This window comes from Arenibacter sp. F20364, from assembly GCF_023015905.1.
Classification (GTDB): Bacteria; Bacteroidota; Bacteroidia; order Flavobacteriales; family Flavobacteriaceae; genus Arenibacter.
This window is the reverse complement of record NZ_JALKBD010000008.1, coordinates 1-115,343: the sequence shown is the minus strand read 5'-3', so window position 1 is coordinate 115,343 and position 115,343 is coordinate 1. Positions and strand designations below refer to the sequence as shown.

73 protein-coding genes (1 of these 73 running past the window's edge) are annotated in these 115,343 nt (G+C 42.0%); 11 read left to right on the top strand and 62 right to left on the bottom strand.

Going from position 1 to position 115,343, the window contains the following annotated elements; translation table 11 throughout:
• The 19 genes from MWU84_RS08565 to MWU84_RS08475 form a co-directional block, all read right to left on the bottom strand.
• A protein-coding gene (locus tag MWU84_RS08565; protein WP_246900631.1) for an aldehyde dehydrogenase family protein crosses the window boundary here: on the bottom strand, positions 1-19 show its 5' portion. The gene continues 1,367 nt to the left of window position 1, outside the view; only the first 19 of its 1,386 coding nucleotides appear in the window; it begins with the start codon at positions 17-19; the stop codon falls past the left edge of the window.
• Positions 20-25: 6 nt separating this feature from the next.
• Entirely contained in the window at positions 26-1,402 is a 1,377-nt protein-coding gene (locus MWU84_RS08560) for a glutamine synthetase family protein (RefSeq protein WP_246900629.1), read from the bottom strand.
• A gap of 235 nt (positions 1,403-1,637) precedes the next feature.
• Positions 1,638-3,128 (bottom strand): amino acid permease, encoded by a 1,491-nt coding sequence (locus tag MWU84_RS08555; protein WP_246900626.1) that lies wholly within the window; start codon positions 3,126-3,128, stop codon positions 1,638-1,640.
• 168 nt (positions 3,129-3,296) lie between these two features.
• A complete protein-coding gene (locus tag MWU84_RS08550) occupies positions 3,297-4,877 on the bottom strand; it encodes a SusD/RagB family nutrient-binding outer membrane lipoprotein (protein ID WP_246900624.1) in 1,581 nt (526 codons plus the stop codon).
• An 11-nt stretch (positions 4,878-4,888) separates the two neighbouring features.
• Complete coding sequence (locus tag MWU84_RS08545; protein ID WP_246900622.1) at positions 4,889-8,410, bottom strand: SusC/RagA family TonB-linked outer membrane protein; 3,522 nt, start codon at positions 8,408-8,410, stop codon at positions 4,889-4,891.
• A gap of 178 nt (positions 8,411-8,588) precedes the next feature.
• Positions 8,589-9,731 carry a FecR domain-containing protein gene (locus MWU84_RS08540; RefSeq protein ID WP_246900620.1) on the bottom strand — a complete coding sequence of 381 codons (1,143 nt, stop codon included), beginning with the start codon at positions 9,729-9,731 and terminating at the stop codon, positions 8,589-8,591.
• Between the two features lie 66 nt (positions 9,732-9,797).
• Positions 9,798-10,379 carry an RNA polymerase sigma-70 factor gene (locus MWU84_RS08535; protein WP_246900618.1) on the bottom strand — a complete coding sequence of 194 codons (582 nt, stop codon included), beginning with the start codon at positions 10,377-10,379 and terminating at the stop codon, positions 9,798-9,800.
• Between the two features lie 294 nt (positions 10,380-10,673).
• The gene (gene iolG / locus MWU84_RS08530; protein WP_246900615.1) at positions 10,674-11,684 is read right to left on the bottom strand and encodes an inositol 2-dehydrogenase; all 1,011 of its coding nucleotides are present in this window, start codon (positions 11,682-11,684) and stop codon (positions 10,674-10,676) included.
• Positions 11,685-11,727: 43 nt separating this feature from the next.
• Positions 11,728-12,633, bottom strand: a complete 906-nt coding sequence (locus tag MWU84_RS08525; protein ID WP_246900613.1) for a sugar phosphate isomerase/epimerase — start codon at positions 12,631-12,633, stop codon at positions 11,728-11,730.
• A gap of 12 nt (positions 12,634-12,645) precedes the next feature.
• Positions 12,646-14,121 (bottom strand): CoA-acylating methylmalonate-semialdehyde dehydrogenase, encoded by a 1,476-nt coding sequence (locus tag MWU84_RS08520; RefSeq protein ID WP_246900610.1) that lies wholly within the window; start codon positions 14,119-14,121, stop codon positions 12,646-12,648.
• 34 nt (positions 14,122-14,155) lie between these two features.
• Positions 14,156-15,754 (bottom strand): solute:sodium symporter family transporter, encoded by a 1,599-nt coding sequence (locus MWU84_RS08515; RefSeq protein WP_246900608.1) that lies wholly within the window; start codon positions 15,752-15,754, stop codon positions 14,156-14,158.
• A 19-nt stretch (positions 15,755-15,773) separates the two neighbouring features.
• A complete protein-coding gene (gene iolD / locus MWU84_RS08510; RefSeq protein ID WP_246900606.1) occupies positions 15,774-17,633 on the bottom strand; it encodes a 3D-(3,5/4)-trihydroxycyclohexane-1,2-dione acylhydrolase (decyclizing) in 1,860 nt (619 codons plus the stop codon).
• A gap of 11 nt (positions 17,634-17,644) precedes the next feature.
• Entirely contained in the window at positions 17,645-18,658 is a 1,014-nt protein-coding gene (gene iolC / locus MWU84_RS08505; protein WP_246900604.1) for a 5-dehydro-2-deoxygluconokinase, read from the bottom strand.
• Between the two features lie 6 nt (positions 18,659-18,664).
• Complete coding sequence (iolB, locus tag MWU84_RS08500; RefSeq protein ID WP_246900601.1) at positions 18,665-19,540, bottom strand: 5-deoxy-glucuronate isomerase; 876 nt, start codon at positions 19,538-19,540, stop codon at positions 18,665-18,667.
• An 11-nt stretch (positions 19,541-19,551) separates the two neighbouring features.
• On the bottom strand, positions 19,552-20,493 hold the full coding sequence (locus MWU84_RS08495) for a class II fructose-bisphosphate aldolase (RefSeq protein WP_246900600.1): 942 nt from the start codon (positions 20,491-20,493) through the stop codon (positions 19,552-19,554).
• Positions 20,494-20,634: 141 nt separating this feature from the next.
• Entirely contained in the window at positions 20,635-21,660 is a 1,026-nt protein-coding gene (locus MWU84_RS08490; RefSeq protein WP_246900599.1) for a LacI family DNA-binding transcriptional regulator, read from the bottom strand.
• Between the two features lie 319 nt (positions 21,661-21,979).
• On the bottom strand, positions 21,980-23,722 hold the full coding sequence (locus MWU84_RS08485) for a RagB/SusD family nutrient uptake outer membrane protein (protein WP_246900598.1): 1,743 nt from the start codon (positions 23,720-23,722) through the stop codon (positions 21,980-21,982).
• 19 nt (positions 23,723-23,741) lie between these two features.
• Positions 23,742-26,714 carry a TonB-dependent receptor gene (locus MWU84_RS08480; RefSeq protein ID WP_246900597.1) on the bottom strand — a complete coding sequence of 991 codons (2,973 nt, stop codon included), beginning with the start codon at positions 26,712-26,714 and terminating at the stop codon, positions 23,742-23,744.
• Positions 26,715-27,582: 868 nt separating this feature from the next.
• Complete coding sequence (locus MWU84_RS08475; protein WP_246900595.1) at positions 27,583-28,083, bottom strand: hypothetical protein; 501 nt, start codon at positions 28,081-28,083, stop codon at positions 27,583-27,585.
• Positions 28,084-28,498: 415 nt separating this feature from the next.
• On the opposite strand from MWU84_RS08475, the gene MWU84_RS08470 reads away from it, so the two are divergent.
• From MWU84_RS08470 to MWU84_RS08445, 6 genes are all read left to right on the top strand, one after another.
• A complete protein-coding gene (locus MWU84_RS08470) occupies positions 28,499-31,819 on the top strand; it encodes a TonB-dependent receptor (RefSeq protein ID WP_246900593.1) in 3,321 nt (1,106 codons plus the stop codon).
• A gap of 10 nt (positions 31,820-31,829) precedes the next feature.
• A complete protein-coding gene (locus MWU84_RS08465; protein ID WP_246900591.1) occupies positions 31,830-33,335 on the top strand; it encodes a RagB/SusD family nutrient uptake outer membrane protein in 1,506 nt (501 codons plus the stop codon).
• A gap of 211 nt (positions 33,336-33,546) precedes the next feature.
• Positions 33,547-34,449, top strand: coding sequence for a dihydrodipicolinate synthase family protein (locus MWU84_RS08460; RefSeq protein ID WP_246900589.1), 903 nt, complete (start codon positions 33,547-33,549; stop codon positions 34,447-34,449).
• A gap of 45 nt (positions 34,450-34,494) precedes the next feature.
• Positions 34,495-35,667 carry an AGE family epimerase/isomerase gene (locus MWU84_RS08455; protein ID WP_246900587.1) on the top strand — a complete coding sequence of 391 codons (1,173 nt, stop codon included), beginning with the start codon at positions 34,495-34,497 and terminating at the stop codon, positions 35,665-35,667.
• A gap of 23 nt (positions 35,668-35,690) precedes the next feature.
• A complete protein-coding gene (locus MWU84_RS08450) occupies positions 35,691-36,821 on the top strand; it encodes a sialidase family protein (protein ID WP_246900584.1) in 1,131 nt (376 codons plus the stop codon).
• A gap of 162 nt (positions 36,822-36,983) precedes the next feature.
• Complete coding sequence (locus tag MWU84_RS08445; RefSeq protein WP_246900582.1) at positions 36,984-37,871, top strand: phytanoyl-CoA dioxygenase family protein; 888 nt, start codon at positions 36,984-36,986, stop codon at positions 37,869-37,871.
• A 13-nt stretch (positions 37,872-37,884) separates the two neighbouring features.
• On the opposite strand, the gene MWU84_RS08440 is transcribed toward MWU84_RS08445, so the two are convergent.
• On the bottom strand, positions 37,885-38,610 hold the full coding sequence (locus MWU84_RS08440; protein WP_031442181.1) for a GntR family transcriptional regulator: 726 nt from the start codon (positions 38,608-38,610) through the stop codon (positions 37,885-37,887).
• Positions 38,611-38,847: 237 nt separating this feature from the next.
• Between MWU84_RS08440 and MWU84_RS08435 the strand changes: the two genes are divergently transcribed.
• On the top strand, positions 38,848-39,621 hold the full coding sequence (locus MWU84_RS08435) for a creatininase family protein (protein ID WP_246900579.1): 774 nt from the start codon (positions 38,848-38,850) through the stop codon (positions 39,619-39,621).
• A gap of 125 nt (positions 39,622-39,746) precedes the next feature.
• Complete coding sequence (locus MWU84_RS08430; protein WP_246900577.1) at positions 39,747-42,368, top strand: sodium/solute symporter; 2,622 nt, start codon at positions 39,747-39,749, stop codon at positions 42,366-42,368.
• 88 nt (positions 42,369-42,456) lie between these two features.
• Here the strand turns inward: MWU84_RS08430 and MWU84_RS08425 are convergent, their stop codons facing one another.
• Together MWU84_RS08425 and MWU84_RS08420 are read right to left on the bottom strand one after the other, a co-directional pair.
• Complete coding sequence (locus MWU84_RS08425; RefSeq protein ID WP_246900575.1) at positions 42,457-43,365, bottom strand: lysophospholipid acyltransferase family protein; 909 nt, start codon at positions 43,363-43,365, stop codon at positions 42,457-42,459.
• Between the two features lie 67 nt (positions 43,366-43,432).
• Complete coding sequence (locus MWU84_RS08420) at positions 43,433-43,963, bottom strand: YSC84-related protein (protein WP_246900572.1); 531 nt, start codon at positions 43,961-43,963, stop codon at positions 43,433-43,435.
• Between the two features lie 451 nt (positions 43,964-44,414).
• On the opposite strand from MWU84_RS08420, the gene MWU84_RS08415 reads away from it, so the two are divergent.
• On the top strand, positions 44,415-44,858 hold the full coding sequence (locus tag MWU84_RS08415) for a hypothetical protein (RefSeq protein ID WP_246900570.1): 444 nt from the start codon (positions 44,415-44,417) through the stop codon (positions 44,856-44,858).
• A gap of 621 nt (positions 44,859-45,479) precedes the next feature.
• On the opposite strand, the gene MWU84_RS08410 is transcribed toward MWU84_RS08415, so the two are convergent.
• The 27 genes from MWU84_RS08410 to MWU84_RS08280 form a co-directional block, all read right to left on the bottom strand.
• Entirely contained in the window at positions 45,480-46,310 is an 831-nt protein-coding gene (locus tag MWU84_RS08410; protein ID WP_246900568.1) for a phosphatase PAP2 family protein, read from the bottom strand.
• Positions 46,311-46,501: 191 nt separating this feature from the next.
• On the bottom strand, positions 46,502-47,968 hold the full coding sequence (locus tag MWU84_RS08405; RefSeq protein WP_246900566.1) for a sulfatase: 1,467 nt from the start codon (positions 47,966-47,968) through the stop codon (positions 46,502-46,504).
• A 42-nt stretch (positions 47,969-48,010) separates the two neighbouring features.
• The gene (locus tag MWU84_RS08400; protein WP_246900564.1) at positions 48,011-49,543 is read right to left on the bottom strand and encodes an arylsulfatase; all 1,533 of its coding nucleotides are present in this window, start codon (positions 49,541-49,543) and stop codon (positions 48,011-48,013) included.
• A gap of 92 nt (positions 49,544-49,635) precedes the next feature.
• A complete protein-coding gene (locus tag MWU84_RS08395) occupies positions 49,636-51,168 on the bottom strand; it encodes a sulfatase (RefSeq protein ID WP_246900562.1) in 1,533 nt (510 codons plus the stop codon).
• Between the two features lie 47 nt (positions 51,169-51,215).
• The gene (locus MWU84_RS08390; RefSeq protein WP_246900766.1) at positions 51,216-52,727 is read right to left on the bottom strand and encodes an arylsulfatase; all 1,512 of its coding nucleotides are present in this window, start codon (positions 52,725-52,727) and stop codon (positions 51,216-51,218) included.
• Positions 52,728-52,876: 149 nt separating this feature from the next.
• Positions 52,877-55,402: an alkaline phosphatase D family protein gene (locus MWU84_RS08385; protein ID WP_246900560.1), complete on the bottom strand. Its 2,526-nt coding sequence runs from the start codon at positions 55,400-55,402 to the stop codon at positions 52,877-52,879.
• Positions 55,403-55,415: 13 nt separating this feature from the next.
• Complete coding sequence (locus MWU84_RS08380) at positions 55,416-57,086, bottom strand: RagB/SusD family nutrient uptake outer membrane protein (RefSeq protein ID WP_246900558.1); 1,671 nt, start codon at positions 57,084-57,086, stop codon at positions 55,416-55,418.
• Between the two features lie 4 nt (positions 57,087-57,090).
• Complete coding sequence (locus tag MWU84_RS08375; protein ID WP_246900555.1) at positions 57,091-60,477, bottom strand: TonB-dependent receptor; 3,387 nt, start codon at positions 60,475-60,477, stop codon at positions 57,091-57,093.
• 141 nt (positions 60,478-60,618) lie between these two features.
• Positions 60,619-61,752: a FecR domain-containing protein gene (locus MWU84_RS08370; RefSeq protein ID WP_246900554.1), complete on the bottom strand. Its 1,134-nt coding sequence runs from the start codon at positions 61,750-61,752 to the stop codon at positions 60,619-60,621.
• 74 nt (positions 61,753-61,826) lie between these two features.
• On the bottom strand, positions 61,827-62,432 hold the full coding sequence (locus MWU84_RS08365) for an RNA polymerase sigma-70 factor (RefSeq protein WP_246900553.1): 606 nt from the start codon (positions 62,430-62,432) through the stop codon (positions 61,827-61,829).
• Between the two features lie 356 nt (positions 62,433-62,788).
• Entirely contained in the window at positions 62,789-63,934 is a 1,146-nt protein-coding gene (locus MWU84_RS08360) for a lactonase family protein (protein ID WP_246900552.1), read from the bottom strand.
• 28 nt (positions 63,935-63,962) lie between these two features.
• Positions 63,963-65,912, bottom strand: coding sequence for a cellulase N-terminal Ig-like domain-containing protein (locus MWU84_RS08355; RefSeq protein WP_246900551.1), 1,950 nt, complete (start codon positions 65,910-65,912; stop codon positions 63,963-63,965).
• Between the two features lie 18 nt (positions 65,913-65,930).
• Complete coding sequence (locus tag MWU84_RS08350; RefSeq protein ID WP_246900550.1) at positions 65,931-67,421, bottom strand: sulfatase; 1,491 nt, start codon at positions 67,419-67,421, stop codon at positions 65,931-65,933.
• A gap of 21 nt (positions 67,422-67,442) precedes the next feature.
• Positions 67,443-69,248, bottom strand: a complete 1,806-nt coding sequence (locus MWU84_RS08345) for an arylsulfatase (protein WP_246900547.1) — start codon at positions 69,246-69,248, stop codon at positions 67,443-67,445.
• Positions 69,249-69,286: 38 nt separating this feature from the next.
• The gene (locus tag MWU84_RS08340) at positions 69,287-70,585 is read right to left on the bottom strand and encodes a glycoside hydrolase (RefSeq protein WP_246900544.1); all 1,299 of its coding nucleotides are present in this window, start codon (positions 70,583-70,585) and stop codon (positions 69,287-69,289) included.
• Positions 70,586-70,597: 12 nt separating this feature from the next.
• Positions 70,598-71,890: a family 43 glycosylhydrolase gene (locus tag MWU84_RS08335; protein ID WP_246900541.1), complete on the bottom strand. Its 1,293-nt coding sequence runs from the start codon at positions 71,888-71,890 to the stop codon at positions 70,598-70,600.
• A gap of 69 nt (positions 71,891-71,959) precedes the next feature.
• Positions 71,960-73,069, bottom strand: coding sequence for a glycoside hydrolase family protein (locus tag MWU84_RS08330; RefSeq protein ID WP_246900540.1), 1,110 nt, complete (start codon positions 73,067-73,069; stop codon positions 71,960-71,962).
• Between the two features lie 56 nt (positions 73,070-73,125).
• Positions 73,126-73,326 carry a hypothetical protein gene (locus MWU84_RS08325; RefSeq protein ID WP_246900539.1) on the bottom strand — a complete coding sequence of 67 codons (201 nt, stop codon included), beginning with the start codon at positions 73,324-73,326 and terminating at the stop codon, positions 73,126-73,128.
• 16 nt (positions 73,327-73,342) lie between these two features.
• Positions 73,343-74,782 carry a sulfatase gene (locus MWU84_RS08320; protein WP_246900538.1) on the bottom strand — a complete coding sequence of 480 codons (1,440 nt, stop codon included), beginning with the start codon at positions 74,780-74,782 and terminating at the stop codon, positions 73,343-73,345.
• A 45-nt stretch (positions 74,783-74,827) separates the two neighbouring features.
• Positions 74,828-77,146, bottom strand: a complete 2,319-nt coding sequence (locus MWU84_RS08315) for a glycoside hydrolase family 2 TIM barrel-domain containing protein (RefSeq protein ID WP_246900537.1) — start codon at positions 77,144-77,146, stop codon at positions 74,828-74,830.
• 10 nt (positions 77,147-77,156) lie between these two features.
• Entirely contained in the window at positions 77,157-79,118 is a 1,962-nt protein-coding gene (locus MWU84_RS08310; protein WP_246900536.1) for a glycoside hydrolase family 97 protein, read from the bottom strand.
• 14 nt (positions 79,119-79,132) lie between these two features.
• The gene (locus MWU84_RS08305; protein ID WP_246900534.1) at positions 79,133-81,421 is read right to left on the bottom strand and encodes an FAD-dependent oxidoreductase; all 2,289 of its coding nucleotides are present in this window, start codon (positions 81,419-81,421) and stop codon (positions 79,133-79,135) included.
• Between the two features lie 47 nt (positions 81,422-81,468).
• On the bottom strand, positions 81,469-83,136 hold the full coding sequence (locus MWU84_RS08300) for a sodium:solute symporter family protein (protein WP_246900532.1): 1,668 nt from the start codon (positions 83,134-83,136) through the stop codon (positions 81,469-81,471).
• 33 nt (positions 83,137-83,169) lie between these two features.
• Complete coding sequence (locus MWU84_RS08295) at positions 83,170-84,288, bottom strand: hypothetical protein (protein WP_246900530.1); 1,119 nt, start codon at positions 84,286-84,288, stop codon at positions 83,170-83,172.
• Entirely contained in the window at positions 84,285-86,087 is a 1,803-nt protein-coding gene (locus tag MWU84_RS08290) for an FAD-dependent oxidoreductase (protein ID WP_246900528.1), read from the bottom strand. Before MWU84_RS08290 ends, MWU84_RS08295 begins: the two co-directional genes overlap by 4 nt.
• A gap of 115 nt (positions 86,088-86,202) precedes the next feature.
• Positions 86,203-88,014, bottom strand: a complete 1,812-nt coding sequence (locus MWU84_RS08285) for a RagB/SusD family nutrient uptake outer membrane protein (RefSeq protein WP_246900526.1) — start codon at positions 88,012-88,014, stop codon at positions 86,203-86,205.
• A 19-nt stretch (positions 88,015-88,033) separates the two neighbouring features.
• On the bottom strand, positions 88,034-91,081 hold the full coding sequence (locus MWU84_RS08280; protein WP_246900524.1) for a TonB-dependent receptor: 3,048 nt from the start codon (positions 91,079-91,081) through the stop codon (positions 88,034-88,036).
• A 298-nt stretch (positions 91,082-91,379) separates the two neighbouring features.
• Between MWU84_RS08280 and MWU84_RS08275 the strand changes: the two genes are divergently transcribed.
• The gene (locus tag MWU84_RS08275; protein WP_246900522.1) at positions 91,380-92,426 is read left to right on the top strand and encodes a LacI family DNA-binding transcriptional regulator; all 1,047 of its coding nucleotides are present in this window, start codon (positions 91,380-91,382) and stop codon (positions 92,424-92,426) included.
• Positions 92,427-92,562: 136 nt separating this feature from the next.
• Positions 92,563-92,871, top strand: coding sequence for a hypothetical protein (locus tag MWU84_RS08270; RefSeq protein WP_246900520.1), 309 nt, complete (start codon positions 92,563-92,565; stop codon positions 92,869-92,871).
• A gap of 273 nt (positions 92,872-93,144) precedes the next feature.
• Here MWU84_RS08270 and MWU84_RS08265 read toward each other — a convergent pair whose 3' ends face one another.
• The 13 genes from MWU84_RS08265 to MWU84_RS08205 all read right to left on the bottom strand — a co-directional run bounded on the left by MWU84_RS08265 (position 93,145) and on the right by MWU84_RS08205 (position 115,149).
• Positions 93,145-94,848, bottom strand: coding sequence for a RagB/SusD family nutrient uptake outer membrane protein (locus MWU84_RS08265; RefSeq protein WP_246900518.1), 1,704 nt, complete (start codon positions 94,846-94,848; stop codon positions 93,145-93,147).
• A gap of 64 nt (positions 94,849-94,912) precedes the next feature.
• Entirely contained in the window at positions 94,913-98,119 is a 3,207-nt protein-coding gene (locus tag MWU84_RS08260; RefSeq protein WP_246900515.1) for a TonB-dependent receptor, read from the bottom strand.
• A 601-nt stretch (positions 98,120-98,720) separates the two neighbouring features.
• Positions 98,721-100,202, bottom strand: a complete 1,482-nt coding sequence (locus tag MWU84_RS08255) for a sulfatase-like hydrolase/transferase (protein WP_246900513.1) — start codon at positions 100,200-100,202, stop codon at positions 98,721-98,723.
• 56 nt (positions 100,203-100,258) lie between these two features.
• Entirely contained in the window at positions 100,259-101,908 is a 1,650-nt protein-coding gene (locus MWU84_RS08250; protein ID WP_246900511.1) for a sulfatase, read from the bottom strand.
• A 24-nt stretch (positions 101,909-101,932) separates the two neighbouring features.
• Positions 101,933-104,035, bottom strand: coding sequence for a beta-L-arabinofuranosidase domain-containing protein (locus tag MWU84_RS08245; RefSeq protein ID WP_246900509.1), 2,103 nt, complete (start codon positions 104,033-104,035; stop codon positions 101,933-101,935).
• Between the two features lie 211 nt (positions 104,036-104,246).
• On the bottom strand, positions 104,247-106,061 hold the full coding sequence (locus MWU84_RS08240; RefSeq protein WP_246900507.1) for an arylsulfatase: 1,815 nt from the start codon (positions 106,059-106,061) through the stop codon (positions 104,247-104,249).
• A 62-nt stretch (positions 106,062-106,123) separates the two neighbouring features.
• Positions 106,124-107,281, bottom strand: a complete 1,158-nt coding sequence (locus tag MWU84_RS08235) for a mandelate racemase/muconate lactonizing enzyme family protein (protein WP_246900505.1) — start codon at positions 107,279-107,281, stop codon at positions 106,124-106,126.
• Between the two features lie 27 nt (positions 107,282-107,308).
• Positions 107,309-108,625, bottom strand: a complete 1,317-nt coding sequence (locus MWU84_RS08230) for an MFS transporter (protein ID WP_246900503.1) — start codon at positions 108,623-108,625, stop codon at positions 107,309-107,311.
• A gap of 174 nt (positions 108,626-108,799) precedes the next feature.
• Positions 108,800-110,887 (bottom strand): DUF5696 domain-containing protein, encoded by a 2,088-nt coding sequence (locus MWU84_RS08225; RefSeq protein WP_246900500.1) that lies wholly within the window; start codon positions 110,885-110,887, stop codon positions 108,800-108,802.
• A gap of 86 nt (positions 110,888-110,973) precedes the next feature.
• On the bottom strand, positions 110,974-111,615 hold the full coding sequence (locus MWU84_RS08220) for a bifunctional 4-hydroxy-2-oxoglutarate aldolase/2-dehydro-3-deoxy-phosphogluconate aldolase (protein ID WP_246900498.1): 642 nt from the start codon (positions 111,613-111,615) through the stop codon (positions 110,974-110,976).
• On the bottom strand, positions 111,605-112,558 hold the full coding sequence (locus MWU84_RS08215) for a 2-dehydro-3-deoxygalactonokinase (protein WP_246900495.1): 954 nt from the start codon (positions 112,556-112,558) through the stop codon (positions 111,605-111,607). The genes MWU84_RS08220 and MWU84_RS08215 overlap by 11 nt, the downstream gene beginning before the upstream one ends.
• Before the next feature lie 5 nt (positions 112,559-112,563).
• Entirely contained in the window at positions 112,564-114,009 is a 1,446-nt protein-coding gene (locus MWU84_RS08210; protein WP_246900493.1) for an aldehyde dehydrogenase family protein, read from the bottom strand.
• A gap of 6 nt (positions 114,010-114,015) precedes the next feature.
• Positions 114,016-115,149 (bottom strand): mandelate racemase/muconate lactonizing enzyme family protein, encoded by a 1,134-nt coding sequence (locus MWU84_RS08205; RefSeq protein ID WP_246900490.1) that lies wholly within the window; start codon positions 115,147-115,149, stop codon positions 114,016-114,018.
• Positions 115,150-115,343: the final 194 nt, after the last annotated feature.

Genomic DNA, 115,343 nt, shown 5'->3' with positions numbered 1-115,343 from the left:
GTGTTATTGTATTTATCATTTTCTTTTATATTATTTCGAAGTAACGTTTTAATTGCCAGTCTGTTATAGCTCCCAGTTGTTGTTGATCTTCCCATAGTCGGGTATAAGCATAATGATCCACAAATATATCACCAAACAGGTCCCGTGCAATTTTCGAGTTCTTGAATTTTTCGGCAGCTTGGGACAAGGTCCTGGGCAACTGCAGTTCCTGGGAAAAGTCTACATCGTAAGCGTTTCCATCTACCCCTTTTGTAGGTTCAATTTTATTCTCTATTCCCCATATCCCGGAACCAATAGCGGCTGCCAGTGCCAAATGGGGATTAATGTCAGCTGCGGATACCCTATATTCCACTCTTTGCGATTTTTCGGATCCTGGAATGGCCCTGAGGGCACAGGTTCTATTGTCTACGCCCCAGGAAGCCGCAGTGGGTGCCCAAAAACCCGGAATGAGTCTCGTATAGCTGTTGCATGTAGAGGCTACCATAGCCAAAAATTCAGGCATTAGTTTTTGTTGCCCTCCAATAAACCATCGCATCACATCGGACATGCCTTCGGATTTATTTTTATCGAAGAATGCAGAGGAACCGTCCTTATTTTGCAATGAAATATGAATATGACCGGATTGCCCCGGATAATCGGAAGACCACTTGGCCATAAAGCAGGCCATTAAATTGTTTTGTTGCGCCCAAACTTTAATAAAATTTTTAAACAAAGCTCCATTATCGGCTGCCCTTAAGGCTTCAGAGTACTCAAGGGCCCCTTCGAGCACCCCTGCACCAGTCTCTGTATGCAAACCTTCAAGGGGCATGCCCATCTCCCTGGAGAGTTCCATTATTTCGTGATAAAAACTGGCATGGGTAGAACTGCGCAATATGGAATACCCAAAGTTACCTGGCGTCATTGGTTCCAAATTATGGTAATTCTTATCGCGAACAGATTTAGGGGATTCATTAAAAAGGAAAAATTCGAACTCAAAAGAAGCACTTGCCTTAAGCCCCAAGTTTCCCAATCTCTCCAAGGTTTTCCGCAGAATAGATCTTGGACAAACACTTGCTGCACTGCTCTCTGAAAAATCTACCAAAAAAATAACGGACTTAAAATCCTCCGTGGGCAACATACGCATACTGGATGCATCTATCGTAGCGTTTGCATCGGTAAAACCATCTGCCCAGCCAGTAAAGGAATCGTTGTTATATAGAACATCATTGGAATCCCAACCAAAGATGACACTACAAAACCCAAAACCTTTATCCAAAGCAGATAGAAATTTTTTTGAATTTACATATTTCCCGCGGAGAACACCATCGACATCCACCACGGCCAACTTAATATTTTCAATTTGATGTTCGTTTATATAACTTCTAACCGATTCTATGGTCATTTTTGGTGCTTCCTTTTTCATCTGTTTATTTTTATTGTGAACTATTAACCTATAAGTCCCCTGTCATGGACATTTAAGATTACATTTTTCAGCTTTTTTAATTGATTCGGTTATCCTTATTCCAATATTTAGTGATATGCCTTAGATATAGTTGAAAATATATTAACGGTCACATATCCCTGTTTACATTATTGCCATCCCTTCATAAAAATGCTCCATAAAATTATTGAATAATACCTAGCTAGAGCTGTATAATTTAGTTTTTTACCATTGCTTTCTGTGCTTCGTGCTCCAAGGCAAATTCTTCCTCAGGCGAGAGTATCAATCGGTGTCTCCCTTGAACCCCAAAGTATACCAACCCGATAATTAGATACCCTATGGATATAAAAACGGCAGTTCTATAAGATTGATCCTGTAGTTGAAAATAGATGATTACACTGGCCAGAAAAATAGTGGCCCAAGCACCTGGTTTCCCAAAAGGGCTAATATATGGTCTTACCAGATCCGGCTTATTCTTGCGTAATAACAAAAAGGAACCACATTGTAGAATATACGATAACATGGCACTAAAAACAGCAATATTGAGCAAGGCGCCTCCAATAAATACCTCACTTTCATTCCCGGCCAAAAACTTGGTAACCATTAAAACCGTAAATCCAATGAGAGAACCAAGAATCAAGGCTGTGTAGGGCGTTTTTCTTTTGCTATGTGTCAATGAAAGTAACACCGGAAAATACCCTGCCCTGGACAATGAATAAATCTGCCTTCCAAAAGCAAAAATAATGGTATGGAAAGATGCCAACAGCCCAATGGAAGCTACCAAGGCCAGAAGCTTGGCAATATTATCTCCGTAGAGCACCTTAAAGCCGTCCAATAAGGGTTCCCCAGATTGGGAAAGGGCGTATGACCCTAAAGGTATGGAGGCATTGAGCCAAAGAATTAAAAAGGCCGAAATAATCAAGGTGATAATACCATAGGTCAAACCCTTGGGCATATCTTTCTTTGGATCCATGGATTCCTCCGCCGCCAAGGGCAGCTGTTCAATGGCCAAAAACAACCAAACCGCAAAGGGCATTGCTTTGAGCGCTCCTTCCCATCCCATTGGAAAAAGGGAACCGCCCCCTCCCTCCAAATGTTCAGCACTCCCATCCGCTCCAGCCTTAATATCCAAGGCATAAGTCATAAAATCGGCACTTCCAATAGAAGATACCCAAAATATGCCCAAACATCCTAAAGCCAATAAGGTGAGTGCTACCGTAAATTTGAAAGAGAGTTCCACACCTACTATATTCAAAACTGTAAATATGGTATAAAATCCGAACCACCAAAAAGGCAACATCTCCGGTGCCGTTTCAAAGATGCCCTGCATATAATTACTTAGAAAAAAAACAATAACGGCAGGAGTAAGTATAAATTCCAAGTTTTCTACCAAGCCAGTGAAGAATCCGCCCCAGGGTCCCATGGCCGACCTTGCAAAAGAATATGCTCCGCCAGTATGCGGCAGGGCGGGAGACATTTCAGCGACACTTTGGGTAAGTCCAACATACATAATGGCTACAATACAAGTAGCGACAAACATTCCTCCCCATCCTCCGGAAGCCAATCCTAAGTTCCATCCGGAAAAATGTCCGGAAATCACCGCTCCAACACCCAAGGCCCATAAGGACCAAACACCGGCGTGCCGTTTGAGTTCCCTGGATTCAAAATAGGATTTGTCCATTTTCTTGTACTTCACGCCTTTGCCCATATCAATTTTCTTAGTTTTGGTTTGATTAATTGTTGACTAATATACAATGATTTACAAAAAACATCACCCTATTAAATTGAATCAAACTATATTTTTTTAACAAAAAACCATAGGGAAAAATCCCTATGGTTCAATAGATTTATAATTTGCTTTTTCTTGGTTGCACCATTAATTATTATCGGCAACATCCCACCATAATCTCGTGTTTAGGTCGTCCCCGCCCATTCGGGTAACAGCCTGCTGGTAGTTGGCATTATTGGTTGATTTTACGGAATTGGGATACTGGAACCTTACCGGGACCTTTTTATCGTTTACGGCATCCGGACCTGGTATAACTTCCGGCATTCCGGTACGCCTCCAATCGGACCACGCTTCAAAACCGGTATAAAAGAGAGCTATCCATTTTTGAAGGGCTACCTTTTCCAACTTTTCAGCGGTTGTTCCGGTATAGGCCACTGTAGTCTGCGCTATATAGGCATCCAGGTCAAAAGCTTGAAGATCTGCAGCAATTTCGTTCCATCCGCCGGCAACGATCCTATCCAAGTAGTACGAAAAGGACGCTCGGATACCATTTTCATAGTAAGTGGCGGCATCACCTACGGTGATAAGATTTCTTTCCCTGGCCTCTGCAAGGATAAACTGTAGCTCGGAATAATCCATTATAATGGTCTGTGAAGCCGTTGGGGAAGCAAGCTCTACATTACAGGCCCTGCACGCCAATAAAATACCAATTCGCGAAATAAAATTGGACCCCACCTCATCGGGGTTTCCGGTAGGGCTGTATCCTAGGGCGGCCTCATCATCCAGGCCGTTGGGCATACCTACATAATCATCCAGATTGTCAGAATAGATTCCCTTTCCGGAATTGGAAGTAGGCTGCGCAAAAACAATAAGCCTTCTATCGTTCAGATCCTTCAATCTGGTCTCCAGGGTAAGGCTCAGCCTAACCTCATCAAAACTACCGGATCTTGTATTGTATTTGGGTTGTGGATTATCGGAATTCCATTGCAAGAGCGCTGCATCCCCATTGCTTTCAAATATGGGGTATGTTGTTGGGTCTCCCATAATCTCTACCATACCGGCCGTAGCTTTGGCCTGGTCCACATCACTGATCCTCATCAACAGACGGAGCCTGAGCGAATTGGCAAACTTCCTCCATTTCAAAACATCCCCACCGTACAAAATATCCCCGGATATATTCTGTGTTCCGGTCAATGCTGTATTGGCTGCTTTTAAGTCGGCCAAAAGACCGTCATAAATTTCCTGTTGGGGCGTAAATTCCGGGGTAATATTATCATCCGTGATCCCCTTTACGGCGTCCGCGTAGGGCACATCGCCATAAGCATCCGTAAGGTAGGAATAGATCCATGATTTTACGATAAGCCCAACACCGTAATAATTTTGGCGATCCGGATTTTCCCTGGTATCGCGAATAATATTCTCAATATCGCGCAGTCCGTCATAAGCGTCATTATAAGGGTCACTGGTAGGGGACCACTGATATATATCCCCTGAGGTAAACTGCAGTCGCGCTCCATATTGGACCACGGTAAAACCCTCTTCCCATCCTTGGTTCCCCCAATTATAGGCCATTTGTCTTAAAACCCCCGGTAAGAGCAGTTCCGAGGAAGCTTGCTCTGGAAAGTTGGGATTTTGGTTTATTTCTTCAAAGTCTTCCGTACAACCCATAAAAGCTGCCAAAAGAAACATCGTGAAGAAACCCTTTTTTGATATATGTATGTTTTTCATCTTTTATGCAATTAAAAATCGATTTGTAAATTCAGCGTGTATGTTCTGGTACTGGGATAGGACATATTCTCTATACCGGGCTGCAGGGTACCACCGGCAACCGAGACGGTTTCCGGATCAAAATGGGGGTTGTCCGTCCATAGCGCCAAATTTCTTCCTGTCAACGACAACCTTGCCTTACTTACGGGGAGTTTATCAATAATACGCTTGGGCAGCGTATACCCTAAGGTGACTTCTCGCAATTTCGTATAGGAGGCGTCGTACTTGGCAGCCTCTACGTTATCCCGCTCATAGTAGCGGTTGTTGTAGGTCCTGACATCCACATTAATGGTATTGGGGGTATATACGCCCGGTGAGGTCTCCAATACACCGTCCGCCACTATTCCGGTCTCCCTACCTTCCAAAGTCTCTTTCAACTGCCCGGAGGTGGAGCCTATGGTTTTGGTCCTGGACACTACTATGCCCCCTTGCCGAATATCGAACATAAACCCAAGATCCAAGGACTTATACTTAAAGCTGTTCAGTATCCCCAAGGTATAATCGGGGGCGTAATCGCCCTGGTACACCAGATCGTCCGTTCTAATGGGGATACCGCTGTTATTTACGATCATTTGCCCGTAATACTCACTGTTCTCGTCTTCTACACGTTGGAATCCCCTACCATAAATGGCACTGATGGAACCGCCTTCCCTAGCCTGGATAAAGACACTGTTCCGCTCTGTAAGCGTATAATCTATCCCACCCAGATCGGTAACCTCGCTCCTGTTTCTGGAATAGTTGAACATGGTGTTCCAAGTAAAGTTTTCCGTCCTAACGGGTACAACATTCAACATGGCCTCGAACCCATAATTCCTGACCTCACCGGCATTGATCAACTTACTGGTATATCCACTTGAAATATCAGTACTTATAGGTATGATCTGGTTCTTGGTGCGACCGTCATAATAGGTGGCATCCAAATTCAACCTGCTCTGGAACAAACGGATATCGGCACCAATCTCATAGGAAGAGGTAATTTCCGGTTTTAGAGCTGCATTGGGGATCAGCGAAGATTCCGTTAGAATGGGATTGTCCCCAAACGGTGTTTCATTGGTAAAGAAGCTTGAAAGTTTGTAGGGGTCCGTATCATTACCTACCTCTGCATATGCCGCCCGCAATTTTGCAAAGGACACAAATTCGGGCATTGTGAACATATCACTGGCTATAGCACTCAGCGTAACCGATGGATAGAAATAGGAATTGTTATCCGTGGGCAGGGTACTGGACCAATCGTTCCGCCCTGTCACATCCAAAAAAAGCAGATTATCATAGGCAAACCTGGCAAAACCGTAGAGGCTGTTGATCCTCTTCTGTTCGTTGTTCGTATATACTTCCAGCGGCCTTCTGGTATTGTTAAAGGAATAGACCCCGGGGTTGATCAACTGTGGGGCCACAGTTTGGGTATACTCTTGTTTTTGGCGAAATTGGTTGCCACCAGCCGATATATTTACGTTCCATTTTTCTTTGAAGGTCTTATCATATGAAAGCAAGAAATCCGTGTTGGACTCTTCAAAAAACACATTGTCCTCCCTATAATATCCCAGAGGAAAACGCTGGGTACTGAAGGCCCTCTTTTTGCCCCTTAGGTCGCGGTAAAAATCCCTTCCGGTCCTCACCATTAAATTCCAATTATCGTTTATGGCATAGTTGGCGCTAATATTTCCGTACACCCTATCCTTGTTCTGTGAATTGGTATTTTCATATACGTTAAAGAAGGGGTTGTCATGATAATTGTAATTATAGTTGAACTGCTGCAAGTCTTCCCTGCCCGGCATCCAATAATCCCTCATACTGTTCGTATTCAATTGCCTTCCATACCAAATAAAAAGGTACATGATACTTTCCGTACCATAACTTAGGGAAGGCCTATTGTCACTATCGGATTTTATATAATTTACATTGGTATTGATCGTCAGTTTATCAGTCAGGTTAAGGCCCGTATTCAAATTGAAGGTATTTCTTCTAAGGTCCGTATTCGGCACAATGCCCTCCTGATCCAGATTTTGGTAAGAGAATCTAATATTTCCAAGGTCACCCGATTTTGAAATGGCAATGCTATTGGTTTTGGTGTAACCGGTATTGAAAAAATCCAAAGTGTTATCAGGATTGGAAACCCAAGGAGTTGGAATTATAGGGGAATCGCTCACTAGATAATCCCCACCCCGAGTTCCGTCCTCACGAGGCGAATCGAATTGTGGGATCATAAGGCCGGTATCCAATTTAGGTCCCCAACTCTCATCGACACCATCGGCTATACCACTACCACTCCCATCAACAAATGCAAATTGCTGGTTGTTACCTTGTCCATATTCATTTTGCCAATCGGGCAAAAGCAGGACACTTTCCATGGTGATACCGGAATTGATGGAAACACCCAACTGACCTTTTTTGGTAATCCCCTTCTTGGTGGTTATAATAATGGCCCCGTTTGCTGCTCTGGCCCCATATAATGCAGCAGCGGCAGGCCCTTTAAGAACGTTGATGGATTCTATATTCTCCGGATTTATTTCTGAAGCTCCGTTTCCATAATCCACATCCTGTGTGCCCGAACCACTGGAACCAACAATTTCGTTGCTGATAGGCGTTCCATCGACTATGAACAAGGGAGAGTTGCCATTGATGTTCAAGGAAGCATCGCCTCTAATGGATACTCTGGCAGAACCTCCCAGACCGGAAGGACTATTGGTAATCTGTAGACCGGCCACCTTTCCGGAAATGCCGTTCAAAAGATTGGGCTCCCTGGCCGCGGATACCTGCTCGCCATCAAGCTCTTGGGATGCGTATCCCAGGGACTTCTTTTCCCTTTTAATCCCCAAAGCCGTTACTACTACTTCACTTAGACCGGTAGCGCTCTCTTCCAAGGTAATAGAAACATTGGTCTGCCCGTTTAGTGCCATTTCCGTTGTAGTAAAACCTATATAAGAAACTACTAGAACTGCGTTTGGCCCATTTACCTCTATGGAAAAATTACCGTCAAAATCGGACTGGGTACCGTTGGTCGTTCCTTTTTCCAGAACGTTCGCTCCCGGTAATGGAGTCCCGTCATTATCCAAAATAGTACCATTTACCTTAAATGGCTGATACAACTCAACCTTTCTTTCTTCGTCCCTAGTTGGGTGGGGAATATTTTTTTCCGGTTTAAGCACTATCTGTTTATCCAATACCTCATAGGTAATGTGCATCTCAGAAAAAATTCTATCAAGAATTGTAGTTACCAATTCTTTATCAGCGCTCACGGAGACAATTTTTTTATAATCTACCTCCTTATCATTATACATGAATTTGAATTCTGTAAGCGACTCAATTCTGTTCAATACACTTTCAATGCTTACATTTTCGAGGTTCAAGGTAACTTTGGTCTTTTGACCATAAGTTTCGTTAGCATGAATTTGAAAAAGCGATACAATCAATAACAACGATGTAGTTAGCTTCATTTTCAAATCATATTGTAGCTGAAAATGGGATTCCCTCCCCAGCCTAATTAGGTTTTTCATATTTTTGTAGTGTTTTTTACGTGGTTAATTCATTTAATCACATTTCATCGGGAAGTGTTGGCGCACTTTCCGATTTTTTTTTTGCTTTTATACCTTACAATTTAAGTGCTTGCAAAATATTTGTGATCCATTTAAATTTTAGAAAGTCTAATTCATTGGCAGTTGTTTTGTTTGTTAGTTAGTTGATAATTATTTGTCTGTCGTTGATCTTATAATTCATTTCATAGGTGAGGTTAAAGGTTTTAAACACTTGGTCAATGGTTTCAACATCAAAACTTGCCGTAAACAATTCTTCATCAAGTTCGGGATTATTGTTCACGATCTCCACATTATAGTGCCGTTCCAATTTCTTTACTATGTTCTTAAAGGGAACATGTCTCAAAATGATTTTCCCGTTCAACCAATCGGTATGCATGGCTATATCAGCCTCTTCGACTAAAATCTGTTTATTGTATTTGTTCCATTCCGCTTTAAATCCAGGTTCCAATAAAGAAGCATTGGAAGAATCAAAAGTGTCCTGTTTATTGTAAACAGAAACCGACCCCTCTACAAGCGTAGTATTGACATATTGATCTTCCGGATAGGAGGATAAATTAAATTTTGTCCCCAAAACACGCACATTAAGTCCATTGGTATTTACTATAAAGGGATTTAACGAATCCTTGGCTACATTAAAAAAAGCTTCCCCATCCAGAAAAACCTGCCTGTTTTTTGTTTTTAAGAATTGTACTGGATATTTGAGGGATGTTCCAGAATTAAGAGTTATCTGGGTTCCATCGGAAAGCAACAGATCAAATCTCTTACCATAGGGAACCGTGAGCGTATTGTAGGTTATCTCCTCTTTTGAAGTCCCATTGTTCTTATAGACTAACTGTGCCCCTTGTTGGGCCCCCAATACATTGCCTTCAGAATCTACAACCTTGGCCTCTCCCCCTTCTGAGATTACCTCAATATTTCCATTTTCCAACTGTAATATAATGGCATCACCAGGAATAACTGGTGCAGTACGGGAATCAACAATAGTATTCCTAAATATAAAACCTAGCCCTACAAGAATTGTTAAAATAGCAGCCGATTTCAAAATAGCAAGTGGAAGACGACGTCCATTTCTGGAGGTTGTTTTTTGGGCATTGACAATACCTTGGAAGGAGGGATCTAAATCTACATCCGTTTCATCCAAGGTGGATGCCACATATTTGGCCTTGATCTCAAAGAATCTTTTCGCATTTTGATCCGAAGAAACAATCCAGTCCTGAACTTCCTTTTCCTCCTTTGAAGTTGCAGTACCCCTTAAGTATTTGTATATTTTTTGATCTAGCATCGTCATGTGTTACCCTTTATAGACGATTTAGAAAAGATTTACACCTAGTGCTGGATAATAAATTTATTATGAAATTGAGATAAATTCCCTTAAATGAAACCTCATATGCCTCAGGGCAGTGGCAATATGGTTATCTACCGTTTTGTGGGAAACACCCATCTGTGCTGCTATTTCACTATGCTTCAAGCCCTCTAGTCGGCTCTTCTTGAAAATATTTTTGCATTTTTCAGGTAGTAATTCTATACTATGAATAATTTTGCTTTCCAATTCGTTTTCAAGTAACAGGGAGGCTGCTTCATCTTGAATAAATTTATATTGAATTTCGGATTTTATGCGATAACTATTATCTATGTAGTTCCTCTTAACCTTTTCGTGCTTCAATTGGTCCAAGCAAGAATTCTTGGTCATGGTATACAAGTAGTTATTAATATTGGTAACCTCCTTTAGAGACCCTTTATTTTCCCATAATTTCAGAAATACACTCTGGACAATGTTCTCGGCCTCCTGATGATACACTAGATAACCTTTGGCTATATTTACCAATTTGGTATAGTAGAGTCTGAACAAGGTCTCAAATGCACATTTCTCTCCCTTTTCCAATAGGGAAAGAAAAAATTCATTGTTGATATTGGGCTGACCTTTTTTCAACTTATAAATAGGTTTAAATATCCGGATAGATCAATTTAATTACCTAGACACTAGACAGAATCATCTATTTATCACATGGCCCATAGATTCTATTAAATCTTCATCGCCACCACTATGATCATTCTATATCTATAATACATGTCATCTAATTTGTTTCCCTTTCCCAACAACATCCCCTACCATTGACAAAACAAATTCACCCCAATTTAACAAAAAATTACAATTTAACCAAGAATCAAATTTCTTTACTATGCCTATAAAATTTGATTTTAGATTTTCGGAATTTTACAGAGGCTAATTCCCTATATCCTCAATTTTTACAGGTCTTTTTTCTTTTAATGATTTTATGGCCGCTAGGCCAATTTGCAGGGACTTTAATCCATCTATACCGTCCACCGCAACGGCATCCCCATTCTTCAAACTCTTCACAAAACTCGACATTTCGGTTTTATAGGCCTCGGCGTATCTTTCCAAAAAAAAGTGCAACGGTAGTGAACCTTGGATTCCTTTATGGGTATACAACCTATGTGAATCTTCATAATTATTGTCTGCCTGTGCCATTCCTTTGGATCCGAACACCTCTATTCTTTGGTCATAGCCATAAGCGGCTTCCCTACTATTGTCTATAACGGCCATGGTACCGTCCGTATAGGTCAAGGTAACCACAGCAGTATCTATATCCCCTGCCTCGCCTATAGCTGGATCCACAAGGACTGCTCCTTTGGCATAGACCTCTTCGATTTCCTTGCCCACTACAAATCTGGCCATATCAAAGTCGTGTATGGTCATATCTAAAAATAGACCTCCAGATTGTTTAATATAGCTTACCGGTGGCGCTCCCGGATCCCGACTGGTTATTTTTACCAAGTGGGGCTGCCCTACGGCACCCTGCTTTACCAATTCATGAACTTTTCTAAACTCCTTATCGAATCGGCGATTAAAACCCAACATCAACTTAATATCAGCTTCCTTGACCACTTTTAAAACCTCAACTACCCGCTGCATGGATAAATCCAAAGGTTTCTCACAAAAAACCTGTAACCCAGCTTTCGCCGCCATTTCAACATAATTGGCATGGGTATCGGTAGGGGAACAGATGACCACCGCATCGAAAGGGGCCACCATCAATAGCTCCTCGTAGGTGTTGGTTATGTTGGGTATTTTCTTTTCCCTTGCATATTTCCGGCATTCCTCCATAGGATCCATTACAGCCACCACTTCCACATTTTCCATCTGCAGCAGGTTTTCCAAATGGATCTTTCCTATCCTTCCCAACCCTGCTACCGCGAATTTAACTTTAGTCATTGATGTATATTTCTTTAAAATTGTTTCGTAAACTTTGATTTGTCTATAACCCTAAGGATTTTATGTAATCCCTATTGGCCTGTGCACATATTTTGGGATTTCCCATGCCCGGTAGAATGTCCTGCTCCACTACTATCCAATCGTTATATTTCATTTCTTCCAGTATCTTTACAATGGATTGAAAATCTACCGCACCTTTTCCTAGTTCGCAGAATACCCCCCTTTTAATAGCATCAAAATAATCCCCGTTGGCCTCCCGGGACGCTTTGGCCGCTTTAGGACTATAATCCTTAAAATGCACATGCCAAATTCTTTTGCCATACTTTTTCAGGGCCTTTACAGGATCACCTCCTCCAAAGGCATAATGTCCCATATCCAAACACAATCCCAACAATTCCGTATCGGTCAGGGCCATGAGTTTATCTATTTCTTCAGGGGTTTCTACATATCCGGCACAGTGATGATGAAATACCGTCCTTATACCGTAGGCATCCTTCACTGCCTTCGCTATCCTTTCTGCACCTGCGGCATATACTTTCCACTGTTCTTCCGAGAGTCCCATAGCAGGAGTAATTCTTCCCGCATTTTTAGTGCGTTCGGGAACGGAACCATTGTCATCTGCCAAAACAATAAAAGAATTCGTGTAGCCGGCATTGAACATAAGTTCCGCTACTTTTAAGGCAGAAACAACACCTGCATCATGGTTGGCAGCTTTGGCCAAAGCTACGGGAACAAAAGCACCCAAAAGATCCAAATGCCTTTTATCCAATTCCACTTTGAGTAGACTGGGAGTAGTAGGCATATAGCCCCAGTCCCCTAACTCCGTGCCTATATATCCGGTTTCCTTTATTTCGTCCAGCACCTGTTCAAATCCTATCTCTTCGGATTTTTCTTCCAGGTCAAATTCCAAGGCGCCCCATGAGCATGGAGCATTTGCGATTTTCATCATTTTATAATTTCATTAAAATTTTCTTGACCAAATATTCGGCCATCTCTCAATAATTACCTTGGTCTGCGTAAAGAATTCGATAGCATGTTTGCCCTGCCCGTGCAGGTCGCCAAAGAAGCTATCCTTCCAACCACTAAATGGGAACTGGGCCATTGGTGCCGCGACCCCTATATTGATTCCAATATTTCCGGCATCGGCCTCATTTCTAAACCGTCGTGCATTGGCACCACTACCCGTAAATAAACAGGCCATATTCCCATAATTGCCACTATTGACAAATTTTAGGGCTTCATCTATATTTTTCATGGATATCAGACTCATCACAGGACCAAAAATCTCCGTCCTAATAAGCTCCTTATCCAAGGCAACATTCTCCAAAATTGTAGGGTTTAGGAAGTTTCCTTTCTCATACCCTGCAATGGAAGTATTTCTCCCATCCAGAAGCACTTTGGCACCCTCATCTATTCCTTTCTGGATCAATCCTGTTATTCTCATCTTACTCTCCGGAGTAATTACAGGCCCCATATTTACCTCCCTGTCGAGACCATAACCGGTAGTTCGGGATTTAACCGTTTCATAAAGGGCATCCTTTATCTGTCTTTTTTGGTCATCCACAGTAATGATCGTAGAGGCAGCCAAACACCTTTGTCCTGCACAACCATAAACGGAGTCAGCAATGATTTTGGTGGACATCTCAATATCCGCATCCGGCAGCACCACTACTGGATTCTTGGCTCCTCCTTGAGCCTGTACCCTCTTACCATTGGCGGTACCCTTGGAATAAATATATCTGGCTACAGGAGTACTGCCCACAAAGCTCACCGCTTTTATGGAGGGGTGCTCCAAGATTGCGTCTACGGAATCCTTACCGCCGTGCACAAGGCTAACCAGTCCCTTTGGAATATCCAATTGGTCCAAAAACTCAAAAATCTTCATCATGGTCATGGGTACCTTCTCAGATGGCTTCACTACAAAGGCATTACCTGTGGCAATGGCATAGGGCAAGAACCAAAAAACGATCATGCTAGGAAAGTTGAAAGGCGTAATACAGGCCGCCACCCCAATGGGCTGCCTAATCATCATCTCGTCTATTCCACTAGCAATATCCTCAATAACATCGCCCGCCATTAACATAGGAGTACCACAGGCAACTTCGATATTTTCTATTGCCCTTTGGATTTCCCCTACGGATTCCCCATATGTTTTCCCGGACTCATTGGTGATAATTTCGGCAAGAATTTCGGTATTCTCCTCCATAAGGGCCTTTAAGCGATATAGCACCTGAACCCTTTTAAGTACAGGAACCTTACTCCATTCAAGATAAGCTTTGGAGGCCGAAGTTACTGCCAAATCAACATCCTTTTGGGTATCCTTTCCAAAAGGCACCTTGGCCAAGATTTCCTGGGTGGCCGGGTTTACAATATCTATTGTTTCGTTGGATGTGCTTGGGGTCCAAGCACCATCGATATAATTTTTTAAAATTTCCATTTTTTATTATTTAATATTATTGATCATGGTAGTGCTACTGGTTGTTCCAGAGCAAAATATAGATTAGTACTGTAACAGCGCATAAACCAATGGACATGGGTATGGTATACTTCCAAGTCTTCAGGTTGACAGCGCCAACATCGGTAATTTCATACTGGTTACTATTCGGATAAAAGTAAGATACCGAATACATTATGGCTACATTCAGCAAGAACTCAATTCCCCATAAATGCACAAAATGAATACCGTGGCCAGTATAGCCCCAGGTCATAAAAATATAAAAACAAAGTCCAAATATCAGGGCCACTTTAGCACCCATTGCCGAAACTCTTTTCATAAAGAAGCCTGCCAACAAAATGGAGGCAATAGGAATAAAAAATATCCCGTTAAGCTCCTGCAGCAATTGATACAATCCGTCCGAAGCATTGGCCACCATGGGGGCTGCAAAGATGGCCGCTACCGCCAAAATCGCCGAGGTAACCTTTCCTATCTTCACCAGCTTGGTATCACTGACATTCTTGGCAATGTGCTTTTTATAAATATCCATACTGAATAAAGTAGCCACAGAGTTCAATACCGAATTAAAGGTGCTCAGTACTGCACCCATGATTACGGCTGCAAAAAACCCTATCAACCAAATCGGCAGTACTTTTTTTACCAGTTGGGGATACACCGTGTCCTGTTGGTCAAAAAAGGTATCCTGAAAATAATAATAACAAATAACTCCTGGCAGAACAATGATCAAGGGAATCAATATCTTACAAAGTCCAGTTATTAGAAGTCCTTTTTGGGCTTCCTTCAAATTTTTCGCCCCCAAAGCCCTTTGGATTATGGTTTGGTTCATCCCCCAGAAATAGAGCTGATTGATGATCAAGCCCGTAAACAAGACTTCGAATGGCAAGACAGAATCCCTAGCACCAACTACATTGAATTTCTCAGGAGCGTATTTGTACACCTTTACCAAGCCGTCCACAATATTATTGTCGCCAATGGCCATCAAAGCCAATATCGGTATCAACAAGCCACCGAGCAGAAGTCCAAATCCATTAATGGTATCAGAATAGGCCACGGCCTTTAGACCTCCAAAGATGGCATATATGGACCCTATCACCCCAATAATTACAACGGTCACCCATAGGCCTTCTGTCTTATCTATCCCCAATAGTTCTGAAACCCCAAATAAGCTTTCAATACCTATTGCCCCGGAATACAACACGATCGGTAGCAGGGTAACTACAAATGAAAATATTAAAATGGCGGCTACCATAGTCCTGGTCATCCCATCAAATCTATTTTCCAAAAATTGGGGTATGGTGGTCAATCCCATTTTCAAATACTTGGGGACAAAGAAAATGGCCGCAATTACCAGTGCTATCGAGGAAGTAACTTCCCAGGCAATAACGATAAAACCATTTACATAGGAATTACCGTTCATCCCAATAAGGTGTTCCGAGGAAATGTTTGTCAATAACATGGAACCTGCAATAACGATTCCGGTAAGACTTCTACCTCCCAAGAAATAGCCATCGGAGGATGTTAAGTTTGTTTTTCTAAGACTGTACCATGTGAAAAATGCAACCCCTCCCGTAAAAATCAGGAACGAAGTTAAAATAATGATGATGTCAGAATTCATAAGTTTGGTTGGTTATGGTCTATAAGTAATACTTCTGGGTCTTTTTATTTTCCAGAGAGGTCTTCAATGAATTCTTCACGGCATCTTTCTCGGATACTTCGGCTACGGCCACATCCCACCAGGCAAATCCGGGCACAGCCTTTTTACGATCTACCTCAATATAGATTACCGTAGTCTTGTCTATGGTTTTGGCCGTTTCAAGGGCCGTATTCAATTCCTTAACATTGGAGGCTTTAATAACATGCGCTCCCATACTGGCTGCATTGGCGGCATAATCTATGGGCAACTTCCCCCCGTCCAATTGGTCCGTCTCCTCATTTCTATATCGGTAGTAGGTCCCAAAGCCTTCGCTTCCAAGAGAACTGGACAGACTTCCAATACTGGAATAACCATCATTGTTCAATAGAATAATGGTCATTTTCTGTTTTTCTTGGATCGATGTAACAATCTCTTGGGACATCATTAGGTAGCTTCCATCGCCCACCATAACATATATTTCGCTATCAGGGCGTGCCATTTTAGCACCTAGGCCACCGGCAATCTCATAACCCATACAGGAATAACCGTATTCCAGATGGAAGCCTTTCGGGTTTCGGGTACGCCACAATTTATGTAGGTCTCCCGGCAGGCTGCCAGCAGCACACAGCACTATATCTTCTGGGTTGGAAAAGGAATTTACCGCTCCTATCACCTCCCCTTGAAACGCAGGCAACTCATTCTTTTCCGCATAGATTTCCGCTACAAATTGATCCCAGCTCTTATTAAAATTTTCTACTTTTTTACGATATTCCCCATTTACTTCATAATTCGAAAGTTCCTTGTCCAGGGTTTCCAATATAGCTTTGGCATCCCCTACCAATGGCAGTGCCCCATGCTTAAAGGAATCGAATTCCGTAATATTTATATTGATAAACCGAACATTGGGGTCTTGGAAAGCCGACTTGGAGATGGTAGTAAAATCGCTATATCTGGTACCTATCCCTATAACCAGGTCGGCCTCCTTTGCAATCTCTATGGCCCCAGGGGTTCCGGTTACCCCTGCTGCTCCCAAATTCTGAGGTTCGCTATAATCCAAAGAGCCTTTTCCCGCAAAGGTTTCGGCAACGGGGATTCCGGTTCTATTGACCAATTTTTTTAAAATTGCGGTGGCATCGCTATAAATAGTACCACCTCCTGCAATGATTACGGGTCTTTTACTTTCCTTTATTTGTTGGATTGCCCTGGACAAAAGCGTTTTGTCGGGCATGGTCCTGCCCACATACCAAACACGTTTCTGGAACATTTCCACGGGAAAATCATAGGCTTCCGCCTGTACATCCTGTGGTATGCACAAGGTAACCGTTCCTGTTTCGGCCTGGGATGTAAGTACCCTCATTACTTCTGGCAAAGCTGTAATCAATTGTTCCGGTCTATTGATCCTGTCCCAGTATTTGGAAACAGGCTTAAAGCAATCATTGACGGATATATCTTGGGTGAGATTGGATTCCAACTGCTGCAGTACCGGGGCCACCTGTCTGGTAGCAAATATATCCCCTGGAATCAAGAGGACAGGAATCCTATTGATGGTGGCCGCTGCCGCTCCGGTGAGCATATTGGTAGCTCCGGGGCCTATAGAGGATGTACAGACAAAAGTCTGCAACCTATTCTTTACTCTGGCAAAGGCCGCTGCCGTATGCACCATACCCTGTTCGTTCCTTGCCACATAATATGGAAAGTCTAAATTCTGATGCAAGGCCTGTCCTATTCCCGCTACGTTCCCATGTCCTAAAATACCAAGACAACCGGCAAAAAATTTGTTCTGAACCCCATCCCGTTCTACGTATTGGTTCTTTAGATAGGCAATCGTGGCTTGTGCCACTGTAAGTTTTTTTGTTTTCATCTCTTTTAGAATTAAAATCCGCCCTTTTGTTTTATAAAGTCCATGGATTCTTCCAGAGTAGGCATGAAGTTGGCACAGCCCTTTTTCGTCACTACTTGAGCTCCACTGGCATTGCCCATTCTACAAGCCTTCTTTAAATCCCAACCTTGAAGGACACCATATAAAAACCCGCTGGCGAAGGCATCTCCGGCTCCAAGTACATTTAAAACTGTTACTGGAAATCCGGGAACATCCTCTCTGGAACCATCCTTTTGGTAAATGCTGGCACCTTTCTCCCCACGTTTAACAATTAGGGTCTCTATTCCGGAAGACAATAATTGTGCAATGGATTCATCTATATCCCCTATTATTTCGGGGGCGGATATCTGTTGTTCCTTTATGGTTACCTGGGAGGAATCTATTAGGGTGGCGGCAATAATTTCCTCTTCCGTACCAATAGCCATTTTCACTCTAGGAAGTACAGCCCTGACCGTAAGTCCAAACGCCCTGTAATCATGCCATTGGTCCGCCCTAAAATCCAAATCGAGCACCACATCAACATTAGACCTATTGGCTATTTCGGTGGCATAAAAAGTAGCACTTCTGGTAGGTTCTATATTTAATGCGGTACCGTTGATCAATAATATTTTATAGTCCGGAATATTGGCCTTGTCAACATCATCAATATCCACTTGACTATCCGCTGCATTGTCCCTATAATAAACCAAGGGAAATTTATCCGGAGGTTCAATTCCCAGAACAACTGCACTACTTCTAGCCCCGTTCTTCACAGGGATACAGTGGGTATTGACCCCTTCCCCGTTCAAGAAATTCAGGATAAACTCTCCCACTTTGTCGTTCCCTACCGCTGTCAACAGACTGGCATTTACCCCCAATCTTGCACAGCCCACGGCTATATTTAACGGAGACCCTCCCACAAAGGCATCGAACCCTTTAATATCATTAAATGGCGAACCAATATTCTGTGAATAAAGATCAATACTAGACCTTCCAAACGTAATTACATCAAATTTTTTATCGCTCATTTCCAATTATTGTTTATTCATTTCCGCCGTTACCAACGGCAATCTTTTGTCCTTGGAGGTCCAAGAATCGTAAATCCATTCATGATCAGGGTCGGTGGTATTGGCAAGGCACTGATCCGTACCGGCCAGGAAATTAAGATAATAACAATGAAAACCATGCTCCGCCACCACAGGATGGAAACCTTTGGGTATCAACACCACGTCATTATGTCTGGGCCTAACTATTTCGTCCAGCGACCTGTCTTTGGTGTAGACTTGTTGTATGGCGTAAGCCTCCGGTTTTTGGAACTTATAGAAATAAGTCTCCTCCTGTATGGGTTCCAAAACAGTCCCTTTTGCATCCACAATGCGCTCATCATGTTTATGGGCAGGAAAGGAACTCCAATTACCGGAAGGGGTATATACTTCACGGACCACTATTTTGCTACATCCAAAACCTGGAGGTACCAGATCATTGAACTGCCGCGTGGCATTATCACCTCCAAAAATTACTACGGGGGTATCCTCTGGCGTTACGAATTTTGCCGGAAAATCTTCCTCAACCTTACACCAACCGTACCCTATGTCCAAAGTATCGCTCATAGCTGTTAGTGTAAACGTACTGTTACGTGATAAATAAAGGGTATGGGCTACGCCACTAAAAACATCCTTCCTGCCATTTTTTGTTTCCCAGTTTCCCTTATCACTTTCCACTTTAAAATTCCCGCTCAAAAGCACTATCACCATTTCGTTATCCTCGGTGTTGTGTTGCCAAGTTTCGCCCTTGGCCATTAGCCTAGCCTCAAAATTGAGATATTCCCAATTGGCGGATGCGGGGGTAATCTGATGATAAATTCCTGTTTTTGATTTTGGTTTGATCTGCAAATGTGAATTATGTTCCATATTTTTTTATCTTAAAATTTCATGTCGCTTACTTTCCCCGTGGCCCCCAATAGATCGAATTTTTCCAGCATGAATTTCTCGTATTCCCCGATATAGGCCTTCCCGGGAATTACAGGGTCGAAAAGCTCGGGAGTATCCCTAAAGAATTCCCTATGAACCCTTGCCCATAAAAGTCTTGTATCCGTGGCTATGTTGATCTTGCACACTCCATAGGCGATAGATTTTACAATCCCCTCGGGTGAAACCCCTGAAGCACCTTTGTCCAACTGCCCTCCCGCCTGATTAATGCGGTTTATTTCTTCCAAATTAACGGCAGATCCGCCGTGTAACACTATAGGAAATTTAGGCAATCTTTGTTGAATTTCCTCCAATATTTTAAACTGAATTCCAGCTCCCCCAGAAAATTTATAGGCCCCATGACTAGTACCTACCGCTACGGCCAAACTATCGCAGCCTGTTAGCTCAACAAACTCATGCACTTCGGACGGCTGGGTATATTTGGCGTGCTTCTCATCTATAGTCAGATCATCCTCAACTCCGCTTAACACCCCTAGTTCTGCTTCCACGACGATGTTCCTTTTATGTGCCTCCTGCACAACGGCTTTCGTTCTTTTTACGTTTTCATTAAAGCTGTCGTGCGACGCATCGATCATAATGGAGTCATAGTCGTTGGACTTTATCGCATTAAAAGCATGATCCTCATTTCCATGATCCAGGTGAACCGAGTACACCGCTTTGGAATATATTTTGGACGCCGCGTTGATCATGGATATGAGCATTTCGGGATGGGCATAATTCCTTGCAGCAGGTGTAATTTGCACCATAAATGGGGCATTGGCCCTTTCTCCAGAGCTAAAAAGTCCGAGGACCTGTTCCATGGTAAAAACATTGACTGCTGGAATGGCATATTTGCCATAGCAATGGTCAAAAAATATCTTGGGCGATACTTTCATGCAAAATTTTGATATTATTATTTATTGTCTTAAACTTTTATACAAATAACAATAAATAATTGATGTTTCGAAGAATTCAACATCAAATGTCTATGCAAAGGTTTGCATAGGGGTAGAATTATCCCAGCTTTGGCGAGGCACTTAATTTCCTTTGGATGAAGCCCGTATAACAAGTTCTGGCTTAAAGACTTCTCTTCGAAATTTCAGATCGGCATCCTTGTCGTTCAAATGACTTAATAAAATTCTTGCGGATAGCATTCCCATGCTATAAACAGGTTGCCAAACAGTAGATAAGGAAGGGGTTATATAATTGGAATGCGGTTCATCATCAAATCCTACAATGGAGATTTCCCCAGGAATATTCAAACCTATTTTTTTGGCAATGTGCATGGCAGAAATGGCGATATTGTCGTTGTAGGCGAAAATAGCGTCCGGACGTTTTCTGAGTCCCAATAACTTTTTGGTAGGCTTTATTCCGTCCTTATTGGAAAACCCGGGAACGTGAACTATGTATTCTTCATTTACAGCTATCTTGTTTTTCTTAAGAGCGTCCAAATAACCCTGAAGCCTGTGGTCTGTGGTGCTCAAGTTTAGGGGGCCTCCTAAGTGTGCGATGTTTTTGCAACCCGTTCCAATTAAATATTCTACAGCCTGAAGCGCTCCAAAATAATCGTCCACCAAGACCTTATCGGCCTCCAGTCCCGGGCAGTCCCTATCAAAAACCACCACGGGGATACCACTTTTTTGAAGCCTCCGAAAATGGTCAAAATTTTTTGTCTCGGATGATGGCGACACCAAGACCCCATCTATCTGAATCTTGGACAGTCTTTTTACAATAGTCATCTCCTCTTCGTAAGACTCATTGGATAGACAAATCATGATATTGTACTCGGAATTAACGATTACATCCTGTATCCCGGTAATTATTGCTGAAAAAAAATGGCCCGTAATTTCAGGCACAATAACCCCAATGGTATTGGATTTTTTCTGCAGTAGGTTCAAGGCCAGTAGATTAGGTTGATAATCCAATGCTTCCGCCAGTGCCTTAACGGCAACCTTGGTCTCCTTTTTTATTGCTGGGTGGTCGTTCAATGCCCTAGAAACGGTAGAAGGAGCAATGTTGAGCTCTCGTGCAATGTCCTTAATGGTAACGCGGCCCTTCTTCATAAAAAGTCTCTATTTACTATCCTTACTTGCCTAATCATATTCACATTGATAATAAAATGCAGCTCTGTAGACCGCACCAATTATAATAAGTACAAATTATGGAATTGAACATTCAAGACAAAATACAACAAAAATTCTTAATGCAATCCTAAAGGCAAACTCTTGGAGAATAATGCTACAGGATAATTGGAAGCACCTTCTAATGATTAGAATGTTAGCGGCTAATTTTTCATGAATTTTAAGAAACCATACCATCCCCTAAAGAATAAAGGCGGACATTTTTCGTCCGCCTTTATCTAAAATTAATTCAAGCTAATTGTTAATAACCTTGATTCTGCTCTAAAAAACCATCAATACCCGATGCGGCATCGACTGCACTTTGCGGAATAGGGAATAATCTGTGATTTACATCCGTATCGGTCTTCTCGGTCCAAGAATCTTCGTATTTTCCAAATCTAATTTGGTCTCCACGTCTAAAGCCTTCCCAGTAGAGTTCAAAGCCCCGCTCGCGGAACATTATGTCCAAATCAATCGCTTCCAATGCCTCTGGAGTTTGATCTGGGCGGGCGGTTCTTGAGGCTCTTAGTGTATTTACATCAACAAGCGCACCACCTGCATCATCGCTTCTTAATTTGGCTTCCGCCCTCATCAAATACACCTCTGCCAAACGCATCAACACTAGATCCACGCTACTAAAATTGTTACCGTTTGGCGAAGTACGGCTAAACTGGTACTTGGAGCATCTGAATCCTGTATGATGCAAGGAACCTTCATTGGTAAAGTCAACGTCTAGGGTATGGCTTACATATTCAGGCCCATTTCCCCGTCTGTTTTTAACCGGGTAAATTCTAACTCCGGTATCACAGGTCAAAAATGCGCCATCATCTCCTTTTCTAGGCCCCCACAAGGTGCCGCGTAGAATTCCACGGTCTATCTCAAATTCGTTCGGCTCTACACAGTAATAACTGTTTTCCGTTTCGGTAGCGAGCACTTGCTCACGACCTTCAAAGTCTATCAGCTGAGCATCAGGAACAATGGTATTCTTTTGATAGAACCGTGCATCTGCATCAGCAGGATCCACTTCCCCGTAGGCATCTACCCATGTTTGATAAAAGTCTGAGGTAACTGCGGGTCCGTCGGTACCATCGGCACTAGGAAATTCAGGTCTTGGAAACAAGGATCCTGCGATAGACCAATATGCCCATCGGCTATGCTCCCTATTTAGCACACCACGTTGGTCCAAAGCAAATATAAGCTCTGGATTGCTATTGTTGTCGTCGTTGAACAGTTCAAAATATTCTGGAGACAAGGAGAACGCAGCGGAATTGATGATGTTGTCCGTATACTGTATAACCAAGCTCATATCTTCCTGAGTAAAGTTCGGCGTACCATAGGGGTCACGATAAACAGCGGCATTTAGGTACAACCTTGCCAGAAAGCCCCATACTGCAGCTTGGGTTATCCTACCGGGGCCTCTGCTGGAATTGATGACATCCACGACAGATAGCAGCTCACTTTCAATATAATCAATGGCTTCTTCGCGCCGGAGCACTTCTGAAAGCTGGTCCGATGATTCCTTCTTAAGCACAAGGCCCCAACTATCCAACATCAACATATTCAAATATGCCCGTAAGGCCTTCATTTCATACAATGCCTCGGCAGCCTCGGCGTTCCCCTCATCTGCCAACGGAGTCAGCACTTCAATGGCCGACAATGTTCTGGAGATATTGGTCGTAAGCTGGTTCCAACCAGCACCAACCAAATCGTTCGTCGGGGTGATGGTATGCTGGTGCGTGGCTATGAACTTACCTCCGTCAAACCAGTCGGTTCCCCCTCGAAAAGGTAGTATTGCCTCATCGGAGGCGATAAGTTGTAATCCATAATAATTAGTATGCCTCCATACCCAGGAAACAAATCCATAAGCTGGTGCAATGGCACCGCTAACGGTTTCTGACTGGCCTCCAAATTCAGCTTCATCCAGTCTTTCTTCTTCCAGGTCCGTACAGTTAAAGTTAAACAACGCACAGACCACTAGTGCTATATTTAAAAATCTATTTTTCATTTTTGACAGAATTTTTTGATTAAAAGGATACGTTTAGGCCAAACAGGATCGTTCTCGGACTAGGATAGGTAAAACGGTCGATTCCGAACGTTTGAATACCATCGATGTCCGCATTGGTATTTACTTCTGGATCAAAGCCCGAATAATCGGTTAACACGAAAAGGTTTTGTCCGGTTATATTAAAACGGATGCCGCTTACTAAATCCCCTAATCCCAAATCTTGTGGATTCAAGGTATATCCCAAGGTAGCATTGTTTAAGCGTAAATAACTGCCATCTTCCAAGTATCTTGTAGATACTTCATTGGAATTGCTATTGCTCTCATTGGGAAATTCGGCCGCAAAGGGTGTAGTGTTCAGGTTTCTACTGAGCTGCCCCCTGGTAAACAACGACATTGCGGTGTGGTTATATATGTTATTCCCGGACACCCCATTAAAATTTAATCCCAGATCAAAGTTCTTGTAATTTAAATTCATGTAAAAGGCGTAAATCAAATCGGGCAATGCACTACCGACCGCATACCTGTCATTGTCCAAAGATTCACCATCGGGAACAACATCCCTGAACTCGTTCAATCCATCAGCACCTATCCCAATAAAGTCTTTCATGTAGAAAGCACCAATGGGCTCATTATTAATGTAACCATTGATCGTCGCACCTGTCTGGCCGGCTCCGGATGCCGCACCTGTGGTTATCACCTCAAATTGGGAGTCGACCACCTTATTATCAGTGAATGCAAAGTTCCCTCCAATATTATATGTAAAATCCTCGCTGAAACTTCCATTATAATCCAAGGTAAATTCAACCCCGGTGTTCTTAATTTCCATGTCCGGAATATTGGTCCAGATTTTTTCGGTAGGTTGTATAGGGTCTATCCTGTTGGCAAATAGTACCACATCACTGGCAACTTTATTGAAGTAATCCAAAGAACCTGTCAACTGATTTTTGAACAACCCAAAATCCAAACCAATATTGGTTTGAGTAGAAACTTCCCATTTAAGGTCTGGATATGCCGTACGCACGGGTACCGTTCCAAAGGGGTAATCATCCAAGGTCACTTCATTTCCTCCAATGGGGTAGGTATCATTTTCGGTCTTGGAGTCCACATAACTGGCTAAACTCACCTTACTTGGAATACCGTCCTGGTTACCAGTTTGCCCCCAGCTTGCCCTTAATTTTAGATTGCTGAACACTTCGCTATCGGCCATAAAGTCTTCCTTGCTAATATTCCAGCCCAATGCCACTGAAGGGAAATACCCATATTTGTTGTTTTCGCCAAATCTAGAAGAACCATCCGCCCGTAATGTCGCCGTTAAGAGATATTTGTCCTGATACCCATAATTCATCCTGCCGAAAAATGATTGTTGCTCATTTTTATACGCCACAGATGTCAAGGTCGTGGGACGCACCTCAGTACTTATCTGGTCTTGATATCTCGGCTCTATGCCATTGAGGGCAAATCCCTCCAATTCAAACTGCTTCTGTTTGTAAATTGTCTCTTGATAAGAGTGCCCTGCCAGCAGGGTCACATTGTGGTCACCTGTGCTAAAAGTATAGGTTAAGGTGTTCTCCACCAAAGTATTGCTGTTGGTGATGGTTCTGGAATCCAACTCACCAAATTCTTCCCCTTCCAACAAAGCAAAAGGCTCGCTCTGTATATCGCGATCTGTTGCAGAATAATCTACCCCCAAGTTTACTTTGTACGTTAGACCGTCAACAATCTCAAAAGAGGGCGCAATATTGGCCAAGATTCTATGGTTGTTGGCTTCATCTGTGTACAGCCGATTGCGCTGAATCGGATTTAACCGCTCTTCCAATAATGTTGGCTCACCATTGGTGAACACTGGAATGGTGGGGTTCAATTGCAACATATCGGTCACGATTGCCGATATATTGGGTCTTTCATTAACAGTCTTTGCTGCTGTAAGGTTGAATTCCACATTCAAACGTCCATCCAGGGCCTTTTGGGTCAAATTCACCCTGCCTGAGTACCTTTTTAAATAACTATTGTTATATATACCTTCTTGGTCATCTACACCACCGGATACATAATACGAGAACTTACCTCCTGTACTACCGCTCATAGAGAGATTCACCCTTTTTGAAATACCCGTTCTGGTCAATTCATCTTCCCAATTGGTATTTGCGCCCCCGTCAATTAAAGTACCCCCAACTGCAGGCACCTGTTGCCTAAATTCATCAGCAGTGAATACATCCATTCCGTTCGCCAAGGATGACATGGCCGTGGATACCGATAAATTCATTTCCGTTTTCCCAGTTTTCCCTCTTTTGGTGGTAATGGCAATTACCCCATTGGCAGCCCTTGCCCCGTAGATTGCCGCGGCGGATGCGTCCTTTAGGACATCGATCGAGGCAATGTCTTGGGGGTTGATAAAGTTCAGCGGGTTTGAGGCCACCCCGGTAGGACTGTTGTCGATAACAAACCCATCCACAACAAAAAGTGGCGTGGTTCCGGATCTAAGACTTCCTACCCCACGAATAATAATATTCTGTGCCGCCCCAGGTTCTCCACTAACAGAGGTAACATTAACCCCCGACACCTTACCTTGTAATAGCTGCCCAGGGTTGGTAACGACACCTTGATTAAAGCTTTCGCTCTTTAAAGAACCAATAGCACCGGTTACATCCGACTTTTTTTGAACCCCATAACCCACAACGACCACTTCGTCCAATAAGGAGGAATCTTCCTCTAACGATACACTTACATTACTTTGACCGTTGAGAGGAATGTCTTTGGAGGCATACCCTAAAAAGGATACGGCGAGAATTGCATTTTCATCCGACACTTGTAGGGTGAAATTTCCCTCAAAATCTGTCGTAGTTCCATTTTTAGTTCCTTTTTCAAGAACTGTAGCTCCGGGCAAGGGTATATTCTGTTCATCGGACACCGTACCGGTAACCGTTGTCTGTGCCCATGATGTCATGGATGTGCCTATCATAAAGGCAAACATCAAAAATTTCAGTTTCTTCATATTTTTATGGTTTAAATTAGTTTTGTCATAACCAATTTAACAATAAATTAACGATATCGGAATTTTTAGGACTTCAAAAACAATGCAAAGGTTTGCATACGATTTAGTTTATAGGAGTTTTCTTACTTTCCCTAGATCACTTTGAACCTATCTCATTTCACTACCTTAAGGACAAGAACAATAATGCTGCCCGCCTAAACATAAAACAGGCCAATCAAGTTTTGTTCTAGGGATATTTCAACTCCTTTCTTCCCTTGGAAACAAAACACTAAAGTCCTTTACTTTGCGTCTAAAATTAGAGTACCGACTAATTATTTGAATTGGTTATTCGTGGCAAAACTATATAAATGCAGGTATTAAAATTGGGCGATTTTATGATTTTACCTTGACTTTACATTTTAATAACCAGCGCTTTATTATGTTACAAGAATTCTTTTCAAGTCCTGTATATAATAGGTATAGGTAATAAATAAAGTTAAACCAGTATTTTGATCAAAAATTTTAATTTATGAGATATTTAGTTGATTTTAAATTACTTATAGTGATTTATCCCGAAAAAATACATTGACTGCAATTCCTGTGAAGTACCGATTACATTTTTTTAGCACGCTAACAATAATTTAACATTGTAGCACCCCATCTAAAGTGGCAAAAAGTAAGGTGATCCGTTTCGTTTTTGTTTCAGATCACTAAGGAATAATTGTAAAATGGAGAAGAATAAATATACGGTATTAAACCTTAGGGCCAGCTCGGGATACCCTTGGGGAACCGTCCCAAGGATTGAGCAATAAATCCCGACAAAAAGGTGAGGTTTCCGATTTAGCAGTACGATATACAATTTCTTAGAGAAGGCTTAAAGCACATCCTCTTAAAAATCGAAGGTATAGAGCACTCCTACATTAATGGTGGACCATGTAGCACCATCCAATGCAATACCGGTATAAGACAAATTGACTTCAGTTTGGGCTCCCATCAAATAAGCAATTGTAGGCCTATAGTACAATCCACCGTCATTACCGTCATTGATTCCGATAGCCTGACCAACATCTCCCCCAATGGAGAACGAATTGGATGTCCAAAATCTAATGGAAGCGGCAAGGGGCATAAATTGAATGTTAGGCAAATCCTCGGCAAAGAGATCTCGATCATATTTTTCTGGAAATCCATTTACAAAACCTACCATTACCCCAAGGTCTATAATTTCACTTAACCCCCATCTATATCCTAGGTCCACACCCGCAACCAGGCTAAGCTGATCTTGAAATTCATCCAAGGGCAGCCCCCCGTGAATTCCCAATTTCATCCCCTTTTGAGCAAACAAGCCCATTCCTAAAAGTGCAAAAACGAGGGTTACTAGTACTTTTTTCATAAATGTTGGTTTTTATTTTGGTTTGGTATAAATCTAGAATCTTCTTTATACTAGACCATATTTTTGTTGTAAAACCTACAAAAAAGGTTGTGGGAATGCTCATTATCCTACCCGCTGTATGCCAAGGTTTAGAATCTGCGTATACTCAATACTCCCCCCAACACCTATAAATTACAATTATCATGCTTACCCCAATACCCAGCCAACTCAACCTTGGCAAAATAGAAACTCAGTTATATAAACATTATTATATATTATTTATGCTCATAAATTAATATGTATGTATTAATAGCATAAAATTCATTTAGCCATGTTAAAATTGTAATTTTAATATGCATTATGTATAACATAATAATATAAAATTTATATATTGCCCAAAATCTAACAGATATGATAACTCAAACACATCCTTTTTATGAAGCATCTTAAAAAACCATGGACAGGAAATCGACCTACTACCAAGTCCGTTCAAAACAAAAAAACAACAAAGTCCCCTTCTTTGGTATTCACTTTTATTCTTTTACTGACCTTTGGCTTAACCTTTGCCCAGCAAAAAGAAATAACAGGAACCATATCCGATGGAAGCGGACAACCGCTACCCGGAGCCAATGTCTTGGTCAAGGGGACCTCAACAGGGACCCAAAGTGATTTTGATGGCAACTACATCATTATGGCGAGTACAGGCGATGTTCTAATATTCAGTTATTTAGGATTCACATCACAATCTATTACCGTAGGCGATCAATCCACAATAAATGCAGTCCTACAAGAAGACGCTGCCCTCCTGGACGAAGTGGTCGTTACTGGCTACGGATCCCAAACCAGGGCCACCTTGACCACCTCGGTCTCAAAACTGGACACCCAAATCCTAGAAAGCTCCACTAGGTCCAACGCAGCAACAGCCTTACAAGGTACCATTGCCGGATTAAGGGTAACCAACACCACTGGGCAACCCGGAGCTACCCCGCAAATAGTTTTGCGCGGAGGTACCAACTTTGACGGTACAGGGTCACCATTAATTTTGATAGATGGGATACCAGGCAGCTTTTATGCTCTAAACTCCGATGATATCGAATCTATCGAAGTCCTGAAAGATGCGGCGGCTACAGCCATATACGGGGCCAGATCCGCCAATGGCGTAATATTGGTGACGACCAAATCCGGTAAACCAGGAAAGTCCTCGATCAACTATAAATATAAGTATAGTATGAATGAAGAAAGAAATGACCAAAAATATATTGGTGCGGCCGACTTCATAAATTACAACAGACAATCAATTGCTTGGTATCGCGAGGCCATTAATAACCCTGGATCCTTTGGTGCCTTTTTGGACGGGGCCAACAGTATGGGAACAGGCGGTGATGCCATTAGCTCCCCTTTCACCACGCAATTGTTAAACGCGGACAATCAATATTTGTTGAATCAACCAGGCTGGAGCACAATCCCGGATATCCTGAATCCAAGTCAAGACATTTTGTTTTATGACAATAAGACTCTTGGCGATCGAATTTACCAAAACAGTGCCACCAAAGACCACTACCTTTCCTTTGACGGCGGAAATGAAAAAGGTTCTTATTATTTAGGCCTGGGACTTTTGGATAACGACGGTTTAATTCTGGGATCGGGTTTTAAAAGGTACTCTGGAAAGTTTACGGGATCCTACAGAATTACGGACAACCTAAAGGTAAACTCCAATGTACTGTACTCCCATTCCAACCTAAGTTTGAGTCCATTGGGTGGCGATGACACGGTATTCAGGAGATTTCAGAGCCAGGCCCCTACCTCCAGAACCTATGACAACAACCCTGATGGCACTTGGTCCAACATATATGCGGTAGGACAAAACCAGGGATTTGGCAATCCTTTATACTATCAGGATAAATTTGTCAGAAAAAATTTGGAACAAAGGTTATCGGCCTCAGTGGGTATCGACTGGAGCATATTGGACAACCTGATTCTATCCGTAGATGGAAGCCATTTTACCATCAACAACCACAACGAAAGCTTTAATAGAGCCTATAGAGTTGGCAGTACAACCGGTCCGTTAAGAACGGGCAGGGAAGCGTCGGTAAGTCTGGACAGGACCTTGAGAAATCAGCTGACCGGTACTCTAAATTATATCAAGAGTATAGGCAGTCATAATCTTAATGCCCTGATTGGTGCAGAATATTTCAAGGACAATTACTTTACCACCTCTGCTGGAACCAGAAATTCCCCCACAGACCTGATAGAGACCTTGAATGCAGGAGCGGAAGCCAATGGCATACCTTCTAGCTTTGAAACTGAATATGTGCTTGCCTCTACTTTTGGAAGGTTACTATATGATTATGACAACAAATACCTATTTGGGTTTACCTTTAGAAATGACGGCTCCTCTAGGCTCGGGAATAACAAGAGCGACTTTTTCCCAGGAGTATCCTTGGGCTGGAACCTGCACAATGAGAATTTCTTTGCCAATTCCAATATAGTCAATACTATATCTAGGATAAAGCCGAGATTGAGCTATGGTGTAAACGGTAATCAGGAGGTATTGAGCAATTATGGTGTTTTTGGGGCCTATGGCAGCCAAGGGGTATATAATGGACAAACCGGTTATGCCAACTCAGGATTACCTACCTTGGATCTACAATGGGAAAAGTCAACCACCCTAAATGCCGGTTTGGACATTTCCTTCTTTAACGACCGACTCTCTTTCATTACAGATGTGTATTCCAGGGACATTAAAGACAAACTTGCCAATCTTACACTACCCTACTACACCGGTTTTAGCAGTATTCTTACCAACAATGGAACCATTAGAAACAAAGGATTTGAACTGCAGGTCAATGGAGATATAATTCAAAACCAAAACCTTACCTGGAATGTTGGCGCCACCATTACTTCCAACAGGAATTACGTAGAGAAACTTCCGGAAAATGCCAACGATCTCAACAGACAGGACGGACAGTTGATCTGGAATGCCAAGACAGGGGAAGAAGAATGGGTAGGAGGTCTACAGGAAGGCCAGCGTGTAGGCAACGACCTCGTTATTGCCTATGAGCAGGAAGGTATCTATGCTAGTCAGGCCGAAGCCGATGCCGACAGCAACATTCAGGACGACTTCCTGCCTGGAGATAAAAACACACATTTCGCAGGAGACGTAAAATGGAAAGATCAAAACGGCGATGGAATCATTAACAGCTTGGACAGAAAAGTGATAGGACGTACTACTCCAGACTTCTTGGGAGGCCTAACCACCAGTCTTAGATACAAGAACTTTAACCTGTTCGTAAAGACCGATTTTGCTACGGGACATTTGGTGTGGAACCATATCCGGAACAAAGGTTATGGACAAACACAAGGTAACTTGAACCAGCCTACCGAAGTCTTGGATTCATGGACACCGACCAATACGGATACCGACTGGCCACGTTTTGTTTTCGTAAACGGAACCAAAAATGTTTGGAGAGGGAATGAAGGAGCAAGCTCAGGGGATAGTTCCAGCCTTTTAAATGCAGGTAATAGTCAGTTTTGGGAAAAAGGGGATTATTTGGCCCTAAGGGAAGTAACCTTCAGTTATGACGTCCCCTCCGAATATTTCAATGATGTCATTAAACGACTGAACATTTTTGTAACGGGAAGTAACCTGCATTACTTCAAAAGTTTCACCGGAGAAACTCCGGAAATAGGGGGTGTTCAGTACGGAGCATTTCCCGTCCCAAAAACCGTTACCATTGGATTAAACCTAACTTTTTAAAATTAGAACGATGAAGAAATATATTTCCATACTATTAATAGCCTTTACCATGGGCGCTTGCGAAAGTGAGTTGGAACTCACCAGCCCCAGTGAATTGACCACAGCCGGCTTTTGGGATACAGAAGAAGGAGTTAGAACCGCCCATACGGGCCTATATGCCAATTTAAGATCTTCTGCGGATAACTTATGGCTATTAGGTGAAATACGAAGTGATATTTGGGGTGGCAGAACCTTTGAATCGCCCAACAACGAATCCCTGATAAGATCGGACATTACCGTTGCCACGGCACCCTTTGGTGGCTGGGCAGGTCTGTACACCAGAATACACCGTATCAACGATTTTCTGGCCAACGCCCCAGATGTTAGCTTTGTAAACGAAGAGGCTAAAAACCATTTACTGGCACAAGCCTACGGTTTAAGGGCTTTATACTATTACACCCTTCTAAAGACCTGGGGAGGAGTACCTATCATTTTGGAACCCATAACCGATGTGGATCCCGCTAGTTTGAGCAAAGCCAGAGCAACCCAAGCAGAGGTTATGACCCAGATCAAAGCTGATATTGAAACCTCCTTGAGCACTTTTGCATCATCAAACAATTTCTGGGAAGGCAATAGAAACTTCTGGTCCAAGGCGGCAACATTGGCCCTTAAAGGCGATGTTTATATTTGGTCGGGCAACCTAATGGGCGGTGGTGCTTCGGATTTTGAGGCCGCAAAAACAGCCTTACAGCAGGTTGCTTCCTTCGGGGTGGCATTGGAGCCGAACATCTCGGACTTATGGGGTGTTGGAAATGAAGGAAATAGCGAGTTTATTTTTGCCATACAGTACAAGCAGGATGAAGCTTCCAACTTTTACAATAGCCTTACCGGAAGAAGTACCGAAATAAACCCAACTTTTAATGACAAAGGCAACTCCATGGGCGATTTTGTAATCGCTGGAGCCAACAGATATGGACAATCGGAAAAAACAATACTGTTGCTGGACGACAATGACGACAGTCGCAAGGATGCCACTTTCATTAGGCTGTATGTGGACGATAATGGCGGACTTGGATATACAAACTATAATGAATCGGCCTACTTCGGTTCCGTATTCAATAAATTTTTGGGGCAGGTTATTGGGTCCGAGCGTATTTTTGAAAATGACGTTCCAGTCTACAGATATGCGGACGTAATCCTTTTATTGGCAGAGGCCAAAAACCTATTGGGGGAAGATCCTTCGGGAGAAATAAACCAAATTCGCCAAAGGGCATATGGAGATAATTATGCGCCCCTCCTCCACGCCTACACCAATGGATCTCCAACAGAAAACGCCAATGCCATCTTAGATGAGCGATATAAGGAGTTTATAGGTGAAGGCAAAAGATGGTGGGACTTAAGAAGGGCCGGGAACAGCTTTGTACTGGACAATATAAGCTTCTTAAACCCTGGTGACGAGTATAAATTGGTACTGCCCATTACAACGGATATGATCGGAAGAAACCCATTACTGGAACAAACTCCGGGATACAATTAAAATATTGAGTTAGTTTGAATTGAGTTGTTTGCTGAAAAAAGGGTTCCATTTTTTTGGAATCCTTTTTAAGCTTTAATTCCACAATTAAAACCATCCAATAAAAATTACCCAAATTGATTAAACCAATTGCGAAGTGTTGACTAATTTATTTTGGGAGAATGAAATCTTTGTGCGTAATTGTATTTTGTAATACATAATAAAAATTAAATAGATGAAAGGACTAATAGCCGCGACTTATGCACCTATGCATAAGGATACCTCAATAAATTTGGGTATAATCTCCGAATACGGCCAATTTTTGAAAAACAACAAGGTAAAAGGGGCTTTTGTAAACGGATCCACTGGCGATTTTGTTTCCTTAACCACTAAAGAAAGGAAAGATATTATCACTGAATGGGCCGCGAACAAACCAAACGACTTTTTTCTGGTAAACCACGTTGGACATAATAGTTTAAAGGAAGCCAAAGCCTTGGCAACACATTCTGCCCAAAAGGTAGATGCCATAGCAGCATTGGCCCCTTATTACTTTAGACTTAGTTCGTTAAAAAGTTTGTTGGAGTACTGCAAAGAGATTGCGAGTTGCGCTCCCAACACTCCCTTTTATTACTATCACATACCGGTATTGACCGGTGCCAATTTCCTCGTGCACGAATTTTTGGGATTGGCCTCCCGGGAAATTCCAAACTTTGCAGGGATCAAGTTTACCAACAATAACCTGATAGACTATAAATATTGTAAGGATTTTGATAATGGCGCCTATAATATTCTGTTTGGTTTTGATGAAATCTTATTGGCGAGCCTTCCTTTGGGAGCAGAAGGCTGGGTAGGTAGCACCTACAACCATTTGGCGCCCTTGTATTTATCCATCATAGAGGCATTCCACAACAACGACCATAAGTTGGCTGCGGCCCTTCAGGAAAAATCCATGAAGTTCGTGGATACCCTAAATTCAAAAGGTGGTTTTAATGGGGCGGCCAAATCCTTTATGAAGGTCTTGGGCGTGGATTGTGGCCCCAGTAGATTTCCACATGCAACCCTTTCAATTGAGGAACTTAAAAGGGCCGAAAATGAGTTAGACGACCTTGGAATAATGGCTTATACTTCAAAATTTTAAATGTTCCATTTTTCAAAGCGCCATCCAAAAAATTAAATTTTACAAATGAAACCTCACAGCAACCTTTATAAAGACAATCTCCTAAACAACGTCATCCCCTTTTGGGAAAGGCATTCCCTTGATCGTACAAACGGCGGCTATTTTACCTGTCTGGATAGGGAAGGTAAGGTTTACGACACCGATAAATTTATGTGGCTGCAAGGAAGACAGGCGTGGATGTTCTCTACCTTGTACAACCAGGTGGAACCAAAGGAAAATTGGTTGGAAATTGCCAAAAGTGGGGTCGATTTTATAAGACATAAGGGAATGGATGCACAAGGCAATGTATATTTTTCCCTAACCGCAAACGGACAACCCTTGGTACAACCCTATAACATTTTTTCGGATTGTTTTGCGGCCATGGCTTTTGCCCAATATGGAATAGCGGCAGAAGATCAGGAATATAAAGAACTCGCCAAAAAAACGTATCTAAATATTCTTCAAAGAAAGGATAACCCCAAGGGAAAATATGAAAAAGGAACATTGGCCAGACCTTTAAAAAGTTTTGCCCTGCCCATGATCTTGTCCAATTTGGTTCTGGAGCTGGAAGACATATTGGAACCCAATGAAGTGGAGCGAACCATAGATTTTGCGGTTCGAGAGGTTATGGAAGTATTTCTGGATGGGAAATCCGGTATAATCTACGAATTCACAAAGCCCGATGGCAGTTTGGAAGACAGCTTTAACGGCCGTTTGCTGAATCCCGGTCATGGCATAGAAGCCATGTGGTTTATAACCGATATTGCCGTGAGAAGGAATGACCAGGAGTTAATAAATAAGGCTACTGAGACCATCGTCAAAATTCTGGAATACAGTTGGGACGAAGAATATGGCGGAATATTTTATTTTATGGATTCAAAGGGTCATCCTCCCCAACAATTGGAATGTGACCAAAAATTATGGTGGGTGCATTTGGAGACTTTGGTAGCCCTTACCAAGGCTTATGAACAAACCCAAAACCCGGAAATTTCCGCTTGGTACACCAAGGTGCACGACTATAGCTGGCAGCATTTTTCAGACCCACAACACGGAGAATGGTTTGGGTATCTAAATCGAAGGGGGGAAGTATTGTTAAACCTCAAAGGAGGCAAATGGAAGGGATGCTTTCATGTACCAAGAGCCATGCTCCAATGTTGGAAAGCCTTTGAGAGAATGGAGAATAAAGGAATAATAAAATAGAAACTATCGTAAATTTATAAAATATGAAAAATACAATTTTAGCACTTCTGTTGGTAAGCTGTAGTGCAACTGCACAACAAGAAAAGTTCAATATAGCCAATGGGGTAATAAGCCATCAAGATCTGTTCAATACTTCGATGAATCCGGACGTGTCCTGTTATCGCATCCCTGCCCTGGCCACTGCTCCCAATGGCAATATTATTGCTGCTATTGATGAAAGGGTACCTTCCTGTGGCGACCTAAAATGGAGCAAAGACATTAATATTGTGATAAGAAGAAGTGCTGATAATGGCAAAACTTGGTCAGCAATTGAAAAAATTGTGGATTTTCCATTAGGTCAATCCGCTTCGGACCCTTCTATGATCGTAGATGCCATTACCAATGAAATTTTTCTTTTTTACAATTATATGGATCTGGATAAAGAAAAGGACGTGTACTATTTACATGTGGTAAAAAGTGCAGATAACGGCAAGACCTGGAGCCAACCTGAAGATATTACCCCTCAAATTACGAAACAGGAATGGCATAACGATTTTAAATTTATCACCTCCGGTCGTGGTATACAGACCCGATCCGGCACCCTACTCCATTGCATGGTAAATCTAAATAACGGCTTACATGTGTTTGGCAGTAAGGACCATGGAAAATCCTGGTTTTTTATAGACACTCCCGTAAGTCCTGCGGACGAATCCAAAATTATAGAGTTGGCCAATGGGGATTGGATGATCAACGCCAGGGCGAATAAAGAGGGAAAAAGATATGTACATATTTCCAGTGATGAAGGAAAAAGCTGGGTAACCCAACCCGAACCTGCCTTGATAGATCCAGGCTGTAATGCCAGTATAGTCCGCTATACCTCCATCGAGGATGGTTACCGAAAAAACAGATTGTTGTTTTCCAATGCCAAAAGTGAAAAAGATCGCGTTAACATGACGGTTAGAATAAGTTATGATGAGGGCAAAACCTGGTCCGAAGGAAAAACTATTTACAAAGGAGAATCGGCTTATTCGTCCATGACCATCCTGGAGAACGGGGACATAGGTCTGTTTTTTGAACAGGACGATTACCAGAAGAATACTTTCGTAAGCTTTTCGCTAAAATGGCTGACAGATGGAAAAGATAGGTACCGAAAACCGAAAAATAAAAAGAAATAGTCAATTAATAGGGGCAGTTCATTTATATAACCATCCCGATAATTTCATAGGGTCCAATAAATTGATATATCGAAAAATATTGGATATATTTATAACAGTTTGCCCTCCAAATTAGGGTTGTGGCGATTTAATGATTGTTAATAGCATATTATAAACTGCAGTATGTCCATTATAAAAGACTTAGCCGATTATGACCGTCCTGTTTCGGATATGTTCAAACCGCCAAAATCGGAGGCAGAATGGGAGCAATACAAATTATCCGATGAACAGCTGGCGCACTTTCATGAATTTGGCTATGTCTCGGGCATAAAGCTCTTGGAGGAATGGCAGGTTGATAAATTAAACCAAGAATTGGCGGAAATAATGGACCCGGATCATCCCGGGAATCATTTGTTCTACGAATTCCACAGTAATGAATCCCAGGACCCCAATGCGGTTTTATTCCATTCCCTTGGACATTGGCGTATTACTCCAGGATTTCACGACGTTCTTTGGAACCCTGCCTTTACTATGGCGGCCCATCAGCTGTTGAACACCAAATCCGTTAGGTTTTGGCACGACCAATTATTTTGTAAGCCAGCCCGGCATGGTGGTGTAGTAGCCTGGCACCAAGACTATTCCTATTGGACCAGAACAATTGCCATGCAACACCTTACCTGCTGGACCGGATTGGATGATGCCAATACGGACAATGGTTGCCTTCATTATATTCCCAAAAGCCATAAATGGGGTCTTTTGGATGCCCCGTCATTGGCAGGCGATATGGATGGCCTCATGAAATATCTTAGTGAAGATCAGAAAAAAGAGTTTAAGCCCACGGCCATTGAATTGAAAAAGGGTTTCGCCACTTTTCATCATCCATTAATGGTGCATGGTTCGTACGAGAATAAATCGGAAAGAAGCAGAAGGGCATTTGTACTCAACATATTTGCCGATGGCACTGTAAGCAATACGGACGACGAGCTCTTGGCCGGGGTTCCAAAGGTTCCAAAAGGCCATAAGATGGAGGGTAAATTTTTCCCTTTACTTTATACCCCTCAATATTCCTAAAAAAGCATCTGTTCTATTTTTTACCTTTCTTTAACGCATGATCAAAATGGGGTTCCAAATGACGGCGCATGGCACTCCTATAGGTCTCGGGGGTACCTACCCTTAAGTTGTCCATTAGCATTCTATGTGTAACAAATTGTCCGGAAGAATATTGGTAATCAGTTTTGTTTTTCTTGGATTCTTCCAAATACACATACTCGAAAACGGGCAACAAAAGACTTTGAAACCGCTGCACAGTGGCATTGTTGGACATCTGGTAAAGCTTGCCGTGAAATGCAATTTCCCTGTCCAAAGAAAAGCGATCCTTCTCATAACTTGTTTCTTCCTCCAAAGTCACAATTCGCTCCAGTTCATCCATGTCCTTTTGCGTTTTGTATTCAAACAGAAAATCCGCAATTCCCATTTCCATTATCAATCGAAGCTCAAATAAGTTTCTAAGGGTATCATCGCCGAGTAAAGTGGGATCAAGGATACGTTCAAAATTATTTATAATATCGGGCTGGGTCAAAATCATGCCGCGATGCTTTTTGGAATCAACAATCCCTAGCGTTCTTAAACGCAAGAGAGCTTCCCGCACAACTGTTCTACTAACCCCAAAAGCTTCGGAAAATTCCAATTCCTTTGGAATGGCATCCCCCGGCTTTAAATTGTTCTCCTTAAAAAACTTAAGAATTCTAATTTCCGCCTTATCCACCAAAGACAGGTTTTCCAAAGGTTCAATTTTATTTAGTGTACTCATTTTTTTACGAAAATTAGAATTGCGATATTACCCTGGTTCAATTTAAAGGCAGAAGATTAATTTTTGCGTAATTTATAACAAAATTACAACTATTTCCCCTTAATTGCATAAAAATTGTTTTATGTCTTACATATTAATATGAAAATTGAAGTGTGTTGGGTAACAAGTTGTAGAAGTATAACGTGAAATTGATTATTTATTTAGGTATCAATAACCTTTAAGTTAAAATCCATAAAGATGAAGAATAACCCAAGACCATACGTATTGGCGGAAACCAATTGGAAAACCGTGCGAGAGGAAAACTACACCGTTGCCATATTGCCCTGGGGCGCTACTGAGGCACATAATTACCATATGCCTTATGGAACCGACAATATTCTGGCAGAGAACGCCGCCTTGGCATCGGCCGAAATTGCCTGGACCCAAGGTGCTAAAGTGATTGTTCTGCCCACTATCCCTTTTGGTGTAAATACGGGACAAATAGATGTTGATCTTTGTTTAAACATGAACCCAAGTACCCAAATGGCCGTATTAAAAGATTTGGTCCAGGTTATGGAGGCCAATGGTATTCGGAAATTGGCTATCGTAAACGGACATGGGGGCAATAATTTCAAACAGATGATCAGGGAACTGAGCATAGTTCATCCTACAGTCTTCGTTTGCTCCCTAAATTGGTGGCAGGCCGCCAAGGCTTCCGACTATTTTAAAGAACCAGGGGACCATGCCGGGGAATTGGAAACCGCCGTTGTAATGCATTTAACCCCAAATTTGGTATTGCCCTTGAATGAAGCCGGAGATGGAAACGCTAAAACATTCAAAATAAAAGGATTAAAGGAGGGATGGGTTACCGCCCAACGTAAATGGACGGCCGTCACCAAAGATACCGGCGTGGGAAATCCAAAAATGGCCAGCCCAGAAAATGGAGCCAACTTCCATAAGGCAGTGACAGCTTCTATTGCCAAATTTTTAGTGGAACTCCATGAAATCGATGCTGATGATATGTACGAGTAACCATATATTAACAGCCATACCACCATCACGAATAATAAAGTTGTTAAAATTTAAAATCTTGTGAATATGTCATACATAATACTATTATTTTAAGTATATTGGCCCAACCAAGACACATATCTAACATGCGGATATTAAAACAGCTTTTTATACTTATAATCGTGCTCCTAGGCACATTCCCAGCTTTTGCCCAAGACAGCCTTAAGCTTTCCATTCAAGATTATCCCAATCTTCCGGCCGAACCTGATCAGCCAAAGGCCTTCGGCCTCGCAGGGATGTTGGGGGGCGTGCATAATGGAGTAGTGATCGCAGGAGGAGGAGCCAACTTCCCCGATGCCCTTCCCTGGGAAGGTGGACAAAAAAAATGGAGCAGTTCCATATATATCCTCGAAGATGACATATGGCAATTGGCAAAAACTTCTCTGCCATACCCTTTAGCCTACGGAGCATCGGTAAATCTTCCCAATGGAATTCTGTGTATTGGCGGTAACAATATTGAAGAAACCAGTAATGCTGTTTTTCTTATGAGTTACGACAAAAATACCTCGGACATATCCATAATAAACTACCCGGACCTCCCAGAACCTCTATCCAACTCTGCCACCGTTATCAACGGAGATTATGTTTATGTTATTGGGGGCATCAATAATGGTAAGAGCACCAACGCTTTTCTAAGACTGGATCTAAAAACCAAAACTTCCTGGGAACGGCTTCCGGATTTCCCGGGTCCCCCCAGGGGCCTTCATACGGCAGTGGTCCAAGAAGCCACTGAAGCTAAAAAGATATTTGTGGTTGGCGGAAGGAATGAAGTAAAGGGAAAACTTTCGGAAGTAATCCGCACCTATTTATCCTATAATCTCAAAAACAATACTTGGCAAGAAGAAGGTGAAGTACTTATAGACCAAAAGCCCAGGGTATTGATGGGGGCCTCCGCCGAAGCCATGGGATCTATGCATTTAATGATTTACGGTGGTTCTGACGAAATACTTTTCAATCAATTGGAGCAATATGGGTTACAAATTTCCAAAGAGAACAATGATTCCATAAGGCAAAATTTAATTCGATCAAGAAATAATATATTAAATAGACATCCCGGTTTTAGCAGGGACATTTTGGCCTACAACACCATTACCAAAAAATGGTTCGTCCATGATAGTCTGGACATTAAAATTCCGGTTACGGCCCTATCTTTCAGCGACCAGGACAATTTCATCATCGTCTCAGGTGAAATATCTCCCGGAATACGCACGCCGAAAGTACAAGCGTTCAAAATTGCGGAAGCTTCACATCCTTTTGGACTGCTAAATTATGGGATATTGGCGGCATATTTGTGCATATCCGTCCTTATAGGGCTATATTTTTCCAGGAAACAGCGCTCTACTGAAGACTACTTTACCGGAGGTGGGCGTATCCCCTGGTGGGCTTCGGGACTCAGTGTTTTTGGAACCTTGCTGAGCGCAATAACCTTTATGGCTATACCGGCCAAAGCCTTTATTACAGATTGGTCCTATTTTATGCTCAATATGACCGCCATTTTGATTACCCCTGTAATTGCCTATATATTTATTCCATATTTTGCCAAACTACGGATATCCACAGCATACGAATTTCTGGAGAATAGGTTTAATTACACGGCCAGGGCATTGGGCAGTCTTTCCTTTATTTTGTTTCAATTGGGCAGAATCGGGATTGTCCTATTGCTGCCATCATTGGCTGTATCCATAGTTACCGGAATACCCGTTGAGGCCTGTATTTTATTAATGGGCATACTCTGCATAATATATACTGCATTCGGAGGGATAGAAGCGGTAATTTGGACAGATGTAATGCAGGTGATAGTTTTAATGGGGGGTAGTGTTTTGGCTATTATCTGGATTATGCTGCATACAGAGGCTAATTTCAGTGAAATGATAGATTATGCATCAAACAGAAATAAGTTCAACATTATGAACATGGAACTCAATTTTACCGACTCCACTTTTTGGGTGGTTTTCATTGGAGGATTGGCTTCTGCTCTGGTCACCCAAGGAACGGACCAAACCATTGTTCAACGCTACTTGACCAGTAGAAATATCAAGGATTCACAGAAAACCGTCTACACCAACGCCATTATGACCCTACCGGCAACCGTAATATTCTTCGGTATTGGAACCTTATTATTTATATTTTATTCTGAGATGCCCGATCGCTTATCCCCATCCATTACCAACAACGATTCCATTTTTCCGTGGTACATTGTTAAAGAGCTTCCTCTAGGAGTGTCAGGACTGCTTGTGGCAGGAATCTTTTCAGCGGCAATGTCCAGCATCAGCAGTAGTTTAAACTCGGTTTCCACGGCATTCTGCAGCGACTTCTACAAGCACTTCCGTCCCGAAATAGCCGATTTGCGCCTCCTACGCATTGCAAGGGTGGCTACCATAATCACAGGTATTTTAGGGGTGTTGTTTGCACTATGGATGGCTAGTTCCAACATAAAATCCCTATGGGATGAATTCTACAGATACCTGGGTCTTTTTACGGGCGGCCTGGGAGGAATGTTCCTTTTGGGCATGTTGACAAAAAAAGCCAATGCCAAAGGCACGCTGATCGGATTTGTGTTTAGCGGGGGACTAATCTACTATATTAGTAACTATACCTCTATAAACTTTTTAATGTACGCCTTTTTTGGATTGGTTTCCTGCTTTGTATTTGGATATGTATTTAGCCTGATTTTTAAAAACAAAAAACAGAATGGAACCCAAATTTAAAATTTTCTACCTTTCCAATGCCCATTTATTTGCTAATTCAATTTGGGCGAAAAGAAAAAGATGAGGTAAGTTATGAACCATGGCCAGCCTATTTGGAAGCATATTCCAATTCCGGCAAAGAGGCTTCATTTTCCCTTTTTAGCTTCCATCGTCTATGGCTCCACAACCATAATTCCGGGGCACTCATAATGGCCTGTTCCAATTGTTGGGCATATTTTTCCAATATCTCAAAATTGTCCCTTATTTGTGGGTGATCTTCAATGATCTTAAATTCCAATTCATAATACCCGCGCCGCAATTTTTTAAAAAATGGAAATAGGACTACCTGATCCGTTTTCTTGGCTATCTTATCTGCACCAACAAAAAAAGCAGTTTCCTGATTTAAAAAATTATACCAGTATTTGGAACTCTTTTTAGTTGGACTTTGATCACCGATCATACAATTTAAGGTAAGTACTTTCCTCTGATGATTATCTATAATGGTCCTAAAACCCTTGTCCGATTCCACACAATTTACACCAAAACGTTCTCGCATATTTTTGAACAGCTCATCAAAATATTTGTTTTTAATAGGCTTGTAAAATGTATTGGAGCTATAGGGAAACATTAAAGGCAAAAAAACCAACCACTCCCAATTGCCTTGATGCCCTGTGTACATGAGAATACTTCGTTGGTCATTTACATACTCTTGGATCAACTCCGGATTCTTGATGAGCAAGCGTTTTTTTATTTCCTTCTCCCCTATCGTCAACCTTTTAAACGATTCCAAAACAATATCACAGAAATGCCTATAAAAATCCTTGGCAATCTGCCCGATCTCCTCTTCACTCTTAAAAGGAAATGAATTTCTAAGGTTATTGAATACCACCTTTTTACGATATCCTACTACCCGGTATACCAAGAAATACATCATATCCGAGAGAACATAAAGTACCCCCATTGGTAATATGGAAACTGCATAGAAGGGCAGAAATTTAACTCTTGAAAGGTATTTCATCCTGTTCTGTCTTAAGTTCTTCCAATAAAAACAACAGCATTTAAAATGCTACAACAATCCAAATACGCTAAAATGGTCTAAAACTAAATTTTTGTCCTCCTACCGAAGCATCGGCCATTAGACCAGCTTTAGGTAAAACAAACACGGCAACCCCATCCTTGTATTTCGCGTTCAAGGCTATTCCAGACTTTAGCGCAACCGCCGACACCTCTGCTGCAAAGCTAAAATTGCCTTGTTTAAATTCGCTAAGTGCCTCAGCATCTTCGAAAAAAATGACCTCGATTATTGCCTGCCCACCTGCCTGCAACCCAATATTTAATTTTTTAAGTCCGGCTAGGCCTATAACATTTCCATCTTCATAAACGGCTCCATTTCCTGAAGCTCCGCCTACCACAAGTCCACCTTTACCAACGTTTGGAAAAATTACGTATCCAGCAGAATCATCAAATAAGCTTTGCAAGCCGGAATGGGCCTTTAGCAAGGTCTTTTTTGCCTTGGCAGCATCGTTAAGAATTTTTTTATCCTTTCTTGTCTGTGATATTGCTACGGCCGTTGACATTACTGCCAACAAAATTATAGTAAATTTTAATATTTTCATCGTATTGATGTTCTGCTATATTTGTAGGTCAAAATTAGAAATACTTACTATGGACCCATTAATTTAAAATTGTAAGAATTTGTTAATACTTCTTTTACCCAATCTAAGTTAATGATTTTTAGGCAATTGTACTTAATATCCAATTACCAAAAAAAGACAAGGAGAGACAACATATTTATTTAGCGCAACAATTGCAACGGCTTAAAATGGTATTTCTACCCTTAAAATATATAACGCTGTTAACACTGTGGTAAGCATAAAAGTTTTGTAAATGGAACAACAAAAATGACCAAGGTCATTTACATCCATTTTCCTATTTCATAACTTTATGTTTGTACCCAATATTACAATAAAGTAAATAGTAATTATTGGCACTGGGTAATAAATACCACTGTAATAATGAAAATATTAAATTACAGATGTCATTTACAACATTTTAATACACAAAATTATGAGCGCTTCAATCAATAAAAAAAGTATGATGGAGTGGTTGGATCCAAGCGAAATGCACGAAGCCAGCCTAAAATGGATGTCCGAATTAAAATTCATAAGGGACGAACAGCTGTTCTTGAACGATTTGGTAAAATCCTACACTTTGCAATTAACGGATTCCGCCGTGTTCAATGAAAGCAAGGAGATTATTGGGGCTATCGCAACCGCCGAAAAGGAAGTAATTGTACTTATGAAAAAAGTACAGGCCCATGAGAACCTATTGGAAATTATGCTGGATCATGTAGATCAGTTGAAAATGGAAAAAGCCTATACCGAGACCCATTGGGAGTTAAATTCAGAAATAGGAAAATATTCTGTTAGCTATAGGGAACTTAAGTCGCGCCTTTTTAAACTGGTTTCAAAAATCATGAAAAAGGACAAAGGGAATAGGTTGCTCAACTAAGTAAAACACCCGGTATTTCAATTAAGCCCCCCTATACCGGTCTTTTGGCATGCTATTGTATTTAGTACTTATTCGAATATTACCTCTCAAATAAGCAATATTTATTTAACCTATCTTTTCCCGATCCAACACCATCTATTTTCTTACAATACTGTCGTTTTAACAAAGTTTAGCAGTGTTTTGCAATTTATTTAAGAAGTTTTGGAGCAACCTTTGTATGTGTATAATATCTAAAGAAAAAAAACGTTCAACCTTGGTCTATTTTTTAGATACTCTGAAATAAATTAATAATATGGAAATAGTGACCCCAATAGTAAAGCTAATAGACAATAATCCATTTATCTCAATAGTTTTTTGTCTGCTTATAGCCTTAGCACTTATCACCTACAAAATCGTTAAAAAAAGAACCTATTAAATCTATTAATGGGGATGACGACCAATTGGCCCATCCCTTAATATTTCCCGTTACAAAAAACTAAAAAAAGCCTTCAGCTAAATATATTATTCCATATTTATAGAGGCTTCCAACAAACAGGATTAGCAATAGGTAGTATACAAAAACGATAAAGTAGCACCTATTTTCCAAAACAGGGACTACATAAAATCACCTTTTACCTGTTCTTAGAAAGAGCCTCTTAAACCAATACTGCTTGGCCCAATTTGAAGGCTCCAGCTAATTTTGTTCTTAGAATCGATCCCTGGATATCTTTCCTTATTAAGATATTTGTCTATGGAATCGACTACCACAACGCTTACCGCCATACTCAGTGCCACATCGGTCAACCAATGTGCTCCACTCCAAAGTCTGGTTACTGGGGAAAGTAGGCCCAGAGTGTAAAACCCGCCTTTGGCCCAAGGATTTTTAAACTGCTTGCCTATGGCATAAAAGGTGGTAAATGCCAATATGGTGTGACCCGAGGGAAAACTGTGATAGGCAGCCTCCTTACTAAAAGGTTCAAAACTTGCCTTTCCCATATTGGCAATGGGCCTGGCCCTCCCCACCAAAGTTTTGCTTACGGTCTGTATCAATCCCACCGTGGTGGCCGATGAAATTAAGAGCACCCCTGTTTTTCTCCATTTTTCATTCTTCGTAAAAAGCCCTATTAAATACACCCCTCCGTTGATGGAGTAATTGTAAAGCGGTTTTCCAAGATAATAGCCGGTTTCCTTAAGAACTCCCGGCACGTCTTCTTCCTGCCCCTGAAACCAGTCGGAACTCTCCTCGTCAAAAGTAAATAACGCAGCAGTTCCCAAGACTATGGCCCCTGCCGTTAAAAAATTTTTTTTCTCCCAATGAAACGGCCGAGAGTAGGCATACTTTAACCCGCCAAAGGCACTTGCTCCATCATACCCCAGCATTTCCCAGGTAGTGACCGTGTCCATGGCTTTTGCCTGAGCCTTCACCTTAGGTATGCATAAGAAAAAGAATAGACAAATTATAATTACTTTCATTTTCAAAACCATTAGAACGTCCTTATGGAAGCCAAAATTAACCAATTATGGTTTTAGTTCTAAATTTTAATGTACACCATCGCAATAAAGGAAATTATTAGCTGGCACTGTCAATCATTTAGGTCGAGGTAAGTATATTTACCCTTACAAACCGTAACATTCCCATTCGCTAATTGGTCACCACTATTAGGCTATAAATTGACACCTGTTCCCTGAAGGGAGTCATCGTGGTCCCATGTAATGAGCCAAGGATCCCGAGTCTGGATTTGAAAGGCCTTCATTTTTTTGATCATTTCATCCATTACTTCCTTATGATCCGGGTCATTGGCCAAGTTCAAGATTTCATCTGGATCTTTTTCCAAATCGAATAATTCAAATTCGGGGTGAAATAGGTAATCCTGCACCTTTCTTTTTCCATAAAACTCCTTTTGGTTTCTATGTACTTCCTGCCAGGTTGATGCCGCCCACAGGTCTGAAGCGAAGGGGTATTCCAAGCGCCATGCTATGTTTCTGATCAGCTTATAATTCTTGTCGCGAACCACGCGCATGGGGTAATACATCGTAATTTCATGAAAGGTATGGGAGGCAAATATTTGATCCCATCCTTCGGGTTCCTTTACGTTCAAAACATCTTTAAAAGAACGCCCATGAAACGAATTTTCCTTTATTTCCACTTTCGCCATGTCCAAAATGGTCGGCGTTAGGTCTACCCATGAAATCATAGCATCGGATGTAGTGTTCTTCAATTTTGAAAAGGGATCTTTTATGATACATGGCAATTTCATGCCCGGTTCATAAAGAGTGGTCTTTGCTCCCGGAAAAGCCATTCCGTTGTCCGATATATAAATAACAATAGTGTTGTCTGCCTTGCCCGACTCCTTGAGCATCTGCATCAACCTACCAAAACCTTGATCTATCCTAGAAACACTTTGATAGTATTGCGCAATTTCTTCCCTGCTTTCCTTGGTATCCGGTAAAAAATCGGGTACAATAACCTCTTCGGGATCGTAGGTTATGGTTTCTACTCCGGCATATCCATCCACCTTATTTCCGAAACTATTTGGGGCATCCCACTGCCCTGGGTTGGTCGAAGCTGCGCGATGGGGATCATCTGTACAGAAATAAAGAAAAAATGGCTTTTCCGAAGCCAATACATCTTTACATTCTTCTGCCATTTCCACAGTGTTTCTTGGGTTGGCCTTTAACTCCTCCTGAAAATGGTACACCGATTCGGGAGCTACGTGGTACTTGCCTATTCTTGCTGTGGTATAACCCTCCTTTTCAAGTAGCACCGGTAGGGATTTTACTTTGTCATAGGTGCTAAAATGATGATAGTCGTGCACATGCCCATAAGACCCAGTGGCGTGGCCGAACAGTCCAGTAAGTATTACCGACCTGCTGGCGGCACAACTGGCAGTGGTACAATAGGCATTGTTGAAACGTACTCCTTCGGTAGCCAATTGATCCAGGTGAGGGGTTTTAATTACATTATTCCCATAAGAACCCAAAGCATCCGTCCCATGGTCATCAGCAACAAAAAGTATGATGTTGGGTCTGGATATCGATGACTGTGTTATTACCCTTGCTTCCTTATTATCGGCACAGGCATTGTACAACAGCACTATAATGGATAAACTAACGACTTGCTTAAGTTTCATTGGATTTATTTAGTGGTTAAAATTCATTTTGTATTATTCCTACTATTGTCTGGGTTCAACCGAATACCCTTGTTGTTGGTACCTTTCCAAAACACCCTGCATACCCATAATAATTTCGGGATAGTTATCATAGAGGTTATTTTTCTGTTCGTCATCAATTTCCATATCGAATAGTAGTCCAGCCGATTCAAAATCCGTGTAACCTCTAAGCTCCTTAAAACTTTCGGGCATTTTGGAATGTTCTCCAGAAGGACCGTTTATATATAGGCATTTACCTTGACACAAGGCCCAGATTTTCTCGTAGGTATTATGTACCGTGGCCTCTCGCAAGGGGGAACTATACGCCTTGCCTTTTAAAAGCGGGGTTAAATTATAACTATCGGGTGCCGCATTTGTGGGTAAGCCTGTATTGGTAATGGATGCCAATGTTGCCATGATATCTACCTGGGATATTACTTCCTTGGAAACAGACCCAGGCTTAATGTGGTTTGGCCATTTTACAATAAAAGGGACATGGTGACCACCTTCCCAGACATCCCGTTTTAGCCCTCTAAATTCGCCCATACTGAAATGTCCATATTTTTGGGCTCTTTCGAAGGCATACTTTTCCGGTCCGTTATCAGCCGTAAAAATAACGATGGTATTCTCGTCCAGGCCTTTTTCTTTTAAGGCTTTCAAAACTTGACCCGCTACCCAGTCCGTTTGATAAACAAAATCTCCATACGGCCCTGCCAAAGACTTCCCTTTAAATTCATCATTTGGAATTATCGGGGCATGTGGAGAAGGAAGGGCGAAATACAAAAAGAAAGGCTTATTACTATCCTGTTTTCCAATCCATTCCACTGTTTTTTTTGTAAGCGTAGGCAATACCTCATAAGGGTTCCAACCTTCCACCTTGGGGCCAGGTCTAAATTCCCATTCCCCTTCCTCAATATCGAAGCCCACATTATGAACATCCATGACACTTTCCGGCAATTGTACAAGGCGGTCATTTTCCATCCAAGCATAGGGAGGAAAATTAATGGTCCCATCACCAAAATAATAATCAAATCCCCTATCCAAAGGTCCACCGCCAATAGGTTCACTCCAGTCTATATCCTCCGGTTGATAAAATTTTCGTATCCTTCCCCATTGCGTTACCTCCCCAGAGGGTTCATTTATAAAATTCCAATTCCATCCCAAATGCCATTTTCCAATACAAGCGGTTTGATATCCATTATTTTTTAAAACTTGAGGAAGGGTAACATCACTTTTATCAAAAAATGGCTCCCCAAAAGCACCTACAATACCAAATTGCCTCCTCCAATGATAGGTGCCCGTAAGCAGTGCATACCTACTGGGGGAACAAATCCCTGATGAGCTGTGGGCATCAGTAAAGCGCATGCCCTCTGAGGCCAATTGATCCAAATTTGGAGTGGGTATCTTGGAATGGGGGTTTTGGACATGAAGGTCTCCATATCCCATGTCATCTGCATAAATAATAACAATATTGGGTCTGTCGTTTTCTGCTTTTTGACCAAATGAGTAAAAGCCCAACAACAAAAACATACTTAGCTTTATACTTAAATATTTCATTTTGTAAGTGTTAATAAAACTCCTGTATTTAATAGGTTACCATAAGTGATAAAGATATCGTAAAGTATTAAAAATGGTTTATTTCATACTATTTACTTGTCGGTTCCCTGCTTTGTATATTTAATTGCGTTTATGCGCTGGCCCGTACTATAATCCAATCTCTTTCCGTAATAGATATAATTGTCAAAAACATCCCCATTGCCCAAGGTGCGGGGATCGCCCTGCGCCCTAAGCTCTGATTCCATTTGAAATCGGAGTTCTTTAACTTGAACAGCATACTCTGGAAGATTAGCCAAATTTGTAATGCAATGTGGGTCCTTTTGGATGTTGTACAGCTCATGTTCCGGTCTTTTGTCAAAATTCATCTCAAAAAGGAAATATTCCCTATCTCCCTGTTTTAAGTTGGTAAGATAACTTTTGGTCGGAGAACCATCGCAATTTAAATACCCGAATTCGGGGTTTCCGACCGGCCATCTTTCCGGTTTTATATTGTGAACGTATAACATGGAATCATTACGTATGGCACGGACAGGATAGGCCAAATCTGTGCCGTCCTGATTGGAACGACCTACATCATGACGTTCCTTGCCTAACAAAACATGGTCCCGTGTTGGATCCAATTGTCCAGAATTTGGCGATAGCAATTGTTTCACAAGACTTCCCCCTGTCATTTGGGGATGTGGTTCTGCCCCTACTACCTCCATAAAGGTAGGCGCCAAATCTGAAAAGCTGACAAAATCGTTCACGGTACGGCCAGGCAATATTTTACCTTTCCAATAAACGATCAAGGGAATATGAAAACCCTCTTCATAAATTTGCCCCTTTACCCTTGGGAAGGGCATCCCGTGATCTGAAGTAATTACGATCATGGTATTCTTCAGCAAATCTTTTTCCTCAAGTATTTTTATGGCCCTGCCCACTTGGGTATCAAACCATTCCACCTCATTGGCATAATCCAACAAGTCTCCACGGACAATATCGTTATCTGGATAAAAGGGCGGAACAGTTGCTTCCTTCAATTGTCGCCCTGCTTTTTTCCAAGAATCCAGTTCATATGCCCTATGGGGTTCCTTGGCCCCCAACCAAAAACAGAATGGCGTATTTGGATCCTTTTTATTCAAAAAATATTCAAAATTTGCAGCATAGTCTACATCACTGATAGCCTTATAAGGAGGTATTAGTTTTATACTGCTGTATTCCGGACCAGCGGGATTGTCTGCAGTATCGTACACCCCTGGCCCCCATCCCTTACCAGTAAAACCAACATCGTACCCCACCTCTGACAGTAATTGGGGATACGTCCTAAACTCGGAAGGAAAACGACCATTGTGGTCGGCTGCCTCCTTGAGCTGCCAACTATATTTCCCCGTGAGTATACATGCCCTGGCAGGAGAACATTTTGGATTGCCGTTATAGGCATTGTTAAACACAACTCCGTCCCTAGCAATGCTATCGATTGATGGTGTATTGACAAAGGTATCGCCATATGCGCCAAAACTCTTCATGGAGGCATCATCCGCAATGCAAAAAAGAATATTGGGTCTTTCACCTGTTGCTTGGGCATTGATTAAGAGGGCAAAGAACAAAGTTCCAATTAACAATGGGTAAAAGCTTGGTGATTTCATGATTCGGTTTTTTATCTTAACATTATGGGTTGGAAACATTAAACAGTTTACTTCAACTCCAATTCTTGGACACCCTCATTCCCATTACCTCTAATTTTTTTAAAATCCGCAACTAATTCCTGAAGTTTTTCTGGATTGGACTTCGCCAAATTCTCCTTTTGACTAGGATCTTTCTCCAAATTATAAAGTTGATATTCCTCAGCATTGCCCAACTCAATATTTACCTGTTTGTTTATCGCCGCTCCCTTGTAAGGTGGAATCATAGCCCAATTGCCCTTTCTAAAGGCTGTTCTAGAAGTTGCCTCCAAAACCAACTCTTCCCTTCCATCTGTAGACTTGCCTAGAAAAGCATCCAAAAGATTCTCGCTGTCCTCCCCTGTTTTATCGCTTCCGACCAAGGCTGCCATGGAGGTGAGCAGGTCTAGTTGACATACCAAGGCATTTGACTTGCTAGGGGCTATAGTACCCTTCCAATAAGTGATAAAGGGAACCCTTGTACCGGCATCGAACAAACTATATTTACCTCCCCTTAAAATTCCTGCAGGGGTATGATTGCCCAGTTTTTCCTCAGAGTCGTCATAGTAGCCATCATTCACAACAGGACCGTTATCACTGGAAAAGACGATCAAAGTATTCTCAAGGATTCCTTCGTCTTCCAAAGTCTTCATAAACTCCCCTATCATCCAATCGGCTTCCAAAATAACGTCTCCTCTTGGGCCCATTCCAGATTTTCCGACAAAACGTGGATGCGGTGTACGTGGTACATGTGGCTGCTGTAAGGCATAATAAAGAAAGAAAGGTTCGCTTTTATGCTCTTTCACATAATTTTGAGCCTTGGCCAGAAAATGGTCGGCCATATCCACATCGCTCCATTTGGCAGCCTCCCCACCTTTCATAAAGCCTATTCGCGGCACTCCGTTCACTATACTGTTATTGTGGCCATGATGCCATTTCATGGTGGTTAGTTCAGGATTGTCCAATCCCGTAGGCTCACCTTCAAAATTTTTATCATAGCTAACTTCTATTGGGTCGTTAGGGTCCAAACCATCCACATGACCATCGGCAATATACACCGTTGGCACCCTGTCTTGGGTTGCTGCCAGAATATAGGAATAATCAAAACCTACTTCATTGGGCCCCGGAGATACCCTTTCGTTCCAATTCACCATGCCACTACCTAGACCCAAGTGCCATTTCCCCACAATACCAGTGGCATATCCTTCTCCCTGCAACATTTTGGGCACAGTCATTTGTGCCGTGTCTATAATCAAAGGAGCTGTTCCAGGCAATATTTTAGCATCCTTGTTACGCCAAGGATACCTGCCCGTTAGTATGGCATACCTACTGGGGGTACAGGTGGCAGAGGAGGCATAACCGTTGGTAAACTGCACTCCGCCCATTGCCAGGGCATCCATATTGGGCGTGCTGATCTCGGTGGCGCCATAGGCACTCATATCCCCATAGCCCAGATCATCCATATAAATAAAGACAATGTTCGGTTTTTTTGAATTCTCTACAACGGCGACCTCTTTTTCTGCCTTGGACTTGCATCCTACCATAAGCAAAACAACCAGAGCGGTTTGGAACAAATTCTTTCTAATAATTTTCATATTCTAATAGCATATTAACTGATTTTGGTTTTAGCAGTTCGTAAGGTACAACCCTTCTATTTTTTGGGTCGCATCTTACTACATATTTTTAATTTGGTCTAAACCTCCATAACTTGTTTAGGGTCCGTACTTATTACTACTTCTTTAAAGACCCTTTCGTTTTGGCCTTCCCCTATGACCAAGGTGTACTTCGCCAAAGAGAATACTGCAGGAACGTACTCGTTTCCCTTAACTCTTACCGATTTTACTATTTCACCGGTCTCCTCATTAATAATCTTGACCACTTGGTTGGATTCCTTAAGCTGTAATCTCGGCAGGTAGCCCAGGGCCCTTCTGCCATCGTTATCATCTTGGCCAATGGTCAATGGCCAACCGGGATAAGTATTTTCATCCGATTCCACATCAAGGTCCGCCAAAAACCGAATCGCTTCCATTTTTATTGTCCTAGCTCTAGTATCAAAAGTAACTATGCCAAAACCGGATGCCTTTTTCTGAGCCTTTAAGTATCTATTTTTTTCTAAGTCAAAATCATCGGTCGGATTCCCAACGGCATATATATAATTAGTATTTCCAAAACCATCGCGATAACAACCCGTATTGGGCAAACCATGTGCCGGTCTATCCGTGAAAGGTACGTTGACCGAATCTGGCTGTCCCCATCTTGGATAGCCCGTTGAAATAGCCGGGGTACAGAAGGTCCAGCCCCCATCCCGCACTTCATCCACACTATATTGCACCATAAAAGGCAGATGTTGATCACCGTTGATGTGGAAGGCACTGGCCTTCCTAATTGTCCGTATTACCTCATCCCTTTTGGATTTAGGCCAACCTCCCGAGTCCAAATCACCGAATAAGAATTGCTTTTTAGGGCCATGATGTGTACCTACGTTGGAAAATAAAGTCTGACTTAACAGTACCTTCATATTAGCATCTTGCCAATCTTGTATCCAGCCATTTAAAAACTCCATTTGCCGATTTCCAAAAAAGTTCAGGCCTTTGGAATCAAGTTCCTCCGGTTTTGCCGGTGCAGTAAGATGATCTATCCTACCTTCCCCACTCCTTAGCTTCTGCGGACCGGACTTAAACAATCTGTCGCTCACAATAGCGAAACTTACTTTGCCATAAACCATTTGGGTATACCAATTAGTGATACCCGATGGCAGGGGCGTTGGATCATAAGGATCTGGCAGGTGGCCACATTGAGTGCGGTAAACCACATTTACCATTTTTGGGGTTTGCACCAATCCTCCATGGGCATCCCTTACTTTTTCCCATTCCTCAAAGGAGATTCCTTCGCCTCCTTCTCCCCACAAATTACCTTGATATACATCGTGGTCATCCGGGGTGCAAATGGTAGGTCTGTCCCGCATAATATTTCCAAATGCCCAACCAAACATATACCACTTACCAAGATAGTTTAATATAGCGCTATCCTCTGGCTGTCTTTTAATGGGATATCCCCCATTGCCCTCATATAACTGATCTCCGGAAAAATACAGCATATCAGGGTTGGATTTCTCCAGGTTTTCCACCAATGGCCGATAAGGATATCCTGCCCATTCCTGACATGTTAATCCACCAAATCGCAGTGGTCTGTCGGCGGGCTCTTCCCTGATTACCCCATCATAGTATTGCTTTTCCTTATCCATGGAATACATCAGGCGATATTTAATATCCTCATCTGAATTCCATTCGTTGATAGTGAAAATGGTGGTAAATGATATGGTATCTATTTCCATTTTACCTTCCTTCACCCATTTGCCATTCTTTAGAAATTGAAGCTCCACCTTTTTAGAATCCTTATTTCCAATAGGGGGAAGCTGGGCCGTTAATTTTAATGTCCCCTTGGAAAGGGTGTACATTGCCCAAAGAATTGGCCCAAAACTATTGTCCGGGATGTATTCTATTTTATTGCCCTTAAGGGAAATGGATTTGGACCAAAATGTACTCCCATCCTTTTCTTGGATGTTTTGCTCCAAGGCTACCAAACCTTCCATTTCTCCGGAGTGATTATAAGTCAATTCCCCTTTTAGACCGTTGTTGTCCACCACCGTCAAGGTACACTCATAACCCCCATTTTTTGGAGAGGCCTCCAACTCCATGTCAAAATTGTTATAATCAAAATTTTCGGGAAGTGGCGTTTCATTGTTGGCCATAAATATTTTGCCATCCAAAGAAATACCTGCTGACACACCTTCCCCAAAATAACAGGCCGCTTTTACACTTTTGGGATCCGTAGTATCCTTTATGCCAATGGTAAATCCGACGGAACCTTTATCAGCATTGTTTTTTAGTAGCCCTAGACTGCTTTTGACCCTAAAATCTCCCTGGTCCTTTTTAAGCACATATGTCAGTAGATGTAAACGGGCGTTTCTCATAGCCCCTTTAAACTCCAGTCGTTTGTTTTTAATTTCCCAGTCTTCCATGGGAATACTCCAGAAATCTTTTCCGATCCAGACCCTATCGTTCAATTTTGTAAAACTGAAGTCTTTGGGTCCTACCAACCTATTGTTTGCATTTTCCTTTATCGCACCGCTCTGAGCAAAAACATTAGTAAATGGGTTGGCAATTATTGGAATTGCCAACCCTACTTTTTGAATAAATTTTCTTCTTTTTAAGACCATTTTACGAAAATGATTAATTTCCTAATTTAGGATTTACGTTGACTTCCGATTCTGGAATTGGCCAAACGTCATCCACACCTTCCCTGAAATCTTTAGTGGTAACATACCACCTAAATTGTGGGTCTATTTTCTTGGAAGTTGTTGGATAAAGTGTTGAATTGGGGAATGGTGCCCCCCAAAAATCCCCTACTAACACTTCATCACCAATCCCCCATCTAAAGATATCCCATAAACGTTGTCCTTCCAAGGCCAACTCAATTCTTCTTTCATTTCTTAAAATAGGTCTTAAGGCCGCTGCATTGGTTTCGGTAATAGGAGGCAATCCTACTGAGGCCCTACCCCTAACGGCATTGATGGTCTCGTCCAATAATTGTTGGGTAATGGCATTGCCAGCTTCGAGCTCGGCCTCCAAATAACTCAATAATACTTCCGCGTATCTGATGATTGGAATATTTCCACCATAATCCGTCCTTAAGTTACCACTAAAGGATTCATCAAAAAACTTGCGCAGACCGTAACCTGTTCTGGTTGCCTGCTTGGAATAAGTTAATTGATCTACAGATCCAGAAGAGTCTGGATGACAATCATAGATCCTACCTGCGAATGTGGCACCATCCCATATAAGGTTATATCTAAATCTTGGGTCCCTATTGGCTCCCATGTCATCATAGTCGAATTTTGGATCATCATAGGACAATGGAGTTCCATCGTCAAAACCGTAGGCATCCGCTAGACTTCCCAAAGGGTTTACGATATGCCAACCCGAGGAAACCGCCGGATAGGCATGCTGGGGTAGGGCATTTCCTGCCTGCCCACCAAAATACTGCGAACTAAATATATTTTCACTACTGCCCTCATTAGCAGGAATAAAAAGCGATTGGTAATCTGGGTCAATAATATTGTCACCCATATCTATGATCTGTTTGTACGTTGTGGAAGCCTCCGGAAAATTCTTCTCCCCGAGATACAACCTTCCCAGAAAAGCAAGCGCCGCTTGTTTACTTGCCCTACCGGCTTCCCCTGCTTTCAGTTCCCCGAATGTCGGAAGCGCTGCGGTAGCGGCCTTAAGCTCATTCTCTACAAAAGTCACCAATTCCGTTTTAGAAGCCTTATCCACATTATTGGCCTCATCTGGCGTCAAGGTAGAGGTTACCAAAGGAGCACTGCCCCAAAACTGTGAAAGGTAAAAATATTGTGTGGCCCTTAGAAACTGAACTTCGGCCTTCATTCTATCTATTTTGGCCTGTTCCATATCCACCTTGTCAATATTTTCCAAGAAATCGTTGCAAATAGCGATCCTCTTGTAGGAGCCTTGCCAATATCCGTTTATAACATTGTTATTGGGCAAAAGCGTTCCGTTCGTCAATCGATTCTGGGTTGAGTTATCACCTCTACGATCATAGGCGTTATCTGTGGCAAATTCCATGAATACGATACCGCAGTAGGTCCACCAGTCGGAGGGAACCACCTGTGTGCCGTATTCCACAGCCCCTCTATAAGCACCTGTAAGCGCTATATTGGCATTGGACTCGGATGTCCAGAAATTATCTGCAGCAAAAGCGTTGCTGGGAAATTGCTCCAATTCCTTATCGCAGGAAATAACTGTTCCCAAGGATAGGATCCCCAGCAGAAGAAAACCTAGGAACCCGGGTTTAGATGACTTTTTGTTATATAATTTGATCATGATCTTAAAATTTTAGGTTTATACCAAAAGTGTAGGTAGTTAATATGGGATAATAAGCTCCGCCTCCAATTATTTCAGGATCCCATCCCTTTCTATAGGAATTAAAAGAATGCAGGTTCTCTGCCCCTAAATAGCACCTTAAACTGTCTATACTCAGGACATCGGTCAAAGAATTTGGAAAATTATACCCGAGCTGAATATTCTTTACACGTAAATACCCTGAATCAATGACCCAAAAATCGGATGTTTCCGTATTGGCCGATCCACTGTTGGTCAAAACTTCCAATCTAGGATAATCCGGGTACCGTACGGGGTTGTTAGGATCGAACCTACCGTCCATTTGCCAACGCTGTATATTTCCTAAATTAAAGAAAGCATTCCCTGCGTAACCGGTCAATTGCCCTTTTACCTCTGCCGTTCCCTGTAGTAAAACAGACAGATCGAAATTTTTATAGTTAATACCTAGATTGGCGCCAAAAGTATATTTTGGTATACGGCTTCCCAAGTAGGTGCGGTCATATGTTGGATCTACCTTGCCGTCCGGAACTCCGTCCGGGCCACTGATATCCTTGTACCTAAAATCACCGGCCTGTGCTGTAGGATTTACCGCCGACATATCTGGCCAGCTATCCACTTCCCCATCATTTAAAAATACCCCATCTGCCTTATAACCGTAGTACATCTGCATGGGGTATCCAATAAACAGGTCGGAACCATTACCTACAAAGCCATTGGGCTGTTCTACATTACCTAGACCCAAGGTGATAACCTCGTTGTTGATGATAGAAAAATTGGTGTTGATGGAATATCCAAAATCTCCAGCTTTTCCGCGATGGCCCAGGTCAAATTCCCATCCGGTATTTTTAACTTCTCCGGTATTGGTTTCACTTATGCCAACTCCCAAGACCGAGGATACACTTGCAGAAGGCTTAAATAGCACGTCTGTTGTATTTCTATTGAAATAGGTGGCATTAAAAGTTACTTTCCCGTCAAAAAAACCGGTTTCGAGTCCTATATCCGTGGTTTCTGTAGACTCCCATTTTATATTGGCATCCTTGTAATTGGCATAGGCCGCCCCAGTGGCAAGACCTCCACCCAAGGAATAGTCCCTTCCGGAAGCCAAAACCGTTTGATAGGGATAGTTACCTATATTCTGATTTCCTAATATACCCCAAGAGGCCTTTACTTTTAAATTGGATATCCAAGAAACATCATCCATAAACGATTCTTGGGATACACGCCATCCCACGGCAGCGGATGGAAAAAATGCGTATTTATTATTTTCCGGAAAGCGCGATGAACCATCATAACGCATGGTAGCCTCAAAAAGATATTTTTGGTCAATACTGTACTTTAACCGGGAGAAAAAGGATTGTAAGGCCCATTCCGCATCATAGCCTCCAGATTGCTGATTTTCGGCACTACCAAGATCCATGACGGTATAATCATTACTCGCAAAATCTTGACGATAACCATTGAAAAGGGATAGTTCCTCATTTTCAAAGGAATATCCTGCCAACAAGCTAAAATCATGAGACCCAAACTCTTTGGTGTACTCCCCGGTAAACTGCATGGTCTTAAAAATAGTTTTGTTGCTCTGTTGGTTTAGGTACGACTGCCCTAAAAATACATCCTCGTTTAATCTTTGGGAGGCTAAGTACGAACGCTCTTCATAAAGCGTAAAATTATACCCTCCGATCGCGGAAAACACCAAATCATCAGAAGGCTTCCAATCCAATTTCACATTTACCCCGACCCTTGTTGTTGGATTGGTTAAATATGACTTGGAATCCAACCAAGCTACGGGAGTCCCACCACTTTCAGGTCCTATTCCGTAATTTCCTTGAGAATCCTGACCTAAAAAAGTTGCTGGATAACGCACTGCATTTTGAACAAGTTGATCCAAAAATCCACCTCCTTTATTCGCAGTGGCCTGAGGCTCTTTTCGTTCTTCCAAAGCGCCAAAAAATCTACTGTTAAGTTCAAATTTTTCACCTAACTTGTTATTTAGGTTCATACGAAAGTTATAGCGATTAAAGCTATTTTTAGGTACAATGCCCTGTTGGTCCAGCATACCTGCAGAAACATAGTATTTGTTTCTTTCATCTCCCCCATTTATGGTAAGGGTATGTGAGGTCTGTATTCCACTTCTAGAAAACAGATCTTCCAAGAACCTGGTATTCGGATAATTGTCAGGATCGTTTTGCGCCCTGTAATTTTCAATGTCCTCGGCACTAAAACTATTGCTTCCTGAAGCTATATTGTACATTTCCGCGTATTCCCAAGAGTTGGCAAATTCAGGTAGTTCCGTGGCCTCATTGACACCAATATAACTGTTATAGCTAACGGAAAACTTTTTATTGCTTCCGCTTTTGGTGGTAATCAATATGACCCCGTTGGCAGATCTGGCTCCATAGATTGCTGCAGAGGAAGCATCCTTAAGAACGGAGATCGAAGCAATATCGTCTGGATTTATATCATTCAAGGTACCTGCAATTCCATCGATCAAAACAAGTGCATTTGGAGTGGCACCAAAGGAACCAACCCCTCTTACACTAATGTCCCCTCCACTCTGTCCTGGTCTTCCCGACCTCTGGATTACCGTAACTCCGGGCATCTGTCCTGTTATTGCTTGGGATGCCTGTGTTACTGGCCTATTTTCTATATCCTCGGAGGACACTTGGGATATGGAGCCAATTACGTTAATCTTCTTTTGGACACCATAACCTACAACAACTACCTCATCCAACCCTGCAGCACTCTCCTCTAAAGTAATGTTCAGATTTGTCTCACCACCAATCGGTACTTCCAAAGTGGAAAATCCAATATAGGAAACTACAACAATAGCGTTGAGATCTGCAACTTCCATAGAAAAATTACCGTCAAAATCGGCTGTTACCCCATTCGTGGTTCCTTTTTCCACAATGTTGGCCCCAGGCAAAGGTGTCCCGGTATTATCCACAACGGTACCAGTAATAGTAGGTTGTTGCATACCTATCTTCTGGATACTGTTTTGATCAACTTCTTCTTTTACCCCTGGTTTTAAGGCTATTTGTTTGTCCAACACCTTATAAACAATATCGGTTCCTCTAAATACTTTCTTCAATATCTCCGAGACTGTTTCCCTTTTTACCTTAATGGAAACCGTTCTTTCCAAATCCACTTCCTTCGTGTCCACAAAGAATTTAAATTCCGTTAGGGATTCAATCTTATTGAGAACTTCATGCACCTTAACGTTATTGAGATTCAAGTCTATTTTAGTGTTTTGGGAATAGGTACTTGCATTAACTTGAAATAGTGCAACCAATAAAAATAGTGTTGTTAATTTCATCTTTAAATCGAATCGCCATGAACAACCATTACGATTCCTCGGTTTGTTAATTTTTTTCATAATTTAGTAATACGTTTGGTGGTTAATAAAAATTTTAATCACTTTAATTTGCCAGAAAATGTCGCAAGCATTTTCTGGTTTTTTTTTAGTCGAGTTTGTCCTAGTTTTGAAAGTTTCAGTTCATATTTAGTGGTGTTAAGATTAGTTGATGATTATTTCATTTTGATCAATTTTGTATTCAATGGAATAAATTTCGTTTAAGGTTTGCAATACCTGTTCTATGCTTTCTACATCGAATACCGCGTTATAAGTCTTGTCTTCCAATATTTCATTATTGTTTTTAATGGAGACATTATAGTGCCTTTCCAATTTTTTTCTGATGATCTTAAAGGGGGTGTTCCTAAAGACCATTCTTCCTTCCACCCAACTTGTATACATTTTTGTATCCACATTGGTTACGGATGTTTTTTCAGATTCCTGGTTCCATTCGCCTTTCTCTCCCGGCTCCAATAAAACCGTATTGGAAGAATTGAACTCCTTATTTTTTCCATGTAGTGCAACAGACCCTTCAACCAGCACAGTATTGATATTCTCCTCCTCAGGATATGAAGAAACATTGAATTTAGTTCCCAGAACCCTGACGTTTAAGTCATTTACATTAACTACAAAAGGATTGTTCGGATCTTTAGTAACGTCAAAAAAGGCCTCACCCTTAAGGAAAACTTCCCTCTTTGTTCCTTCAATAAATTTTACGGGATATTTTATGGAACTACCGGAGTTAAGATGAATTGTGGTGCCGTCCGACAACACTAACTGAAAAGTTTTCCCGTAGGGTATGGTCAATTCATTATAAATAAGTGACAATGTAGTAAGGTCACTTGCTACACTCTTATAATTCAAAACATTTCCTTTCTGTTTTCCTACCAGTTTTCCTTTTTTGTCCAAAAAGGTACGTTCACCATCCTCGGTTATCACCTGAATATTTCCGTTGCCCAATTGCAAGGTAATGGCGTTTTTATCAATTACCGGTAGATTGGAATTTGATTTTTGAAGTGTAAAGAAATACCCTGTACCAACAAGAAGTACGAAGATAGCGGCATACATTATAAGTCCTGTAAACCCGGACTTCCCCTTGTTATCACCCAGTTTTGAGTCCAATTCCCGCCAAGCTTTCTCGCCATCTTCATCACTTTTGGCGCCCAAAGCCCAGGCCTTTTTAAATTGAATAAAGACTCTTTTATTCTCGGGAGAATCATCTATCCATTGGAAGATTCGTTCTACTTCCTCTTCTGTGGCATTTCCTAAAAGATACTTTGAAATTAACTGATGATCCATTAACTGGAATTTTGTGTTCCAATTAAGTACACCTTAGAAGTACTTTACCCTACATTGATTTTTGATTTTTTTTGTTAAAACCGCAAAAAAGTATAAATCAAAATAGTGATAACGTAGTTTACAAGTCGTAATTTAAGGAATTTCGTAGCTCTTGTAATATTGGCCTCTACCGCTTTAATAGTAATACCAAGTTCCTCGGCAATCTCTCTATTCTTCTTATTTTCAAAACGCTTTTTTACAAATACCTGTTTGCATTTGTCCGGTAATTCCGCTATTGATTTTTCAATAAGACTTTCCAATTCCGAAAAGGTAACGGAATCAAAATTCATGGAATTCAAAATTTCAGCATGCAAATTGCTTTCCCTTTCCTGCAATTTCCTGGATTTATATTTGCGTACTACCTTATTGTGTCTAAGTAGATTTAAACAATCAGTTTTCACCGAGCGGTACAAAAAGGCTTGAATTCCATTGGTTTTTTGAACTTTTTTCCTGTTCTCCCAAAGTTTAATGAAGGCATCTTGAGCCACACTTCTAGCTTTATCCTGATCGCCTATAAATTGAATACTAAACCCAACGATACTATTGTAGTATTCCTTAAAATAATACTCAAAAGCACGGCGATCACCTTCCTTAAATTGAAGGAAGCGAAAATCGGCCGAACTTATAAGCTCTTTCTCCATTATAGATTACGCAAATTTAACTTTAGCTAGCTGAGTATTTAGCAGCTAAATATACACATTTTTATTAAATGTAAAATTTACGCGTTAAAAAAAGATTTGCAACCCATCGTTCTATGCAGTATTTAATGTACTTAATGGGGCAATTCGCTTTTAATCAATTACCTCAGGGCAAGCCCTTGAGGCATCAGAAGGAAACTACTAATAACATTTCGACGCCCGCCTGAATGGAACGGTCAGGCCCGCCTGAATGGATTCGGGCAAGCAAGCGTAGGTGCATTATAATCTCGATTATCGAGTAAAGTTATCTTAGGGATTCTATGTTCTTCTTGGCATGGTTTGTTACATTGGGCCTTTGCCTAAAACTTTAAACACACGGGTTGTGAAATGCTTATTTCAGTTCCTGTAAACTCTAGAAGCCCAGTTTGTTGATCGACTTTAAACACGGTAATATTGTTGGATTTTTGATTGGCCACCAATAAAAATTTCCCGTCTGGAGATAAAGTGAAATTCCGCGGCCAATCTCCCTGAACAGATTCAATTGTCACAAGTTTGAGATGCCCACTGTCAGAAACAGAATAAATAGCTAAACTATTGTGACCCCTATTGGAGGCATAGAGAAATTTTCCGTTGGGACTTAAATGAATGTCCGCACAGGCATTTTTTCCATCATAATCAGTAGGAAGCGTACTTAGCTTATCAATCCGCTGAAATTGTCCAGTAGCGGGGTCTATGGTGGCAGAAACTACCGTACTGGAAAGTTCGTTGATTACAAATGCCATATTCTTTGACGGATGGAAAATAAGATGTCTTGGACCGTCGCCGGGATCCAATTGTAGACCCACCTCGGCTTTGCCCAATTTATTTTCAGAATCAATTGGATACGTCAAAATCTGATCTATACCCAAATCTATAGCGTACAAAAATTCACCATTATCCGAAAATTTTACGCAGTGGGCGTGTGCGGAGTTTTGGTTGGGATGAGGCCCATTGCCAGTGTGTTGTATCGCCTGTGGGGCATCCAAAACAGCTCCCTTTTCGTTTACGGGATATAAGACTATACCGCCAGAGGCATAATTGGCAGCGGCAAGGAGGTTTTCATTGGAGTTCAACGCAATATAACAGGCGCCATCCCCTATACTGGGCCGGTTGGCCACTCTCTCCAAGGCCGATTTATCTTCGTTCCATTGGAATGCCGAAACACTCCCTGGCTTGGTTCCGTTTGAAGAATAGACCCTTTCCCCGTCTTTGGAGAGATATAAATATCCAGGCTTGTTCTCTTTGACCACATGTTGCCTATTGGTCAGCTCTCCCGTTTCAGTATTAAAGTCGACCTGATAGATGCCCTGTTCCTCTCCCTCGGCAAAAGTACCTACAAGGAGTTTAAGGCCGTCTTTTTGAACTGGTTGTTGACCCTCCGAACCGGTATTCTTAGGCTGGTTTTTACACCCTATGGTTATTAATAGCAGCATAAAAAACAATGGGCAACAGGAAGTATGTTTCATAATATTGATGGAATTGGTTCAGTTTGATTCAGTTAAATATATTCAATTTAAGCGATTTTTCGAAGCCTAAATACCCGTAAGATAGTTCTAAAAAAGATACGGATATATTTTTGGGAATTTTATAGGCTGCGGTAAAGATTCCAGAATTGACCTCGGTTTCCAATACTTCCATTTTTCGGGGTCCATTTCCGTCATTGATCAATATCCAACCTTTTTCCATTTTATCGGGATTTAAATTTAGGGCAGCCTTGAGTTGCACCATTATTGTTTCCCCGGGCTTTGCTTTCTCCAGTTGCTCCTTGCCGTGGGCATCCAACACCCATAAGCTGTGACTCCCTAAGGTTGAAAAGGTCAAGGTTGCTTGCCAACCACGGTTGGAAATTCCCCAACCTTCAGTGGCATAGGCATTCTTTCCAAAAACCTGGCCTTCATTTTCTCCTTTTACAACTTCCACTATTCCCGCTATTGGAAACTGTGAGTCCAAGGGAGAACCATCCAAAGTCCCCCTAACTTCACCCAACTCCCCATATCCGTGGGGGTGAGATTGGGGCCAACCATTTTCTACGCCTTTCCAATAACCGTTAATTCTAAGTCTGTCCTCACTTTTGTTGCTTAAATGGGCCCCTACCGGATTAACCCCAAAAACAAAATCGGTCTGGGCCCATCCTATAGCCCTTAATTCAGGGTCGTTTAGTAGGTGGGCCACTGCAAACATTGAGCCTCCCAAGGCTGGAGCCCCACCCAATTCCTTAGTTTTTGGGTGCGCCCATTCCGTTTCACTATGCTTGCGATATTTCCAAAAATTGTTGGTCCTTTGTTTCATATGAAGTGCCCAAGCCTCCAATTTATCTTTGGAAGCTGACGGAGCTTTATCGGGCAGCAATATCATAAAATAAGCTAGGGCTTGGGGAGTAATGTGTTCTGCATTGCGGATCCACCACATATGGCGTGGATTGTTAAAATCCCAATTGGCAATAATGTCTTCTGCTCCAGATTGGGCCCATTGCAAGAATTTAGTTGGTGAGCCGTCCTTCTCATTTTTTTCACACCAATACATAAACAAATTTCGAAAAACCGACTGTCCGTATGCATTACCCATTTCATTAAATTCCTGAAAACCTTGATCTACCCATTTGGTGCTGTAGGTCCAAAACCGTACCACTTTGTGCCGGTCATATTTTTCCCAATTATCCAAACAGGCCTTCCTATATTTTTGATAGGTTTCTTCTGGTAAATATGGTTTTAAGAAGGCGTGATAAGCGGCACAAACAGCCGCTAATTGGTCCAATGTGTTCCAATAATCGTAGGTCATTCTGGGGTGTCCCTGATACCCCAAGGACCCATGACGGTTCTTTACCGGACCATTATAATCTAAATGCCTATAAGCAAATTCGGCGTGCCAAAGGATAAGCTCAATTAAATCGGACACCTTTTTATCACCCAATTCCGTTTTCCAGTTATCGAAGAGGGCAGGATTACTGGCGTATTGCAATATTTCAAAAATAGTTTCAAGGCCATAGGCACCTCCATCACGCGTTGGTCCACCTCCGTAGACCTCACTCATTTGGTAATTGTTTAAATCGGAAAAACCTCTTGCATCCACAAAAAAATCATAGGCCAATTTAGAGGATGCCGTCTCCAAAAGATGGTCCGCTACCCAAAATGGAACAGACTCCCCATGACCTTTGACTTTTATGCGATATTCATGGCTATCCCCTTTTGGATCAAATTCCGTGAACCACCCTTCTTGATTCAACATTTGGCCTTCAAAAACAATTTTAGAGTTTTGGTCATCAACAATTTGAAAGGGTGTCCCATCTTGGGCCCCATAGCAAACAAAACGTTTGGATTCCCCTAGGTTGTAACCCAATTGGTTTACATAAGGCTTATAGACCATCTTCCCGTTTAAACTTTCTTGTCCTACCACGTTATAGACAAGAAATAAGCATAGATAAATTATGGCAGATTTTAAATTCATTATTTAAGACTTAAATGATTATTGTTTTGTAACCTGGTACTGTACCCGCAACCGGGTCAACTCACTTTTCAATTCTGAAATGGTACTGGACAAAAGTATCGACCCATAAACATTGTTCATTTCAGCAGGATCGTTCTCCAAATCGTAGAACTCCCATTCCTCCCCATCAGGAACATCTTCTCCGTAAAAACGTATGAGTTTATAGCGTTTATTGGCTATTCCTTCGTGGCGGCGTACAGAATGTGCACCAGGGTATTCGTAGTAATGGTAATACAAGGATTTTCGCCAATTATCGGGAGTTTCTCCCAATAACAGTGGGACAATGCTTTTGCCCTGCATATCATGGGGAATAGGTGCTCTGGCCATATCCAAAAAAGTTTCTGCAAAATCTATATTTTGAACTAGATCGGTATTTACACTTCCCGCTTTAACTGTACCGGGCCATTTTACGATCAAGGGCGTGCGAAACGATTCCTCATACATAAAACGCTTGTCGAACCATCCATGCTCACCCATATAGAAGCCTTGATCAGAAGAGTAGATCACAATGGTATTTTTATCCAGCCCCTGCTCTTTCAAGGCTTTGACAATTTCCCCAACACTCTCATCTACGGACCAGATACAGCGCAAGTAGTCTTTCATATAGGTTTGATATTTCCACTTGGTAAGCTCCTTCCCCTTGAGCTGTCCTGTGGCAATTTTCTCATAGCGATCTCTAAATCTTAAATCATTGGCATACATCTCGCCCGAAGCCTTAAGATCCCTATCCAAATTCATACTCGTTGCTATATCCATCTCCTGTTTGTGAGCCGCGGAACCTCGGGTATCATAATTATCAAAAAGGTTATCGGGTTCAGGAATATCTATATCTTCATATTTTGTCATGTAACGCTCCGCAGGATCCCAATTACGGTGCGGGGCCTTATGATGCACCATCATCATAAAGGGTTTATTCTTATCCCTTCCGTTTTTTAGCCAGTTTAGGGAACGATCGGTAATCACATCGGTAACATATTCCCCTTCATAATTGGTTGCACCATTTTCGGTAATAAAATCAGGATGATAATATTTTCCTTGACCGGGCAACACTTCCCAATAATCAAAACCTTGCATTTTCCCTGGCAAATGAATCTTTCCGATCATGGCCGTCTGGTACCCATTTTTCTGAAGTATTTTTTGGAATTGCTGTTGATCATGATCAAAAACCGATTTCTTGGTATTGTCGAACTTCTTATGCTTATGGCTCATTTTCCCAGTAAGTAACGCCGCTCTACTAGGTGCACAAATAGAATTCTCTACATAAGCCTTGTCGAAACGCATTCCTTCAGTTGCCAATTGATCAATGTTCGGGGTGGGGTTTAGGCCCTGCAATCTTCCTCCATAGGCACCTATAGTTTGGTATGAATGGTCATCGGAGAAAATCCATACAATATTCGGTTGCTTCTCTTGTGCCAATACCAAAAAGGGAAGAAGGCACACCACAAGGTTTATTACTTTTTTAATGATCATAATCTATTCTGTTTTCGGTTGTCAATCATTGTTTTTACCGCTTTCCAAAAAGGTAACATAAGTATAATATACCCCATATTTTTCGTCCCCTTCGATAAAGTCATTTACTAAAAATGTTTTTCCTTTCTCCAGATACACTTCAAAGGTCACTTCTTCCTCTTCCAACTTAATATCTTTTTCCACAATTTGATTGGCAATCTGAATTCGTGCCTTATTAGGTGAAATGGGTTTGTACTCGAACCAATTTTTAGGGTTTTGTTTTGGCACGCCAAGGATGGGGCCCGAACATTCTTTAGGCCATCTTCTACAGGATATGCGATAAGTACCCTCTTGCTCTACGTTGATAGCATGTCTGTTGTTTTGGTTCTTTAGTCCTTCAGCCACTTGTTCGCTTTTCCAAATAGGACTATCATCACCAATGGCATGTTGAATGGTCAATTTTATTTCTTTTTGATTAGGATTGCCCACAATCGCTGTAGGAACTTCATAATACTCGGTATTGGTCTTTACCTCATTCAAAAAGTTGCTGTTGTTCGATAGCAGTCGTTGCACCAATTCGGGATTCTGCGCGGCAATATCGTTCTCTTGTCGGCGGTCATTTTCAATATCGTACAAGGCCGTACCGTTCACCAAGCGCCACTTATCCAGTATCAAACAGGTTTGTGCGATATCATGGGGTGGTCGCCAATCTTGACGGCTATGAACGAACAGCGTTCTTTCACCCAATTCGTTGTCCTTTTTCAGGAGTAAGGGCGAAAAATCTAGGCCATCGAGCTTCAGTTTCTCGGAAATTTCTATATCACACAAACCCGCAAGGGTGGGAATCAGATCTACATGGGCTGTAGTTGCATTGATGTCCCATCCTCCCGTTACCTTTCCCTCTTTCCATCGGATGAAAAAAGGCACTCTGTGCCCTCCTTCCAGTTCATCCCCTTTTCGCCCTCTGAAGCCCATATTATACCCTAGGTTCCTCTTGCTGTCAAATCCGGCGGTCGCCCCATTGTCGGTCATAAAAATTAAAATGGTGTTGTCAGCCAATTTTCTTTTTTTCAGGAACTTTTCAAGCCTGCCGAAATTTTCGTCTATGTTGGCAATCATTCCAAAAAACTCGGCATTGGGTATTTCGGTTCCCACCAAAGACTTGTAGGGTTCGGCGTATTTTTCGTCCACATAATGCGGACTGTGGGGTGCATTGGTAGGCAAATAAATAAAAAAGGGTTCTTCGGTATCTTCGATAAATTTCATGGCCTCATCGAACCAAACATCGGTGCAATACCCTTCAAATCGTTTTGGTTCTTCATTGACGAAATAGGTATCGTTGAAATAGGTATTGCCCCAATAATCGGACAATTCCCCAACACCTCCACTCTTATGGTGCACGGCAACCTCAAAACCGAGATCTATTGGTCGTACCGGATAATTGTCCCCTAAATGCCATTTACCGAACATTCCCGTTCGATAACCATTTTTTTGAAATAAACGGGCCATGGTGGTAGCCCCTTCCGAAAGGGCGTCACGGCCTTTGTAAGTAGCCCAAGCACCATTATTGATTGGGTAGCGACCAGTCATAATCGCCCCACGGGTTGGCGTACAGACCGGACTCACATGAAAATCGGTCATACGCACAGCGTCTTTATAAAAGGCATCGATATTTGGCGTTTTAAGCCAAGGGTTGCCATGGCAGCCCAAATCGCCTATACCCTGATCATCGGTCAGCACCAGTATGACATTGGGCTTTGATTGTTGTGAAAACCCAAACTGTACAAATAGTGCCAATACACAAATGAAGTACTTCTTACTATTATTCCGGTTCATATCGGTAACCATAATTTCTGTTTATTACAAATTAGAGACTGCTTTAAAAGTTATCGCCCCTCCGGATGATTATTGATATTCGGCTTCTGGGCAAAATAGACTTCTGGCTTGTGCCATACCCCTGTTTTCTTATATTCGGGTATATGCTGGTCTAGACTAAGGTCACAGTCAAACCGTGCAATAATTGAATATCCCTTTTTCGGTTCACCGGCATTAATAAAATGTGATAGCCCCCAGGTAAAGCCCCTACCATTCCCACTATCGGCAAACATATCAGCGGCATAGGGTCCACCTGCTATTGGAGGCAAAGAAATGACCGAGGCAATTTCAAAATTGACTCCGTCTTTAGAATATTGTACGGTCTCTCTTTCATTGCCGTCTTTAATGGTAATATTGGCAATGCCCTCCTTAAAAGGGAAATATGTGGTCTCATGCCCCGAAGTCATTACGGGGTTCAAGGAGTGCTTTTCAAAGGGTCCCAAGGGGTCTTCGGCTATGGCCAGACCGTGACCTACCGCATATTTATCCCTAATATCGGGCCATTTATTATAGGCCGCTTTATAATAAAGGTAAATTTTTCCTTTATAAACAATGGGCTGGGGATCGTGGGTGGCATCTTGATCCCATTCGCCCTTTTTCCCAAATGGGATTACAGCATCGCCGCCATGTATCCATGGTCCGTCAGGTGCATCGGCATAAGAAACGGAAACCGGGCACCAGTCACCACGTAACCCACTTGGTTCGTTAAACGCTTGGTAGTAGAGGTAGTATTTTCCTTTCCAGACCAAAATATCCGGTGTAGCAACAGAACGCCACCCTGGTTTGGGTTTTTCAGGTCTTTTGATGGCTACACCTTCTTCTTTCCAGTTGATCCCATCGGCACTCGTGGCATACCAAATTTCGGCCAGGTCCCAATCGGTCGAAGGTATTTCATCTGTAGCTTCCTTGGCCCTGTCCCAACCAATAGGTGGTGTTTTAGTGTGACGTTTGGTATACCACACATAATATTTTCCGTCTACAAAAATTGGTCTTGAGGGGTCACGGCGGGTAATAGTTCCATCACCACCATTGTAATCGAATCCTTCTAGTTTGGTGTACTTGAAAAGCGAATAGAGTTCATTGTCTTGAACCCTTGGTGTGGGATAGTCGAACATTCGTTCGGCCGAAGCACTTAATGGGAAGTCCGGTTTTTCTTCCGGCATTTTATGTGGAAAAACTTGATGCTCCTGTGTCTCGGCATTTTCCGTTACCGCAGACTTTGATTCTTGTTTTGAATCGGAGCATGCAATTGTTATGCTTATAAGCACTCCGCCTATAATTAGTTGTGTTAAAATTGTTTTGAGTTTCATTGCGTTCATATTTCAATTATGATTTTCTATAAGGTTGTGGCTCGTTTTTTCGATTCTTTCCCTTTGGGACTGGCTTAGGCCCCAACGATAGTAATCTTCGGGAGGCCAAAGGTTATTGTGCTCCTTCATTTCGGGGTCATGAACATCAAGACTAAGGTCACAATCGAAACGGGCCAATTCTGAATACGTTCGTCCGTTGACGCCTCTGACATTCCTGAAATGTGAAATGCCCCAAGTTATTCCCCTTCCATTGCCATTATCTAAAAAGGCATCAGGTATAAATGCATTCGGACCGATCGGCATCATTTCGGTAATGGCCACAACTTTGAAATTCACCCAGTCTTCGGCATATTGAATGGTAAAATGTTCAGGTCCATCGCGAATGACCAAAGAGGCCACACCCTCCTTATACGGAAAGAAACAGATTTCATGGCCCGAGTTCTGAACAGGGTTTAAAGGATGCCTTTTAAATGGCCCCAGAGGATTGTCGGCAATGGCCAGACCGATACCACTCCAAACCGTACCCGGTCGGTTAAAGGCAGATTTGTAGTACATGTATATCTTACCATCGTGGACCAGTGGCGTGGGATCTTGAACCGCGAATTGATCCCATGCGCCCTTGCTTCCCGTGGGTAGCACTTCTTTGTTCACGACCTTCCATGGCCCATTGGGCGAATCGGAGTACGCCATGCCAATGGGGCAGTAGTCGCCCCTTAAGCCACTAGCTTCTACGAATGACTGATAGTAGAGGTAATACTTTCCTTTGAATTTTAGAATATCCGGTGTGGCCACGGCCCGCCAGCCAGGCTGTGGTTTCGGTGGTCGCTTTACCGCTATGCCCTGTTCTTCCCATGTAAATCCGTCGGTACTTGTGGCGAACCATATATCGGCCAGGTCCCAATCGGTAGAAGGTATCTCATCAGTGGCTTCCGCTGCCCGATTCCATCCAATTGGAGGGACTACCGTATGTCGCTTGGTATACCAAACATAATATTTGCCATTTTCAAAGAGTATTTTTGATGGGTCGCGTCGCGTAACAGTACCATCTTTCCCACCATAGTCAAAACCTTTTAGTTTGGTGTATTTAAATTGGGAATACAGTTCGTTCTCAGGATTCAACGGCGACGGATGATTGTCAAAAACGCGTCGCATCGCCTCACTCATTTCTTGGTTCTTTGTACTATCGGTAAGGTTATAGGGAAATGGCGTTTGTTGTGCGTTTGCCGCATCTATTCCACCATAAAAAGTCAGTACACACCATACAAAGCAAAATCGGGCAGTACCTAAGTCGAATGGTATTTTCATGTTTGCATATTTTAAAAAATTGATAATCATATTCTTTTTGCACCAAAACAGCAGGCCAAACCCACAAATTTATTTGTAAATCTTTAGCGGTATCTGGAGATTAAACGATTGACGGACTCCGTTTGCATCAAGCGTATCCGCGGCACACAAAAGGGCTATGGGTTCTCCATTTTCCCGATACACCTGAGGCCGTTCTAAGTGAGTGAATTGTTGGGTACGTCCGTTCTCCCAGGTAACGATACGTTCCGAAATCTCAAAATTTTTGGCTTTATTCCATTGAATTCCGTCTTCAGAATCATAGTGCACCAAAGAAAATTTCCTTTCCCCTCCCTCATGCTTGATACGTTTTACAATAGCCCGAAACTTCCCGTCTTGATACCAGATATAAGGGTCTTCGGCAGGAAAACGTTCACCTTTGAAGGTAAAGACCGGATCGGGATATTTTTTGAAAGGTCCAGTGGGACTGTCGGCAATGGCCACCATATGTACTACCGGACCACCTCCTGGTAAGGGATGTTTTTTACCTACCGCCTTATAGACCATCAATATTTTACCATCTGGCATCTGGCATACAGAAGGGTTTGAGGTCATTAAGGCATCATAAGCATCTTCATTGGGTGAAACATCCAAAACTGGTTTATCAAAACGTTTCCATGGTCCGTTGGGCGATTCAGCAACGGCCACCCCAATACGTTGGTTGTTTCTATGCAACCAGTTGATCTTCGGTTTTCCGGGAACACTTACAACTTTTTTGTCTCCTGTATTACCCATATAGTACAAATAATATTTGCCGTTAAACTTATGTATTGTAGGATTATGAGTAGTAGAACCGTCCCAAAATTCAGCACCACGATCTGGTAAGGCATCGTCCTTGGGTTGGAAAGGACCGAATGGAGACTCTGAAACCGCGTGGGAGATTACGGAGTAATTTACCCACTCCCATCCTAGTTTTTTTGGCCAACGGGAATAAAACATATGGTAAAGACCATCTTCGCCTTTTACCAATGACCCACCCCATATACTAAGGCTATCGTTTCTAAATACAGATTTAGGGGATACCTTACCAAATTCTATTTTAAAATCAGAGGATTTTTCCACTTCCAAGGAAGCTGTTTTCTTTTCCTGTTTACAGGAGATTAATAAAATGAGAAAAAGAATTAAAAAATTAATTTTTTTCATAATGTTCTGATATTTACTTGTAGTTTACATTTTTGAGGTTCGCCTGTTGCCGTTTTTTATGACCTTATACCTAGAATCCTTTTAGACGGTAGATATATATCTATATAATTGGAACCTTCTCCATAAATGGCATGAAATTTCCAATCCCCACTAAGCATAAATAAATCTTCCCCATGGGTGTCCATCTCCATTTCTTGGGCGGAGCAGCATCCGATCACTAAAAGTAAAGCTCTATATATGACAAGTCTTAAATGCATTGTAATAGTATCTTTTTCAGTAATCCTTTTTTACAAACGGATGTTTCTCTTTAGATTTTGGCTCACGAAACACCCAAGGTTTCCATGTTTCGTAACGTTCTTTCCATTCTTCCAAAGTTCTGGTTGGGTATTTTGATGATAATCCGCCTTCCCTAAAATCTTGTGAAACCCCTTTATCCTTGATCTGTTCTCTCCAATTGTACAATTCTGCCAATAATTTGTCCTTTATATCGCCATAATGGAGGTCATAGGCAAGATTGTTCAATTCATAGGGGTCTTTTTCGATGTCATATAACTCAAACTCGGGTTTATTGGGTGCAAAAAACTTTGCCTGATCCTTATTGAGCTTGCCTTCCATATACATTACGTTCATCTCGGCCAACATAGGGTACATATCCTCCTTGTATCCACTGTATTGCAACCAAGCCCGCTCTGGCATTAGATTATGGATCAACTTGTATTTTTTGGAGCGAATGGTTCTCATTGCGTCATGTGTTCCCCCCATCCGATCTCTTGCCGCAAAAATGTACTCCCTATTTTTTGAGGCTTCTTCAAAGAGGTTTTTCCCCTGCAATGGATGTTTGGGTTTCGCGCCGGCAACCTCTAAAATGGTAGCGGTTATGTCTATGGTCTGTACCATATCCTCAATCACCTGATTTGGAGCCACTTTGCCAGGCCATTTAATGATGAGCGGAACTTGTAAGCCGGGGTCATATAAGAACTGCTTGCCCCTAATATGGCAGCGTCCGTTATCTCCAATTAAGAATACCAGTGTATTCTCTGAAAGGCCTTCTTTGTCCAAGCGTTTTAGAATATCCCCAATTTCCCGGTCACATATCTGCATTTGTTCCAGGCCATTGGCCCAATCGCGTCTTGCAAATGGTGTATCCACATAATATGGAGGTAACTCAATATCATTCGGATCTATAGGGTTTTTGGCATCCCTATTCCATTGTCTATGGGTTCCTCCCAAAGTAATCTGAGCAAAAAACGGCTGTCCCTTTTCGCGTTCTTTCCAATCCTTGCCCATAAAGCCCAGATCTCCTTTAAAATTGGCATCCGTCTTGTTGTAGAGCATCAGGGCAGTAAAGTACCCCGCCTCTTGTAAAAGTAAGGGCATAGGCTTAATTCCATACGGTAAAGATTTTCTATCTTCTTTTGCCGTTCTATGCTGTTCGGCCCCTATATAATTTTGATGAAAACCTGTGATCATTGCCGATCGGGATGTGGAACAGACCGGGGAAGTACAAAACGCATTGGTATATCGCATACCTTCCGTTGCCAATTGATCCGTAACAGGGGTCTCAATTCCCTTGGTTCCGTAACACCCCAAGTCGAGCCCCCAATCCTCGAGCATAATCCAAACAATATTGGGGCGATCCACTGGAATGTTTTGCGCCATTAAATTATTCGAAATAAAAATTATTACTAAGCAAAGGATTCTAATCGGTTTCATATTACTATTCGTTTTTCTGGCGGTAGCGCTATTATTTGTAGTTGGTTACTTTTTAAGTTCCTTGATACCCGACCACTCTGTAGCGTCAGATTTTATTTTAACAAAAAACAGTTCTGAAGAAGGCCAGGGAATTTTAATGGCCCCTTTAAGCTCGGTATTTATTTCTTCCGAAAGATTATCCGCACTGTTCCCATACCTAATAGTAAACACGGAATCCCTTTCACTCACCGAATAACCGAGGCCAACACTCTCCCCCTGTCTCCCCAAAAATTCTATGGCCGGCACATTCGATGCTACCACTATATCCTCTCTGTTCAAGATGTCCTGACTGCCATAACAGCTAGAGGTTTTAACTTCAATATCCATTGGGGATAATAAGGCAACCCTAATACCTTTGGCGTTCTGTTCATTTTTTAGATCAAAATTCAATGCAGTATCGCCGGGTTTGATTGTAGGTAGTTCTATGGTTCCTTCAGAAATAGTTGCCCCTTTTCCATCAAACAACTGGTATCTTAATACATAGCCATTGAGAATAAAAGACGGAACATCCTGTTTTTTTCTGGGCAGAAGTTTTATCGTCAACTCTGTTTCGCTCAAGGAACATGTTAATGTTTGGACCGGTGCATAAATATCTTGAATTTGTGTAAAGGCCTTTTTTTTGTTTCGCCATACATCCACCACGCCCCAAGCCCTATTCTCTGATGGGGGCGTATTTTTATAGTTGCTGCGATAATCGTTGTACGTCCACAATGAAGACCCTACTACAAAAGGTAGTTTACGTATTTTTTCCAATTCGTCAACAAGTCTATCCGTCAGTTTTGAATCTGGGGTCAATCCTATTTGATTGTCTCCTATTTCAGAAATAAAAATGGGTTTACCAGGAAATTTACGATGGGCCCTGTTTACTTTTTCATAAGTTTCCCCATAAGAGTTCATACATAGCAAATCTAACTTTTCATAGGGCTCGTTGCCTATTTTTGCCAAGGGAAGATGGGAAGTAAAACTTACATAGGTTTTTAAGCGGGTAGAATCCAAGCCGCTCACATGGTCCAACATATCGTTTACATAATTGTATTGTTCAGACGTCATCGTCATATCTTCCCAGCTCTCTTCCGAATTGCCAATTTCATTGCCCATACTCCAACCCACTACACTGGCATGGTTAAAGTCGCGAGTAATCATTTCACTCAACCATTTCTTTGTTCTTGGATTGTTCGGTACTGCGTTTGGCGCTCCTCGCCCCCACACTGGAATTTCCTCTATGATCATATATCCTATGCTATCGCAGAATTGTAGTAGCTTTTTTGAAGCAGGGGCATGCATTATTCTGGAAAAATTACCCCCAAGGGATTTTATATCCAAAATGTCGTTGGCTATTAATTCGTAAGGTTCGGTGTTACCATGCAAACGGTGATCGTGTACACGGTTAAAGCCATTTAAGCGAACAGGTTCGTTGTTCAGCACCAATTCCTCACCCACCGCTTCCAGTTTCCGAATACCGAACTTATCCGATAGTTGATGTACATTTAAATTATTGATAAACATTTCACTATCCAAAAGATACAGATAAGGGTGGTCAAAATGCCATAATTTTACAACGGACAGATCCTCTTCAAATGATATGGAGGTTTCCTTGCTAGCCTGTGCAGGGATCTGGGCGGTAAACGTCTCGGATCGCCAGGGTCCAGTTTTGGAATCTGATAAGTTTGCTTCAATTTGGACCGACTTCCCTTCATCCGAGTTGTTCTCGATTTTGTAGGTAATCTTAAAATTAACTTTGTTGGTCTTAAAATCGGGTATTGCGACAATGTGCTGCCATACCATACGAACATCACTGTTGGCCGTCAAGGTTACATCCCTACTTATTCCCCCCCATGCCCACCAAGCTCCGCGTTTAAATGTATTATCAGCCATAACCACCAATGAGTTGGTTTGTCCCAAATTGACCTGTCCCGTAATATTGAATTCAAACGGCGTGTAGCCCCCTTCGTGTTTCCCCAATAATTTTCCATTTAGCCAAACCTTAGATGTTTCGTAAACAGCATCGAAACTTAACCTAATTTGTTTGCCCTTCCATGATTCTGGAATTTTAAATTCCCGCTGATAAAAACCTTTTCCTATAAAATGGGCATATTTATTTTCTACGTCCCAGTTGCCCGGGACTTCCAAAGTATCCCATGTCCCAAAATCGGAACCAGAAACCTCTGTCTCGTCAATATCGTTGGATGCCATAAATTTCCATGTCCCATTGAGGGATATTTGCTCTTGGCCATTGTTAACATCCTCATTTTTAGTCGAATTATCATCACAGGAAACCATAAGGGATAAAACCAAGAGGAAAATATGAAATTGAAAATTAGTCATAATACCAGTTTTATATTTTTACAAATCGTAAGGCTGCACCACCATTAGCGGCCAGTTGAAGGGTAATCTTACCATCGGATGAAACCCTGTCCATAAATCTCTTAAAGGGAATCGCTGAATTCCATTGGAGTAGGTTGGCTTCCTTGTTCAATCCTTCCAAATTGATAGGTTTGGCTTCAATATCGTCCGCCAGTATTTCTGCATTATAATCCCCGTCTTTTAGAAAATTCAAGTCCACAGTCATTTCTTTAGAACTGCCACTACTCAAAATACCCAAGTACCAATCATTGCCTTTTCTTCTAGCAATGGCAGCCAGTTCGCCTATTTTGCTCTGGGGCAACACATAGGTTTCATCCCAAACAGTGGGTATTTCCTTTATAAACTGAAGTGCCGGATTAAGGTCACCGCTGTTCAATAGAAATTGGGTATTTTCGGCAATACAATTAAAAGGGGAATAAAAGGCAACCAGAGTACCTAATTGATGCGCCCATGAGGTTTCGCCTGGTTCGGTGAAGCCTAGCGGAGTATAATCCCCATGCCCCGTAACATAACGGGTAAAAGGCAAGGCTGCATTGTGGGAAGCAGGCAAAGGGCCTTCCGGCATATGATTTACTTCCAAACCTCTTATTCCTTCCCTTGTTACTTCATTTGGGTAAGTACGGTACTCCCCAGAACTCTGTTGGCAGCCGTGAAAATTGACCATAAGTCTACGCTCCGCCGCTTTTCTAAGCAGGGCTTCATCAAAGTCGATGATGTCCTTGTCCTGTCCGTTCATAAAATCGACCTTTACCCCAACGGCCCCAGCTTGCTTTACACTGTCCAGAAAATGGCCCATAACGGCATAATCGTTTTCTGGAAAATTGATCTCTTTGGAATGTTTCCAGACAAAAATACCTACTCCCTTATTCTGGGCATACGAACAGAGCTTGGCTATTTTTTTCCACTTGTCTTCCCAGGCTTCCCAGCCGTCATCTACCATATTGTATTCAAAGTCCAGTGCTACGGCGTCATCCACCATATCGTGCTCTTCCCCAAAATTCACATATTTTCCCGACCACCAATGCCAAACCGATTTCCCCGGTTTTATCCAACTGGTATCGGCAAATAGTTCCGAATCTGGAGCGGGGTTTAAGGACGCTACCATAGTATTGTTTGCCAGGGCATTTAAATCATCCGCCAAGAGAATACAACGCCAAGGCGTGGTTACAATGCCATCCACAACAAAACCTTGATCGCCTTCCGTGAAATTAGCCTTAAAGGTGTTATTTCCGATGGCTTCCAATCGCAGACCGCTATAATTATATAGTGCTGCTTCTGCCAAAAGTGCATAACCGCCTTGGGGAAGTTCACAGGTAAGGGTCAGTCCTTGAACGGGGCCCATCTTGGACACCGTGGGCATTCTTGAAATGTCGGCCGAAAGCCATTCTCCCGCATGCGATTTCAACTTCCAATCACTGTCACGTTCAAAATACCATACCTTGGTTTCTTCTGGCAATTTAAAGGTAGTTGCTTCACCCATTACGGCCTGGCTCCCCTCACCTGGCACGATATAGCGGTAAGCCACCCCTTCGTTGGATAATTGAAATTCCAATTTCCATTTAAACCCATCTGCTTCCGTAACCTCATAGCGATGAATGTTCCCTTTATAATCGGCCATTTGTTTAATACCGTTAAGCGTATATTTCACGGCTACTTGGTCTTGGCTCAGAAAGCTTATTTTAGAATTACTTCCAAGGTTTTTACCATTTATTTTTACACCCAATAAGGAGGTATCCAAAACCATTTGCCCTTGCTTTTTAACCGTATAGGCCAACTGTTTGTTTTTCAATTGAAAAAGGCTTGTTCCCGTTTGCCCATAGACCATGTCTATATGATCTGTTTTGCTGGAACAATTCACTAAAAACAATGCACTGCATAGAGTCAAGTAAACCCTCATATTTACAATTAATCGAAGGTTATTTGGTATTTTCATTTATATCACCTTATTTAATAAACCGAAATTTTAAACAAGGATACCGGTATGTTTTCCTCCTTCTTGGCAAACTCAAAAGTCAGTGAATCCGTTCTTGTTACTTTTTCCAATTCAATGGTATTTATAGCCTGATAATTTCCTGTAACTTCCTTAAGAATATTACCTGATCCGTCTTTTATCCTATAATCGGCTACCACGAAAGGTATAACCTCTTCCGGGTGGCCCATGAGGGTAGTTTCCAAAGCGTGATCAAAATCGGAATCGAAAAATAGCTTTATGGTCTTTAGATCTACAGGGGTTTCCCATTTTAGTTTTACTTCTGGAGTTTCATCGTCCATTGCTGCCACCCAGGCATTGGTTTTTCCATGTGATTCGGGCCTAAGCTGACCATTCAACAAATTGTCCGCCCCAAAGGCCGCAATTGGTCTATCTAGTGTCAATGCCAAATTCTTTCCGGCAGGTCTTCTCTCCGGGGTCCAAAATTCGAAACTATCAACGGCGATATCGGCTGGGGGATCTTGTCTACCATAATTTGACACTGCCTTATTCACCTTGTTCTGTGCCGTCATTAGCCCCGTAACACGTTCGTCTGAAAGCCTTACTTTCACCTTTTCGTTCTTCATGATACAACAGTAAGCGTAGTGTTTGGTTTTTTGTACCTTTGTGGTCTGGAATACAAGCTTTTGTTTTCCTTTTTTTATTTGAAATATTTGACTATCAACAACATAATCAGGAGTAAAATGGGTGTGGGCAATACTGCTTTTCAATTGTACTTCCACGCTTGTCCCTTCCTCCGCTTCCACCTCAAATTCAAAACTATAATACTCATTGGCTTTTAAAGGCAACAATTGTGCAGTTCCAAACGTAAGTGTCTGCCAATCATTTCCAGGATTAAACCCCTTAAATTGAAAAGTGGAACTCGTACTAACAACTGCTTGTTGCGCCAGATCTTCATTGTCCGGGATCTCCAATCGGGGTATGCTTTGACCATCCCTATTCAAGGCCAGTTGAAGTTCCTTTATCTTCTCTTTTGTTGATAAGTCCCGTGGCAAACAATTTTGTTCAAGACAAATAGACGCCGCCTTGCCCACGGCCTGCGCTCCATGGGCGCAGGTCAACATCACTCTTGAAGACCCGAAAGCCACGTGACTGGCACTTATAATTCTGCCTGCAAGAAAAAGGTTATCCAGATCTTTTGAATAATAACACCGATAGGGAATGGAATACACCCCCTTGCCATGCCATTGTGTACACGAATTATGCTTGCTATATATACCATCTGCCGGGTGCAGATCCATTGCCCAGCCTCCAAAGGCCACGGCATCATAATGATCCCTTTGTTCTACAATGTCTTTTTGGGCCAACATATAATCACCTTCAAAGCGCCTGCTTTCACGCTTACCGGGAATGGTACCCACCCATTCCAAGGTAAGATTGGCCGCCTCAGGATATCTACCACTGTTCTTTACATAATCCCAAATTCCATAGACCACCTTCCATAATTCAAATTTTATATCCTCGGATTGATGTATGGTATCGAGGCGACCTCCGTGTTCTACCCACCATAATTTACATCCATGGTCTCCCAATTGATAATTTTTTATTCTGGGTAATTCCTCGGCATTTTTTATGGCAAACGACGGGGCAGTGTATGACACCGGCCTGCCCAAATCCTTTGTATAAAAATAAAGGGAGTGGCCCAGTAAATTCCCGTAGTCCTCTAAATTAGGAGCAAATCCTTCATCAAATTCCTCTTTACTTTCTGCACCCATACGAAAAGAGGCTCCAGACATAAAGGCCACGATTCCATCACCGGAGGCATCACAAAATAAGGGTGCTGTAGCTGTGTAGGTGGTGGAATTCTGACTACAAAAGCCGGTAACGCTTTTTATTTTTTTATCATCGCCTTTTTCCACTTCATAGACAGCGGTGTTCAACAATAGGGTAATATTCTTTTCCTCATAAACCTTTTCGAGCAAGACGGTATCAAAAATTAAGGGGTTTCCCTCTTTATTTCGCTTTAAATTCTCCAATAAAATCTCATTGATCAATCCACCTTCGCGACTCCAGCGGTTATTGTTGCCCATATGGGAAGTAGCCCCCAAACTCCAGAGTCGCACCTCCGATGAAGCATTACCTCCTAACACCGGTCTATCCTGCAACAGCACTACTTTGAGCCCTGCACGAGCCGCTGTAATAGCCGTGCAAACACCGGATAGGCCTCCGCCCACCACTACTAGGTTGCTATTTAGAGCTACTAGTTTAGTTGCCCTTTTATCAGAACTGTAATTTTCTAATATCATATTGTATAACTGTATTTTTTGGATTTTGAGTATTAACCCATTTATTTTTATGACTTATGTATTTTTTTACTCTTTGAATTCCTGTAAATTATGAAGGTCCCTAATAATACCACCAAAACCCCCATGCCGGCCACAAGGGCAGTACCGGTTTTTCCGATATAGGACAGGATCAATAATAAAATCCCTGTGGAGCCCACACCGATACCGATGACCTTTGCGCCCCGTTTATTGCCTTCTCCTGTTTCCTCAATTGGTTCCGAGGCCTTTTTCGCAACTAATACTTGGTAATCCGTGTACTGTGAAAACCCAGCATTCTTAGTCCTGGCGTAGAGCTCGAAAAAAAATAGCATCACAACAGGAACCCCTACTCCAAGCCACATTTCTTGGGCCCTGTCCAAGGAAAAACCCAAAAGACTAGGGGACACAAATTTGAAGAACGAATTGATTAACAGTGAAACTATCGTAATGGCCAATACACTTTTTCCGGTCTGATACTTGGAGAACAAGGCCCACATAGGGGGCAAAAACATAGCTCCACCGGTAATGGCGGCCACACTCATTACCACCTCAACAATCCCACCCATATAAGGAACCAATAGGGCAACGATAATAGTAATAACACCCAGTGCTATAGTAGACCAACGCCCAACCTTGACCAAATGATCCCCTGAGGTGTTTGGACGAAAATGTTTGTAGACATCATTGGCCAGTACCCCTGCCGATATATTTAGGGTAGTATTCACCGAACTGGAAGTGGCAAATACCATTCCGCCCAACATGAGTCCCAACATCCCCACAGGCAACACTTCCTTGCACATCAGCAGATAAGCCCCTTCATCTGCCAGACCATCCAATTCCGGATTTAGCACCCGATAAATCATGGGTGGTAACATCCAGACCAATGGACTTATCAAATATAACGCGCCAAAGAGCCACCCTACCTTTTTTGCATCCTTGGGCGTGGCCACACTCGTATAGCGTTGCACATATGCCCAGTTGCCTGCAATAAAAAAGAGATTGTAGAGTCCGAAAGCAATCATAAACCCCCAGGAATACTCTTCATTAACAAGCGCAAAGAAGTTTTCAGGAGCTTGGGAAACAAAATTATCCATTCCCCCTATCTTGTCGAAGGAAAGGGGAACCACGATCAATACGGCTGCTGTGAGAACCACAAATTGCAGCACGTCAGTTACAATCACCGCCCATAAACCACCAACGGCCGTGTAAATTAGGATTAGCACGCCTAGGACTATTACACTGGTCCCAATAGGAATACCGGTAGATACTTCAACAATTTTTGCCACGGGGTACAAGAAGGCTCCGGTGGTAAACAATGAAATAAGAAGAAACAAATAAGTATATATTTTTTGGGTACCATACCCCAAACGATCCGTTATAAATTCTGCTGCAGTCAGGGCCTTGGTCTTCTGCCATTTTGGGGCAATAAAAAAGCCAATAATAAGTCCGGCTATACACATGGTAGACTGGATGGTAATGGCCACCCATCCACTGCTATATGCAATGGATCCCCAGACCACGAAAGTACCGGCAGAGAAAAAGCTCATAAACAAAGACAGACCACTCATCCACCAAGGCAGGGCACCCCCTGCTGCAAAAAAGGATTTCATGTTCTTTCCGGATTTGGAAAAGCTTAACCCACAAATAAAAACAAGCAGGGTGAAAACTATAATTACCCCAATATCTATCTTACTCATTCGTTATTTTTTAGATGTCGCAAATGCAACAACTTATTGTTTATAACCCTCTAAAAATTGTAACACCAAATAGGCATATACTTCATTATCCCTATTGGCAAAAACCTTCAGGTTTTCAATTATTTCACCTTCATTATTCCTTTCAGCCAAAAAGTCCAAAAATGCCCGTAATTGATTTTTGGTCATACTTCCCAATTTAATGGAAATATCTACTATACTGGATTTGGGAGCCTCCTCCAGATGCTCCAGCATTAAGGATCTACTGTTGATATCTATTGTTGAAAAAGCATCCCAAAAAGGAACCTGGACAGCAGGGTCTCTCCAAAATTCCTCTGGTAAGTTTTTAATGATATAGCCCCGCACCAGAGGAATACTGGATTTAAAAATACCCGCCAACCTCTCAAGATGACCCAGGTACTCCACTTTATCTAGTTTTTCCAGGGCGAACATCTGATAATCTGGGTCGTCGTTTTGTAGCATCCTTAAAATCAGCTCCTTGTCCAAAAGGGCCAGTGTATGTTCCTTGAGTTTCCCGGATATTTCTCCGTGAACCAGATGCCATGCCACATAACATGAGTAAAGTGCTCCCGAAACAACGCTCTCCTTCACTTCGGCAATCGTTGCCCCGGACAACGCATCAACATCCCCGTGATCGGAAGGGCTGGGTTTCTTTACCAATTCATCAATTTTTCTTTGTCTAAAGATCGATTTGTCATCCAAAAGCAACTGATGTAATTTTAAATAATCTGCCTGTACAAATTCATCATGATCATGTTTTGTAAGCGGTTGTTGCGGATATCGGTCAAAACCGGCATAATCTCCCAACAAAGTCCAATACAACCTTATGTGCATTAGCTTGCATTCCCCATCGGCACAGACGGGAGTTTCAATTTCGGAGGTATACAACACTGGCTGCTGTTCCCGGTCTTCCAAAAGTGCTATATCCTGTTGGCCTATGGAATCTACTTCTATGAACATTCCTGTTTCCCGTGCTACCAATTGGAGGCCTTTTTCCCAACCCATTGTATAAAATTCGGGAGGCCTGTCCATAATACCCTCCTGCACCCCGTTCAAGGTAGGAACGGGCAATGGGAACTGGGCACGCCCCAAACAAACAACCAACATGAAAAGGAATGCCTTTACAAGCTTCATTTTTTGGATTCTGGAATTTTTCTATATTTCTGTTCTTCTATCAGCTCCAAATACTCTGGTAGATATCCTTTATAAATATCCCTAGGATTTACGTCATACTTTTTACAAAGTGAAGCGGCAAAGCCAACTGCGGCCCCCATTTGCCCTGTGGTCCTCATTACCCTTGGACCGCCCAGACCTATATGGGAACAACTAAAATTCCGACCTGCCATAAACAGATTATTTATGTTTTTGGAATAAAGGCTTCTATAAGGAATATAATATTGAATACCCCTGTAAAACAAAGCTTCTGAAATAAAATCCGGATTCCTTTCATCTTCCAAGATGGTTTGATAATGCACATCTATAGCCCTTTTTTCAACCACTACGGCATCGGGAAATTTAATTTCGTTCACTGCATCCTTAAAGGTAAAGATGTGATCACCTACAAGCCTTCTAGACTCCCTCTTACCTACCAAATAAGAAACCCATTCCAATTTACGATTTACATTTTCCGGTTCTTTTTTGGCATTGCTAAAGGATCCGTATATGGCCCTTAACATATGGTCCCTAATCTCTTCGGCATCCTCTATTTGGCTAAGGTCGTTTCTACTAAATTCCCATTGCCACTCCCCTTTTACTTTTGAATAGTCTTTTGCAACCGGCATGGCCCAAGGCACCTCGGGAAATTCCTGTGGCGACTCCATTTCTTTGGAACCCCAAAGAACGGATGATCCCATAACGGCATTGTCCGGTACTTTTGGACTCCACAGCTCCCCATGTTCTTCCCAAGTCTCACCATAGGTATCAGCACTCTCGCGACCATAGGAAAATTCCGCTCCTGACCAAAATCCGATCCAGCCGTCACCTGTAGAATCCACAAAATAGGGTGCGGTAAACCTCTTTCTTTCGCCCGTAGCCGTTTGGCGGGCATCGACGTACTTAATGATATTGTTCTCCGCCTTGGCATCATAGGCTCTCCAGTTCAGAAACAAATCGATATTATCATAACTCTTTACATTATTGTCCCTTTTTTCTTGATCTATTTCAGCATCAACATGCCCATTGGGGTAATGCTCAGTATCCAACATTTTCAAAATCCTCTCAAAATTTCCATAGATTCCCTCTGTATGTACTCTGATCTCACTACTGGCATTACCTCCCAAAAGGGGCCGATCATGAATAAGGGCCACCTTTAGCCCTTGTTCTGCTGCTGCTATGGAAGCGGCACAGCCTGCAATACCACCACCAACGACAACCAGGTCATAGGTTTTGGTTTCTTCAGGGCCATTGGTTTCCGACTTAACCGTTTTTCTCCACTCCGCCAATTTTTTAGGGGAAGTGGGAGGCTCCTCCTTAGTGGTCGAAAAATAAATAGCGTCACATCTACCATTAAAACCGGTGAGGTCTATTAGTTCCAGAGGGACTTTTTTTGCTTTATCTATGTTGGCCAGGCCAACATATTCCCATCCCCAACCAGAACGCCGCCCCAAGGTTTTTTCCAACACTTCATTGGCCACCTTCAACCTAAACTTGCCGGGCGCCTCCCAATCGCCGGGCGCCCAATTCATGGTACGCACCCAGGTATGGTATTGTCCCGCTTTATCAAAACTCACCTTGGTAGTGGCATTCTTTACCTTCTCTCCCATTCCATGGGCCATGAGGTATGGCGAGCCCATCTGTTCAACAAATTGTGGGTCCACGACCCACCCACCAGGGTTTTCAAAGCTTTCGGCCTCAACCAATAAGTTTTGCGACTTGATGGAAGCAATGCAAAAAAATAAGCCAAGTACCAACAATATTTTATGGGAATGCGTCATAACTTCTGTTTTTTTTAAATGCTATGTCTTTGTTTTTTGATAATTATAGGGGACAGTAAACTGCCCCCTATTTCTAAAACTAACAAAAACAAACTATCTAACTCAGTATTATTTATTAATATCCGGGATTTTGGGTTACTACTCCACCAGTGGCATCAACTTCGGCCTGGGGAATAGGCCATAAATAATGCTTCCCAGCGTCAAACGTCCTTACTTCCACTTCCCTAAAATCCAAATTACCCAACTCTACCCTGGGCATGGTAGGTGCTCCATCATAAGAAATAAAGCCATCTTCATCAATATCGGGTACAAATCCAAGTTCCCCTCCAATTTTACTGAATCCATTGGCCGGACCACCTAGAAGGGTCGTATTCATCAGCTTATCGGCTATGCCCCATCTCCTAATGTCGAATAATCTCAATCCTTCATCGGCAAGTTCCACTTTGCGCTCCCTTCTAATTATTTTTCTAAGCTCGGCCTGATCCGTGGTCGTTACCGCCGGATAGGTGATTCCACTATTGTTGTAGGCTCTTTGTCTAACCTCATTGATTGCATCCAATACAGTGGCATCTATGGTTCCTGCCTCTATTTTTGCTTCCGCATAATTCAATAACACTTCGGCATAACGAATTAAATAAATGGTCTCCTCAGAATTAAGCGGACTGGGGCCCCCAGAAAGTGCACCTAGCAAAGTAGGGGCATCAGAGAATTTTTTCCAAAAATACCCGGTAAAAGAGGTAAATCTATTGGCCCCTCCGGCAACATATTCGGTACCGTCATAAGGATCCACTACTTTCCGGCCGCCTGGATTGGCAGCGTTCGGATTAAAAACCCTTTCTATCTTCACTCCATTCTCTACTCGCCAGGTAGCAATACTATCGCTGTGCTGTTGTATAATGTGTCCTGTCCATACGTTATTGGGCAATGCTATTGAGGCCGCCAGTCTTGGATCTCTATTTTCAAATGGATTGGCCGGATCATAATCGGGGTCTTCATCAATAGGCAGCCCGTTGATCGTCTCGTAACTATCCACGGTTTGTTGCGCGGGCACCAATTGACACCAGCCACCAAACCTACTGCCTTGCCTTTGTGACAATCCATGGGTTTTAGTTCCTGTGGTATAGGACATATCCAAGAGTACTTCGGAAGAACCCACTCCCTCATCGGAAAACAAAGTTTCATAATTGGGAAATAAGCTCGGTTTTTCATCCGATTGCATCACCTTCAAGGCTGCGCTTTCGGCCAGAGCAAATTGGTTGTTGTAAAGCGCGATACGCGCTATCAATGCATTTGCTGCATTTGCGGAAGCCCTTCCACGTGCGTTGCCGGTCTGTGTCAAAGGCAAAATACTGGCCGCTTCCTCCAAATCCTGAATAATATTTGCAACAATATCCGCCTTAGGAGTTCTGGCAATTATTTCCAGCTCTTCCAAGGAGGTAACCTCTGTCCTAAAGGGTACATCCCCGTAAAGTTCGGTCAGATAACTATAGAAAATTGCCCTTAGAAAGAGGGCTTCTGCCTTAATCTCTTCAAAACGACTTGGTTCTGTTACCTCTTGAGCCCTGTTCATATTAGTCAAAAGGTTATTGGCCCTTTGGATACCCGTATAAAAGTTATTCCAAAATCGGTTGACAATACCCTCTGTGGAGGTCAACCCACCAGTCGTGGCCGGTACCGTTCCATCTACATTACCCCTGTTGAAGGCATAATCAGTAGTGTGGTCCAGCATTTGGGGAAACGGCACACTTCCCACATAGTTCAAACTTTCATAAATTCCCGTTAGGGCCACCTCCAATTGCGCCTCGGTTCTAAAGAAGGTGGCGTCCGTTGGACTACCCGGATCTTCCAGGTTCAAAACAGTATCTTCACAGGCTCCAAGAAAGAGGAAACCGATGCTAAATGCGATTATATATTTTATATTTTTCATTTTATAATAAATTATAGAATTAGAAAGTAACATTTAGACCCATGGTAAATATTTTGGTAACTGGATAGAAAGCTCCAGTAGAAAACTGTGGGGTCAGGGGATCAATACCCTCCGGCATATTGTCCCAAGTGGCCAAATTCTGACCGGATATATAGACTCTTGCGTTAGTAATATTTATACTGTCCACAAGGTTTCTGGGCAATTGGTAACCTAGGGTTACATTTCTCAAACGCGTATAGGAAGCATCATGCATCCAAGTTTCATTTACACGCCAATTAGGGTGTGCACTGGACGGGTGCAACCTGGGATAAGCAGCTGTGGTGTTGGTGGGCGTCCAATAGTCTGCCTGCCATTCTTGAATTTTCCCGGCATTGTAAAAGGCCCATCCTGCATCTCCCTCAAGTACCAGATCCCTGCCTCCGGAACCTAAAAAGGATACTGAAAAATCGATCCCTTTATATTCGGCAAAAAGTTCCAAGCCCCAGTTTTTATTGGCAATATCACTTCCTATTATCATACGGTCGTCATTGGTAAGTTGCCCATCCGGAACCCCGTCAGGTCCAGAAACGTCGGCATATTTAATATCACCTGCCTGTATAGCCCCAAATCCGGGCACCGGTAATCCTGAATTCAAATTTCCATTGGTATCAAAATCACTTTCCTGATATAATCCCTCTACCTTTAAACCATAAATAGCTCCAATTTCACTACCAACACGATTAATAGTATTCCCGAGAGGCAACTGGCTTAAACCTCCTAAATTTTTGATTTCATTGTCAAAATCAGAATAATTAAAGTTAAATCCATATCTAAAATTCTCTCCAATGTTATCGTTCCATCCTAACGAGAGGTCATAACCAGTATTCCATACCTCCCCGGCATTTTGCACCGGAGCCTCCAAACCTACAGAGGTTGGGATAGTAACCCCTAATAATATATCTTTTGTCTTACGCACATAATATTCTCCGGTAAACGATAATTTACTCCCAAAAAACTTGGCATCTACACCAATGTTTTGTGTCTCTCCGGTTTCCCATCTTAATTGGGAATTGGCCAGCACCAATTGGGCCCCGCCAACTACAGGTACACCACCAATAGTGGCATTTGCATTTCCTAAGCCAAATAGTGAGGTATATGGAAAGTTATTTCCTGAGGAAATAAATTGATTTCCCAATTGCCCCCAAGAAGCCCTAAATTTCAAGAAATTAAGAGTTTCACTATTGCTCAAAAAACCTTCTTCGGACACTACCCATCCCAGTGAAAATGATGGAAAGGTTGCTGATCTATACCCTTTGGCAAAACGTGATGAAGCATCTTTCCTTACGTTTGCTTCCAATAAGTATTTGTTTTTGTAGGCATAGTTGAACCTCCCAAATAATGATTCCAGTCCATTTAATGTGGAACTTCCGGAATTTAATTGGGTATCTGGAAGACCATTGTCCAACCCTCTGTATTCATCCAGCACAAATCCCCGTCTACTGGCCGACCAAACCTCGGACTTAAACTTTAGGAATTCGTATCCCGCCAATAATGACAAACTATGGTCTCCAAAGTCCTTATCCCAATTGGCAACAGCATTAAAGTTGTCCTGAAAGGAAGTAAATGTTTCCTTATACACTGAACTTTCTGAAGAACCTTCCCCCACTGTTACCTGTGGAGGAGCTCCGGATCCGTCATAATACGTATATTTTGCCCTATAATCGTCTTGATCAACATCCAAATACTGAGGAGCATAAGTAGCAGAAATAGAAAAATTATTGAAAGGCCTATAGGTGGCTTTCACCAATGCCCTAACATAATTGTTCGTAGTTTGGTCCAAGGCCGTGGAGTTGGCCAGGGCTACCGGATTACTTCCGTTAAAACCGGACCCATATGTACCATCGTCGTTAATCGCAATGAATAAGGGCTGTAAACGATATGCGGACCTAGTCAGGAGATTTAATCCGGCTGGCTGACTTTTCAGTTCCCTTCTAAAATTTAAATCGAAGGCCAGATCTAACTTCTCACTTAGATTGTAATCCAAATTAAATCGGCCATTATATCGCTTAAAATTAAAGTTCGGAACGTTTCCATCCTGATCCGTAAAAGAAATTGAAGTAGCCGCTTTCAGTTTTTCTGAGCCGCCACGTACGGACAGACTATGATACTGCTGTATGGCTGCAGAGGAAAACAGTAGATCTACCCAATCGGTATCGGGCAAAGCTTCAGTACCCACTCCGTTACCGTCTCTGTACGCTTGGAGAGTTTCCTCAGAGAATGCCCCTGGTTCTGCAGAATTAAACGCTTCCATATAACCCAGAGCATCCAAAAATTTGAGGTTTTGGGCAATACTCTGAACACCAACATAAGAGTTAAAGCTGGTAGACAGTTTGCCTTCCTTACCCCTCTTGGTCGTTATCAGAATAACCCCATTCGCGGCTCTGGAACCATAAATGGCGGATGCCGAGGCATCCTTCAAAACAGAAATCGATTCTATATCACTGGGGTCAAGTCCATTGATATCATCCGGAATTCCGTCAACCAAAATTAGTGGATTATTCTTTGCCCCGCTACCAAGGGTTCCAATCCCTCGTATACGTATGGCCGCACCGTCTTCACCGGGCTGTCCACTGGATTGTGTTGCCGTAAGTCCGGGTACCAGACCGGCCAAGGCCTGTGAAGCCTGTGCTACTGGTTGTCTGGCAATTTCCTCTGCCTTTACCGTTTCTACAGAACCCGTAAGATTTACCGCCTTTTGGGTACCATACCCAACCACTACGACTTCATCCAATTGGGAAGCATCTTCTTCCATCTGCAAATTAATTGTGGACTTCCCTGCTATCACAATGGTCTGGGATACCATACCTATATAGGAAAACTGAAGGGAAGACCCCGCATTTACACTAAGGGAATAATTTCCGTCAAAATCGGTTTGGGTTCCGTTGGTGGTCCCAACTTCCACAACGTTTACGCCTGGAAGGGGTACATTCTGCGAATCGGTCACCGATCCGCTTACCGTTTTCTCCTGAGCCCATAGCAGGCTGCCACAGCTCAGAAAAATCATCATTAAAAGTTTGAGTCTTTTCATTGGTTATCAGTTAATTACTAAAATGTTAAATTAGAGTTAATTAACGCCAAAGTATTTCATCAATGGTTTTCAAAATCAGATTCAAGAAAAAAAATCATCGGAAACGTTACCGAAAACGGTTTAAATTTTCGGAAACGTTTCCGATATTGTAATTATTTTAAGTAATTTTGGGAAATCAAAAATTTATCTATTAAGAAATTAGCAGTATTGCAACAGGCACACCCTTTAATTATTGATTTAGGAATGCTTCGCATGGCTTACTAATGTTTATTTGGAAAGGATTTAACAGCATTGAATAATGAAACACACCACGATTAAAGACGTCGCCAAGAGATTAAATGTTTCCATTTCCTCTGTTTCCAGAGCGTTCAATGACAAGTATGACATCAAAAAGGAGACCAAGGAACTCATTTTAAAAACCGCGGAGGAAATGGGCTATCATCCTAATCCCATTGCCCAAAAACTCAGCCAAAAGAAAACCTTCAACATTGGTATTGTAGTGCCGGAATTTGTTAATGAATACTATTCAGAAATCATTATTGGAATACAGGAAGTATTCATATCCAACGGGTATCAAGTTCTGATAATGCAATCTGACGAAGATGCCGTACAAGAATTAGCGAATGTTAAAACCCTGATCCATAATATGGTCGATGGTCTTATTATTGCCCCAACGGTTGAAAGCAATAATATGAGTTTTTATTTAAAACAATACCAAAACGGATACCCTATAGTATTTATGGGCCGAGTGGAGGAATCCCTGCCAGCCTCCAAAGTACTCTTCGACAATAAAAAATGGAGTTTCTTCGCTACCGAACATCTCCTCCGTCAGCAGTATACAAAAATATATCATCTTTCCGGATACAAGAATTTAAGTGTTTCCAACGATCGAATCCAGGGATTTTTGAAGGCCATGGATAAACATAGAATTCCAAAGGCGAATTATAAGGTGATAGAAGGAGGCCTGCAGGCCAAGGATGGCATTGCCATCATTGAGGACCTCATCTATAACAATGATCTTCCGGATGCCTTTTTCTGCTTTAACGACCTTGTGGCCTTTGGTGTCATAAAAAGACTTAAAAGCCAGGGGTTTCGCGTTCCCGAAGACATTGCGGTAATGGGTTTTACCGAAACCCAAATGGCCGAATTAAACACTCCCCAACTGAGCAGTGTTAAACAACCCACTTTTGAAATGGGAAAAAAGACAGCGGATCTTTTATTGCAACTTATAGACAAAGGGCCAGACCAGCCAGAAACGATTATTCTTAATGGTGAACTCAACATAAGGGAATCCTCTGTCAACGAAAAGTTTGCTGACAGTTCTTTACTATTCCAAAATAAATAGTTTTAAACAACAATGAATCTGCTATTGGTTTTTACCACCCTAATCGCACTTTTGTGTCCTAAAGACTATAATCGATTTTTATTTTGAACGCGAAAAACTGATTAAACTTCTAAGTGATCATATAGAAAAATCGGACTTGAACAATTCTACCAGAACCCTTTTAAAATCAATCGAAAAGCGTTCCGTTAACCTCTGGGACGATTTTAACAATCGATTTTTATCCCAAAATGAAGGGTTTTACCAGCGACTACTAGAAAAAGTCCCTGATTTAAGTTCGGCCGATTTAAAAATCTGTGCCCTCATCAAACTCAATTTTAGCGGAAAGGAAATGGCTTACTTATTAGGTATTTCGCTAGGCAGCGTCCATGTAGCCAGACACCGCTTGAGAAAAAAAATGGATATCAGGCGGGAAATAAACCTATCTACCTACATTAATTCCATATAGGAACCATTGCTTCAATATGTCTATCCACTGATAAATACCCCCAAAATCAGATCTTGCACACTCTGGATTATGAAAGCATCCCAAACAACACATTATGATGGCACAGTCTTATTAGTCATATACTCTAAAAAAACTACCATTGTAACATAAAAAAAAAGCCATCCAGATATTATTGGATGGCCTTTGCACTAACTCAATTAAAACTAAATTCTTAAAATACCCCTAGGAGTTACCTTTTATCACATCTCATTTAAAAGATTTCAACAAGAAAAATCAATATCCATCATTCTGAACCATTGAAGGGGCTTTTTCAACCTCCGAAGCTGGAATTGGCAAATAGTATTGACGTTCAAACCAGGGCCTATTGACCACGGTATACTCTTCATTGGACACTGTGCCATCCGAGGCTTTGGTCCATTTAAGTCCTTTTACCTCAAAACCTAGATGATCTTCGTTCATCCAACGTCTTTCATCAAAGAAGTTATGCCCTTCAAAGGCAAGTTCCACCCTTCTTTCCCTTTTTATATCCTCCAACAATTCGGCTCCTGAAGAAGTAATTGCAGGTTGAAGCGCTCTTGTAGACACCTTACTAACAAATTCGCGGGCAATACCTTCCTCGCCCAAATGATATTGTGCCTCGGCATAGTTCAAATAAATTTCCGCCAATCGATACAGAATATAGGGACGATTGGGGGAGACATCGGTCAACCCCACACTTTCATCTTGAAATTTCCTAATATTATATCCAGTCTTTGAAGAATGCCCTGTATTTCCCAAGCCTTGTGGAGAATCCAAACCGTGAGGATAAGCATCTACATCCTCGGACAAATAATATTGTACATCACGATCTCTAAATTGGGCACCGTTATAGTTAAGGTCGGCATAATATCTTAATTCCCTATTCTCGTTAGGACTCGTAGGGTCATAACCCCCTTCGGAAGTGCTGGTTCCGTCAGCCATATTATACAAAAGAGCAAAATTATGTGTTGGGGAAGACAATGCCCATCCACCATAGCCACTTGGGGCCTGGGTCTGATTCCAAAGGGAATTGGCGTCCGTTCCAAAATCGTAATAGGCTCCGCTAAAAGCTCTGGCAAACAATATGTCCTCATTTGGGGACAAAAATAAATTATGATAATCCGTGGCATCCGAAACTGCTATCAGGTCTTTAGCCCCAACGAGATCAATTACCGCCTTAGCCGCATTGGCTGCATCTTGCCATTTGGTGGACTTGGTATAATCGTATAGAGGCCCGTTAGGTGCAGTGCTTGGGTCATGCAGCTCACTTGCCGCATACAATAAAGTCCTGGATTTTACAGCCAGGGCCGCCAATTTAGTAGCTCTTCCAAATTCACTCGCCGGTCTGGTTTCAGGTAATATAGCAGCAGCTTCGTCCAATTCCTTTACAATAAAATCCACACACTCCTCATAACTATTACGTACCAAGTCGAAATTATCATCCAGTCCCAAGGCATTTTCCAAAATAGGAACTCCACCGTAATACTTTATTAACTTCGTATAAATATTGGCTCTTAAAAATTTCATTTCCGCCTTAAGGAGGCTCACCTTTTCAGGATCGGCTTGCATGGCCTCAGAATCATCTATTTTATCCAGAAACTCATTGGACGACCTTATATAACTCCAATAATTACTCCACTTTTCACCTAGAACTCCCACATTACTTGGAGTCCATCCTGCTCTTAGCCTAAGTTGATCCAGATCATTAAAATTGAATCGCGCTTCAAAAGAACCAACTTCAATATTAAACCTTCTGGACCACCATTGAAATTTGTTCAAACCCCAACTCTCGGTACTATTATAAACCGGGAACACCAACCTTTCAACTTGAACGGGGTCACTGTATATTAAATCCTCTGCGAAGGCATCAGATGCCTCAGTATCCAATACATCCTCACATCCGGCACCTATAACAAGGGCCAAAACCGCCCATAAATATGCTAATCTTAGATTTTTCATATCCTTATATTTTATTTTTATCTTCTTACTTTTGATTTCCAAGGTTAATTATTAGAACACTTCCTTAAAAGCTAAAATTAAGCCCCAAGGTATAGGTCTGTAAAGAGGGATAGGTGCTCTGCCTAAAATCATAATAGCCATTGGCTTCAGGATCCAGACCTAAATCGGCAACGTCCGAGAACATGGTAAGGATATTGTATCCTCTCAAAAACACTTTTAAATCTCCGAGTTTAATGTCCTCCTTGCGAAAGGTATATCCCAATTCCACTTGCTTCAACCTTATGAAGGAAGCATCATGAAGCCATAGATCGGCACCTTCAAAATTAGCGGAGCTACCGCTTTGGTTAGTACTGTATGGATCTCCCGTATTATAGGCCCTAGGGTATCTTGCATTTCTATTGTCCGGGGTCCACCTTTCATTGAAAAGAAAATCGGGACGTGCACCAGGACGCTCAAAGAAAATCAACATTTCAGCCTCAGCCTGCCCCTGGAACAGAAAACTAAAGTCGAAATCCTTATAATTAAAGCCGCCGAAAACACCGAATTGAATTTCAGGAACATTGGAAGAATAGGCCCTGACCCTATCATTGGCATCAATTGAACCATTACCGTCGGTATCCAAATAAATAGGTTCACCTTCAATGGTGCCCGCCAATTTAACATGGGTGGCATCAACCTGTCCTTGGTCACGAAATATTCCTGCAGTGGGATAGGTAACATAAGAATCCATGGAATGGCCTTCTCTTTTTCTCCATTCAGGAACATCGGCCGCCTCGGCCAGATAGACCACTTCATTCTTGGCCTGTGTAAAATTGGCTCCAAAATTGTAACTAAAATTGTCATTGACCTGGTCTCTCCATCCCAACTCCAACTCCAGACCAAAATTATCCACTTTTCCAATGTTCTCGGCAGGCAAGGTAATTCCTGCCGCATCTGGAATTGCAGCGGCCCTTGTTACCAAAATATCCTCTCTATTTTGATAAAAATAATTAATGTCCCCTGACAATTTATTACCGAACATCGTGAAATTAAGCCCTAAATTTTTCATATAGGCTGTTTCCCAAGTAATATTGGGATTAGGTACGTTTGCACTAGTATACCCATTATAACTAACGCCCGGCGAACCAAAAACGGCATAGTTTGGTTGTGCATTATTTGTGGGACCACCATAATTGTATCGGGTCAAGTACTGGAATGGCGCTATTCGGTCATTACCCATTTTTGCCCATGAAGCCCTTAATTTCAAGGTATTTAACCAATCAACATTCTCCATAAACGACTCTTGATGTATTGCCCAAGAACCAGCAACACTTGGAAAGGTGCCAAATCTTTTACCTGGTCCAAAGTTGCTGGAGCCATCATGGCGAATAGTGAAATCGATAAAATACTTTTTCTTAAAATCGTAGGAAAAGGAACCAAAATAATTTAGACGGCCCCATTCTTGTGATTCACCATAGGATTGTTGCCCGTCATCGCTTCCTGCAAATAATTCAGGATGATCGTCCGTTGGAAACCCTCTGCGCTCTGCCCAGAAACTACGTTGGTTCGAAGTAGATTGCTCAATACCAACAAAACCACTAATTGAATGATTACCCCCTAAGACTTTAGAATAATACAATGTAGCATTGAGCAAAAGTTCATCATACTTCCAAAAACTTTCGCGCAGCGTCCTCTGTCTGCCTTGACCCTGGGCGAAACCTTGGGATGGAATATACTCTCCAGACCCTTCCTGAAAGGTATACACGGTCCATGGGGTATACCATGATTTAATATCGTTGTTCATTCTAGTAACGCCCGCAAAACCTTTGGCCCTTAAACCATCTACAAGGTTATCCAATCTCCAATCGAAGGAAAACTTACCGCGAAGCTCATTATCTATTCTCTTGATAAAACCAGACTCATTGGTCGACATGACATAGGGATTAGCTCCATTTTCACCTCCCCATCCAGGCAACCCGTTGGGATAAACACCTACTTCTGTTGGCTCATTGGTATTGATTCTACTATATATTTCTCCTTCGCTTACTCCTGGCTGATTTCTATCCCCAAATCTACCTGATAGGTCTACTCCCAAGGTAAAACTATCGGTTAGATCAATGTCGATATTGGAACGAACCTGTTTTTGACTAAAATCCAAATCTCCTGAATGGTACATCCCTACCTGTTCCACTAAGTCACCACTAACAAAATAGTTTACATGTTCACTACCACCTGAAATAGAAAGTGAATTCCTGGATTCTGGTGAAGATTTGACAAATGTAAGATCGGCCCAATCCGTATTCGGATAATTGATAGGATCCGTGCCAGAAGCATAATTATTAATATCCTCCTGGGTAAAAGGCAAAGGGGTTCCATTTCTTTCCGCAATTTCATTGTTATAAATTGCATATTCCTCTGATGACATCAAATCTGGAGTGGCAGAAAAACTAGAAACGTTGTAGGATGAGCTAAAATTGACACTAGGCTTTCCCGTCTTACCTCTTTTAGTTGTGATCAATATAACCCCATTAGCTGCCCTAGCCCCGTATATGGCCGCCGCCCCATCTTTTAAGACAGTCAAGGATTCTATATCTTGCGGAGCTAAATGCGAAAAACTGCTAGCTGTAATACCATCTATAAGGATTAGCGGAGAGTTATTGTTCAGGGTCGACTTACCCCTTATCAAAAGTGTAATATCATTACCATCTGTGGAGCCCGGCAATCCTCCTCTATCCGAAATTATTAAACCTGGCACTCTACCGGAAAGTGATTTGGCCAGATCCTTATTCCCTGCCTTTTCTATTTCGTCAGAACTTACCGTGCTTACCGACCCTGTAAGTTCACCCTTTTTTCTTGTTGTGTACCCTAACACAACCACCTCATCCAGCTCCGAAGTATCCTCTGTTAAGGTTACATTCAATACCGTATTGGAACCTACAGGAACTTCCTGAGATTTATAACCTAAATAAGAAAAAACCAAGATGGCCGCATTATCCGCTACCTCTATGCTATAATTTCCATCGAAATCAGTAGTAGTTCCTTGCGAAGTCCCTTTTATAACAATACTTACACCAGGCAAAGGCCCCATAGCATCCGATACGGAACCGGATATGGTTTGCTGTATTTCTTTGGTGGAAAAATTTTCTCCAGCATCGGTAAACTTAATACTAATTGCAGAATGGTTCGCGTTTACCGTAATCGTCAATAAAAAAGCTGTTGTTAATTTTAATAAGCGAAACTTTTTGTTCGGAGAGCCCTTGCCTCCCACATTGGTTAACCATTTAATTTTCATAAATTTGATTTAGTTAGAGTTAAACATGCCCCACGCCAATGGGGTATTTACCTTTATCACATGCACTGCATGAAGTTTTAGGAGGGTGTTACCGCACTCTCCTTTTTCTGTCATTTCATCTTTAATCAATTAGATAGAATACTTTTCCTTTTGCTAGATGAAATGATATGCCTAAAATTGATCTAGTCAATTATCATTTTGATAAATATCAATACCTTTTAACAAAAGAAGCGCAAAAACAAGGAAGGCTATTTGCTTATATTAACCCTAGATAACACTATTTTACCCATTCATCATTTCTAAAATTTCACTAATGACCAATACCACCGTGGCCGTCAAAGCAGCCCGATGCAGAGTAATAAGATTAATAGAGTTTAGATGTTTTCCGATTTATCAGAATGATATAAAAATGAATGATCATCAAACTACTTAATAGGGGCTCCAAGACTTAATTACCCCCTCTATAGGCAAATAACAACTAGAATTGTATCCAAGCCACATTATGTAAACTAGATGCCGCCATATCATTAGTTCTCCTACCATAGGAATACGCGTAGGTTTTAACTATTGATCCAGATTAATAGCGATCCCTTTATTGAGTCTAATTTTTATAGGGGTGGGTTACCAACTTATTTATTTCGAAGGTCTCATCATATCGGGGCATTCTGCCATCGGTCCAATATTCCAGATCTTTTTCGGAATAGAACCAAAGTGGCCGAACAAAATCCCGGGTCCAATTTTCCATTTCAGAAACCATGGTTTGTAGTAGTTCAGGATATTTGCCACTTAAATTTTTCTTCTCCCCAATGTCCTCTTTTAAATTATGAAGTCTCCAGGGCTCATTGCCCATTCGGGTAATTTTCCAATCGCCTTTCCTTCCACCAACATCCGAATACCCCTCACGGTAACGCAAAGCATAGATCATTTGATCGCTGTAGAAATCAGTACCAGCAAGTACGTCGCTCATTATATCCCTGCCATCTACCCTCTTACCTTGGGGAATATTGGCCTTTGCCATCTGAACAAATGTAGGATACAAATCAAGTGCTGATACGGGAAAATCAAAATGTGACCTCCCAACTATTTTATTGGGCCAATGAAAGAACATAGGCACCCGATAACCGCCTTCCCAAGTATCTCCTTTTGTTCCTTTCAATGGATAGTTATTGGCTCCATGATCGGTATTGCCTCCATTATCGCTCAAGAATACAATTAGGGTATTCCCATACTGTTTGGTTTCCTTTAATGTTTTAATTATCTGCCCTACTCCACGGTCCACGGCATAAACCATTGCTGCATATGTCCGTCTATCCTTGTCCTTGATATTAGCGAACTTTTTAAGGTCCTCGGCCTTCGCCTGCAAAGGAACATGTGGTGCGTTATAGGCCAAATAGACAAAAAATGGTTTCTTTTTTTCAGCGGCTGTTTTAATATTGCGTATGGCCTCCCGCGAGAAAGCATCTGTCAGATATTCTGTTTCCTTGACATCCTTACCGTTGTGCTCAAGAGGTTTTAGGTAATCCCGAATATTTTTATTTCCAGCTTTAAGCTGTTCTTGATAGGTTATCTGATATTTACCAGGAAAATACTCGTGTCCCCCTCCCAAGAAACCGTAAAAATTATCGAAACCTCTATGGTTGGGATGGTATTTGGGCGCCGCACCTAGGTGCCATTTACCAACAGCACCTGTATAATAGCCCGCGTCCTGCAATACTTTGGACATATAGGTCTCTTCTACCGGAATACCCATATTATCTTTATCTTCCTCACTGCTATTTTGGAATAGGTTGTAGGCCGTCCCTGTAAAATGGGGATACCTGCCCGTCATGATGGCGGAGCGACTAGGGCCGCAAAACGGATGGGCCACATAGGCCGAAGTGAAAATAGTGCCACCACGGGCCAATTTATCCAGTTCAGGTGTTTTAATGTCCGTAGACCCGTTGAAGCCAACATCGTTATATCCTAAATCATCACAGAGAACTACTAATATATTGGGCCTACTATCCTGTGCCCCGACCATATTGGCCATTAACAAGGCCGCTATTAAAAAGAACAACTTTATATTCTTTAGGATATTCATCATATCAAAAATCTTTTTTATTAATAGGATTTAGAATTACAATATCAATTAGCCCGCCATTATTTGGAAATGGCCGCAAGATTTCCATGCCACCCCTTATTGAACTGCTCCAATAGCTCCTCTACTAAACCAGGATTACCTTCAGCAATATTCACTGTTTCATTTGGGTCATTCTGGTGATCATACAGTTCATAAAATACGGGTTCTGCCTGGGGCTCGGTGTAATCCTTCCAGACCACAAACCGATAATTATTGGTACGCATGGCATATCCCATAAGACGATTTTCGAACAGATCCCGGTTCCATTTATCTCCTTGTTGTGTTTTGATACGTCTTTCCACTTCTTCTATTAAAGGCCCGAATGAAGTTTCACGCATTCCCTTTGACAATGGGTTGGCGGCCCATTCACGCAAAGCGGGTGTTGGAAATTGGCTAAAAACCGCCTTCTTCCAATCTCGATTTGGGTCCGAAAGTAACGGGGCGAAACTCTGTCCTTCAAGATGTGCTGGCAAGGAAACACCTGCCAAATCACATAAAGTCGGATACATATCTACCAGCTCCACCAAAGCATTGGTCTTCTTTCCGCGTATTGCGGCCGGCATATTTGGGGTGGAAATAATTAAGGGTACTCGTGTTGCTATCTCATAGTTGGTAGCCTTTCCCCAAATACCCATGTCTCCAAGGTGCCATCCATGATCGCTCCACAGTATAATAATGGTATTATCACGAACACCTGCCTCGTCCATAGCTGATAACATACGCCCAATCTGGGCATCTACATAACTTACACATGCCAGATAAGCATGTTTTAGGTTAATTGCAAGTTCTTTATCAATGGCGCCTTCTTTAGGAACATCAGCCCTTGCCCTTAATTCGAATGAGGCGTGTAGGCCCATGGTGGCAGCATCTTTAGGTGCTTCTGCGTGCTCCGCCAATTGTATTTCTTCTTCGTTGTACAGATCCCAATATTTCTTGGGAGCTACCCAGTCCAGATGCGGTTTTTTCATACCAAGACCCAAAAAAAATGGCTTGTCCGGATTTTTTTCGAGCATATCTTTCATAGTAGCAATGGCCAAATCGGTATTATGACCGTCTTCGTATTCATTATCCGGAAAATCTGCAAACTCATAGGCAGGCCCTTTTCCCAAACCGTTTCTCAATGCGTTTTCTCCGTACTTTGCAACCATGGCGGCAGCATTCTCTTTTTGCATTTTCTGGTTTTCCGGTAGCTTAAATCCAAATTGGGATTTTTGATTATTGGTCTCAACCAGTTTTCTGCTCCAGGAAAGTTCACTATCACCAAATTCTTTGTTATGATATATTTTTCCAGCGTACACCGTTTCGTAGCCATTTGCCCAAAAGTGCTGTGGCAAGGTTATAATATCGGGATTTTGCTCACGGAAATAAGTGAAATTCTCAATTACCTGTATAGACTCCGGTCTTGCCCCCGTCATTAGACTCGCTCGGGAGGGACTACAAATGGCTTCCTGGCAATAGGCATTGTTAAACAATAGGCCATCAGCTGCCAAGGCATCCATATGGGGTGTAATGGCAATTTCCGAACCGTAGCTGCCCAATTCCGGCCTTAGGTCATCTATGGCTATAAAGAGAATATTAGGTTTTGGACTTTCTTTTGTATTGGCCACCTCTTTCGGTTTGCAACCTAAGCCAATCGTTAATAGTGACAGTATGAATATTCTAATTCCCATTATATAAGTGTTGATGATTGTATATTACCAAACCACTGGTAAAAACACGGTCATTTCACCCTCTTTCCCTCCATTCCTATTGGACCAGGCGAAATAAGGAACAAAGGTGGTCTTATAAGATTTCCAATCGGGCTTTTGCATTTTATTATACATACTGCCCTTATTATCATCTTCCTTGCGCAATAAAACCTCGCCGGTCAAGGTGGTTACCCCTCCTAGAAAATCGGGCTTATAGTCTGCCCTTAATTTACTTGGATCCCCTTTGATGTATACATCCAATATACCGACTTCTTCAGGCAAATCTGCCGACTCTACGCAATAAACAACAGGGCCCCTTTGTATGGCCACCTGATTGCGAACCTCCTCAATACGATCGTTCCCCTCTACAAAATTGACCTCCATAGGCAATGTCAATTGAACAACATCACCTTTTTTCCATGCTCTATTTATTGTTGCAAATTCACCCGGAACTACGGAAACTCCGGCATCCGTACCATTTATGGTCAACGAAGAACCTTCCGCCCAATCCGGTATTCTTAGCAACATATCAAAAGGAGCCTCTTTGGATTCATCAATTGTAATCCTGACCTCACCATCCCACGGGTACTGGGTTTCCTGGGTCAATTTGATTTTTGTGCCATCCAATAATTCCGTATCCAGTAAATTGCCCCCATAAAGGTTTACCGCAACACCGTTATCGGAGAGACTATAAGCCCAACCCGAAGCTTGTGCAATGGTCCGCACCAAGTTTGGAGGACAACAGAAACAATCCAAGTACGCCTGGCGCGTTGGGAATTCCGTATTCATTTTTTCATAATCCCTAGACCCGTGTATTACTCTTAAAGGATTGGCATAGTAATAGCGATCGCCTTCAATATTGATTCCAGAAAGCGCGCTGTTATACAATACCTTTTCCATGATATCGGCATATTTGGACTCTCCATGTACCCCCAATAATCTATAGCTGAACAAAGAATTGGTAATATTGGCACAGGTTTCGTTATATGCCGTCATATTAGGCATCATATATTCATCAATAAAACCTTCTTCTATCTTATCCCTATTGGTGGAGGCTCCATAATGTGTTTGACCAACGGCTCCGGTCACATACATCTTCTTAAGTGTAACATTCATCCAAAGCTTGTCCAAGGCATCAATCAATGCCTGTTCACCTGTTTCGGCATATACATCGGCTGCTCCGGCATAATAATATAGTGCCAATACTGCGTGTCCTACGGCCTCATCCGATTCCCTTAGAGGCGTACGTTCCTGCACCATATCCCCAATAGGGTAACCCTTTGTTTCCGGGGTTTCCGTAACAGCGTATTTGCCCCTATTGTTGATGAATTGTTCGGCCAGCTCCAAATATCTTTTATCTTTAGTAGTACGATACATTTCCACCAAGCCCATAATCTGGGTCTGGTTAAATCCAAATCGACCATAGCGCTCATCATCAGTCATAAATAGAGAGTACAAAAGGTCGGCATGTTTTACTGCGATATCCAGGAAGTTCGTTTGGCCTGTAATTCTATAATGGATGCAGGCACTGGTCATTAAATGTCCTGAATTATACATTTCATGGTATTTGCGATTTTCATACCGGCTAAGATTGTCCCTTAGTTGAATCTGCGTCTGTAGATAGCCGTCCTCATCTTGTGCCTTACCAATAATATCTATATATTCATCGAGTTCCTTAAGGAGCTTTTCATCCCCATTTTGTGCATAGACGTACATGGCCGCTTCCATAAACTTGTAAAAATCCCCGTCATGCCAATGCATTCCTTTATGTTCCCCTTCTTTTAGGCCAGCAGCTATTTTGAAATTGTTTAGAGCATGACCTGTTTCCCCTGTAAGCAAGGTGCGCATATACGGAATCATTTTTTCCTCGGTTATTTTAAACTTATCTGCCCAAAACCCTTCGGTCCATTTACAGTCCCCCATGTCTATACTCCTCAATTTTACATGAGGACTATGGGTATTGTTCAAAATACCCCGGCCTTTATCCAAATTGGCCGCATAATCCTTATTGCTGGTTATTTCCTGTTGTGACCCTGCAGAATCCCCTATCTTATCCTTGCAGGAGAAGATCATTATTAAACTAAAGAAGACAATTGTTAACTTTCCCATTTTTATGCTGTATTGATTTGTTTTTTTTAGGGTTGTATCAATTCCAAATCCGGAACAAACAAATTAATTAAAATAAAGTGCTGAAGGATTAACGAAATTTACCTCAGGCTTGCATTATTTTACCCTAATAGAATCGATTACAGGATAGATAGAAGTATTTCGGTTGAATGGCCTAACCTCTAACACAAGCAATAATGTTATACTTGTAGGATTAGTCCAACCGTTTTACATCAACAAAGAGAGGGCCTGTCGCCAGCCTTTCAGTTTTCAGGAAAGCGTGAAAATTACCATCTCCGTGGGGAAGTACAACATTTTTGAACACGACTCTCTCTTGATTTTTCTTAATAGGAAGCTCAACATGAACATTGAGAAATTTAATATGTGCGGTACCATCTGTCGCCAATGGTGGCACATCCAGGCTTATTTCATATGTGCCGGCCTTTGTGCTTACACGCCAATGCCCAAGTTCGTTTTCAGAAATCACCCTTGGTCCGCCCCAATCAAAACGCGACAAATTTACATTTCGCTGATCTGTACTACCCAAATAAATGCGCTGTATGCCTTTTGCATCGCGTTCTTCGGTCACTTCATCGAACCAGGTTTCGTATCGCTCCAATAGGTTTTCTACCAGTTCTGGATGATCAGAGGCCCGATTTACACGTTCGCTCGGATCAATTTCAACATCATATAGCTCCAGATTGGCCAGTACTTCTTTCAATTCGCCATCTTTAGGCTGATATAAAATATTATGGGGGTCATCATGGGGGCCAATCAATTTATATTTCTGCATTCTTACTGCGAAATGCATATATTTAAAAGGCGTGGGGCCATAATGCATTTGGATAAAAAATGCTCTATCTTGAAGTAAGGAACTGTCATTTTGCTTCCAAAGACCAAGCAAGGATTTGCCATCGAACTTAATATTGACCGGTTCAGGTATTTCGGCCATTTCTAAAAGTGTGGGGGTAATATCGATAACAGAACCCATATTTTTGAACTGTTTGCCCTTAGACAAGGCATTGGGCCATTTTACAAAAAAGGGCACCCTTATTCCAGCTTCATAAACACTAGTTTTTGTACCTCTAAGATTGGCAACCCAACGACCGGGATAAACATCATTTTTTGTTCGTCTATGTCTAGGGCCGTTATCCGAAAGAAATATCACAATGGTATTTTTTTCTATACCGAGCCTTTTGATATGATTTAGTACTCTACCTACGTTATAGTCGATATTGTCAATCATGCCATAGGTAAGCGCATTGTCTTCGTGCAACCCTATCTTACGATATGGTTCGGCTCTCTCATCCGGTACCTGCAATGGAAAATGTGGCAAGTTGGTAGCCAAATAGGTAAAAAAGGGCTTTCCGTCCTTTTGAGCCATAAATTCTAAGGCCGCCTCGGTAAAGATATCATCACAGTAGCCCTTGTACTTCTTTGAAACGTTGTTATGCTCAAGTATGGGATCGAAATAAGTGTTACCGGCAGGCCCTGCAGCCTGGCCTATGCCTCCTCCTTTATGAACAAGGGCCTCTTCAAAACCTTGGTCGGTGGGCCGCATTGGGGAATTGTCACCCAAATGCCATTTACCAAATATTCCTGTGCGATAGCCATTATCTTTCAGAGTTTCGGCTAAGGTCAATTCTGAGGTATTCATAAAATGATCGACCTGCGTAACGGCAGTAACACCAGTGCGATAAGGGTATCTTCCGGTCAGTAGTGCAGCGCGGGATGCAGAGCAGTTGGGGTAAGCCAGGAAATTGGTCATTTCTATACCTTTTTCGGCAATAGCCTGCATGTTCGGGGTTTTTAGATATGGATTACCATGCATACCAATATCACCGTAACCTTGATCATCGGTCATCATGATAATGATATTTGGTTTTTTTGTTTGCGATAATAGCGTTGAGTGGGATATAAAAATAGCCATTAAAGCAGCCATGGAGAGTTGATTTCCCAATCTATAAGGAAATATCCCGTAATTAGCGCCGAACCATTTCATCTTTATTATTTTTTTTGGATTATTCATAATTTTCAGGATATCCTAAACAGTATCCATTATTTGAACAAAAATGAAAATACTCCAAACCCTTACCAGTTAGTAAAGGATCCATCTTTGCGTTTTAATCGGGGCGTTTCCACAATTTTAAAAGCTTCTTTGGATGCCAGTTCTTCATTGAATTCGACCCCTAGACCTGGGCCAGAAGGCAAAACATAGCGCGACCCTTCCAATACCGGTTGTTGGGGGTAAAACTTCGGATTGTCAAAACCAGGGTTTTCCACTGGCGTGTGCAGTTCTTCCATCCAACCAAAATTAGGGGATGCCGCTGCAAGATGCAGGGAAGCCGCCGTGCATATAGGCCCAATAGGGTTGTGAGGCATTAAATCAATATAATGGGCCTCGGCCATTGCGGCTACTTTCATTGCCTCGGTCAATCCTCCCACATTGCAGACATCGATTCTTGCAAATTGGGTGATTCCTCTTTCCAAATAGGGCAAAAATTGCCACTTACTGGCAAATTCCTCCCCAATAGCAAAAGGTACAGTAATCATTTTGCGCAAGCTTTCGTATGCTTCAGGGGTCTCATCCCTGATTGGTTCTTCAATAAAATCCAGGGTTCCTACTGGCATTCTATTTATAAATGATACGGTCTCCGCCGCCGTAAGACGGTGATGGTAATCTATGCCTATAGTTGGTGACGATCCTATTTCCTTTCGAAGTTGCGTAACCCATGCGGCAACAATTGCGATAGATTCCCGTGGTTCAAATATTGATTCGGACTTACCTAAGTACTCGGCAGGGGCCAATCTTATCACATTCCATTCTTCCTTAATTAGTTTTCTGGCCTTTTCCATCAGTTCTTCCTTAGTACGAAAAAGTAAAGAAGCAAAACAATCTACATGGTCGCGCTGTTTCCCCCCCAAAAGTTCATAGACAGGAACTCCCAATGCCTTTCCCTTAATATCATAGAGGGCAATATCGATGGCGGAAATCGCAGCAGTCAATACCCTACCTCCTTCAAAGTACTGACCACGGTACAAATCCTGCCATATGGCGCCGATTTTAAACGGGTCTTTTCCTATTAGAAGTGGGCGATAATGGTCAATGGCACCTATAACAGCCAACTCTCTGCCACTGAGACCGGAAGCGCCCCAACCATAGATACCCTCATCGGTCTCTATTTTAATGTTCAATTGGCTCCTTTCGGCAATGTTGACCGGAAATGATTTTATGTCGGTTATTTTCATCTTCTCTATTATTATTTTCGGATACCATTAGTTTTCTACCGGCAACTCAGATGTTTTTAGTTCAATTCTTTTTATTTTACCCACTACTAGTAAAAAGGAGAGAAAGCCCACTATGGTGATACCACCTATAAAAAAAAGTGCAGGGCTAAAATCGTCCTTATCTACCAAGGCACCTATGACCACTGGCACTACAACCGCTGACAAACCACCCATTAAGTTAAAGACCCCACCAATAAGCCCTACCAAATTCTTAGGGGCAATCAACGAAACGAACACCCATGTAATTGAGGCCAGCCCGTTTCCAAAAAAGGCGATTGTCAAGAATAAAATTATAAAAAAGGTGCTATCCGTATAATTTGCCCCGACGATACTGAACGATAAAAAAAAACCGATCAGAACAGGTGTTTTTCTTGAGAATTCAATGGAGTACCCTTTTTTTATCAAGTAGTCCGAAGTAAAACCTGACAAAAGAACTCCAAGAAATGCCGCTAAAAATGGGACGGAGGCCAGGAAACCGGATTTAATAAAATCAAAACCCCTGTACTCCACCAAATATGTGGGGAACCAAGTGAGAAAGAAAATAGCGACAGAGCCAACGCAAAATTGCCCGATGTAAACACCCCATAATTTGCGATGCTTGAACGCTTCGGCCAAATCCTCCCAATTGAATTTTTCCAACGATTTTGAATTTTTGGCTGCCTTTACAAGTCCACCACCCTTTTCTATATGTGAAAGCTCGGCTGCATTAATGCTTCCGTGCCTATCGGGGTCCTGGTAAAAAACATACCAGACAAAGGCCCAGATGATGCCGACGATACCGGAAGCTATGAGTAGCCCACGCCAGCCAACCCAATCTTGCACGGAGGTCAAAATGGGAAACAAAAAAGCAAGACCTATAAACTGACCGGAAGTATAAATTGCTATGGCCGACGCCCTTTCCTCTTCGGGAAACCACTTGGTAACTATAGCATTGTTAGCGGGATAAGAGGGTGCTTCGAATGCACCTATACTAGCCCTAAGGCCCAAAAGAACGGCAAGTGAATTTACAAACCCTTGCAATAATGTCGCAATAGACCAAAGAAAGAGCATTAAGGCATATAATATTCGCAATCGTATTTTGTCTACAATGATACCTCCTGGAATTTGAAGCGCCACATACGTCCAGCCAAATGCGGAAAATACCAGTCCCATTTGAACGGTACTTATTTCCAAGGATTCGCTCATGGCCGATGCCGCAACGGATATATTGGTTCTGTCCAAATAATTTATTACTACCGTACCAAAAATCAGCGCTAAGATATTATAGCGCTTTTTTGTGGGTTTGGCAGTTTTGGAAAAATTCATTTACATAGTTGTTTCATTGGACAAATCTAAAATAACGTGTTTTATAATATTCTAGCATTATTAATTGGCTATTTTATTTATCCCATTATGGATTTGGAGAGGAAGGTAGTGAAAGTGTATCACAACTGTTGGGCATTCCTGGTCTACATTAAATATCCTAGTCCTCGTTTAAAATTAATCAACCGTTAAGCTCACCTCAAAGTGACCACTTTTTGCACTTCCATCCTGCATAGTGATTCTATAACCATAACCAGGGATGCTGATATCTCCTTCAATTTTTTGGGCCACTGGTCCCAAATTGGCCACTACTTCGGTCCCACTTGAAAAACGGCTCCTCTGTACCTTATAATCGACACTTAGATACTCATGGCTCAGCAACTCCGCAAAGAAAGTTTCCTCATGTACAGGACTCACTAATTTTTGGGCCATTTTAATCATAGACCGCATGCCTTCAAATTCATAAGGAGCAAAAAATATGGTGGTCCCCCTACCAAATAGCATACTCCTTAGTGCCTTTATCCTAAAATCACCATTGGCGGTAACCTCATTGTCCGGATCTTGTATTTTCCCAAAATTGGCAATGGCCTCGTGGTATACCAAATTAAACAAAGGCGCTGGATGGGAAATTACAGAAAGTGGGCGGTCTTCGAGATAGGTCATACCCTCGAACATATCAAAATAGGGAATCCATTGTTCCTGACCGTGTTCCGTACCGTTTACCAAGTTAAAGCTATCGATGTATTTTGCTAGCTCCAACCTGCCCTCCTTACCGTTTTCACGATAGGCAGCAAAAGTGATATCGGTTATGTCCGCTTCCAGACCCAGATATGAAATTTCATTTTCAATATTTTTTTGGGCCAGGGATTTTTGAAATTTGGGATCTACACGTGCCCAGCGACTGCCAGTATTCATAAGCTTACCGTCTTCATCCCTCTGCATGAGATCTGTAGTAAAATCGGGGTCGTTTTCCAACATAGGGGAATAGGCATGATAGGAAGAATACAAGTAGCCATATGATTTTGCCAGATCTATTGCGGCTTTCAAATTGGCAGGACCACCCAACTCCTCACTAATGGGGAAGTTATGCGGTACAAAATTGGAAAAAGTGCCCCAAGCATGTACAAAGGCCTTGTTAACCCCTAAATCGTCATGAATGCTTCTGATCATCTCCTTCAGCTCATCAAAGGTAAAAGCCATTCCAGGCATGTTCACATAATGGGGATATCCGCCATATACTCCAAAATATATAGCTCCAGGTAATTTATTTACATTCGGGTTTCTCACGGCCTTTTCCTTTAGCGTTACAAAATAGCCTTTTTTAATGGCTTCCATCTTATAGGTTTTAGCCATATCTACATAATCTCCTCCAGGAATGAAGTGGTAGTTAATGGCCATTTTCCCTGCCTGCCCGTCCAAATTCCATACGGGATCTAAAAAAACAACCCTTTGATAGGGAGACATCTCCCCTTTTGGATTAAACAGGTACTGCCCATTATTGTTGATATTATACATCATGTCTGGTCTAGCATCTTCCTCCAGAATACCTACGACTGCTGATTTTTCATTATAGGTTCCCCACCAGGGCATTGTTAACCCTGTCCCATTATTGAACAGTTCCAAAGTACCGACCGATTTATTGTTATAGGTGGCGTCATCCCACTTACAAAAACGCCCACCGTTCATGGGAAAAATATAGGAAGGGCATATAACCCCCTGTTTTTGTGGAATTACAGCCGCCCCCTTATCCTCGTCGGTCTTGAGACTAAACTGTCTAGAGGGATAGCGCAAATCCAAAAGTTTGAAGCTTCCCTGGCTGTACTCCTTTACAAGTACGTTCAAAGTAGCGGCATCGTCATCTAGTTTTAATTGGGTACCAATGACTACTCCCTTGGCAACAGACCCATCCTCAAGGACAGGGTCCATAAATTGGATAGACACAGTGGCCGCGTCTTTCCGCAATACCTGAACCTTCTTACTTTTGGAAATATTTACAGTCTGCTTTTTACCTTTGGCATCGGACAAGGTAAGCAGGCCTGCAGCCTTTTCCCAAGGATCGGATTCCCATAGGTGACCAGATTTTTTCTCTAGCACCGTAAAACAACCACTAACTGAATTAACGGTCACCTTGATATCGTTGTTTTCCACCACAACTGGATCCACGTGAGCGTTATTAATAGTGCTGTTGCCGGTGCTGGCAAAACCTGTAAATAAAACAAACTGTAAGATTGTAAATAAGCTACCCAATACTTTTAGATTCTTCATAATATTTTAACTTTTTGGTGTAATTGCCCCTTCAAAGTATATTTCTATACCCTGACAATTTTGTTGGTCTTTTAATAATATCGATTTTAAGATCCCTTTACTGCCATTCTTACTTTTGCAAAGTGATCGGCAAGGCCTTCAAAATTTCTTTCCTGAATCAACTTTTTATCGAAGAGCGAACTTCCCATACCCACCCCGACGGCACCGGCCTCGAAAAAGGATTTTATATTATCCAGTGAAACCCCTCCAGTTGGCAAAAGTTTTATTTGGTTAAGCGGAGCAGAGATATCTTTAATAAATTGGACTCCCAGTTGGGTGGCTGGAAATATCTTAACCGCGGATGCCCCTAAGCTCCATGCTTTGTATATTTCTGTTGGAGAATAGCCTCCGGGAAAAATTGGTATATTTTGTCCCACAGCACTTCTAATAACGGCTTCGTCTATGATCGGGGTCACTATAAACTGAGCTCCCGCCTTTACGGCCATATTATAATCTTCCATGTTGCAGACTGTCCCCGCACCCACGTTTAGGTTGTGAAATTCTGTCCTAAGTTTGGAAATTATTTCGGTGGCTCCTGGGGTATTCATGGTTATTTCAATGGTATGCAGACCCGCCTTTAAATAAGCTTTGACGATATCCCTCATAACCTCTATGGACACCCCTCTTACTATACCAACAATTGGGGCACTATTGAAAAGTTCCCAAGAAAATGATTCGTTATTTGACATGTTGTTCTAAAATTTTTTGTTGCCCAACCAATAAGGCCTTTTCTATAATTTTTGACTCGAAACAAACGATTCGGTCCATTGGAAGGAACGATTTCAAAGCCAATTGGTACAATTCGTTCTGTATTCCCGTAACGGCCAGGTATACGGTTTCGCTACTTTCTTTCAAATGGCCCAACTCGGCCCCTATTAACAATCCGGATAGAAAATAATAATTTTCTGAACTGGAAATTTTATGTATTAAACTATTTGCCCTGATTGAAAAAAGCGAAGCCATCTGTTGGTTCGCAACTCCCTTTATAACTCCTTCCACAAAAACATCCTTAAATGAAGGGCTCCACTTCACTTGGTCCAGAGAGGCCGATAGAATACTGTGCTTCCCAATAACCTCAAATAATTCTCCGGTCATATAGGTCGTGAAATCCATAAATCGCCCCTTATCGAATTGGACATGTTTACTGTGGGTTCCGGGCAACAAAAGAACCCCCTTTTCCGTCTTGGGCAAGTAATCCGAAAGACCAATGGCCTGGATTTCCTCCCCCCGCATTACATCGCCATTGGTTCTAGCTCCGGAAATTAATAGCAGATTTATATTATTGTCCATTGAAATCCAATTACTAATTAGATCTTCCCCGGTAAAAGCGATGGGCATTTCACAATACTGCAATTCCTGCATGCCTATGGAAGATGACAGCATTCCAGATGCCACTATATAGCTATTTTCAGCTTCGTTTACATCCAATTTGTCCAATTGTGCCAACAAATAATCTGCAAAAAAGGCTTGCTGGGTCTGTTCCTTTTGCTGTTTATACAGCTGATAGCACTTTTTAATCCCAAAATCGGTCTTATATTCGGAAAGTATTTTTAATGTAGTTGAATCCACTAAACGCAGCCTAAAATTGGATGTCCCCCAATCACAACTGATAAATTTTTCGGGTAGTCCCATGTTTATTACAAAGCTTTGGTTACTCTTTTTTTAATCAGATAATCGTCAAGTGCGTACGTTGAACAATCCACTCCAATACCACTATTTTTTATTCCCCCATGGGGCAAGTAAATATCAAATTTAAGTCCGTTCAGATGCACTTCACCGAATTCCAATTTTTCTGAAAAATACGTTAATTTTTTTTCATCCATAGAATATACGTAGGACGCAAGTCCGGCATTGGTATTGTTGGCCAATTCCAGGACTTCTTCCTGGGTGCTGAAAGGAACGATAATGGCTACCGGACCAAATATTTCGTGTTGTAATATTTCGGCTTTTTTGTTGCTAAGGCGAATAACGGTAGGTTGAAAATAGTAGCCCTCACCTGTGATAGGATCACCTCCATAAAGTACCGATCCTCCCTGTCTTATAGCTTCCTGAACTATTCCATGAACCTTTTCAACGGACCTCCTATTTGTCAATGGTCCCATATCCGGTTTATTTTCCCTTCCAAAACCAATCTTTGCACGCTTAAATCTATCTATAATTCCAGTGACAAATTCATCAATAACGGCTTCATGGATAAAAAAGCGGTTAGGCGCCACACAGATCTGGCCAGAATTTCCAGTTTTCAAAGCTGCCCCATGTGTAATGGCCACTTCCAGATCTGCATCGGGAAAAACAATAAAAGGGGCGTTGCCTCCACATTCCATGCTGTATCTCTTAATAGAGGTCCTACTGCTCTGTTCAATAAGTTTTTGAGCGGTCTCCGTAGAGCCGATCATAGTAATCAATCTTGGAATTTTACTCTCACAAAGCGGAATCCCAACATTATTAAGATCTCCACATAGGATGGTGATCACTCCTTTAGGAAACCTAATCTCGTCACATATTTCCCCAATGATATAGGCCGATAAGGGAGAGAACTCCGAGGGCTTTAAAATGATACTACAACCTGAAGCCAGGGCAGGGCCCAATTTAAATCCAAGGTTCAACAGTGGAAAATTATAGGCCAAAAATGCAACGACCACACCCAAAGGCTGTGAAATAATTCGGTGTTCATGAGTGCCTTCCGTGTCTTTTATTTCAATGTCATGGCGTTGCTTTATCTCCTCTGAATAGAATTTCAACGAATTGGTAATACTTGTAAGATCCTCTTCACTTCCTTCCCAGGTCTTGCCCATTTCGTACATAATACTTTCACGCAGCAAGTCCCCATTCTCCAATAATTTAAGCCTTAGTTTTTCTATCCAGTGCAACCTTTCTTCCAGTGGCAATTTGGACCAGGTTTCAAATCCTTTTTGGGCGGACTCCAGTGCGCGTTCCGTATCTTCCTTCTGGGCCCAAGCAATAGTGGCAATGGGTTTTTCATTCGCCGGACAAATAACCTCATATGATTTCCCGTTCGACGCCTCTATCAATTGTCCGTCCAGATATAGTCTTTTATGTCCGAATTTTAAGTTTTGTTCCATTATTGACTATTCTTTATCCAAATATTTTTCCAATGCATCCATATCCACTTCCACTCCTAGCCCAGGTAATTGTGGCACCTGCAGCAGACCCTTACTGATTGGAATTTGGTGTTTGGTAACCTCATCACGTAAGGCATTTTCCGTTCTATCCAGCTCCATGGTAGGTAGTTCGTTATACATTCTTCCCGGGTTCTGATCTAGATTTCCTACAAAGTGCACCGCTGCGCTTATGGCAATCCAAGTTCCCCAGCTGTGTGGCACTACATCCTTGTTGTAGGCTTGGGCCAAGGCAGCTATTCTTTTAGCCTCCGTTAGACCTCCCGTAGCACATATATCAGGTTGCGCAATATCTACGCACTCATTTTCAAACAAACGCCTAAAGCCAAATTTTAGATATTCGCACTCCCCTCCGGCTATTGGAATAGATGTATTATCCCTTAAACGGCGGTACCCTTCATAATCCTCCGGAGAAACAGGTTCTTCAAACCAAGAAATATCATATTTTTCAACTTTTCTAGCCAATTCAATGGCCTCCTTATAGCTATAGGCATGGTTGGAATCGATCATCAATTTCATATCTGGTCCTATTGCCTTTCTTATGGCAGCCACGTATTTAACATCGGTTTCAATACCAAGTCCAACCTTCATCTTCGTAGCCTTAAATTCCTGGGATTTGTACAACAATGCCTCCTCGACCAATTTTTGCTCCAAATCGCCCTCCCGCGTAAAATACAACCCCGTCGCATAGGGCTGGATGATGGGATTTTTGATACCACCAAGCATAACGGATACCGGCTGGCCGAAAATCTTCCCCTTAATATCCCATAAAGCTACATCTATGGCACTAATGGCGGCCTGCAGTGTGCCACTTCTCGCATAATCCATGGATCGTCGATACATTTCTTGCCACAAAACCTCATGTTCCAATGCCTTCTTGTCCAATAAAAATGGCTTTAAAAACTCAATTCCTGATTTGATGACACCGGCTGGCCCATATCCTTCACCCCAGCCATAAGTGCCATCTTCCAAGGTTATTTTTACGATACAGATCTTCCTGGTATCGTATTGCCACTGCGAAAAATAAAAAGGAGTATCCAGTTTATGGGTAATGACAAAAGGTTCTATGTTGCTAATATTCATAATTCTATGTCTAAAAAATTATTATCTTAAAATAAGGTGCATTTCTAATAGTTGGCGTAGCCCAGGATACAGATGGCTACAATGAGCACAAACAAGCCTCCCAACAATAGTAACCGTTGCACAACCCCGTAATTATTAAAACAACGACCTCGATAACTGCTTTTTAAGGTGGTTTTGTTTTTTAAGCACCCGAA

Coding starts and splice junctions, on each gene's coding strand:
- MWU84_RS08560 (WP_246900629.1), bottom strand. CDS start 1,402: ATGAAAAAGGAAGCACCAAAAATGACCATAGAATCGGTTAGAAGTTAT.
- MWU84_RS08555 (WP_246900626.1), bottom strand. CDS start 3,128: ATGGGCAAAGGCGTGAAGTACAAGAAAATGGACAAATCCTATTTTGAA.
- MWU84_RS08550 (WP_246900624.1), bottom strand. CDS start 4,877: ATGAAAAACATACATATATCAAAAAAGGGTTTCTTCACGATGTTTCTT.
- MWU84_RS08545 (WP_246900622.1), bottom strand. CDS start 8,410: ATGAAAAACCTAATTAGGCTGGGGAGGGAATCCCATTTTCAGCTACAA.
- MWU84_RS08540 (WP_246900620.1), bottom strand. CDS start 9,731: ATGCTAGATCAAAAAATATACAAATACTTAAGGGGTACTGCAACTTCA.
- iolG (WP_246900615.1), bottom strand. CDS start 11,684: ATGACTAAAGTTAAATTCGCGGTAGCAGGGTTGGGAAGGATAGGAAAG.
- MWU84_RS08525 (WP_246900613.1), bottom strand. CDS start 12,633: ATGATGAAAATCGCAAATGCTCCATGCTCATGGGGCGCCTTGGAATTT.
- MWU84_RS08520 (WP_246900610.1), bottom strand. CDS start 14,121: ATGGAAATTTTAAAAAATTATATCGATGGTGCTTGGACCCCAAGCACA.
- MWU84_RS08515 (WP_246900608.1), bottom strand. CDS start 15,754: ATGAATTCTGACATCATCATTATTTTAACTTCGTTCCTGATTTTTACG.
- iolD (WP_246900606.1), bottom strand. CDS start 17,633: ATGAAAACAAAAAAACTTACAGTGGCACAAGCCACGATTGCCTATCTA.
- iolC (WP_246900604.1), bottom strand. CDS start 18,658: ATGAGCGATAAAAAATTTGATGTAATTACGTTTGGAAGGTCTAGTATT.
- iolB (WP_246900601.1), bottom strand. CDS start 19,540: ATGGAACATAATTCACATTTGCAGATCAAACCAAAATCAAAAACAGGA.
- MWU84_RS08495 (WP_246900600.1), bottom strand. CDS start 20,493: ATGAAAGTATCGCCCAAGATATTTTTTGACCATTGCTATGGCAAATAT.
- MWU84_RS08490 (WP_246900599.1), bottom strand. CDS start 21,660: ATGAAGAAGGGCCGCGTTACCATTAAGGACATTGCACGAGAGCTCAAC.
- MWU84_RS08485 (WP_246900598.1), bottom strand. CDS start 23,722: ATGAAAAATAGATTTTTAAATATAGCACTAGTGGTCTGTGCGTTGTTT.
- MWU84_RS08480 (WP_246900597.1), bottom strand. CDS start 26,714: ATGAAGAAACTGAAATTTTTGATGTTTGCCTTTATGATAGGCACATCC.
- MWU84_RS08475 (WP_246900595.1), bottom strand. CDS start 28,083: ATGAAAAAAGTACTAGTAACCCTCGTTTTTGCACTTTTAGGAATGGGC.
- MWU84_RS08470 (WP_246900593.1), top strand. CDS start 28,499: ATGAAGCATCTTAAAAAACCATGGACAGGAAATCGACCTACTACCAAG.
- MWU84_RS08465 (WP_246900591.1), top strand. CDS start 31,830: ATGAAGAAATATATTTCCATACTATTAATAGCCTTTACCATGGGCGCT.
- MWU84_RS08460 (WP_246900589.1), top strand. CDS start 33,547: ATGAAAGGACTAATAGCCGCGACTTATGCACCTATGCATAAGGATACC.
- MWU84_RS08455 (WP_246900587.1), top strand. CDS start 34,495: ATGAAACCTCACAGCAACCTTTATAAAGACAATCTCCTAAACAACGTC.
- MWU84_RS08450 (WP_246900584.1), top strand. CDS start 35,691: ATGAAAAATACAATTTTAGCACTTCTGTTGGTAAGCTGTAGTGCAACT.
- MWU84_RS08445 (WP_246900582.1), top strand. CDS start 36,984: ATGTCCATTATAAAAGACTTAGCCGATTATGACCGTCCTGTTTCGGAT.
- MWU84_RS08440 (WP_031442181.1), bottom strand. CDS start 38,610: ATGAGTACACTAAATAAAATTGAACCTTTGGAAAACCTGTCTTTGGTG.
- MWU84_RS08435 (WP_246900579.1), top strand. CDS start 38,848: ATGAAGAATAACCCAAGACCATACGTATTGGCGGAAACCAATTGGAAA.
- MWU84_RS08430 (WP_246900577.1), top strand. CDS start 39,747: ATGCGGATATTAAAACAGCTTTTTATACTTATAATCGTGCTCCTAGGC.
- MWU84_RS08425 (WP_246900575.1), bottom strand. CDS start 43,365: ATGAAATACCTTTCAAGAGTTAAATTTCTGCCCTTCTATGCAGTTTCC.
- MWU84_RS08420 (WP_246900572.1), bottom strand. CDS start 43,963: ATGAAAATATTAAAATTTACTATAATTTTGTTGGCAGTAATGTCAACG.
- MWU84_RS08415 (WP_246900570.1), top strand. CDS start 44,415: ATGAGCGCTTCAATCAATAAAAAAAGTATGATGGAGTGGTTGGATCCA.
- MWU84_RS08410 (WP_246900568.1), bottom strand. CDS start 46,310: ATGAAAGTAATTATAATTTGTCTATTCTTTTTCTTATGCATACCTAAG.
- MWU84_RS08405 (WP_246900566.1), bottom strand. CDS start 47,968: ATGAAACTTAAGCAAGTCGTTAGTTTATCCATTATAGTGCTGTTGTAC.
- MWU84_RS08400 (WP_246900564.1), bottom strand. CDS start 49,543: ATGAAATATTTAAGTATAAAGCTAAGTATGTTTTTGTTGTTGGGCTTT.
- MWU84_RS08395 (WP_246900562.1), bottom strand. CDS start 51,168: ATGAAATCACCAAGCTTTTACCCATTGTTAATTGGAACTTTGTTCTTT.
- MWU84_RS08390 (WP_246900766.1), bottom strand. CDS start 52,727: ATGGTAGGATGCAAGTCCAAGGCAGAAAAAGAGGTCGCCGTTGTAGAG.
- MWU84_RS08385 (WP_246900560.1), bottom strand. CDS start 55,402: ATGGTCTTAAAAAGAAGAAAATTTATTCAAAAAGTAGGGTTGGCAATT.
- MWU84_RS08380 (WP_246900558.1), bottom strand. CDS start 57,086: ATGATCAAATTATATAACAAAAAGTCATCTAAACCCGGGTTCCTAGGT.
- MWU84_RS08375 (WP_246900555.1), bottom strand. CDS start 60,477: ATGAAAAAAATTAACAAACCGAGGAATCGTAATGGTTGTTCATGGCGA.
- MWU84_RS08370 (WP_246900554.1), bottom strand. CDS start 61,752: ATGGATCATCAGTTAATTTCAAAGTATCTTTTAGGAAATGCCACAGAA.
- MWU84_RS08365 (WP_246900553.1), bottom strand. CDS start 62,432: ATGGAGAAAGAGCTTATAAGTTCGGCCGATTTTCGCTTCCTTCAATTT.
- MWU84_RS08360 (WP_246900552.1), bottom strand. CDS start 63,934: ATGAAACATACTTCCTGTTGCCCATTGTTTTTTATGCTGCTATTAATA.
- MWU84_RS08355 (WP_246900551.1), bottom strand. CDS start 65,912: ATGAATTTAAAATCTGCCATAATTTATCTATGCTTATTTCTTGTCTAT.
- MWU84_RS08350 (WP_246900550.1), bottom strand. CDS start 67,421: ATGATCATTAAAAAAGTAATAAACCTTGTGGTGTGCCTTCTTCCCTTT.
- MWU84_RS08345 (WP_246900547.1), bottom strand. CDS start 69,248: ATGGTTACCGATATGAACCGGAATAATAGTAAGAAGTACTTCATTTGT.
- MWU84_RS08340 (WP_246900544.1), bottom strand. CDS start 70,585: ATGAAACTCAAAACAATTTTAACACAACTAATTATAGGCGGAGTGCTT.
- MWU84_RS08335 (WP_246900541.1), bottom strand. CDS start 71,890: ATGAAAATACCATTCGACTTAGGTACTGCCCGATTTTGCTTTGTATGG.
- MWU84_RS08330 (WP_246900540.1), bottom strand. CDS start 73,069: ATGAAAAAAATTAATTTTTTAATTCTTTTTCTCATTTTATTAATCTCC.
- MWU84_RS08325 (WP_246900539.1), bottom strand. CDS start 73,326: ATGCATTTAAGACTTGTCATATATAGAGCTTTACTTTTAGTGATCGGA.
- MWU84_RS08320 (WP_246900538.1), bottom strand. CDS start 74,782: ATGAAACCGATTAGAATCCTTTGCTTAGTAATAATTTTTATTTCGAAT.
- MWU84_RS08315 (WP_246900537.1), bottom strand. CDS start 77,146: ATGACTAATTTTCAATTTCATATTTTCCTCTTGGTTTTATCCCTTATG.
- MWU84_RS08310 (WP_246900536.1), bottom strand. CDS start 79,118: ATGAAAATACCAAATAACCTTCGATTAATTGTAAATATGAGGGTTTAC.
- MWU84_RS08305 (WP_246900534.1), bottom strand. CDS start 81,421: ATGATATTAGAAAATTACAGTTCTGATAAAAGGGCAACTAAACTAGTA.
- MWU84_RS08300 (WP_246900532.1), bottom strand. CDS start 83,136: ATGAGTAAGATAGATATTGGGGTAATTATAGTTTTCACCCTGCTTGTT.
- MWU84_RS08295 (WP_246900530.1), bottom strand. CDS start 84,288: ATGAAGCTTGTAAAGGCATTCCTTTTCATGTTGGTTGTTTGTTTGGGG.
- MWU84_RS08290 (WP_246900528.1), bottom strand. CDS start 86,087: ATGACGCATTCCCATAAAATATTGTTGGTACTTGGCTTATTTTTTTGC.
- MWU84_RS08285 (WP_246900526.1), bottom strand. CDS start 88,014: ATGAAAAATATAAAATATATAATCGCATTTAGCATCGGTTTCCTCTTT.
- MWU84_RS08280 (WP_246900524.1), bottom strand. CDS start 91,081: ATGAAAAGACTCAAACTTTTAATGATGATTTTTCTGAGCTGTGGCAGC.
- MWU84_RS08275 (WP_246900522.1), top strand. CDS start 91,380: ATGAAACACACCACGATTAAAGACGTCGCCAAGAGATTAAATGTTTCC.
- MWU84_RS08265 (WP_246900518.1), bottom strand. CDS start 94,848: ATGAAAAATCTAAGATTAGCATATTTATGGGCGGTTTTGGCCCTTGTT.
- MWU84_RS08260 (WP_246900515.1), bottom strand. CDS start 98,119: ATGAAAATTAAATGGTTAACCAATGTGGGAGGCAAGGGCTCTCCGAAC.
- MWU84_RS08255 (WP_246900513.1), bottom strand. CDS start 100,202: ATGATGAATATCCTAAAGAATATAAAGTTGTTCTTTTTAATAGCGGCC.
- MWU84_RS08250 (WP_246900511.1), bottom strand. CDS start 101,908: ATGGGAATTAGAATATTCATACTGTCACTATTAACGATTGGCTTAGGT.
- MWU84_RS08245 (WP_246900509.1), bottom strand. CDS start 104,035: ATGGGAAAGTTAACAATTGTCTTCTTTAGTTTAATAATGATCTTCTCC.
- MWU84_RS08240 (WP_246900507.1), bottom strand. CDS start 106,061: ATGAATAATCCAAAAAAAATAATAAAGATGAAATGGTTCGGCGCTAAT.
- MWU84_RS08235 (WP_246900505.1), bottom strand. CDS start 107,281: ATGAAAATAACCGACATAAAATCATTTCCGGTCAACATTGCCGAAAGG.
- MWU84_RS08230 (WP_246900503.1), bottom strand. CDS start 108,625: ATGAATTTTTCCAAAACTGCCAAACCCACAAAAAAGCGCTATAATATC.
- MWU84_RS08225 (WP_246900500.1), bottom strand. CDS start 110,887: ATGAAGAATCTAAAAGTATTGGGTAGCTTATTTACAATCTTACAGTTT.
- MWU84_RS08220 (WP_246900498.1), bottom strand. CDS start 111,615: ATGTCAAATAACGAATCATTTTCTTGGGAACTTTTCAATAGTGCCCCA.
- MWU84_RS08215 (WP_246900495.1), bottom strand. CDS start 112,558: ATGGGACTACCCGAAAAATTTATCAGTTGTGATTGGGGGACATCCAAT.
- MWU84_RS08210 (WP_246900493.1), bottom strand. CDS start 114,009: ATGGAACAAAACTTAAAATTCGGACATAAAAGACTATATCTGGACGGA.
- MWU84_RS08205 (WP_246900490.1), bottom strand. CDS start 115,149: ATGAATATTAGCAACATAGAACCTTTTGTCATTACCCATAAACTGGAT.